This window comes from Chryseobacterium sp. 2987, from assembly GCF_031456375.1.
GTDB classification, from domain to species: Bacteria; Bacteroidota; Bacteroidia; order Flavobacteriales; family Weeksellaceae; genus Chryseobacterium; species Chryseobacterium vaccae.
Genome location: NZ_JAVDUN010000005.1, coordinates 230,685 through 346,027 on the forward strand (window position 1 = coordinate 230,685; position 115,343 = coordinate 346,027).

The following is a 115,343-nucleotide window of genomic DNA, read 5'->3' on the forward strand; positions in this document are numbered from 1 at the left end:
GGAAAAATTCCTGTCCCCACATTGAAATTCTAAATCTCAACTCAACCTCAAATTTAAAATCTACACAAATCCCATTCGGGAAATGTCCCCATCTTTATTTTTGATAATAAGGAAATAGAGTAGGAGGCCCTCATCCGGAAAATGATTTTTAAAATTAATTTTCCCTTCTTTAGTGTAAACACGAGATTCTTCAATATATTCAACGGTGTATTTCTCAAAATCCGGCTTTATAGTAATGAATGCTATTTCGTGAATGTCATCATTTTTAGGCGTATAAAGTATAGTATGTTGAAGCTCCGTGGAAATCCTGGTTTCTGTGGAAATAATCTCTTTATTTCCAAATTTGAATGCCTTTAACAGTTCTATCCCTTTTTCCGTCATAAGGCCTTTTTCTACGCTTCTTTTTCCTCTTTCTGAAACCATGTCCAGATCTTTTATATCCGTCATCAGCTTTGCGAAACTCTGATAAAGCAGAGGATCACCTGCTTCCTTAATATATCCGTCAATACAGCTCCGGATAAGCTTTCCCGCTTTAGAACAATGCCCAAATTCAGAGCTGTTCTGTCGTACTTTCTCGTATGAAGGACTCTTTTTAAAAGCTTTTTTATTGAATCCGCTTTTCTTACGGACCACATTTTTCCCGTTCAGGCTGTAAAAAACCAGATCGCCCACGGTTCCTGTGATCTTTATTAAACTTTCATACGTTGCCATACTGTAAAATTGGACTCAAATATAGGAATAAATATACAGAATTAAAATTTTAACATATATTTATACTATAGTTGTAGTATAGTTATTATATAATTAAAAGATAAAAATGTATATTTGTGCATGTTTAGTTACTTCATTTAAAATCAGATGACTATGGTACCGGGATTATTTGAAAACTTAAGATTAAAGAAGCTTTCCGTATTACTGATTGCTTCTGCTGTAGCCGTTTCGTGTGGAGCTTCAAAAACGGCTTCATCAAAGAAAAATACAGGTTCAAAAACCGTAACAAGAACGGAGAACCTCAGAAAGCTTGATTCAAAATTTGACGGAAAAGTATCCAGATCCATCAGTGATATCCTGAAAGATGCAGAAAAATATATCGGAACTCCGTATAAATTCGGAGGAAATACCTCTTCCGGTTTCGACTGTTCCGGATTTACCGTAAAAGTGTTTGAGGAAAATGACTTCTCACTTCCCCGAAGATCTACTGATCAGGCTGAGGCCGGAAAAAAAATAGACATTAATGAGGTAAAACCGGGGGACCTTCTCTTCTTTGCAACGGCAGGCGGAAGCAGGGTTTCCCATGTGGGTATTGTTCATGATATCGGAGCCGATGGAGAAGTGAAATTTATTCACGCTTCCACATCAAAAGGAGTTATTATTTCGTCATTAAACGAAAAATACTGGAACAAAGCCTATCTACACGCCCAAAGAATTCTTTAATAACAAAAGCCGTCTGAATGGAGAACCGAAGCTTTGCTTTTATCAAAACAGACAAAAAACTGGTCAAACTTTTTTATAAAGACATTACGGTTATAAAAGGTCTGGGGAATTATGTAGAAATCAATACCACAGACGATAAAAGGCATATCTACTATAAAACCCTTAAGGATCTTATTGAAAGCCTTCCCGATGAATTTATGCGGGTTCATCATTCATACATTGTTAATTTAAGCAATATTGAATATTTTGAGGATAATCAGCTCGTATGCCGGGGACAGAAAATTACAGTTGCCAAAAGCTACAAAGAATGTCTTATCACAGCGCTTCATACCATGCTGCTGTAAATATTGTACATAAAATAAATGTCATTCTGCATAAAATAAATACCCAACTGCATAATAAAATTTCGAGATCCTGTTTTCCATAATAGATTTGTGAAAATTTTAAAAATGAGCAAGAACAAAAACACAGCATTGCACTATATCAATACTCATAACATTACAGGGATAAAAGCAGGAAAAGAAAGAGAAACATTTCTGGAGATCTGGATGGTTGTGGTTAACGAACGGATTTTTGCACGATCATGGGGCCTGGCAGAAAAAAGCTGGTACAATACTTTTCTAAAAGAACCTGAAGGACAGATTAGATGCGGAGATGAAATATTTAACATTAAAGCCGCTGTTCCTGATGATATAACAGATCTGACTTCCGAAATCACTGAGGCTTATTTAACAAAATATAATACAGGCTCAAATATTGAATATTCCAGAGGAATTATCCGGGAAGAGCATATTAGCCGTACTATGGAGTTTGAAATCTACGGTTAGATCCTCTACATCTCATTTGTATACTAAAACAATCTTTTGTACTTTTAACACCTGAAAACTGAGACGTTTTCCAGAGATAATTTATATTAAAAATCAAACAAGAAACATGTCGTTACAACAAACAATTGAAAACATTTGGGATAATAGAGATTTATTACAGAATGAAGACAGCCAGAAGGTGATAAGAGAGGTTATTTCTTTATTGGATACCGGTGAACTTCGTGTTGCTGAACCTGTAGAAAACGGATGGCAGGTGAATGAGTGGGTGAAAAAAGCTGTAGTAATGTATTTCCCGATTCAGAAAATGGAAACCATTGAAGTAGGCCCGTTTGAATTTCATGACAAAATTCCTTTGAAGAAAAATTATGCTGAAAAAGGAGTGAGAGTTGTACCACATGCAATCGCCAGACAAGGTTCTTTCGTTGCTTCAGGAGTAATTATGATGCCTTCTTACGTAAATATCGGGGCGTACGTAGACTCAGGAACGATGGTAGATACCTGGGCAACTGTTGGAAGCTGTGCCCAGATCGGGAAAAATGTACACTTAAGTGGTGGAGTTGGAATTGGAGGAGTATTGGAACCACTTCAGGCTGCTCCGGTAATCATTGAAGACGACTGTTTCATTGGCTCAAGATGTATCGTTGTAGAAGGAGTTCACGTAGAAAGAGAAGCTGTATTGGGTGCAAACGTAGTATTAACCGCTTCTACAAAAATTATCGATGTAACCGGAAGTGAGCCGGTAGAAATCAAAGGAAGAGTTCCTGCCCGTTCAGTAGTAATTCCTGGAAGCTATACCAAACAATATCCGGCTGGAGAATATCAGGTTCCATGTGCTTTGATCATCGGACAGAGAAAAGAATCTACAGATAAAAAGACCTCTCTTAACGATGCTTTGAGAGAAAATAATGTAGCCGTATAAACTGTATTTCTTTAATTTTTTAAAGATTTACTCTTAAAACTCATATTAAAACCCTGAATATACATTTAGGGTTTATTTTATTGATACCTTTGAAAGGTTAAAAAAGCTTATTGAAAAACATGAACATGAAAATTGCCTTCGATGCAAAACGTTTTTTTCATAATACGTCCGGATTGGGCAATTATTCACGGGACCTGGTAAGGATCCTGTCTCAGTATTATCCAGAAAATGAATACCTCCTGTTGAATAAAAACACTTCAGAACGGGGTAAGGATATTCTGGAAAGACCTGATGTCCGTTTTGTGGAAACCTCAAAAGGAAAGTTCTCCCGCCAGTTTAAAATGGGAAAAGATGCCCAGAAGCAGGATGCTGATATTTTTCACGGACTTTCCGGTGAACTGCCCTTGAAATGGGATAAAAAACCGATCAGAAAAGTCGTGACCATTCATGATCTGATCTTCATGAGATATCCTCAGTATTATTCCTTTTTTGACAGAAAAATCCACCTTTGGAAATTTAAAAAAGCCGCTGAAACGGCAGATAAAATCATAGCCATCTCAGAACAGACCAAAAGAGATATCATCCATTACCTGAAAGTTCCGGAAACAAAAATTGAAGTGATCTATCAGGGCTGTCATAAAGCATTCAAAGAACAGCAGACCGATGAGCAGATTCTTGCTGTAAAGGAAAAATTCGGGCTTCCGCAGCATTTTATTCTGAATGTAGGAACCATAGAAGACCGGAAAAACCTTCTGAGCATCGTTAAAGCCATTCAGGGAAAAGAAATACCGCTTGTAGTAGTCGGAAGAAAAACCCAATACTATAAAAAAGTAGCTGATTTCATCCGGAAAAATAAAATGGAAAAACAGATTTATTTCCTCGAAGGAGTTTCAATGGATGAACTGGCTGTCATTTATAAACTGGCTGATATTTTTGTCTATCCAAGTTTCTTTGAAGGCTTCGGAATCCCGGTTATAGAAGCGCTTTTCTCGAAAACTGTTACCATCACAAGTAATACAAGCTGCCTTCCCGAAGCTGGTGGAAAAGATTCGGTTTATGTAGATCCCGGAAACTATCTGGACCTTAAAGCCAAAATACAATTTCTCTGGGATAATGAGTCCGAAAGAAAACGCCGTGCAGAAAAGAGTTTTGAGTTTGTGCAGAAATTTAATGACGAACCGATTGCCACTCAGCTGATGGATCTTTATAAAAAATTAATGTAAAAAAACTTTGAAGTTTAAAAATAAATCCTACATTTGTACCACAATTCAAAATAATGAAACCGAATTTTTTAACAGTACATCATTACTACTATCATCTCTGCAAAGACGGAATTGATTAGTATATACCTACGTTAAAAATCAAAATAATTAAAAACCGTCTGAGTAAATAGACGGTTTTTTTGTTTCCTGAATTCTTCTTCTCAGAAACTTCCAACAGATCAGTTCTCATTTACTCAGATTCAAAAAAGAATACAATGAGTAAATTAAAAATTGCAGTTCAGAAAAGCGGCCGGCTGTATGAAGAGTCCTTACGGCTTCTCAAAGATTGCGGAATTTTTGTGAACAATGGGAAAGATCAGCTTAAAGTATCCATAGACAATTTTCCGATGGAAATCCTCTATCTCAGAAATTCCGATATTCCGCAATATCTGGAAGACGGAGTGGTGGATATTGCCATTGTAGGAGAAAACCTTTTAGCTGAAAAGCAGAAAAATATCCGGATTGTTCAACAACTCGGGTTTTCCAAATGCCGGGTTTCTCTTGCTGTTCCGAAAGACATTGAAACCGATGATCTTTCCTATTTCCAGGGTAAAAAAATTGCAACATCTTATCCAAATACCCTTAACAGTTTTCTGACTGAAAAGGGAATCAATTCAGAGATTCACATCATTTCAGGATCAGTGGAAATAGCTCCTAACATAGGCCTTGCAGACGGGATCTGTGATATTGTAAGTTCCGGAAGCACACTTTTTAAAAATGGGTTAAGAGAAACCGTAACCCTTATGAAATCAGAAGCTGTTCTCGCAAAGACCTCAAACCTCAGTGAAGAGAAAGAAGCCGTTTTGCAAAAATTTCTGTTCAGAATTAAAGCTGTTTTAAAAGCAAAAAATTCAAAATATATCCTCATGAACGTTCCCAATGAAAAAATTCAGGACATTGCTTCTGTACTTCCGGTATTGAAAAGTCCGACTGTTATTCCGCTGGCAGAGAAAGGCTGGAGCAGCATTCATTCAGTAATTGATGAAGAAAGGTTCTGGGATGTTATTGACGAGCTGAAGGAAAACGGAGCCCAGGACATATTAATTATTCCAATCGATAAAATGGTGATATAAAGATGAAAATATACAGATATCCAGAAAAGAAAACATGGCCGGAGCTTACCAAACGCCCTGTCATTGAACGGGAAGAGATTTCCGGGCTGATTGCTGAAATATTTGAAGCTGTGGAAAAAAATGGTGACCAGGCTCTTATTAAGTTTAATAAGAAATTTGATAAAGCCGAGACACCCCAAATTGCAGTAACAGAAGCAGAAATTGAAAATGCTGCAGGACAGATCAGTGAAAATTTAAAAAAAGCAATTGGGCAGGCAAAAGAGAATATCTCAAAATTCCACACTTCACAGATACAGGAAACTGAAAAGATAGAGACCACATCCGGAGTGGTCTGCTGGAGAGAAAACAGAGCTATAGAAAAAGTCGGAATTTATATTCCGGGAGGAACTGCTCCTTTATTCTCAACCGTTCTGATGCTCGCCATACCTGCCAATATTGCAGGCTGTCAGGAAATTATTCTTTGTACACCTCCCGATCAGAATGGCTGTATCAATCCGGCTATACTGTACACCGCACAGCTTTGCGGAATTTCTAAAATTTATAAAACAGGGGGTGCACAGGCAGTGGCGGCAATGGCTTTAGGAACCGAAAGTATTCCGAAAGTCTATAAGATCTTTGGCCCCGGAAACCAGTTTGTAGTTGCAGGAAAAGAATATGTTCAGCGTTACGGGGTTGCTGTGGATATGCCGGCCGGACCAAGCGAAGTTCTGGTCATCGCAGATCATAAAGCCGTTCCTGAATTCTGTGCAGCAGATCTGCTTTCCCAGGCAGAACACGGAAGTGACAGCCAGGTGGTCTTTATCACTACCGATTTTAAAGTATTCAATGAAACGATAGAAGCTGTAGGAAAACAACTTAAGAAACTTCCGAGAAGTGAAACCGCACGCCAGGCATTACAGCACAGTTGTTTTATCCTGACAGAAAGCCTTGAAAATGCCGTTGAATTCAGCAATCTGTATGCTCCGGAACACCTTATCCTGGCTATGGAAGATTTTGAAAAGTATATTCCGATAGTAGAAAATGCAGGCTCAGTCTTCCTGGGTAACTATTCCTGCGAAAGTGCCGGAGATTATGCAAGCGGTACCAATCACACATTGCCTACCAATGCTTTTGCAAAGAATTACAGCGGTGTTTCACTTGATAGTTTTGTCAAAAAAATCACCTTCCAGCATCTGACTAAAAAAGGGCTCCAGAATATTGGAAGAACAATAGAAATTATGGCAGAGGCAGAAGGCCTTCTCGCTCACAAAAATGCAGTATCCATCAGATTAAAATAATAAAAATGAAAGATTTTAACCTCAATAATTTAGTAAGAAAAAACATTATAGCACTACAGCCTTATATCAGTTTCAGAGATCATAATGAGTTTAATGCTCCGGTTATGCTGGATGCCAATGAATGTCCGTTCGGAGAATTCAACAGATACCCGGATTCAACTCAGAAAAAGCTTAAAAATAAGCTGGCAGAAATAAAAGGGGTACAACCAGCACAGATTGCGGTAGGCAACGGAAGCGATGAACTTATCGATCTGATTGTCAAAGTATTCTGTGAACCTAAAAAAGATGCCATTCTTATGATGAATCCGTCATTTGCGATGTATGGTTTTTATGCCATGGTGAATGAGAATGAAGTCCTGAAGCTCGATCTGGATGAGAATTTTGAAATGGTAAAAGATGAGTTTTTAAAAAAGACCCGGGAAAGAGATATCAAGATTTTCTTTTTGTGTTCCCCTAATAATCCAACCGGAAACAGTGTGGAAGACATTGAGTTTTTTGTTAAAAATTTTGACGGAATTGTAGTGATTGATGAAGCTTATATTGAATTTTCCGGGAAACGGTCAGGCATAGAACTGTTGTCACAATATCCTAATCTGATTATTCTTCAGACCTTCTCAAAAGCCTGGGGAACAGCCGGTGCAAGGGTAGGTGTTGCCTATGCTTCAGAAGAGATCATCCGGTTTATCAACACCGTAAAAGCTCCTTATAACATCAATGTATTGAGCCAGGAACTGATTCTGAATCTTTTAAATGATGAAAACAGACTTAAAGAGAACGTTGAAAATACTCTTCAGGAAAGAGAGTGGCTGATCGGGGAGTTTCAGAATATTGAATGTATTGAAAAGGTTTTCCCTACCGATGCCAATTTCTTCCTGATTAAAATGAAAAATGCAGAACAGGTGTATGAAAAAATGCTTTCAGAGGAAATTTTAACCAGTAAAAGAGCTCCTGCTATTCCGGAATGCATCAGGATCAATGTGGGAAACCGTGAAGAAAATATAAAATTAATTGATACCCTGAAAAAAATCAACTCATGAAAAAAGTCCTTTTTATAGACCGTGACGGTACGCTGATCATTGAACCGCCGGAAGATTTTCAGGTCGATTCACTGGATAAGCTGGAATTCTATCCCGGTGTTTTTCAGAATCTTTCAAAAATAGCCAGAGAGCTGGATTATGAACTGGTCATGGTTACTAATCAGGACGGCTTGGGAACAGATAGCTTTCCCTATGAGAATTTTATAAAACCTCACGAAAAGATGCTGAAGGCCTTTGAAAATGAAGGGATTTTTTTCAGCGATATCCTGATTGACAGCAGTTTTGAACATGAAAATAAACCAACCCGAAAACCGGGAACGGCAATGCTTGAAAAATATAGATACGGACAGTATGATCTGGAAAATTCCTATGTAATTGGAGATAGAATTACCGATATTCAATTAGCTGAAAATATGGGGTCTAAAGCTATTTTTATAAATGAAAACTTTAATGAAGGGGCCACACTAACCACTACAAAATGGGAAGAGATCTACAGGTTTTTAAAACACGGATCAAGAAAAGCTATAGTCCGCAGAAAGACCAATGAAACAGATATAGAAATAGAAATAAACCTTGATGGAAAAGGCCGTTCAGAAATTTCAACAGGACTGCATTTTTTTGATCATATGCTGGATCAGATCGCCAGACACGGTGGTCTTGATCTGAAAATTACCACAAAAGGAGATCTGGAAATCGATGAACACCACACGATTGAAGATACGGGAATTGTCTTGGGAGAAGCATTTTTGAAAGCATTGGGTAATAAAAAAGGAATTGAACGATACGGGTTTCTGCTTCCGATGGACGACTGCCTGGCGCAGGCGGCAATAGATTTCGGAGGACGCCCGTGGCTGGTCTGGAATGCTGAATTTACAAGAGAAAAAATAGGAGACGTACCCACTGAAATGTTTTTTCATTTTTTTAAATCATTCACAGACTCCTCAAAGTCTAATCTGAACCTTAAAGCAGAAGGAAACAACGAGCACCACAAGATAGAATCCTTGTTCAAAGCATTTGCAAAAGCCCTGAAGATGGCAGTGAAACAATCTGATGATTCCTATAATTTACCCTCAACCAAAGGAAGTTTATGATCGCCATAATAAAATATAACGGAGGTAATGTAAGTTCCGTCCAAAATGCATTACTGCGATTGAATACAGATTCTGTAGTAACCGATGATCCTGAATTGATCTTGCAGGCTGATAAAGTCATTTTTCCGGGGGTAGGAGAAGCCTCTTCCACCATGAAAAACCTTCAGGAAAAAGGCCTTGATAAGCTTATTCCCACATTAAAACAGCCTGTTCTGGGAATTTGCCTTGGAATGCAGCTGATGTGCGCAGAGAATGAAGAAGGAAGAACCGAAGGAATGGGAATCTTTGATACTCAGGTTAAAAGGTTTCCGCCTGAAGATCTTGTTCCTCACATGGGCTGGAATACGGTTTCAGATCTGAAATCACCTCTTTTTTCGGGAGTTGATGAAAACACTGATGTTTATTTTGTACACAGCTATTACTGCAGCCTGTCGGAGTTTACAGTGGCAACATGCGATTATATTCTGCCGTTCAGTGCAGCGCTGCAGAAAGATAACTTTTATGCTGTTCAGTTTCACCCGGAAAAATCAGGGATTGTGGGACGCAGGATTTTAGAAAACTTTTTAAACCTTTAGAAATGAAAATTATACCAGCTATTGATATTATTGACGGAAAATGTGTACGACTGTCAAAAGGTGATTACAGCACAAAAAAAGTATACCGTGAAGATCCGGTGGAAATGGCTAAGGAATTTGAAAGTTACGGAATCCGGTTTCTTCATCTTGTTGATCTTGATGGGGCCCAATCCAAACATATCGTCAATCAGAAAGTCCTGGAAAATATAGCAAAAGAAACTTCGCTGCACATTGATTTCGGAGGCGGCTTGAAAACACAAAAAGATATAGAAACTGCTTTTGATTCGGGAGCAAAGCAGGTAACCCTTGGAAGTATCGCGGTTCAGAATCCTGAATTCAGTGTTGAAATGATTAGAAAATACGGAAGTGAAAAGATCATCTTAGGGGCAGACTGCCACCACCGGAAAATAAAGATCTCCGGCTGGCAGGAAGAAAGCAGTGATGACATTATTGATTTTCTCCTGCGGTATCAGGAACTGGGAATTCAGCAGGTCATCTGTACCGATATTGCTAAGGACGGAATGTTGGAAGGCCCGTCTGAGGAACTCTATAAAGAAATTCTGAAGAAAACTTCGGTAAGTCTTACAGCAAGCGGAGGCATTTCATGCATTGAGGATGTGTACAGGATGAAAGAGATCGGATGTTCAGGAACGATTATCGGAAAAGCGCTTTATGAAGGAAAAATAACATTCACAGAACTTCAGAAACTGATTGATAATGCTTAAAAAAAGAATAATCCCATGTCTGGATATCAAAGACGGAACCACAGTAAAAGGAATCAATTTTGAAGGGCTCCGCAATGCAGGAGATCCTGTAGAACTTGCCATAAAATACGAACAGGATGGAGCCGATGAGTTGGTTTTCCTAGATATTACGGCTACCATAGAGAAAAGGAAGACCTTTGTAAGTCTGGTAAAAGATATTGCTGAAAAACTGAGCATACCCTTTACGGTAGGAGGCGGAATTTCCTCTGTAGAAGATGTCAGAAAGCTTCTGGAGGCCGGAGCAGATAAAATCAGTGTCAATTCCTCAGCGGTAAAAGATCCACAGCTTGTTTACAGGCTGGCGAAGGAATTCGGAAGTCAGTGTGTAGTTGTAGCTATTGATACCCGGTTTTCTGCGGGTAAAGATCTGGTTTACATCAGCGGGGGGCGTGTGCCTACCAGTCTGGATACCATCAATTGGGCTAAAGAAACCGCAGCTTTGGGAGCTGGAGAGCTTCTTTTGACTTCTATGGACGGAGACGGAACAAAAGCCGGATTTGACCTGCGGATCACTCAACTGGTATCAGAAAGTGTGCAGATTCCTGTAATTGCATCCGGTGGAGCCGGAAAAGCAGAGGACTTTGCTAAGGTTTTTCAGGAAACAAAAGCCACAGGAGCGTTGGCGGCCAGTATTTTCCATTTCAATGAAGTACCCATATCAGAATTAAAACAAATATTAAAATCCCAAAAAATTGCAATACGATGAAAATTAATTTCAATAAAGGCAATGGTCTTGTACCGGTTGTCATTCAGGACAGCAGAACACTTCAGATGCTTATGCTTGGCTATATGAATGAAGAAGCATTTGAAAAAACAAAAAGAGAAGGGAAGGTTACCTTTTTCAGTCGTTCCAAAAACAGACTTTGGACGAAAGGAGAAGAATCCGGAAATTTTTTGAAAGTAGAAAGCATAAAATTAGATTGTGATCAGGATACCATTCTGATTAAAGCAGTTCCCGCAGGTCCGGTTTGCCACACCGGAAGTTTCAGCTGCTTTGGTGAAAAGAATTCAAAAGGATTCCTATATCAACTGGAAGCTAAAATCTCTGATAAAATTGATAGCCAGGAAGATGGTTCATACACCTATTCTCTTTATCAGAAGGGTATTAATAAAGTCGCTCAGAAAGTAGGAGAGGAAGCTGTAGAACTGGTCATTGAAGCCAAAGATAATAATCAGGATTTATTCAAAAACGAAGCGGCCGATCTTCTGTATCATTTTCTGATTTTACTCAAAGCTAAAGGTCATACATTGGAAGAGATTGAAGATATTCTTCAGAGCAGAGACAGATAAGTAAAGACCTTTAGTGTTTTATGGATTGTTAAAAAACAGGTATATTTACAGCTATACAATCTAAAAACTAATGCCAAAATGTATAAATTCCTTTATATAGCAACTCTTCTCCTGCTCATCAACTCTTGTGAGAAAAAGGGGAGTACTACTTTCAAAACAGAAAAAATAGGTAACGTAAGCTTTAAAATACCGTCCTCTTTTTCACTGGTGAAAGCAAAAAGTACAGACACAGAAGTTTATGATATTCTCTCAGGCCAAAAGATAGTAGGCTCCGTTTATAGAGGTACTTACTACCAGCCTTTTGTGGAGGACTATTCTCTTACTGAAGAAAAAGAAATATATGATAAAGTAAAGTCTAAGGAAACCCGGATTTATTATTCTGAGAATTTTGAAAAAGATTATAAAAATGGGATTTACAACGATAATTACTATTACTACGATACCATCAACAAAAATATAGGACAGGTTATGCTTCCTAAAAAAGAGAATAAAGGTTCAATAGGAATTTATTTTGACAGTATAGACCGTCACAAAAATAAATTTGCCATCATAAGCAGTGATCTGAGTAAGGCTAATCAAAAAACTTTTTTAGAGATTTTTAAAACAATAGAAGTGAAATAACTGAAAGGAATAAGAGATTTTCAGATTATTACTTCTTTATATTTTTCACAAAAATAACGATTGTAGATACTAAAAAAGCAGGAAAATAATCCCTGCTTTTTTAGTTATTTTATACTTTATATTAGCGTTTTCAATTATCTGTCTATTAATATTTTACGCACTGCTGTTTGATCTCCAGATTTAATAATGCCAATATAAGCTCCGTTGGCAAGTTCTGAAACATTAATTTCAGTTTCATTATTTCTCTTAAGGAGTGATTTCCCGGAAAGATCAGTGATTTCAAAGCTCAGATCTTTGGTCTTCACATCAGGAAGCTGAATTGAAATCACATCTTTGGAAGGGTTAGGATAAATCACGACAGATTCAATCGATTTTGAATTATTTTCCTTTGTTCCCATTAATGAACTGACAGTAGTAGCAACGGCAAAATGTTGAAGGGCTCCCACAGTTGCCTTTCCTATTTTGTAGATATACACCGGATCTGTATTGGCAAATGTATCAGCTGTAGTGTGAGGGTAAGAACTTCTTATTCTTTCAAAGAAACCGGTAATGACTTCCCCTTTTCTTTCAAACGGAATATAATCTGTATCTGCAGCCGGATCTACGGCAGTCTGAAGAGGAGAGTATAGTGTGGTGCAATTTCTAAGCTGTTGGGTTACAGCAGCTGAAGCAGCATTGTTACTTGTTGTCCCACCCTGATCCTGATCACAGTAGACCACATTGTTATTATTGCCCATAACACCTCCTACCTGATCCAGGTTAAAGACCAGCTTGATATCCAATACCCGGGTATTCCCTTGATAGGCAATGTTGTTGGCGTAATGATAGCTGCCCTTCAATCCCTGTTCTTCCCCTGAGAAATGAATGAATTTAATAGAGTATTCTGTAGGGATATTTCTGAGAATTCTTGCGGCTTCCAGAATAATAGAAGTTCCGCTGCCATTGTCATTGACACCAGGGCCGTTAAGACTGTCAAAATGCCCGCAGATGATCACATATTTGTTAGGGTAGACCGTTCCGGTTTTAGTGATGACTAAATTTTTGGAACTTGTCCCGCTGAATGTAAAAGGATCTTCTACGATCTGAGATGCGGAATAACCGTAAGAAAGATACTTGTTTTTGATCCAGGTAAGTGCATTGGCATTATTTACCGAACCTGTTGTTTTAATACCTAAATTGGCAAATTCCTGAAGGCTGGTGGTGATATTGGTTTGGGAAACCATATCAGCTCTGTTTTTGTAAGCCTGAATAAGGCTTTGGGCACCGATGCAGTGAAATGCAAATGATGCCAGTGCGATGGTGGTGAGTTTTTTCATATATATAATTTGTTGGTGGTGTCTATTTCTCAATAATGACCTTTCGGGTCACTGTGTTTTGGTCAGATTTTACCGTTACCATATAGGTTCCGTTAATAAGGTTAGAAGTTAGTATTCTGTCCTCATTTTCTGAATTCAACAGTAAACGGCCATTCATATCACTAAGTTCTACATTGAAGTTTTTAACGCTTTCCGGCAGCTCAATATGAATAATATCCTTAGCCGGGTTAGGGTAGATTTTGATGGCTGCCAGCTCGTTTTCTGCATGAACTTCATCGGTTCCCAACACACTGGATGCAGAGGCAAAATGCTGAAGCGCTCCTACAGCAGCTTTTCCTATTTTATAAACATAAACAGGATCTACATTGGCAAAAGTATCATTGGCGGTATGAGGGCGGGAGCTTTGAATATTCTCATAAAACCCGGTAATAATCTCGTTTTTCTGCTCAAAAGGGATATAGTCTGATGAATAAGCATTGGTAATCACGGTCTGTAGTGGTGAATATAAAGTGGTGCAGGTCGCTAGCTCCTGAGTGATCTGGTTAGACATCGCATTGTTAGTAGATAGTCCGCCTACGTCTCTTTCACATTTGATGATAGTATTATTATTACCCAGCTGGCCGCCTACCTGATCTATATTGAATACCAGCTTTACGTCAATATTACGGCTATTATTCTGGTAAACAACATCATTGGCATAATGCTTACTTCCGTAAAGTCCCTGTTCTTCTCCTGAAAAATGAATGAATTTTATAGAATAATCAGTGGGAACATCTTTTAAAATCCTTGCCGCTTCCAGAAGGATAGAAGTGCCGCTTCCATTATCATTTACACCAGGCCCGTTAATCGTGTCATAATGAGCACAGATAATTACATACGTATTGGGATAAAGTGTTCCGGTTTTCGTAATAACAAGGTTTTTAGAACTTATTGTTGTATTAGCTGTATAATCAAAAGTGAAAGGATCTTCCACAATTTGTCCGGCAGTATAACCATACGAAAGATATTTATTTTTAATCCAGTTGAAAGCACTCGTATTAACAGGTGAGCCTGTCGTTTTTACGCCTAAATCTCCGAAAGCCTGAAGGTTAGAAGTTATATTAGTTTGAGAAACCTTGTTGGCCCTGTCTTGATAAGCTTGGATAAAAGTTTGCCCATTAAGGTGGTAAGCTGTTAAAGAAAGAAGGATAATAGTCGTTATTTTTTTCACTTTTAGATAAAATTTTACAGATTCAATAATTCAGCAAATTTAGATAATAAAAACGAATTTTATTTATAAAAACTCAAAGATTCTCCCTTATAATTCTTATTTAGTAAAACATTGATTGTGTGATAGGTATATAATTAATTACATTGCTGTATAGTAATTGAATTATTCATTATTATTATTATTGTATTTATTGATTTTTTACATTAAAAATATAATTTAAAAGAAAATAATGATTTAGAATCATAAATCCACTTCCGCATTACTATGAATACAGCAATAGTGAATAGATCAGTTTCAAAAGTTAGAGAGTATTTTTATTAATCGCGAAGGCAGACAAAGGATGAATAAAGTGCGGCTGTTTTTAAGATAAACAAAGGCGCTTCGCTTATTTTTGAAATACAAGGTTATATCTAAATTTACTTTTTTGAAATTATCAGATAATATTGTTGACATGGGGTACTGGAGCTGATTAATTGACCTGGGAAGCAGGAGCGTTTAAAAAAAGTTATAATTGGAGAAGCGTAATTTTCCGGAACAAAAAAATCCCGGACCAAAGCCCGGGATTTATATTGATAACAAAAGTTCTACATTATTTTACTTGATCTACAACAGCTTTGAAAGCTTCAGGGTGATTCATTGCTAAATCTGCTAAAACTTTTCTGTTAAGCTCAATGTTGTTCTTTTTAAGAGCTCCCATAAACTGAGAGTAAGACATTCCGTGCTCTCTTGTTCCCGCGTTGATACGAGTGATCCAAAGTGATCTGAAATTTCTCTTTTTCTCTTTTCTTCCGCGGTAAGCATATTGCATTGCTTTTTCAACCGCATTTTTAGCTACAGTCCAAACGTTCTTTCTTCTACCGAAAAAACCTTTAGCTTGCTTAAAAATTTTCTTTCTGCGAGCTCTTGAAGCTACGGCATTTACTGATCTAGGCATAATTTAAATTGTTTTTTTGAAAAGGGCGGAATATAAAATTCTCTTAGTGGCACCGTTTCAGGGTTAAAATGTTGAATTTGTTTTGAATTCTTATAAACCGAATATAGATTTATAAAAACTACTTAATGGCTAATTGACGTAGAACGCTCTTTGTATCCACAGCAGCAACGTAAGAAGTCTGCGTAAGATTTCTCTTCTGCTTAGTTTCTTTCTTAGTTAAGATGTGGCTTTTGAAAGCATTTTTTCTTTTGATCTTACCAGATCCGGTAAGAGCAAAACGTTTCTTAGCACCTGATTTCGTTTTTAATTTTGGCATTGTCTTGCTTTTTTATTGTTTTTGTTATCAATATCTTGTCCATGGTTCCTAAATTACTTAGGAATAACAGTTTGCAAAGATACAAAAAAAGATTTAATCTTCTGCCTCTACTACCAGAGATTCTAATAAAATGTTGTGGGTAGGAATAACGGATATCTTCATCACCCCGCCATTCTGTACAACTGTGCTCTGAAGCTTATTATTATCTTTCTGATGATTGACTGATTTTACAGCCCATTTTTTAGACGGAATAGATTTCAGAACCACGGTATAGGTATTTCCTTTGATCATATTCTTTACCAGTTTGTTCTGTTTGAAAACACTTAGAGTATCAGTCGTATTTTTAAAGAAATAACCAGGAACGGTTAGTTCATTTTTGACCAGATTAATTCCCGTATTCTTACTGTATTTATTAAAATAGAGGATGTAATCTTCATTTTTTAACCGGAGATCAACACGGCTAAAGCCATCAGTAAATCTTTGATCTCTAGTCATCTGTTCTCCAAAAGAGAAAAAAGGAATACTGCCGGTATTGAAAATAATGATATCCGGATTTCTTTCAAGAACATAATTGGCATCACCTAGTTCATGCCCTAAAGCTCCGTTTCCAAAATTAGCAGGTGGATGTCTCGGAAGATAATAGTCATTTAATCCCAGCATATCTACTGTCGGAAGTTCTGATGAATAGGGAATACATCCGGCCGCAGTAACCGCAATCAGGGTATTATCAGGAAAGGTATTTTTGAGTTCTTGGCCTAATTCCATTCCACGGAACTCCCATCTTTCTTTGGCGGCTCTGTAATTCTGTGGAATAAAAAGCTGTATAATGGCATTAATAATCAGTGCAGGGATCAGTACAGACTGTATTTTTTTTTGTTTAAAATTGAATTGAGGGGAAACGTTCAGCCCTAAAATAATAGCAAACGTAAAGAAAATAAGCAAAACATAATAATGTCTGTTGGCCGGGAAAATATCACCTCCGACTGATGTTACATAACCTGCCCATGCAGCGATATTTAACAAAAAATAGAAACCAGTGATATTTTTTTTCCTGAAGACAAGAATATATAGAAAATAGAGTCCCAGAGAAGAAATAATCAGAGTTCCGACAAATGCTCTAAGCTGATAATATCCACCTCTCAGAATATGATGAAGAGTAACTTTTACTTTAACTAACGCTGTATTGGGAACAATTTCACCATAATAAGTATATCTGAAAGCCAATTGTCCCAAAAGAAATAAAGAAGGGATGATAAAGCTGAACAACACTATTTTAGCTAATTGGGTCCTGTTTTTCAGATTTGTAGCTAACAGGAAAAATGAAGCCAGAAGGGTAAATAAAAATCCATCCGGCCTGGTAAGGGCAAGAAGTCCCAGCCATACAGAAAGGTAAAGCCCTCTTTTCAGGCTTCCGGTATTGACAATTTTCAATACTTCAATGATAACCAGGGTAACCAAGAGAGCATACATAGGTTGTTCCAGACCTCCGACTGCCCACACGGCAAGGGTAGGAGTCGTTACCAGCAATCCCACACCAAAAAATACAAATTCCTTTTTTACAGGCTGTTGGCTGAAGTACCGGAGAATAGTGCCTATCATCCCAACAGTACACAGAATACCCAGTATCCTTGCCGAAAAAATAAGGTCAATACCCAGTTTGCCAAACAAGGAAACCCCAAGAACCCAAAGAAGGTTGGAGTAGCCTTCCACAGGATGCCCGTCATTCCAGGTCAGTCCTTTACCTTCTAAAAAGCGCTGTGCATATCGGAGAGAGATCAGGCTGTCATCGGAGAAAAAAGGGTAGTAGAAGTAACAGGTCAGGAAGAATACAATAAGGGAAAGAATGAAAAAAAGTCGATATCCAAATTTCATGAATGTGTCAGTTTTTAGCGCATAGTTTCCCAAACCTTTCAGGAATTCCGATTGCAAAATAACAAAAAAACTGCCTCCCAAAAAAGAAAAACTGCAGACGGACTGCCTGCAGTTAGATTATTTTATGAACTAAAGTCTATGAATTGAAAAATTCCAGCAGATCTTTATTGATCGTTTCCGCTTCTGTGGTTGGCATACCATGAGGGAATCCTGGATAAGTGATTAACTTTCCATTCTTAAGAAGCTGTGCAGATTTAACGCCTGAATCCTGATAAGGTACAATCTGGTCATCTTCGCCATGCATTACCAGAACAGGAAAATCTACACTTTTAAGGTCTTCTGTAAAATCTGTTTCGGAAAAAACTTTAACGCAATCGTAATGAGCTTTGATAGATCCCATCATTCCCTGTCTCCACCAGTTTCTGCGGATTCCTTCAGATACATTGGCTCCTTCTCTGTTAAATCCATAGAAAGGAAGGGTAATATCGATATAAAACTGAGATCTGTTGTTAGCAGTATTGTAGCGGATATCATCAAATACCGAGATAGGAGTTCCTTCAGGATTACTGTCACTTTGTACCATGATAGGAGGTACTGCACTGATTAATACCACTTTTGAAACTCTTCCGTTTCCTCCGTATTTTGCAGCATATCGGATTGCTTCTCCACCTCCTGTAGAATGGCCGACATGAATAGCGTCCTTCAGATCCAAAAACGCCGTAAGTTCTGCCACATCTGAGGCGTAGGTATCCATATCATGGCCTGTTTCTACCTGGGTAGATCTGCCGTGTCCCCTACGGTCGTGGGCAATGACACGAAATCCTTTTTCAAGGAAGAAAAACATCTGTTTATCCCAATCGTCTCCCGATAATGGCCATCCGTGATGAAAGAATACAGGCTGTCCTTTTCCCCAGTCTTTGTAATAGATCTCTGTTCCGTCTTTTAATTGAAATGTGCTCATTGTTCTACTTTTTTTGTGATTAATAATGTGCTCAATGTTTTAGTTTATCATGATGATAACAAATGTAGGACAAAATATTTTACAGAAAATTAATATAGGATAATGATTAACAATAATGTAATAAAAAAAGCCGCATATTAGAAATTAGAGAAAAATTAAATTAATCTTTGTTCGGGATAAGAGTATCTGATTGATGCAGGTTTGAAGCTGGGAGATGGAAGTTATGAATGCCATCAATAATAAGTATCATTTTTGTTTTATCTTTTTTTAAGATAGTTTGATTTTAAGTGAACTCTAATACCTATACTAAAATTAACTTCCATCTTTCAGTCATTAATCTTCACTTCGCTTATTTTAGAAATGCGAAGTCTTGTTTGATGTATCAGCCGGATACTGATTATAAAAAAGAAAGCTACCTCATTTGAGATAGCTTTTATATTTTATTTAGCTGGTTTTTTAGGACTCATCATCATGATCATTCTTTTTCCCTCAAGCTTTGGAAGCTGGTCTACTTTTCCAACATGCTCCAATTCCTGAGCAAGTTTCAGAAGTAAGATTTCTCCCTGGTCTTTAAAGATAATAGAACGTCCTTTAAAAAATACGTAGGTCTTTAATTTTGAACCTTCTTCAAGGAATTTTTCAGCATGCTTTTTCTTGAATTCATAATCGTGGTCATCAGTCTGAGGTCCGAAACGGATCTCCTTTACCACCACTTTTACCTGCTTGGCCTTAAGTTCCTTCTGCTTTTTCTTTTGCTCGTATAAAAACTTTTTATAGTCTAATATCCTTGCAATAAAAGGCTCAGCCTTATCGGAGATTACTACCAGATCAAGCTCCTGCTCTGTGGCGAGCTGTCTTGCTTTATCAATTGGATAAACTCCCGGCTCTACGTTATCGCCCACTAAACGAAGCTCTCTCACACGAATTTTATCGTTGATCAAGTGTGCGTCCTCCTGTACCGGACGTCTCTGTGGGCCCCTGTTGTTAAATCTTTGTGCTATTGTATTATAATTTTATTGGTTAATTGCTATTTTATCAAAAGATTGAGAGATTCAGCAATGATTAATCTCTCAATACTTTATTTTTTAATCTTATTAAATGGCAGATTCCTTTTTAAAGTAAGAAACAAAATCTTCCATATTCATTACTCCAAGGTCTCCTTCACCACGTCTTCTTACAGAAATCGTACCGTCTTTCTCTTCATTTTCACCCACTACAAGCATGAATGGGATCTTGTTCAATTCAGCATCACGGATCTTTTTTCCGGTTTTCTCGTTTCTGTCGTCAATCTGACCGCTAATATCGTGATTTTCCAAAAATTGTGAAACTTTTTTTGCATAATCTACATATTTTTCACTGATTGGAAGAATAATAAACTGATCAGGGCTCAGCCACAACGGGAAATCTCCTGCCGTATTCTCCAAAAGGATCGCGATAAAACGTTCCATAGAACCGAATGGTGCTCTGTGAATCATTACCGGTCTGTGCTTCTCATTATCGTTTCCAATGTAGTGAAGATCAAATCTTTCCGGTAAGTTATAGTCAACCTGGATCGTTCCAAGCTGCCATCTTCTTCCTAAAGCGTCTTTCACCATGAAATCCAGCTTCGGTCCGTAGAATGCAGCTTCACCATATTCTATTACCGTTTTAAGATTCTTATTTTTAGCAGCAGTAATGATGGCACTTTCTGCTTTTTCCCAGTTCTCATCAGAACCGATATATTTTTCTCTGTTTTCAGGATCTCTTAAAGAAACCTGCGTTACAAAATCTTCAAAACCTAAAGATCTGAAAACATAAAGAACAAGATCAATTACCGCTTCAAATTCTCCTAAAAGCTGATCCGGAGTACAGAAAAGGTGAGCATCATCCTGAGTAAATCCACGAACCCTAGTCAGCCCGTGAAGCTCTCCACTTTGCTCATATCTGTATACCGTACCGAATTCTGCATATCTTTTCGGAAGATCTCTGTAGCTCCATTGCGAAGTTTTATAGATTTCACAGTGGTGAGGGCAGTTCATTGGTTTCAGCATGAATTCTTCACCTTCATTCGGTGTTTTGATCGGCTGGAAGCTGTCTGCTCCGTATTTATCCCAGTGTCCGGAAGTTACATACAATTCTTTCGCCCCGATATGTGGAGACATTACAAATTCATAACCTCCTTTTTTCTGAGCTGCAGAAAGGAAATTTTCCAGTTTTCTTCTCAAAGCAGTCCCTTTTGGCAGCCATAACGGAAGCCCGGCACCTACTTTCTCAGAAAATGCAAAAATTCCAAGTTCTTTACCTAATTTTCTGTGGTCTCTTCTTTTGGCCTCTTCCAGTCTTTCAAGATATTCAGTAAGATCTTTCTGTTTAGGGAAAGAAATACCGTAAACTCTTGTCAATTGAGGGTTTTTCTCATTTCCTCTCCAGTAAGCTCCTGCAGCATTTAAAATCTTAACGGCTTTTACGATATTGGTGTTAGGAATATGACCTCCACGGCATAAATCTGTGAAATCATCATGAGTTACAAAAGTGATCTCTCCGTCATTAAGATTAGAGATCAGCTCTACTTTATAAGGATTATCTGCATAAACTTTCAATGCTTCTTCTTTAGAAACAGGGTATAATGAGAATGTTGAACCTTTTTTAGCATTTTCCAATACTTTCTTTTCAATTTTCTCAAAGTCTTTTTCAGATAAGCTTTCGTCTCCGAAATCTACATCATAATAGAATCCGCTTTCAATAGCAGGACCAATGGTCAGCTTAGCATTAGGATAAAACTCAAGGATTGCCTGCGCCAGAAGGTGGGCAGAAGAATGCCAGAACGCTTTCTTTCCAAGATCATCATTCCAGGTCAGCAGCTGTACCGTTGAATCCGTCGTTATAGGTGTGGTGGTTTCTACTTGTTTACCGTTTACAACTGCGGAAATGGTATTTCTAGCCAATCCCTCACTGATAGATTTTGCCACATCTAAAGGAGTAACTTCTCCTTCGAATTCTTTGACACTATTGTCTGGAAGTGTAATTTTTATCATTGTTTACTAAGAAATTTTAAGATGCAAAAATACGCATTTTTTAGATAATATACTATATTAGCATCTATTTAGAATGAGATTTAATATAAAAATAGAAAAGATATTTGTGCTTTTTGTATCATTGGGTTTTATAAGTAGCTTTTCATAGAAAAATTATTCAAATTCCTTTGTTTACAGGAGAAGTAAAAAGCCTGAAGTACGCTTTGTCTATTGAACTGTATTTCTTCTCAAAAACATCAGAAATCAAACAAAAAATAAACTTTTTAAATATGGATACTTTCAATATAGATCTGCATTGTGACCTTTTATATTATCTGTTAAGATCAGAGGCCAAAATAAATGATGGTGAGTTCGGAGCTTCACTGCCTTTTTTAAGAGAAGGAAATGTAAAGCTTCAGATTATGGCGATCTATTCATCCACAGGTAAGGGAAGTACAGAATATGGGCTTCAACAGAGCAGTCTGTTTTCAGAACTGATAAAAAGTGACGATTTTTTCCTGTTTGAAAATGAAAGCTATAAAGACACCGAAAATGAAGGAAAAACAGGAATTCTGGCTTCCATTGAAAATGCTTCTTCTTTCTGTGATGAAAATGAAAGTCTTGATTCCGGTTTTAAAAAGTTGGAAAGTATCATTGAAAATACAAAAAAAGTCTTTTATATAGGAATTACCCATCACACGGAAAATCGTTTTGGAGGCGGAAACAATGCTTCAGCAGGATTGAAAGAAGACGGAAAAGTATTGATTGATTATCTTTCAGACACAAAAATAGCCATCGACCTTGCTCATGCAAGTGACTAGCTGGCTCATGATATTTTTAATTATATCGATCAGAAAAATTATTCAGTTCCCATTCTGGCAAGTCATTCCAATTACAGAACGATTTATAAGAACAACCGGAATCTTCCTGATGAGCTGGCTAAAGAAGTGATCCACAGAAAAGGTTTAATTGGATTGAATTTCATTAAAGATTATATTGATCTGGAGCATCCGGAACGGCTTTATGAACATATTCAGTACGGATTAGATCTGGGTGGAGAAAACAGTATCGCTTATGGAGCTGATTATTTCTACTGGAAAGACCATCCGGACAAATCCCGTCATCCGTTTTTCTTCCCTGAACATTCCGATGCTTCAGTGTATCCGGCAATCAATAAAGAAATATCGGAGAGATTTTCTCCTGAACTGATGAGAAAAATAAGCCATGAAAATGCCCTGAAATTTATAACGGGAATATATCAGCCGTAATTCTGATTTTTAGAGTGCAAGTTTGTTTTAAAATCAGAGGGAAAATATTTTAATTCTCGCAGATCATGCAGATTTGGCAGATTTATGAAGTCTTTTAAAAAAACAGAAATAGATTTAAAAACGTTTGCCTATAACGTTCACTTCATCGGATAACGAAGTTGATTCTATACTTTGCTTCCTTTAAAATCATTATTGCCTATTCATGAAACTTTGTGTTTTCAAAAAAATAATAATTAATGCTTGTCCGGGAGATTTATTTAGGTTTGCAGATCATGCCGTTTTTTGTTGGTTTAACGCAAAAGGCGCAAAAGTTTTAAATTATTATGCAGCTTTTAAGGCGCAAGAAAATCCATGATTTTCAGCAAGTTTTTAGAATTGCAATCCTTCGTTTCATCGAATCAACGGAGTTGATTCTTTCTTTTGCTCCCTAAAATCAATAGTATCAATAACCTTTAGTTTTCAAAAAAATAATAATTAATTTCAGTTACTCAATTAAAAAGATAAAAAGGGTCATGAAATCTGTGTAATCAGCGAGATCTGTGGGAAATAAAAGCCAGCTACAGTTTACAGCTGACTTTTTCTTTTATATTTTACCTTCTGCTTGATGATTTCAATCACATCCACATTCTGCACTTTAGACTTTACCCAGCCATGAATGTCAATATAAAGAAGGGATCTTCTGTAATATTCATTTTGTGAAAATGTTTCCAACTTTTCATCAAATGCTTTAAATGCCTCTTGCTGTTTGTTTAAAACCAGATTGTTAATCTCTTTGAAAAACTGGATGCTTTCATAATGAAATTCCTCAGGCTTTTTCATTTTCCGGGCAAACTTTAAGGTAGAGGCAATAAATTCATCATAATCTTCATCATTTCCCGATTCATATTTCGCCATCAGAATCAGGATTCTTGTATGAAAGAGAAGGTCTTCCTGTACATTTCCGCGGCATTCTACGACCTTCATTGCGTACTCAATTGACCTATCATACATTTTACTTCCGAAAAACATGGCAGCCATTTTCAGATAGAGAATCATAAAGTGATGTTCATCAATCTTTTCTTTCAGGCGTTCCATTTTCAATTCAATTTCCGGGATCAGCTTTGTACCTGCAAAAAATTCACCCTTTACAAAATGAATGTTCATCAGGGTATTATAATGGGTCAGAAAAATCAGCGACTGTAGGTTCTCGTTCTGAGCAAAGTTTTCAGCGTTCACTGTAGTGTTGAAGCTTTCAAAATGTTCTTCCAGAATATCAATGTTTCCGTATAAGAACAGGATTTTGAGGAGGTAAGTATTTCCTTTAATATACCAGACCGGATGGCTGAAGATCATTTCAGGCTTTTTATGAAACAGATCTACCCACTGATACGCGTATTTCAGGGTGTATTTATACTCCTGCAACAGTTGGTTTTTCCAGACATGAGCTTTGAAATACCAGAGTTTTTCTGTGAAGTTCAGTTGATCCGGATTTATATTTTGGATCTGTGCATTGAAGATGTCCAGTATTTCTTCCCGATCCTTATCATTTTTTGCATAGCCATGGGTAAGCATTTCGCTATACAGTTTCAATGAAAGATTAGAGAGTTCGGTAGCATAATGATTTTGTATGCTTACTTCCTGTGATTGTCTGATCAGTTCATCGGCACGGCCTTCAATACTTCTTGTAATGAATTGTGATTCAATAACTTTTTCAAGATCAATAATTTCAGAAGCAATGCTTTTTTCGTCCAGTTCTAAAGCAGTTTGCTTCGTTTTATCTAATATTTTTAAAGCTTGCTTATAAAGACCTTTCTGATATAAAATATTGGCAAAGTCAAGCTGTTCACGAAGCTGTATCCTGTAATTCTGATGGCTGGGATTCATCCGCAGGCTGACTAAGATCTGCTTATAAAGATGAGCCTTAAGATTGGATAATTGTTGTTTCGTGGATATTTTTTTCTCAATAACGATATTCTCATCATATTCTTTCATTTTATCCATTTCTGAAAACAGCAGCAGAAATTTGGCATCTGTGTTTATTCCGAGACGATTCACATAAAGTTTGAACTGGCGTTTTTCTGAAGTGGTCAATGACTTGACAAGGACGAACAAAAAATCTTTCTGCAATTCTGCCATTGTAAATTAATGAAATATAATTAATTGATTTTTAATTGAATATGGTTATTTTATTGGCTGTTGGATATTGTAATTTTCAGAATTAATGAAAATAAAAAAATATAGTAAGCTGTAGTTTTGAATCAAAATTAAGTAAAAATTTAATTATGAGTTCTGAAAAGATTGAAATTTTTGACACCACATTAAGAGATGGAGAACAGGTTCCCGGATGTAAGCTGAATACCCAGCAAAAGCTGATTATCGCTGAAAGCCTTGATGAGCTAGGGATTGATGTAATAGAAGCCGGTTTCCCGATTTCAAGCCCCGGAGATTTTGAATCGGTTTCAGAAATTTCAAAGCTGATGCGAAATGCTAAAGTATGCGGACTGACAAGAGCGAATAAAAAAGATATTGATACCGCTGCGGAAGCTCTTAAATATGCAAAGAAACCACGTATCCATACCGGAATAGGGACTTCAGATTCTCATATCCGATACAAATTCAATTCAACAAGAGAAGCTGTTCTGGAGCGGGCTGTAGAAGCTGTAAAATATGCCAAAAGCTATGTGGAAGATGTAGAATTCTATGCGGAAGATGCCGGAAGAACAGATAATGCCTATCTGGCAAAGGTTTGTGAGGAAGTCATTAAAGCAGGCGCTACGGTTCTTAATATTCCGGATACCACAGGATATTGTCTTCCTGAAGAATACGGCCGGAAAATAAAATACCTGAAAGAAAACGTAAAAGGTATTGAAAAAGCAATTTTATCCTGCCATTGCCATAATGATCTGGGGCTGGCTACGGCCAATTCCATTGCAGGAGCGGCTAACGGTGCACGTCAGATTGAATGTACAATCAACGGATTGGGAGAAAGGGCTGGAAATACAGCTTTGGAAGAAGTGGTTATGATCTTAAAACAGCATAAACACTTAAATCTGCACACCGATGTGAATTCCAGGATGCTTAATGAAATGAGCCTTATGGTTTCAGATCTGATGGGAATGCCGGTACAGCCTAATAAAGCGATTGTAGGAGCCAACGCATTCGCTCACAGTTCCGGAATCCACCAGGACGGTGTCATCAAGAACAGGGAAACCTATGAAATCATTGATCCTGAGGAAGTAGGAGTGAACGCATCTTCTATCATCCTTACAGCAAGAAGCGGGCGTTCAGCTTTGGCCTACCGTTTTAAACACATTGGATATGATATTACCAAAAATGAATTAGACTTTCTGTATCAGGAATTTTTGAAGATAGCAGATCTAAAAAAGGAAGTTAAAAATGATGATCTGTATCTGATGATGGAAACTTTCAGCAGAAAAATAGGATAGATGAAGATGAATAATCAAGACCATATGACAATGAATAAAAAAACTCTTTTTGACAAAGTATGGGATGCCCATGTTGTGGAGACTGTTCCGGACGGACCACAGATTATCTATATTGATAAACATCTGATTCACGAAGTAACCAGCCCTCAGGCCTTTGCAGAGCTTGAAACCAGAAACCTGAAAATATTCAGACCGGAGCAGATTGTTGCCACCGCTGATCATAATGTCCCAACATTGGATCAGGAACTGCCGATCAGGGACGACCTTTCCCGGAATCAGGTAGAGCAGCTGGAAGAAAACTGCGCAAAAAATAATATTGAACTTTTTGGCCTTGGACATCCGTATCAGGGAATCGTACATATCATTGCCCCGGAGCTGGGAATTACCCGTCCCGGAATGAGTATTGTATGCGGAGATAGCCACACTTCCACACATGGTGCTTTCGGAGCGATTGCTTTCGGGATAGGAACCAGCCAGGTCGCACAGGTTTTTGCCAGTCAGTGCCTGCTGCTGAACAAGCCTAAATCGATGAGGATTACCGTGAGCGGAAAACTGAATAAAAATGTCCAGCCTAAAGATGTGATCCTTTATATTATCTCCAAAATAGGGACAGACGGTGGAACCGGTTACTTCTGCGAATATGCAGGGAATGTATTTGAAGAAATGTCGATGGAAGGAAGAATGACCGTCTGCAATATGAGTATTGAAATGGGCGCAAGAGGCGGTATGATCGCTCCTGATGAAACGACTTTTGACTATGTGAAGGGAAAACCTTTTGCCCCTCAGGGTGAAGAATGGGAGGCTGAACTGGCGTACTGGAAAACACTAAAAACGGATGAAGGAGCCGTATTTGATCAGGAACTGAGTTTTGAAGCTTCAGAAATTCATCCTATGATCACTTATGGAACCAATCCGGGAATGGGTATTTCTGTGAATGAAGTAATTCCTGCCCCACAGAATGAATCTGAAGAAAAAGCCCTCCGATATATGGGATTAAATGCAGGACAGACGGTTTCAGACATCAAAGTGAATTATGTATTTATAGGGAGCTGTACCAATGCCAGGATAGAAGATTTCAGATCGGCAGCACAATATATTAAAGGAAAGAGTAAAGCGGACAATGTTAAAGCTTTGATTGTTCCCGGATCTCAGCAGGTGGTAAAACAGATTTACGAGGAAGGTCTTGACCGGATTTTTAACGAAGCAGGGTTTCAGATTCGCCAGCCCGGATGCTCCGCGTGTCTTGCGATGAATGATGATAAGATTCCGGAAAGTGAATACTGTGTTTCCACTTCCAACAGAAATTTTGAAGGAAGACAGGGACAGGGAGCCAGAACAATACTGGCCAGTCCGCTTACAGCAGCCAAAGCAGCCATTGAAGGCAGAATTTCAGCTTTTGAAAATTTAAATTAAAAAGGTTTTAAAATATATTTTTTAACAACACATGCAACAATTAAAGCGAATACAATCCCGCGCAGTTCCGCTGCCGGCAGAAAATATAGATACAGATCAGATTATTCCTGCAAGATTTCTTAAAAGTATAGAAAGGCAAGGTTTTGGCGAAAATCTGTTCAGAGACTGGAGATTCAATATCCATACGGGGGAGCCCAATCCGGATTTTGTCCTGAACAACCCCAGATATAAAGGGGAGATTCTTGTAGCAGGTAATAATTTCGGGTGTGGAAGCAGCAGGGAACATGCAGCATGGTCATTAACGGATTATGGTTTTAAAGTGATCATCTCCAGTTATTTTGCAGACATTTTTAAGGGAAATGCCTTGAATAACGGCCTTCTTCCGGTAAAAGTCTCCGAAGAATTCCTGAAAGATATTTTAAAAATAAGCACAGAAAATCCTGAAACTGAAATCACGGTGGATGTGGAACAGCAAACCATCAGCTGTAATGGAAAAACCGAAACTTTTGAACTCGATTCTTATAAAAAGATATGCCTTCTTAACGGCTATGACGATATTGATTTTTTAATCAGCAAAAAACAGGCGATAGAGCAATTTGAACTAAAAACACAAAAGTATGAGCAAAAAACAGTTTAAAATAGCAGTGCTTCCCGGTGATGGTATTGGTCCTGAAGTAGTTGGAGAAAGTATTAAAGTACTTGAAGCTGTTGGTGAGGTTTTTCAGTGTGAATTTCACACGGAATACGGACTGATTGGTGCGGAAGCTATTTTTAAAACAGGAGATCCATTACCAGAAGAAACCTTGCAGATCTGCAGAAATTCAGATGCAGTGCTGTTTGGAGCGATAGGGGATCCTGTTTTTGATAACGATCCTGATGCGAAGGTGAGGCCGGAACAAGGACTGTTGAAACTCCGTAAGGAATTAGGTCTTTTTGCCAATATAAGACCTTTGAAAACGTATGCTTCTCTGATTGAAAAAAGTCCTTTAAAAAGAGAAATCATTGAAGGAACAGATATTCAGATCTTCAGAGAGCTGGTGAGCGGAATCTATTTCGGAGAAAAATTTACCGATCCGGAAGGTGCTTACGCTTATGATATCTGCAAATACAGCCGTGAAGATATTGTTCCTATCGTTCATATGGCTTTTAAAGAAGCGGAAAAGAGAAATAAAAAGCTTACCCTTATTGACAAAGCCAACGTTCTGGATACTTCAAGGCTTTGGAGAAAGATTTGTAAGCAAATTGCGTCTCAGTATCCGGGCGTTCAGCTGGATTATCTGTTTGTTGACAATGCGGCCATGCAAATGATCCTTAATCCCAGACAGTTTGATGTGATCCTGACTGAAAATATGTTCGGAGATATTATCTCAGATGAAGCAAGTGTGATTGGCGGGTCCATAGGGCTTCTTCCTTCAGCTTCTATTGGTGAGGAAAATGCCCTGTTTGAACCTATACACGGTTCTTATCCCCAGGCAAAAGGGAAAGGCATTGCCAATCCTGTGGCTTCTATTCTGAGTACAGCCATGATGCTTGATCATCTTGAACTTTATGATGCTGCAGATAAATTGAAAAGAGCTGTAGAACACGCCCTAGAAAATAAATATGTTACGGTGGATCTTAATGCGGAACAGCATTATTCCACACAGGAAGTGGGAAGCTTTATTTCCGATTACATCCGGTATTCTGAAAAATCCTATTATAATTTTGAAAATATCAAGATCGGAAAATCCACCATTGTATAGACACCACAGCCCATATAATAATAGATTAGAAAGAAAGGTTCTGCTCCGGCGGAACCTTTTGATTTTGGATAAGTACTATTGGCCTACATGTTGGCTTACGCAAAGATTTCTATGTTAATAAACAAATATTATTAGAATTTTTTATTGATAAAAATTCTTCCTTTGGTAAAAATGGCTGTTTTCGTTTGATTACGGCCATTATTCGGTGTACTAATTTATTTCTTACGGCATTGAGAACACTCATTTTATTTTTACCCTGCTCTACTTTTCTCTGGTAATACGTTAATAGCTTAAACACATACACATCGTGGCTCTTAGCTTCCCGCAATTGATTTTCCAGTGCTGTCTTCTGCAATAGCAGTGTATCACGGGATTTGGCCAGTACATTCATTTGTTGTATAACTTCCTCTGGTTCTTCATAAGGCATTATTTTATCATGATAACGCACAGCATATTCTGCAATTTTTCTGGCATCTTTCCGGTTATAAATCCCCGTATTTTCGCAACAAATCAAAAGATCTTCTTTTGTTATTTTTAGCATTTTTAAAAGATCTTTTAAAAAAATAGTAATTCCTTTCTCTGTATTGGGGATAATCAGCTCACATTGAACTTTGTATTCAAAATTCATTACTGTACAATCTAGTTTTAATTTGGAAATATCGATGCCAATAACATACTTTTGTCTCATAACTTTTGAGTTTATCATTCACATTGAGAGTTTTGTCTAAGCCCTTGATAATAGGTCCTAAACCTAAATTTCTATTATGACCTTGCTCTCAAAGAAACAGGGTTCATAATCTTTGCATAGGTCTAAGAATCCTCTGACGCAATATGGTTCACCCTGTTTCTTGTGAATGGTTTAATTCTGTAAACTTAATTTCTTTTTACAAACTAAAGGACGCTATTTTTCTTTTACATGCTGTGGTATAAGGCGCCAGGATTTTATCTTCGATAAAATTGGGATCATGTATATTTTGCCTGGAACTTTTTTAGACTTAGTTTTAGCACACATCAAAAATTTCATTCTTGAATTTGTGGTACATAAAACACGGAAATTTTTATCCCCAGATTTTACAGATATATAAACCTGCTTAATCTGCTAGATCTGCCGAGAGAAAATAAAAACAGAAATCTTTACAATTCTCTATAAATTTTCAAGGTGATAAAATAAAAAAGGCTCTGCTATTGAGACAGAACCTTTGGGTTTTATTTTTCAGTGTTATCCGTTTTTCCCGACTTGTTTTTGGAAGACTTTTGAACATCTTCCTTGTCAATATCAGGCGGATTGGTCTTTTCTGATGATGCAGGAATATTCTGAAAATCCTGATTTTGCTTTTTCGTTTCTGCTGAATTCGCAGATTCTTTCTTTTTGTGATTGTCTTCTGAATTCATAGCTTCTATATTTTTAGAGTCCTAAAATACCGAGTTTGCCGGTTTTATCTTCTATAGTATAATTCAAAGCTTTTGCCAAAACGAAAATATTATTCAGATTTTCCATTAATTGTTTACGACCTTCAGTCCGAAGCTGATTCTGATCAATAGATTTCATAGCAGTTTCCTTGGCTTTCTGAGTTACATTCTTAATGTCTTTTTCAGAAATCCTGTTGAAGAACGAATCATCCAGAGACTGGATTTCAACACTTGGTGTAATTCTTATATCCGCATCGGGAAGTTCTGTGATCACCAGCTTTTTGTTGATGGAGTCCACTTCTATCTTCATTTTGTTCAGATCATAAGAAACCTGGGCATTGGTTTTCGTGTAAGTGATGATACTATTGCTTGAAACTTCCTTTCCAAACACCTCGTAACCCATTTTGGTTTTCTGCATACTGGAGGTATTTTGTTCCATCACCACCATTTTATTCATCCTGGAAATCTGGTTGGTCAGGATATAATAATCTGACTGTTCCGTTTTTCCGCCAAGATTCAGACATGATTTAAGGCCGAAGAATAGAATCAGCATAGCAAGAACTCCTGCTGCAAACGATATGATTACTTTATAATTTCTCAACTTATTTGCCAAAAATTTCTTTAATTACAGAACCGTCATCTTTTTTCAGGATTTCAACCAGGTCTCTTTCGATATAGCCGGTTTTAGGCATTTCAATAATCCTTCCGATTTCTTTTCCATATTTTTCTACAATAATGGTAGGAACCTTTTGAATGTTGTAGCGCACTTCATCTCCGTTTGGAGATTCTTTTTTCCTGTTGACAGCAATAATCGTTAGTTTATTGTCCGGGTATTTCAATTCTTCCAGAATTCTCATCAGTCTTGGAAAATCCCTGTGGCTGTCTTCACACCATGTTCCCATGAAAACGACAAGTGAATACGTGTTTAGTTTTCCTTTTCTCAGTTCGCTGATCGCTTTCTGGTCAAGGGCATATTCATCATATTCCTTCACATACCAGTCTGCATACGGAGCCTTTAAAAACTGTTCTTTCAGCTGATTTCCCAAAAGCATTTTACCGTCATTCTGAGTCTCTACCTCACGGTTTACTACCACTTTTTGAGCGCTGAACTGTTGGGCAGCCAGAACAATACATGAAACGGCAACAATCTTTGTAATAAATTTCTTCATATTATTTTTCGATAATTGTTTTCAGATCTGCAGGGGAGTAGTATTTGTTTTTTAATACTTTATGATCTGCCTGTCTGTAAACATTGAATTTTTCTCCAGACTTTTCATAAAAAGATTCTACTTCCTTTGCTTTATAAAACTCAACAGTTTCCTGTGCCTGTTCTTCATTGTCACAAGCTTTCGACATATTGGAACGCTGAACTTCGTTGAATAGCTCTACAAATTTACTGCCAAGTCCGAATTCAAGCACAGCTCCGCTTAAAACATACTGAAGATCACACAGTGCATCAGCAATTTCTACAATATTATTGTCGGCAATGGCCTGTTTTAATTCATTAAGTTCTTCCTGTAAAAGTTCTACTCTAAGGTTGCATCTTTCGGGAGAAGGGATTTGCGGAGTATCTAAAATAGGGGCTTTGAAAGTAGTATGGAATTCTGCTACTTGGTTCAGACTGTCAATTTTATCCATGAAATTTTTTATTTACGCAAAGATAGAAAACGATTTGTAAATGGGGAAATTCTAAAGATATAATCCTTTTGTAAATAAGCAGTGTGCTGTATTTTAATAATTTGATGAGACTTTAAATGTTAAAAATAACTTGTGAATGATGAAAGGCATATGTTTATTGCTAAACCTATAAGGTTTGAACGTAATTCAGCCATAACTTCCTCACAGATCAGCAGGTTACTACGGTTAATATCAACAAAAATCTGCTCCATCTGCGAGCAATAAAAAATCCACAACCTAAAATTGTGGACCTTGTTTTTATTATTCGTAAATATATTCAATATCAATTATTTAAGTTCTTTATATTTCCATATACCTGAAATCTGTAATGCCGTTAGTCCCGGCTGCTTTTCTCCATAACTAAATATACCGATATACTTTGCAGGGCAGGTTTTACAGCTGGTTCCGAAATATAAAGTGGGCAAATTATTGACAGTCAATTCCCCGAAATGAATCATTCCTTTTGAGGTTTCAGCAGCCATCCCGTTTTGAAGCAATTCGTTTTTAGATAGTATTTTATCTTCGTGGTACACCTGAAAAATAGGAAATCCGGATTGATAAGGAATGATTTCAACCATATTTTCATGGCTGCAGTCACAGCAGATGAATTTTGTAATGGCTGAAGGGTTTATTTCACCATTGGTGAAGATGCTTTTTTCAATGAGGGCTTTTTTGCTGATGCTTATTTTTGTTGATATTGAATACATTTGAATGGTTTTATTGCTGAATAACTGTACCTGCTAAGTTATTATATTTTCCGCTTGGACTTTTCTTAATCGTGATTTTTACATATCCTTCAGCTGCCAGCTTATTCCACGTTTTCTGATAACCTGTAGCTGGGTCAATCGGGATCTTCCACATGGTCTGCTTACCATTTCCTGCCTGATTAAACCATGGAATAATATCTGCCGTCTGAGACTGGAAAGGTAATGAATTCAGGACATCTATTTCATAATAAAAATCATATTTGTTTTCAGGCTGGTTAAGGGCTCTCTGTGTAAAGGTGTAAGTGTATCCGTTAATGATAGGACTTGTGAAGCTTCCTCCCAGAGTAGGGTTTCCGGTTCCGTCATAGTTTCCGATGGCCCCACTGTATCGGTCGAATTTTTGTCCTGCCAGAATGGGAACATCATCCACAATATTATAGCCGCCGTTTGCAGGAGGCCATCCTCCGTTTAGGTTATTACCCGTGAAAAAGTATTCCATTTCAGTCCATCTGCCTTTTTTGTAGAGGTCAAAGACATAATTTCTGGCTTCAGATCCTACTGTTCCGGTGGGATCATAGGTGACTGCAAGTTCATCCGCATTTTTATAGAATACATGCGTAACGTTTCCTGTGTTTTCATCTTCTCTGTCTGAGCTGCAGGCCATTGAAAAAAAGGCCATTGAGAAAAATAAAATGTACTTAAATAAATGTTTCATATAAATAATTTAAACTATTAATGATTTAATCAAGTATTTAAGAGAGGAGAATGTCCGCAGATTCCGCAGATTTTATGATGATGTTTTTTAACCGTTTACAGATGTACTTCAGATTACCGGCAGTTAATTTTCAGGAAAACAGTAATGCCATAGAAAACAGGTTCAAGGTTCCCTTAAATACCTTTGGGTAAAACAGTACAATGAATAAGCGTTTGAGTTATAAATTTAAATCAAAAAAGTAAATTATGTTGAATTTTATTAAAATAAATTATTATTAATAAATTCATTGTGTTAATAGTATGGTTTTTAACATATTTATATTAAAATTAATTTGATTTTATATAAAAAAGACCGCTCAATAATTGAACGGTCAGTCACATCGCATTAAAAAATGAATATTAATTCTTGATGAATCTCTTGGCGCTTTCTCCAATCTGGATCATATAAGCTCCTTTAATAAGTCCGCTTACATTTATGCTGCCTCTTTCTAGTTTTCCTGAATTGATTAGTTTTCCACCCATATCGAAGATTTTATAATCTTCAGATTCCGTATTTGAAATATATAATACATCTTTTACAGGATTTGGATATAGTCTGAATCCGGTGATTAAATCTTTGGTATCAGAAAGCTCTCCTCTGCCTGAAGAAACGATATTAAGGGTATAGTCTTCAACCTGGCCGTATGTGAATGCTTCACAAGAAGAAGTTGGGATAGAGCTGTACTTCATCATTACTCTCATTCTTGTAGAACCAATGGCTGCGGTTGCAGGAATGGTAATGCTTCCCGTTACAGGAGTTGTTGTAGAGCCTGCCTTAGACCATGCTAATTCTCCGCTGTCGGTAAAGTCACCGTCTCCGTTATAATCAATATAAACGGCATAAGCTTCGCTGTATTTAGTTGAGGTCCATACAGGGGTTATAGAGATGGTATAAGCGCTTCCTCTGGTAACATTGGTAGAAACAGATGTGAAGTTTTCATAACCTGCAGTTCCTGTTGAGGTATTGTTGATGGTTCCGAATTTTACATTTCCAATTCTTTCATCTGCGGTATTGCTGGCTGATGAAGAACAGTAGGTTACCGTACCTCCTGAAAGTGTTGTTACACTTACGGTATTGCTGGAAGGGGAAATATTTCCGGCGGCATCTTTAGCTTTTATACTGAAGCTGTAAGTTGTTGCAGGGCTTAAACCTGTTACGGTATAAGTGGTAGACGCTGTATTTCCGATCACTGAACCGTTCATGTATACATCATATCCTGTTACGGCTACATTATCAGTAGCTCCGCTCCATGAAAGATTGGTGCTTGTGGCTGTTGTTCCTGAAGCTGCAAGAGTAGGGGCTGTAGGTGCAACAGTATCTGTTCCGCCTGAGCCTGCATTTACAGTAATGTTGGCATTGTTCACATCAAAGAAAATGTGATTTGAACCTTTTACCATCAATCTTCCGCTTGTTGTAGATGAATTAGGGATGGTTACAGCCTGAGATCCGTCGTTTGGCGTTCCTGCCAGAAGAGTAGTCCAGGTGTTTCCGTTATCTGTAGACCAAAGAATATCTACGTTAGCGGCATTTACTCCGTTGGAGGTAGTCCCTGCTTCGTTCCATGTTACCGTTTGAGAGCTTCCGCCTGCGTAAGTAGTGGCTGAGTTTTGCGAAGTGATACTGAAAGGTCCCGCTGTTCCGTTAACAGTAATTACTGCATCGTCTGAATTATTTCCTGCACCGCCGGCTCTGTTATCCCGAACGGTAAATCTGAAATTGAGTGCTCTGGCTACATTAGATAAAGCTTCTACTGTGATTTCTGACCCCGCGGTAGTGGTTGCTCCGGTAAGAATGGAGGCCATTCTAGGGAAATATCTTACAGGGGAAGTAGTAGGTGCCCATGATCTGAAAGTAGGTCCGGATGCTTTTGTGGCACTTGCTGCTGAGCTGGCTCCTGTTTGTGAGGAGGAAGCATTATCCATCTGCTCCCAGATATAGGTTAGTGAATCTCCGTTCGCATCTGTTCCTGTTCCGGTCAGCATGAAAGGAGTTCCTTTCGGAATTGTATAATCAAGGCCGGCGTTTGCTGTTGGAATTGAATTTCCTGTAGAAGTGCTTACCGGGCATGTTTTAGCTTTAATATTATTGGTAATCTGCTGAATACTTACCGCATGGAAAAATGCATCTGAGTGTGGCTGTACATCCTGTGCTGTAATTCCTGCGTAGCCCATAATGGTTGATCCGGAACCTGGTTCCATATTTACACCTGTTCCTTCATTTCCGTGAGAGAAGGTATGATTTCCTCCAAACTGGTGCCCCATTTCGTGAGCTACATAATCAATGTCAAAATTATCTCCTGAAGGAATAGCATCTGCCGGAGAGGTGTAGCCACTACCTTTTGACCCGTTGGTACAGATACAGCCGATACAGCCTGCATTTCCGCCTCCTCCGGAAGCTCCGAACAGGTGTCCTATATCATAATTGGCTTCACCAATTACTGAAGTCAGGGTGCTTTGAAGCTGGGAATTCCAGCTGCTCATTCCTGAAGCTGCAGAATAAGGATCTGTAGAAGCGTTGGTATAGATAACGGCATCGTTATTGGCAATAAGAACCATTCTGGCGGCAAAGTCTTTTTCGAAAACACCGTTTACGCGGGTCATGGTTGTGTTCATGGCGGCCAGCGCATTTGCTTTAGTTCCTCCGAAATAACTAGTGTATTCTCCTGTGCATGATAATGCAAGCCTGAATGTTCTTAATTTGGCATCATCTGCATTAGGTCTTGCAGCGAGGCTGGCATTGGAAGCACCTTTCTGGGCTACATCAATCACCGTACATTCGAATTTGTTGAGGTTGTCTTTTTTATCAGACTTTTTGTAAACCACATACGTAGAAAGATCTTTGGTATACGGTTCAATAAAAACGGCAGATTTGTCGCCGTAAATTTCCATGGAAGACAGGCCTAGCGGGGAAACACTGAAGTAAACGGTAGAGTTGGGGTCGCTTAAACCTTCTCCAACGTAAGATTTGATGTCGGGATATTTTGCAGCAAGCTGAGGGTCAAAATTGGATTGCTCTCTTACTTTAAAATTTTCCATCTTTCCTTCAGAATTAGGGAAAGAAATAATGATTTCTGATTTTTCTCCCTGAGCAAGCCTTTTAGGTGCTTTGGCCAGTACGTTTTTCAATCCGTTAATGTCAAGGCTGTAAACTTTAGGGTTGCTGATGTTGGTTTTGTTTTCAAAAACCTCTGAAGATGCTTTTTTAGAGCCTTCAGTCCATAGACGATCTGTCTGCGCGAATGAGATACCTGTAATAAGCAGCATCCCAATCATGGAGAATTGTTTTTTCATATTAATTATTTGTTTTGATTGTGGAATATCAAAGCTAATAAATTTTATATTACGAAAAACAAGTTTTTTTAAGAAAATTTTAGATAATTCATTTAAAATACTATGCGATACATTAAATGTAATGAAAGACGTATTATCCCGAAAAAAGAAAATAGCATACGCAAAATACGTATGCTATTGATTTATTGATGAAATATTTCTAATTATTTGGTAATATCTCTTCCGATCACTAATCTCTGGATTTCTGAAGTACCTTCACCAATGGTGCAAAGTTTAGAGTCTCTGTAGAATTTCTCAGCAGGGAAGTCCTTAGTATATCCATAACCTCCGAAGATCTGAACAGCATTGTTGGAAATTCTTACACACGCCTCAGAAGCATATAATTTAGCCATTGCACCTTCCTTCGTCATTTTTTGCTTTGCATTTTTAAGCGTTGAAGCTCTTTGAATAAGAAGTTCTGCTGCGTCAATTTCTGTTGCCATATCAGCAAGCATAAAGTTAACCGCCTGGAATTCAGAGATTGATTTTCCGAACTGGTGTCTTTCTTTAGCATATTTTAAAGCCGCTTTGTAAGCTCCTCTTGCAGTTCCTAAACTTAAAGCTGCGATAGAAATTCTTCCGCCATCAAGAATTTTCATGGCTTGTTTGAATCCTTCACCTACTTCTCCAAGACGGTGTGAATCTGGTACACGTACATTGTCGAAGATAAGTTCTGCCGTTTCAGAAGCACGCATTCCTAATTTATTCTCCTTTTTTCCGGAAGTAAACCCCGGCATTCCTTTTTCTAATACAAAAGCTGTAGAGTTATTTTTTGCTCCTTTTTCACCAGTTCTGGTCATCACTACGGCAATATCACCGGAAATAGCATGGGTGATGAAGTTCTTAGCCCCGTTAATGATCCATTCATCACCGTCTTTCACCGCTGTGGTTGACATCCCTCCGGAATCTGAACCTGTATTGTGTTCTGTAAGTCCCCAGGCGCCAATTACCTTTCCGGAAGCCAGCTGAGGAAGCCATTTGTTTCTTTGCTCTTCATTTCCGAACTCATAAATATGGTTGGTGCAAAGTGAGTTGTGTGCAGCTACAGAAAGACCAATAGAAGGGTCTACCTGAGAGATTTCATCCAGGATAGCAACATATTCATGATAGCCCAAGCCGGAGCCTCCGTACTGCTCAGGAACTACAATTCCCATAAAACCCATTTCTCCTAACTGGTGAAAAAGATCTTTTGGAAATGTCTGGCTCTCGTCCCACTCCATAATATTCGGTCTGATATTTTTCTCAGCGAATTCTCTTGCTGTTTCAGCTATCATTTTGATGTTGTCAATAGTCTCTGTATTCATATAGATAATAGTTAGTTCCCAAAGATAAATAAATTGAACGAATGCTAAAAAAAATTATTTCTTCCATAGCAGTTTATTTGCAAAATAGTAGTTTTCAATTTTTTATATTTTACGAATTAATGTTTTTTTAATAAAATTTTCAGAACTTTAAGTGTTTTAATTTACTACTTTAGCCTCCCAATTTTTAAGGTATGAAAAAACTTCTATTTCCTGTTATTTTAATTTCGTCACTTCTATCCGCCCAGGCGCCGGCAGGATACTACGACGGAACAGCCGGACTTACAGGCTATGCTCTGAAGTCTAAGCTGCATGATATTATTGCAGCGAAGAATATTAACTGGCATTATGGTGATCTTCAGAATTACTATAACCAGACGGATCTTGATAAATATTATGATCACAATGCTTCCAATACGACATTACTGCTGGATATTTATTCTGAAATACCGTCAGGGCCGGATGCATATGAATATACAAGCGCCCAGATGATCGGGAGCTCCGGAGGTGAAGGTGAAGGATGGAACAGAGAGCATATGATGCCTCAGAGTACATTTTATAGTAATTATCCAATGTATTCGGATTTATTTTATGTTATTCCTACGGATGCCAAAATTAATCAGCTGAGAAGTAATTATCCTTATGGAGTTATTAACTCTACCATCCATTATACTTTCACTAATTCGTCAAAAATAGGTAATAGTGCCATCCCTAACTGGGTTTATACCGGCAGGGTATATGAACCTATTCCTGAATTCAGGGGAGATATTGCAAGAAGTCTGCTTTATTTCGCTGTAAGATATGAGGGAAAATTAGGAACATTCAATTTTAATAACAGTACTAATCCTGCTTCGGACACCAATCCGCTGGACGGAACGGAAGAAAGGGCTTTTGAGCCTGCTTATATTGCGATGCTGCTGCAATGGCATGCTGCCGATCCTGTTTCAGACAGGGAGAGAGACCGTAATAATGCAGTGTATGCCATTCAGAATAATAGGAATCCTTTTATAGATAATCCTTCCCTGGTAACAGCCATATGGGGGCAGAATCCTGATACTGTGGCACCTCAGACTCCGTCTAATCTTACGGCGGTTCAGACCAGTGCTTATTTTACTACATTGAGCTGGTCTCCCAGCGCAGATGCAGATGTAATCGGGTATAAGGTTTACCAGAACGGAACATTGGTTGCCACAACAAAAGGCACTACGGTAAGCATTGACCACCTGACTCCCTCCACAACCTACAATTTTACAGTAAAAGCATATGATAACGGGTATCTGTCGTCTGCTGACAGTAATACACTGCCGGTAACAACACTGGCTACAGATGTGTATGCAAAAGATTTGTATATTTCCAAATACCTGGAGGGGACAGGTAATAATAAAGCTCTTGAGATAACCAACAAAACAGGCCATCCTGTTAATTTAAATAACTACAGAATTTCTATCCAGCTGCCAAGCGGGGCAAACTATTATTTCCCTGCTCCTTATGAATTGGAAGGTACTGTTCAGAATAATGAAACATTTGTGGTTTTAAATCCAGCAGCTAATTTTTCCTGCTATACTATTAATCAGGCCCGGTTTGTAACAGCAGCTCCGCAGATGACATTTAATGGTAGAAACTATGTGGAATTAAGATATAAGTCATCCAGTGTTGATGCCATTGGAGTGGTAGGACAGGACAATTCATCAACGTTGCAGGATAGATCTTTATACAGAAAGATTACGGTAGACCAGCCGGTGACTACATTCAATATTAATGAATGGGATACTCATCCTATGAATTATTGCCAGAATCTTGGAGGAACCTTATCTGTTACAGATTTAATGACTGATACCAAAGAATTTAAAATCTATCCGAATCCGGTTTCTGAAAATTTATTTGTAGCCGGAGAAACAGAAAAAGTAAAAACAGCCCAGATTATTGATCTTTCCGGTAAGGTAATTTATACAGAGAAAGAACCGTTCAGAAGTAAAAAGAATATTTCCGTTCAGAATCTTTCTGCCGGTTCTTACTTCCTGAAACTGGATGATAAAGCTTACCAGTTTATTAAAAAATAACAAAGTAAGGTTAGAAGGACAGTTCCATAGCCCTGATAGCAGCGGTTACCCCGCAGCATGAATCTGGAAAGCTGATGGCGTGAGGAGTATGAGCGGATAGCAGGAAACAGCTCCTTATCATAAGAGTGGTAAAAAAGTTTTACTAATCTTCTTTAAACCTTATTTTCCCTGCATAATCGATATAAGCAGATTCACTAATAATTAATATCTATAAGTGTTTCTGCTTATATTTTTTATTTATAAGTAATTATGCTTATATTTGCATTATGATAGCGGTTATTACCGGAGATATTATAAATTCACAGCATGCAGACACGGAAGCCTGGTTAACCAGACTCAAAAATCTTCTGGAAACTTGGGGGAGCTCACCGCTTGTATGGGAAATCTACAGAGGAGACGAATTTCAATTCAAGTGTAGCATTGATGATGCATTCTGGCATTTTCTAGCCATTAAATCACTGATAAAAAGCCAGGAAAATCTGGATATAAGACTTGCCATAGGCATTGGAGAGGAAAGTTTTTCATCTGAAAAGATCACCGAATCTAATGGTACAGCGTACGTACATTCCGGCAGACTTCTGAAAGATTTGAAAAGCGACGGGCATACTGTGGCCATAAAAACCTCCAACGAATCTGTAGACCGGGATCTTAATATCCTTCTGAAATGGTCTACCAAAGATTTTGATAACTGGACCGTAGCAACGGCAGAAATCATTCACGAAATGATTATGAACCAGGATATCACACAGGAAGACCTTGCTAAAAAGTTTGCTATATCACAGTCCTCGGTAAGTCAGAGGCTGAAACGCGCCAACTACGAACTGATCGTAGAAACCAATCAATATTTTAGAAAGAAAATCTCGGAACTGTAAGCATGATCTTTACTCAACTCATATTGGCACATCTACTCGGAGATTTTATTCTTCAGCCAAATTCATGGGTTGCTGATAGAGAGCACCGTAAGCTGAAAAAGTTCCGGCTTGTATCTGTGTGTTCTGATTCCAGGCGAAGCAGAGCGTATGCGATTGGTCTATCATTGAGTTCAGGAATGGCGGCTTTAACAGGAATTTTAATAAAATAATTTAAATAAATCTAACTAATAAGAATTTTTAGAAATGGAAAAGAAAGAAATGTTGTACGAAGGTAAAGCAAAACAGGTATTTGCAACCGATAATCCTGAGGAAGTAGTAGTACGTTTCAAGGACGATGCTACCGCATTTAACGCTCAAAAGAAAGGACAGGTGGACCTTAAAGGTGAAATGAACAACGCCATCACCACTTTGATCTTTGAATACTTAAATGAAAAAGGGATTAAAACTCATTTCATTAAACAATTAAACGAAAGAGAGCAGCTGGTAAGAAAAGTATCCATCATTCCTTTGGAAATGGTAGTAAGAAACTATTCTGCAGGAAGCATGGCTCAGAGATTAGGGGTTGAAGAAGGAATTAAATCTCCGGTAACCATCTTCGATATCTGCTATAAAAAAGACGAATTGGGAGATCCGCTTATCAACGATCACCATGCTGTTTTCTTAGGAGCAGCTACTTATGAAGAACTTGATGAAATGTATGAACTGACTTCAGATATCAACGAAATCCTGATCGATCTTTTCGATAAAATGAACATCATCCTGGTAGATTTCAAAATTGAGTTAGGAAAGACTTCTGATGGTGAGATCATCCTTGCAGACGAAATTTCTCCGGATACGTGCAGACTTTGGGATAAAGATACGATGAAGAAACTGGATAAAGACAGATTCAGAAGAGATCTTGGAGAAGTTACAGAAGCGTATGTAGAGATCTATAACAGACTGAAAAACCTACTTGGAAAGTAGTTTAAAAATGATCATTGAAGTTAACTTATTCTGATTATCAATATCTAACGGTTAACTTCTAAATTAGAAAAAATAGAAATGAAAAGTTTAGACATTCATAAAAGTGAATATTTAAAACAGTTTAAAGACCAGACCTACGGACGCAATCTTTTCAGAACGCAGGAGGAGGAAAGACTGGATGCTCCCAATGAGGAGTGCGGTATTTTCGGACTGTATTCCGACAATGATCTGGATACGTTTTCTTTGTCTCAGTTCGGTCTTTTTGCCCTTCAGCACAGAGGGCAGGAAGCCTGTGGTATTTCCGTTCTGAAAAATGGAAAGATCACCAATATGAAAGATGAAGGACTGGTTTTGGATGTTTATAAAGAAATCCAGGAGCCGGAAGCCTTTATGGGGAATTCTGCGATTGGGCATACGAGATATACAACAGCAGGGGATAAAAAGAAATATAATTTCCAGCCGTTCTTTGCGAAAAACGAGTACGACCAGATTATCCTTTCCATTGCCCATAACGGAAACCTTACCAATGCAAAAGAGCTGAAAAAAGAATTGGAAGCTGAAGGAGTGGTTTTCAGAGCTACATCAGATTCTGAAGTTATTCTGAGACTGATCCAGAAGAACCTTGATTTAGGTCTTCGCGGAGCCATTAAAGCTACAATGGAAAAAATTGAGGGAGCGTATTCTGTAGTAGGAATGACGAGAAATAAATTCTTTGCCTTCAGAGATTTTAACGGAATCAGACCTTTGGTTCTGGGGGCTATTGACGAGAAGTCTTATGTGGTAGCTTCTGAATCAGTAGCTTTGGATGCCGTAGGTGCTCAGTATGTAAGAGACATCCTTCCCGGAGAAATCATTTACACCAATGAAAATGAGCCTGGAAAACTGCACTCTTATATGGTAGATGAAAAGAGAGGAAAACAGAGAATCTGCTCATTTGAGTATATTTATTTTGCAAGACCTGACTCTTCTCTAGAAAACATCAACGTATATGAGATCAGAGAAAAATCCGGTGAGAAAATCTGGGAACAGGCTCCGGTAGAAGCTGATGTGGTGATAGGAGTTCCTGATTCAGGAGTTCCGGCAGCAATTGGTTTCTCAAAAGCTTCAGGAATACCATTCCGTCCCGTACTGATTAAAAACAGATATATTGGAAGAAGTTTCATCGTTCCTACACAGGAGATGAGAGAAAGGGTTGTCAATCTTAAGCTAAACCCGATTATCTCTGAAATCAAGGATAAAAGAGTAGTCATTATTGATGATTCTATTGTAAGAGGAACAACTTCCAAAAGACTGGTGAAAATTCTGAAAGATGCAGGGGTAAAAGAAATTCACTTCAGAAGTGTTTCTCCGCCCATTATTGCACCTTGCTATCTTGGAATTGATACCCCATCCAAAGATGATCTGATTTCAGCTAACATGACTACAGAACAGCTTAGAGACTATCTTGGAGTAGATTCTTTAGAGTTTTTAAGCACAGATAATCTGAAAGAGATCTTAGGATCTTCCAATCACTGCTTCGGATGCTTTACAGAAGAATATCCGGTAGGAAAAGGAGAGGAGGTAGAATTATTTAATTAATTTACTTTAAATACAATGAAAGGCCTGATTTAATACATTAAATCAGGCCTTTGCTATTGGAGTTAAAAAATTGGTTTTCTTTGATTAGAATTTGTAGTTTACCCCTAACTGGAAAACTCTGTTGTTGTTTTCAGCGGCAGGTACACTTTTATCAATCTTGGTAAGACTGTTTACATATCTCGCATTAATTCCGATGTTGGAAGTAATATCATACCCTAAACCTAAGCCTAAACCGAAGTTGAATCTGTTGATGTTATCCTTATTAAGGTCTTCAGAATGAGACTGCGTCTGAGTGGTTGTGATTCCTCCTGTAGTACTGGCTACAGTAGCTTCTCCTTTATTCTTTCCGTTGATGAAATAACTGAATTCCGGTCCGGCTTCCACATAGAACTTTTCCATAGGTCTCATCTGAACCATTAACGGAACGGAAATATAGTTCATTGTTACTTTATCCTGTCCTTTGGTTTTTATCGTAGTTGCTCCTACTGTCTGTTCTGTGGAGTAAGCTACATCTCTCGCACCCATTTGGTTGTATAAAACCTCTGGCTGGAAGCTAAATTGCTTTGAAATGGGAATGTTAACAAATGCTCCTGCATGAAAACCTAGTTTCTGGCTGTTCAAACCAAAGCTTTGCTGGCTAAACTGAGCTGAGTTTCCTCCTGCCTTGATCCCGAATCTGATGGGTTGTGTTTCCTTTTTGATGGGTTCCTGAGTTACAGTTTTTGTTTCCTGCGCAAAAGTCAGAGTGCCAGCAGCGGCTGCCAGCCCTAGAAATAACTTCTTCATAATTTTATTTTTTAATTTTACTATTTTACTTCTTATCCAATTTTTCAATCAGACTTCATGTATTTTGCAAAATGCTTGCCAAACTTCGAAAACCCTTATCCGTAGGCCTTTGGCGATGGTTTTGGTTATTGTTTTTTGTAGCTTTTTCTTTCGTTTTTGTAAAATATTGATGGCCGTAACCTGAATTTTTTAAAGAATTTTCTGCTTTCAAAAGGATTCGGTTGGTTTATTTTAATGGCGGAATTCCGTAAATAAAAATGCCGGAACTTTTATAAAAGTTCCGGCATTGATTCCTAAAACAGGATTTTAATTGAATTTATATAGGTGCCAACTCTGAAATACATCATTGTTTTTAATCAGATTGACCATATTTTCTTTGCTTTTTCATACAGAAACTGTGCTCTGTCTTCAATAGTCTGTTCATTCCATTGATCAAGAGTTAAGTATTGGCTGATTGTTTCAAGCCCGGCTGAATAAGTATTTAATCCTTGTTTATCTCCTTTTCCTTTTCTTTTAATATTCCAGTTGGCATCCCGGATTACTGAGTTTAGATTTTGTGTAATGATGGTTAAATTCCCTAAAGTCAGAAGCTTTCTGTTACGCTTCATTTTATCTTCCTGACTGGTCAGTTTTCCCCAATGATTCTCCCATTTTTTAGGCATGAGATGCTCCAGGCTGTATTTGCTGATCCCCAGAAGCTGTGTAGACTGTAAACTTCTATTACGTATTTTAGATTCAATAAAATATAAAATTCCTGCGGATTGTTTATTGATCAGATAGGAATTTCCGAAACCGTCTTTAAGTTCTTTATCGGATGGAAGGAAGTTAACTTTATCGGCCTGGCCTTCCAAAAATTCAAGGAACTGTTTTTTAGATAGAATTTCATGGCTAATCAGTCTGTCTGTAAAAAGCTGATTATAATTCTTTGTGGTAGCATGAACAGCCATTCGCCGCATAATGTAGGTTTCAAGGAAATCAAATAATTCATTACGGTCCCTATCATTTGTAACATTTTTAAGAATGTAAAGTACATAAGGGATCAGGGTAGAAGTATCTAATCCAAAAATAATAGCATTGATTCTTTCTATTCCGGATTGGTTAGTAAGTTCATTCTCTATAATATCGAAATCAAAGTTTTCCTGAAAGATCAGTGCATAGTCTTTTATTTCAGCAAGTATAGTTTTCTTGTCATTGTTCAGATAATTTTTGATAAAGCTTTTATAGGATTCAAACAAATGTTCAACTTTTGAAAATTCTATTTTGTCTTCTGTTTTTACATTAAGTGTTTTATCCTGAATTTTAATCTGAAGATATGAAAAGAAGAACAGGTCAATGAATGTTCTTTTTGATCTTCCGGTTGTAATTTCTTTATCCCAATAGTTTTTGGCTTCATCATCCTTTTCAAAAATATTTTTCCAGTAGGTATGATAAGCTGAGATTTCATCTCTGTTAAAGAAATGATTTTTCAGAAGTTCAGCAGTCGTCAGTTTAACGCCTAGTGAATTGATGGTGTCAAAAATCTGCTGTTCATCTTCATTTTCGTCGAGGTCAATACCCACAAATAAAATTTTTGAGAGAATATTGTTGATATCTAATTTGTCCGCATTCATATTCTGCTTAAAATAGAGATAGGCTTTGGTGATATTATCAGTGCCGGTCAGATCTTTCAATTCCATTAAGTTCATTACTTGTTCGTAAGCATCAATATCGTTATGATTGTGCTGAATGGCAATTAAATCTCTCAGTTTAAACATCCTGTTATACTCATAATCATCACCCGTATTTAACGAAAGTACTTTGAAAAATATGGATAGGGTAGTCAGTCGCTGCTGCCCGTCAATAAGAGTTCTTTTATCTCCAACTCTGCTGCCGGTTGCCGTGGGTTGCTGCTTTAAAATGACAGAACCTAAAAAATAAGGCTTATTGGCAAAACTTATGTTTTCCATGTCTTCTAAAAGTCTTTCCCATTGTTCTTCTCCCCAAACATAAGCTCTTTGAAAAAAAGGAACTTCCAGAATCCTGTTTCCGTTAAAAATGTCGTTGATGGTTCTTTTTCCTGCGTCCATAGTTGATTTTATATTCAAATCTAAGACGCTTAAGGTCGGCTGCCTTACGGATTCCCGTAATGAATGATTATTTTACTCAGTTCGGAATATTTGATGGATGCAGGTTTTAAGCTGGATGATGGAAGTTATGAAAGTCATTAACAGTAAATATTGATTTTTTTATTCAATTTGATTTTCTGATAGCTTTCAATAGGTATCACTAAAAGTAACTTCCAGCCTTTACATTTAAACTCCTTAACCCGAACGCAGGTTAATTTGCTATATGTTGTAAAGCAAAAAAAGCCGGACTTCTGAGAGAAGCCCGGCATTTTTTTGAAAATATATGTTCTTATTTGAATTTATAAGCTACACCCACCTGGAATGCATTGTTTCTGATAGCATCTCCTGAGTTTTCTTTAAATATATCAGTAACTCCTGCTGTAAATCTGGCAGTAACTCCAAAATTCTCAGTGAAATAGTATCCAGCACCAACTCCAATTCCGAAATTGAACTTATTATAAAGCTCTGTAGGGATTTTATCGGAGAACTTTTCTGTTTTTGTTGTGGTTGTATTACCCATTGTTTCGGTCAATGTTCTGTCTCCTTTTGATTTTCCGCCTAATAACAATCCGAATTCCGGACCTGCTTCTACATAAAGCTGAGGAAGGATATTATACTGTACCATTACAGGCATTGTGATATAATTTAAATTTAATTTATAATCATATTCCTGCTTAAATCTATAATTGTCTGAATAATACGTGTAGCTGTCTTCTGTTTTTGAACCTAGCTGACTGAAAAGAAGTTCAGGCTGGATACTGAATTTTTCAGCAATAGGAATATTGGCGAATACCCCTGCATAGACTCCTGCCTTTAGCTTCTGGTCATTGTCATAGTTGTCAGATTTACTTAAAGTAGCTGCGCTAAGTCCGGCTTTAACACCAAAAGTAACAGGAGAGGTTGATTTTCCTTTTTCTTGAGCATACGTGAAAAGGCTTCCCGCAAGAGCTAGTCCTAAAAATAGTTTTTTCATGATTTTTAATTTAATACTTGTTCACCATTTTGCAGCAAATGTCTTACCAAAACAAAGAAAATGATAAAAGTCATATAAAAATGAAAAGGTCAGATTTAAATACATAAACCTGACCTTTTCTATTGAAATCAAAATTTGTTAAAAATGAAAATACATCTGTGAAACTCAGAAATAAGTTAAATTTCACAGATGATCTTTTATAGGCAAACTTCTTGCCAAAAGGAGAAACAGGTAAAAAGAACAATCAACTTTTTTAATATTGTGCTAAACAAAGCTGATCAATTGTTGAATAAAAAAGAGCCGGACTGAAAACAGCCCGGCCTTTCTATTGAATATAAAAATTTGTTACTTGAATGAATGTTAAGCCTATTATTTGAATTTATAAGCTAAACCTACCTGGAATACATTGTTTCTAATAGCGTCTCCAGAGTTGTTTTTTACAACGTCAGTTACCCCGGCGATATATCTTGCTGTAAGTCCTAAGTTTTGTGTAAAATAGTATCCAGCACCAATACCGATACCTAAGTTGAATGTACTTAAGTTATCTTTATAGTTATCTGTTGTGGAAGACTGTCCTGTAGACTCGTTTTTGAATTTGTTTTTAGCGCTTACCATAAATCCGAATTCCGGACCTGCCTCTAAATAAAGGTTTGGAAGTGCGTTATACTGGAACATTACCGGTACTGTAATATAGTCTAATTTAGTAGAGTTAGAGAACTTTGTATTACCTACTCTATAATCAGACTTCTCACCATATTGCGAGTATAATACCTCAGGCTGGATGCTGAATGAGCTCGCGATTGGGATATTAGCGAATGCACCTGCATTGAATCCGATTTTAGATTTTTGGTCATCTAAACCTTCAGTCTTTGAAAGTGAAGAAACGTTCATACCTCCTTTTACACCAAATGTAATTGGGTTAGAAGATGAAGTGGTTTGAGCGAATGCTAATGATCCTGCAGTTACTGCTAATCCTAAAATTAACTTTTTCATAACTTTAATTTTTTAGTATTTTACTATTTCTAATTTTAAATTTTACTACTGTCAACCGTTTACTACTCCGTTTGACGCAGAGTATCTTTCAAATTGCTTGCCAAAAATATTTTTCATGATGAAAGTCAGTAAAAAAACTGCTTACATTGTAAGTAGTTTTAAATTTAAATTGTTGATTATAAGTGTGTTATTAATTTAATTAAACGGTTGTTTAGAAGAGGTCTAAATTATTATTCTGCAATAAAATGAATAAAAAAGAACAATTCTATTCCTAAAAATAGTTAAGCATTATTCAGATTTCTATAAAAATGTAACGATTTTAGAATATTTTGTTGGCTGCACTGGTGGTCGTAGGTACATGATCCGATTCCGGAAAGAAGGGAGAAGTTAATTTTACTATCCGTATTCTTCTTATCATTAAGTAAAAGTGTTGTAATATCTTCATCGGTGAAGTCACTGATGTCCATATAAGGATAATAACGCTGAATATTCTCAATAATGGTTTGTGAGTCCTCTTCAGGGATAAGACCTTCAAGGTAGGAGAGATGAGCTTCAGAGATCATTCCCATCGCTACAGCTTCCCCGTGAAGGATAGGATTTCCCTGGTTCAGGCACAGACTTTCAACGGCATGACCGATTGTATGGCCGAAATTCAGCGTTTTTCTGATATTTTTCTCATGAAAATCTTTTTCTACTACATCCTGTTTGATGTCCATAGAAGTCTGGATATGCGGAACGACTGCTTCTATATCCAATTTATGAATCTGGATCAGCTGCTCCCAATGCAATTTATCTGCAATTAATCCATGCTTCAGCATTTCAGCGAATCCGCTTCTCAGTTCTTTAAATGGAAGAGTTTCTAAAAATTTAGGATAAACAAAGATCTGGTCCGGAAATGCAAATGTTCCTACCATATTTTTATAATGCATCAGGTCTATACCTGTTTTCCCGCCAATGGAAGCATCACACATGGATAAAAGGGTTGTAGGAATATTAATAAACTGAATTCCTCTTTTATAAGTAGAAGCAACAAACCCGCCCATATCGGTAATTACCCCGCCGCCAAGATTAATAACCAGAGCTTTTCGGTCTGCCTGCATTTCTGTCAGGATTTCCCAAAGCTGGTTGGCCGTCTGAATGTTTTTCATTTCCTCACCAGCCTCAATTTCCAGGATTTCAAATCCAAGATCGGTTTCCATATTGCCTAACAATACCGGAAGACAGTATTCATGTGTATTTTCATCTACAAGAATAAAAATCTTACTGAACGTTTTTTCGTGAAGGAAATCGTTGAGCTGGGAAAAATTATCATCTAATATTGTTATCATGAGTTGCTTTTCTATAAAATTAAATTAAAACTATATTGCAAAGTTATGATTCTTAATTTTTAACTCGTAACTAAATTACTATCTTTGCAGAAATTTTTAGAATGAGCAGAGATAACAATAATTCAGAAAGACCAAAGAGACCAAGAATTTCAAATAGAAAAAATTCTGATGATTCTCGTGCTTCCAGATCTGGAAATTCTTCAGGATCAAAACCTTTTAAAAAGCCTTTCCCGAAAGCAGGTGAAAGAAACTTTGAGCATAAAGGTACTAATTCCAAATTCAATAAAAGCCCTTTCAGAAGTGAAAGTGGTTCTGACGGCAGAGACGAAGATCACGGTTCGAAATCTGAACGTAAGCCTTATATCACTAATTCAAGCGAAAACCGTGAGAAAAGATCTTTCGGAAAATCGGCTCCTAAAAGAGGCGGAAAGAATTTTGATACAAGAGACAAGTATGAAAGAGGCAGCCTGAAATATGGCAGAAGACCTTCTAACGGAGAGGAAAGAAATGATGACAGAGCAAAATCTTTTGTACAGAAAAGAAGGTTAAACAAAATTGAAAAGGACGTACATAAAGATACCATCCGTCTTAATAAGTATATTGCCAACTCAGGGATCTGCAGCAGAAGAGAAGCGGACGAATTGATTACGCAGGGGCTTGTAGAGGTAAACGGAACCGTAGTAACGGAAATGGGATATCAGGTTCAGAAAACAGATAAAGTGGTTTTCGACGGACAGAGTATTACCCCTGAAAAACCGGTATATGTACTTCTAAACAAACCTAAAGGTTATATTTCAACAACAAAAGATGATAAAGCAAGAAAAACCGTAATGGATCTTGTTGCCAATGCATCGCCATACCGTTTGTTTCCGGTAGGAAGACTTGACCGTTCCACAACGGGAGTTATTCTTTTAACCAATGACGGACACATGACGAAAAAGCTGACGCACCCATCTTTTGATGCCAAGAAAATCTATCACGTAACATTGGATAAGAAACTAACACATGAAGACATGAAGCTGATTGTAGAAGGGATTCGTCTTGATGAAGGGGTAGCCGTAGTAGATCAGATTTCATTCATTGAAGGAAAACCGAAAAATGAAATAGGAATTGAGATCCATATCGGATGGAACAGAGTGATCAGAAGAATTTTCCAAAGATTAGGATACGAAGTAGAAGCTTTAGACAGAGTGATGTTTGCCGGAATGACGAAGAAAAATATCAAAAGAGGACACTGGAGAATCCTTACAGAACAGGAAGTGAACAACCTTAAAATGCTTTAAGAGCTATATAATATAAGGTATGTCAAATAAAAAGACCGCAGATTTTTCTACGGTCTTTCTTATTTTTAATAACAACCCTGAATATTATTCATTACTAATTACTAATTATTTACCCCAATACCGTAACTCCCTTCTGGATCATTTCATAAATAGCATCTTTACCATTATCAGGTTTTACATTAACGGCTCTGGTTCCGTTGAAGTGCAGGCAGGTAACATATCCGGCAGTTACAGCATCAAGACAAGTGTATTTTACACAGTAGTCCATGGCTAAACCTACAATTTCCACCAATTGAATATCGTGGTATTTAAGGAAATCATCAAGACCGGTCTTCATAAAATGGTTATTATCCTGAAAGCCGCTGTAGCTGTCTATTTCCATATTTTTTCCTTTCTGGATAATGTGGGTTACTTTATCTCTGTTCAGATCTTTGTGGAATTCTGCTCCAAAAGTTCCCTGAACACAGTGATCAGGCCACATAAACTGTGGAATGGAGTTCAGAATAATACTTTCACCTACCTTTCTTCCGTTGTTGCTGGCAAAACTTTTGTGATTGGCAGGATGCCAGTCCTGGGTAAGAACAATCTGGTCATATTCATTTTCCTCCATTAAAAGATTAATATAAGGAATGATCTCATTAGCTCCCGGAACCGCAAGTGAACCCCCTTCACAGAAATCATTCTGTACATCTACGATTATTAACGCTTTTTTCATATTTAGATTTCTCGAATTTTTGATAAATTTACTCAAAAAACTGTCCAAAACGGAATTATCGGACAAATCGGCAATATAAATTTTTAACATTAATAGAATGAGCAGTTTAGAACAAAAGAAATTTCCCATCGGTCCGTTTCAGCAGCCGGAGAACATCTGTGATACCAGGCTGGATGAGCATATCAGGGTCATTAAAAGCTTTCCCGGGAAATTAAAAGATTTAATTGAAAACTTTACAGAGGGTCAGCTGGATACACCTTACAGAGAGGGAGGATGGACGGTTAGACAGCTGGTTAATCATATTGCCGACAGCCATATTAACAGCTTTATCCGTTTCAAACTGGCTCTTACGGAAGAAAATCCTGTCATCAAACCTTATGATGAAGCCAAATGGGCAGAGCTTCAGGACAGTGTGCATATGCCGGTAAGGCCTGCAATGAGAATGATCAAAGGAACACACCAGCGATGGACCGTTTTGCTGAATACCCTTACCAATAAACAATTCGAAAGAACTTTTCATCACCCGGAACAGAACAAAGATTATAATCTCAGACATTATCTTGCTTTTTATGTATGGCATTGCAACCATCATTACGCTCATATTGAAAATCTGAAGAAAGAAAAAGGTTGGTAAAGAAGAGTCTTCATAATCCTGTTCATTTTGAGGAAATCATCGAAAGAATTTCCTGTCTTACAAGAAACTCCATTGCAAAATGGGGGAAGATGGATGTATGTCAGATGCTGAAACACTGCGATCTTGTTCTTCAGGTACCTTTAAGAAAAATTGAACTTCCTGCCATTAATCCGTTCTTTGAAGCCATAGGAGTCATAACGAAATGGGAAATGTGGGTTTTTAACAATGGAATTCCCCAAAATATGCCGACTTTTCAAAAACTAATCGTTAATTTTGAATGTGATTTTGATGAATCCAAAACCAATCTGCTGAATACACTAAAGGATTTTCGGAAAGTATCTATAAATAAGGAACTTCCAGACCGGCACAGGCTATTCGGTAAAATGACTGAAAAAGACTGGGGATTTTTAGAATATAAGCATCTGAATCACCACCTTAAACAATTTAATGTATGAGTTTTTTTGATAAAATATTCGGAGGAAAAGAAAACGACCCTGAACGTAAATCCTTCTGGACAAAAATAGAATCTGAAGAAGATCTTGCTAAAGCCATAGAGAATTCCTATCATCATAGAGTTGCCATCTTCAAGCATTCAACACGCTGCTTTATAAGTAAGACAGTATTGAAAAATTTTGAAAGAGATATAGACAATTTAGATCGTGATCTGGATTTATATTACTTAGATTTGCTGCTGTATAGGCCCATCTCCAACAAAATATCTGAGGATTTCGGAATCAGGCATGAAAGCCCGCAGCTGATCGTAATAGAAAACGGAAAAGTAGTCAATACAGCTTCACATGAAGACATCTCTATAAGTCAGATCGCATAATGAAGAATATTAATAATTATCTAGCTAAAGTATTAAATGTTCCCATTGAAAAAGTGAACACGTGCAGCCTGCACTATGAAGTAAAGAAAATTCCCAAAAATCAGTTTCTTTTACAGTATGGTGAGATCTGCCGTCATATATTCTTTGTTGAAAAAGGGCTTTTAAAAATGTATTCCATTGATAAGAACGGAAAAGAACACATTATACAGTTTGCCCCTGAAAGCTGGCTGATTTCTGACCGAAGCAGTCTCTACTTCAACGAAAAATCCATTTATTACATAGAAGCCGTTGAGGATGCGGAAGTTCTGTTTTTGCACCCTGACTTCTTTAATAAACTGGTAGAACAGTTTCCAAACAGTATTGAGCGAAGTGATTTTCTGCTTCAGAAACATATCAGAAGTCTTCAGAACAGGATCAATTCCCTCTTAGGCGAGACTGCCGAAGAAAGGTATATGAAATTCATTAAAATGTATCCTGATCTTCTTTTGAGAGTTCCGCAATGGATGATCGCTTCTTATCTGGGAATCACGCCTGAGAGCCTGAGCCGGGTAAGAAAAGAGCTGGCAAGGAAAAACTTCGTTCCGGATAAATAATCAGATCTTTTTGGCAAGACTGCCTACCTGCTGTAATTGTAAGCGGGTTTCATCCGACCAGGGAAGCCCGATACACAAACGCATGCAATTCTGAAACTGATCCTGAAGGGTAAACATTCTTCCGGGAGCAATACTTATGTTCTGCTTGATGGCTAAATCATACAACTCGGTAGTACGGATTTTTTTATCAAATTCTACCCACAGAGAAAGTCCTCCCTGCGGACGGCTTGTTTTTGTTCCTTCCGGGAAAGATTCTGCAATGGTCTGAGCGTAGTTCTGGTAATTATTCTGAAGGGCCTTCCGCATCTGTTGAAGATGTTTTTCATACCTTCCGGACTTAAGAAAATTAGCCACAGCCTCATTCACGATAGATATAGATGAAGTGGAATGAAGAAGCTTAAGCTTTAAAATTTTGTCTTTATACCTGCCGGGAGCAATCCATCCTACACGGTAGCCCGGAGCCAGTGTTTTTGAAATTGAGCTGCAATAAAGCACATTTCCATCTTTATCGAAAGATTTACAGCATTTCGGGCGGCTGGCACCAAAATACAGGTCGCCGTATACATCGTCTTCAATGAGTGGTATTCCGTTTTCTGACAGGAGTTTAACAATCTCTTTCTTATTTTCGTCCGGCATACAGCTGCCCAGCGGAGAATTAAAATTAGGAATCAGCAGGCACAGATTGATTTGTGGAATTACTTTTTTCAGGGCTTCAATTTCTATTCCGGTTGTAGGATGGGTAGGAAGTTCAAGGACTTTTAAACCGAGACCGTTAGCCAATTGAAGAATACCAGGATAGCAAGGGCTTTCAATCGCAATCGTATCGCCGGGTTTTCCCAGAGCCATCAGGCAGAATGACAATGCATTCATCCCTCCGTTGGTGGTAACCAGGTCATTTTCATTAAGATTCCCTCCCCATTGAAGCGATCGGATGGCAATCATTCTGCGCAGTTTTAAATTTCCCTGAAGCTCTTCATATTCAGTTCCGCCGTCTTTTAATTCGCGGGTAGCATTAATGATTTCTTTTTTTAGCTTGGCCTGTGGTAAAAGGTCTCCCGAAGGAATTCCTATGGAAAAAAAAGTAATCCCTTTCTTGCCCATATTTTCATAAACTTTGCTGATGAGCTCATCAGGTTCATCATTATTAGCAATTAGAGACGGACGGCTTACTTCCGGGAGAGGAAGCTTTATTGACATTAGTTTGCTTACAAAGTACCCAGATTGCGGCTTTGATTCTACTAACGACTGTGATTCCAGTTCCAGAAAGACACGTTTAGCCGTGTTCATGCTTACCTGATGTTCATGGCATAACATTCGTACAGACGGCAGTTTGTCTCCGGCCTTCAATACTCCGTTTCTGATTTGCGCAGCTATTCTGTCTGCAATTTCTGTGTATAAAAATTCTTTACTCATTTTTTCTAACTGTGCTCATGCAAATATACAAAACTGATACTGTGTTTATCTGTTTTACCTTTCTAATTTTGAATCATTAAAATAGAGTTACAATCATGAGCAACACAATATCAAAAAATGAACACATCAACGGCTGGATTAACGGCTTTATAGGCGTTTTACTATTCAGCGGATCAATGCCGGCTACTAAGCTGGCCGTAATGGAAATGAGTCCTATATTTGCAACCATAGCCCGTGCAGGTATTGCCGGGATTCTCGCTCTCTCTGTGTTATTGATCTATAAAGAAAAGCGTCCGGATAAAAAACAAATTTTTCCATTATTGCTGGTCTCGCTAGGTTGTGTAATCGGTTTCCCTTTACTTTCTGCTTTAGCTCTTCAGTATGTCAGTTCGGCACATTCCATTGTATTTCTTGGAATGCTTCCCATGGCTACTGCCATATTTGGAGTTCTCCGTGGAGGGGAAAGGCCTCATCCTGTATTCTGGTTGTTTTCCGTGATAGGAAGCCTATTAGTAGTAGGATATGCATTTTCGCAGGGAATTTCTGCATCGCCTGTCGGTGATATTCTGATGCTTGTAGCGGTTATTTTATGTGGTCTGGGGTATGCAGAAGGGGCCAAACTTTCGAAAACATTAGGCGGATGGCAGGTAATATCATGGGCATTGGTACTTGCGCTTCCTGTGATGATTCCGTTATTTTTTATTTATTTCCCTGATCACATAGAAACGATCAGCTTCCGCGGATGGTTCGGGCTTGCTTATATTTCCCTGTTCAGTATGTTTATTGGGTTTATCTTCTGGTACAAAGGGCTTGCTCAGGGTGGAATTACCACAGTAGGTCAGCTTCAGCTATTGCAGCCATTCTTTGGATTGGCCCTGGCGGCTTATTTTCTTCACGAACCGGTAAGTATGGGAATGTTGGGGATAACAATAGGGGTTATTCTTTGTGTTGCAGGGACTAAAAAGTTTGCGAAATAGTTAATAATAAAAGATTATGATTGTAATCATAAAAGATACGGTTTGTCGTGGTATATATTTGAAAGCCCACAAAATTTATGATTATGAAACTTACCTGCTCAGTTATTTTTAAAATTAGCTTCCTGAATTTGACACATCAGTTCCAATAATAATTATCAGAAATTAAATTCATCCATTCATAGAATTACAGATCCCGTTTTGCCTGGCGAAGCGGGGTTTCTAAATCAATTCATTGATGTAATTCAGCTCACAGATTTTCTGTTGGGCTGAATTTTGTTTGTCGTAAAATTAATTGTTATTTTAATGTAAATTATAATCAATAAACTATAAATATTGAATATTAAAGATGTTTTTTTAACTTATTTTAACGTTTTGTGTAATTGTTAAGGTTTGATTTTTGCATTCATAATCCAGTAACTTCCCAATGCATTTTTACTAAGAGATTTAACGAAACAGGTGAAACCACTAAACATAGTTATTTATGGTTATTGATGAAAATATTTTGCATTCAGCGGGAGCAGAGATCAGACAGTATAAACCTTCAGAACTTCTGTTTTGTGAAGGAGACAGCCCCAATTATTATTACCAGATCATTCAAGGACAGGTAAAACTCAACAACTATAATGAAGAAGGAAAGGAATTTATACAGAATATCCTATCAGACGGACAAAGCTGCGGAGAATCTATTCTTTTTATTGACAAACCATATCCTATGAATGCAGAAGCACTTACTGAATGTGTAGTTTTGAGGCTTCCTAAATCTGCATTTCTGAGTTTGCTGGATCAGTCTCCAAAATTATATATGGACATCAGCAGGTTTCTTTCACAGAGGCTTTATTATAAATTCATTATGATGCAGAATCTTTCATCCCAGAATCCCACAATACGATTGAAAGGGCTGATGGATTATTTAAAAAGCTTCCATGAAGATGAAAGCCCGTATTCTTTTATGATTCCATTTACAAGACAGCAGATGGCTAATCTTACAGGGCTTTGTGTGGAAACTGCAATCAGGACTATCAAACATATGGAAAGAAATAAGATTGTCAGGATTAAAGACCGCAAAATTTTGTATTAAAAGAATTGAATCAATATAAATTGCTATTTTAACGGAAATATTAAAAATAAAATATAATGAAGACTATAAGCTGCATGAATATTGATGAAAAGCTTTTGCTGGCATCAGGAGGAGAAATGAAAAGGTATAAAAAAGGAGAGCTCATCTACAGGGAAGGTCATCATGCACTTTATTTTTTTCAGATAGCAGAGGGGAAGATTAAACTCAACAATTATGATGATGAAGGAAAGGAATTTATTCAGAATATTTTAGGAGGAGGACAGAGTTTTGGGGATTCCATGCTTTTCTTAGATAAGTTTTATCCGATGAATGCTGTTTCCTTGGTTCCCTCGGAAGTTATAAGAGTTCCTAAAGACCAGTTTTTAAAGCTGATTCAGATACACCCTCATCTTTCCATGGAAATGAATGCTTGTCTGTCTCAAAGATTATACTTCAAAGCAATAATGCTTCAGAATTTGGCTTCACTGAATCCTATTTCAAGACTCACCGGCCTTCTGGACTATCTTAAAAGTTATCATGATGATAGCTGCGGCTCGTGCTTTCATGTAGAACTGACAAGGCAGGAAATTGCCAATCTGGTAGGATTGCGTGTGGAAACCGTGATCCGAGCTTTGAAAAAAATGGAAAAAGAGGGAAAGGTCACGCTGGAAAACAGAAAAATAGTATATTGATATGATCCAGGTCATAAAAATGTGAATTATTTAATCCTATATTTGATCTAGAAGGTTTTCAATTTTTATTGCAAACACCATTTTCAGGATGTGAGTTATAAAAGGACGGGAATGAAGGTCCAAAGACCGCCTGTCTGTGAAAATGAATCAGATTTAAACCACGAATACTCAAATATATGGACTGTCAGAAGATTGTAAAAAACCTAAAACATAAAGACTTCAAAAAAGTTCCTAATAAAGGAGAATGGTTTGAAGAAGGAGCAGCTGTCTATGCTAAGGAGATCAAAGAGAATATTTTTTTATTATTTATTATTCTGAAAGATATTCAGATAGAGAATATTCAGGCGCTTATTGCCCATTTTGACTGCTTCAGCAGCATCGGACTGAAAGAACCGGAGCAGGTGATGTTTTATCTTTCTATCAAAGACAAGGAAGACCTGCATTATTTTGAAAAATATTTACAAGTAACCGATAACTGATAACCTGCGGATATGATATTTGAAAATGATACTTTAAGACTTTCCGGATTGAATGACAAAAACAATATGATAGAGAATGAGTCTTTATTCCCTAGCGTTATTAATTCATACGGAGTAACAGCTTTTCTCATTAAATCATTGGAAAAGATAAAGAATAATGCGCAGTGTGAGATCCTTAAAAAAGTGATCAATACTTATATTGAAGAATATCTTCTGCATATCCGGGAATATCACAGTGAAAGTACGTTAAATGTTACTGAACAAACTGAAATAAAGATTGAAAATCCCTCTTTCACATTGTATGCAAAAACGGCATATTATAAAGTGTTAAAGGAAGAAGAATACCTCAACAGACTGTTAAATACGTTGAGTAAAGACAGGAACAGCACAGAATAAATATACTTTATCAGTTCTGCCAATAGACCCGTATCTACACAAAACAGAAAGACATAAAGACACCTTTCACACCACTCACTTAATATTTAATTTATGGACTTTCAGAAAAATCTTTTAGACTACATAAGCCAGTCATTAATGACTGCAGGTGAAACCATTGCTATAGCAGAAAGTGTTACATCAGGCTGTTTGCAGCTGGCTTTTTCACAAATGCATAATGCTTCCCTGTTTTATAAAGGAGGAATAACGGCTTATACACTGCCGCAGAAAGTAAAACTGCTGAATGTAAACAGAAAAGAAGCGGAGGAATGCGACTGTGTCTCAGAAAATATAGCTTCGGTTATGGCTCTTAATGCCGCCCGGCTTTTTGAATCCGACTGGTCTATTGCTACTACGGGATACTGTACTCCTATAAGAAACTCTGCCTATAAAATTTTCGCTTATTTTTCCTTTTCTTATAAAGGAGAGATTGTTCTTGCTAAAAAGCTGGAGCTTCACCATAAAACACAGGCTTTAAATGCACAGATGTATTATACGGAATTTATTCTGGGTTGTTTTAAAAGTGAAATCAATCAGCTGCTTATTCTGAGATCGGATGGGTAGCCATTAAGAACTGGTTTATTTTTATTCCACTTTCAATAATCTTTAGTATCTTAATTCAGAATTTCTTCAAAATTGAACATATACCTTTGCTGAATGAAAATTCTGATCATAGAAGACGAACCTGAATTGGCCCGGAGTATTGCCACATATCTTTCGGAAGAAAATTATTTATGTGAATTTGCGTCTAGTTTCGGAGAAGCTTTTGACAAGATCAAAAGTTTCAGCTATGATTGTATTCTGCTGGATATTTCACTTCCGGACGGAAGCGGTATGAAAATTCTGGAAGAACTTAAAAAAGATAATAAACAGGAGGGGGTAATCATTATTTCAGCAAAAAATTCATTGGAAGACAAAATAGAAGGTCTTCAGACAGGGGCTGATGATTATCTTACCAAACCGTTTCATTTATCTGAACTTTCAGCGAGAATTTACTCTGTTATCAGGAGGAAACATTTTGGGAGTACAAACATAATAACTCAGGATGAGTTACAGATTGATATTCTGGCAAAGACGGTTACTGTAAATAATACCCCGGTGGTTCTCACGAAAAAAGAATTTGATCTTCTGCTGTATTTTATCAGTAATAAAAATAAAGTAATCTCTAAAAGTGCTCTGGCGGAACATCTTTCCGGAGATTTTGCAGATATGCTGGACAATCATGATTTTGTATATGCTCACGTAAAAAATCTTAAGAAAAAACTCTATGATGCAGGCAGCAGGCATTATCTGAAGACGGTGTACGGAACAGGATATAAATGGAGCGGGGAATAGAGGAACATCAGAATATGAATAGTCAATTTTACTTTGTAAGTGAATGGTAATGGTGAATCGCGTCAGATGACTTATTCACAAGAATCATTACAATTTTAAACCCAGAACAGAACTTTTGAAACCTCTATTAGCCAAAACCACCAAACCGTTTCTGATCTATGTGCTGATTATTTTAGCCGTTAGCATTCCTGTATACTACTGGGTGGTAGACGGTATCTGGATCAGTGAACTGGATGAACACAATAAAGTTATTGCAGAAAAATCAGCGTATGAGCTGAACCAGTTGCATCTTTCTGATGAAGAACTGGAAAAAAGCATTGCTTTGTGGAATACAATCCAACCGGGTACTGATATCCAAAAAATTTCTTTCAACTCACTGAAAAAAGATGTAATTTTTACCATAGAGAAAAAATCTTATACTTCAGAACCGGAATTTGACCGTTTCAGATGTCTTGAAACAGTAGTCTATATTAAAAACAAACCTTATCTTTTTACAGTAGAAACCAACGTGGAAGAAAGTCATGAAACCGTTACAGTCATCGCCTTTACCACACTTTTTTTCTTTATTGTGATTGTCATCGGGCTTCTGATCTTGAACAGAAGACTTTCCAACACGGTATGGAAACCTTTCCATGATACACTCAACCGGCTTAAATCTTTTGATCTCAGCAGCGGAAAGAAAATCAGTTTTGAGAAAACAGATATCAAAGAATTTGAAGAACTCAGCCAGGCTCTTTCAAAGCTTATTGATCATAATATTTCTGTCTATAAAACTCAGAAAGAATTTACAGAAAATGCTTCCCATGAGTTGCAAACTCCTTTGGCTATCCTCCAGAATAAACTTGATGTACTTATCCAGGATGAACATATGACAGAACAGCAATATCAGGTCATTGAAGATCTTAATAAAACGCTGGCAAGAAGCTCCAGAATCAATAAAAACCTGCTGCTGCTTGCCAAAATTGAAAACCAGCAGTTTGCAGGAAATGAAAAGCTGTTAATCAGTGAAATCACAACACAGTATTCTGCTGTATTCCATGAGCACTTTGAGCAAAAAAATATTTCTTTACATGAAGAAATCGAAAACGGAATAGAAGTTTCCGGAAACAGGACTCTTACCGAAACCATGATCAGCAATCTTCTGGTAAATGCTGTAAGACATACAGAGGCAGGAGGAAATGTTCATGTAACATTATCAGAAAAATCACTGGAAATTTCAAATTCCGGAACAGCTGAACTTAATAAAAATACCCTTTTCAAAAGATTTTCGAGATCTTCAACAGACAATTTAGGAAGCGGGCTGGGACTTGCCATTATCAAAGAGATCTGTGTCCGCCAGAACTGGATCATTTCTTATGATTTTAAAAATAATTTCCACATTTTCAGCATTACCTTTTAAAATTCAAAATTTCTTCTAAATTGAAATGGAACTTTGCGGTATCATTAATACAAAAGATACTGCACACTTATGAAAGGTTTCATTTCAAGCTTACTATTTATATGGGTAAGTTTTCAGCAGATTCACGCACAGGACAGTTTAGCCGTTGAAAAAATTCAGGACAGCGTTATCATTCAGGATGAGGTTCCCGCAGATAAAACCCATCAGTTCAGATATAAAAAGCTTATTATTCCGGCTGTATTTATTTCCTACGGATTTGCAAGTCTGGGAATCAGCAGCTTAAAGCAGCTTAATTCTTCTACTCAGTATGAGATCAGTGAACATAAACCGGACCATATCAGACTGGATAATTATACCCAGTTTGCTCCGGCAGTATTGGTGTATGGGCTAAATGCATTCGGAGTGGAAGGAAAACATAATTTCCGGGACAGAAGTATTATTTACGGAACTTCTCTGCTCATCTCTTCAGCATTTATGCTTCCTTTAAAACATATTACCAAAGAAGAAAGACCGGATGGTTCCAATCGGCTGTCATTTCCTTCCGGACATACGGCGATGGCATTTGCTTCTGCACAGTTTATGTTCCGGGAATATAAGGACACCAATTTCTGGATAGGGATTTCCGGGTATTCACTTGCTGTATTTACCGGAGTTTACCGAATGTTGAATAATAAACACTGGTTTGGAGATGTTGTAGGCGGAGCCGGGTTCGGAATTTTGTCTACCGAGCTGGCATATTGGCTGTATCCTAAGATCAATACTCTTTTAGATGGGAAAAAGGAAAAGTCCCAAATGATGATTTTGCCTTATTACCAGAAAGGAAATGTTGGAATAGGATTGGTGAAAAACTTTTAAAAATAAGACCATGGCCATTTATATCACACTGCTTTTCTTTGCTACCATCGCTGCTTTTTGGATCAGTACAATCTGTGGAGGAGGTGCCAGCCTGATTCTTATCCCGATCCTGAATATGATGCTTCCTGGTTCTTTAGTCCCGTTTTCACTGACGGTAGGAACTTTTACAAGTTCTTTGTCCCGTATTGCTGTTTTTAAAAAGCATATCAGATGGAGGATTTTTTTGTGGTTTGTCCCTTTTTCTATTCCTGCTGTTTTAGTAGGGGCGTGGCTCATCAAATATGTCAATCCGAACTATTTGCAGTTAATTGTTGCCTTTTTCCTGATGGCCAATGTTCCGGAATTGTTCAAAGCAAAAAAAACGGAACAGGAACCTCAAAAGCTTTATCCTTCGGCAGCCCTGGCACTTATAGGATTTTGTGCAGGATTTGTTTCCGGTATTACAGGAGCTATTGGGTTGCTGTTTAATCGTTTTTATCTGCGATTTGGGCTGAAAAAAGAAGAAATTGTGGCAACAAGAGCGGCCAATGAAGTATTCCTCCATTTCATCAAGCTGATGATCTATCTTTCACTCGGTTTATACTCAGGAAAAGCATTGTGGTTTGGGCTGGCTATTGCTGTAGCGGCCATTATTTCATCATATACTATAAAATATATTCTTCCGTATTTAAGCGAAATGATGTTTAAAAAGATAGGATATGGTGCAATGGTAGTCTCCGGAATAATGCTTCTGGTGGGAACTTCAGATAAAATAATAAAAGAAGATAAAATTGCTTTTTCATCCACCCTGCACAGCGGAGAGACGGAATCTGTGATCTCATGGCGGAAAACCGATTTTGTTGTTGAATTCGCATTTGATGATGGTTTTGAAGTGGAAAGACCTATAAAACCAGAGGAACTGCCAGATCCCCTTAAAGAAAAATATCTACAGCTGGAACCGTATTATGACTGCATTCATCTTGAAAAGGTCTTTATGTTCAGAAAAGAACCTGCTTATGAATTTTACTGCTATAAAGACGGAAAACTTACAAAATTTGAAATTTAATGTTTATGGATCTCCGGCCTGGATTTCATAATTGCTTTGTAAGAAGAAGTAAATGCAGACAGACTTTGATATCCGACCTTATAAGCAATCTGGCTTAAAGTATATTGCCCGGTGTCCAGCAGTTCAATACTTTTTAAGATGCGTACCAGCTGATGGTATTTCTGAAGCGTAATTCCTGTTTCATTTTTAAAATTTCTCTGAAGGGAACGAACAGACATTTGCGCCTTTTCTGCAAGCAACTCTGTATCCAGACTATATCTAAAATTTAAATTGATATGCTCACATACAGGAATAAGCCTTATATCCGCAGGAACGGGGATTTCAAGGTATGAACTTTCCTTACAGAAGTTAGGAAGGCTTTTTAGAATTGCTTTAAAAAACAGATCCTGCTCTTCATCTTCAGTAAGCAGCTGATTCCATTTAGAAGCATACAAAAGCATTTCCTTCAAAACCGGAGGGACGGCAAAAACATGAACATTCTTATAAAAATCTTCCTTGAAAACCGACTTAAATAAAAAGACCATTAAATTCACCGTTTTTGCTTCTGAAGTGATCCGGTGGGCCTTTTCTGAAGGAATCCAGATGACATGATGCTGAGGTACCAGATAGATCTTCTGATCGATATGAAAGTATTGATATCCTTCTTCTACAAATGTAAGCTGTGCCCGGCTGTGGGTATGGTCATAATCATCATGTTTCCAGTCTTTTTCACACCAGACATACGCTTCCTTTTCAATGCTGTCTACAAAACTGCTTTGGGTATATTCTGTTAAACCGCATTTGGTATTGTCGTTCTGCATATATTTTTTGGCAAATTTAATAAAAACGACAGTATTAATTTTGTATTATCAATTATAGTATTCAAAATGAAAAAATTAAGTACACTTTTTGTATTCATTCTATTATTAAAAACTACCACCATTATGGCGCAAAATCAAAAAGCCAGCATATTGGTTCTTATTCATTCAGACAATGGAGGAACATATGAACTGGCAAAAGAAATAGCATCCGGTATTGAAAGCAATGGCAGTGCTTCGGCTGTCATTAAGCAGGTTAAAGAATCTCCGAATGCCAAATTAAAAAATATCCCTGTGGCTTCAGTGGATGAGCTGCCTTCCTATGACGGAATTGTTTTCGGATCTCCGGTCTATTTTGGGAATATAAGTACAGGAATGAGCGAGTTTTTGTCTAAAACCGTTAATTTATGGACGAATAATGCTCTTGAAGGGATGCCTGCCTCTGTATTTATGTCTGCCGGAAGCGGTGCCGGAAAAGAACTGGCATTACAGGCCTTCTGGAACAGTCTTGCTGTTCACGGAATGGTATTGGTTTCTAATGGCATCAGAGGGTATGAAAATATGAATAAAACCATACCACAGGGGAACAGCGTGCTTGGAATTACCAGTATGGCTTCTCTAAAAGACGTGGAAAGACCTACAAAAGACGAACGTATTCTGGCAGAACTGCAGGGAAGAAATTTTGCTAAAACGGCTTTGGCCCTAAAGGGAACTTTTAATAAAAAGCTAACCACCACAGTAAAACCTGCATCAGAAGATATCAATGCCACAATGAAGATTAAAAATATTATGCTGCCTCAGGTTCCTAAGCCAGCCGGAAATTACAAACCTTTCGTACGTTCCGGAAATCTGGTATTCATTAATCAGGTAGCCTTAAAAGAAGGAAAAATTCTTTATCCAGGAAAATTAGGAGCTGACGTGAATGAAGAACAGGTAAAAGAAGCCACAAAAACTACTATGTTGAATGTAATTGCTGTGCTGAAAGAAGCTGTTGGCGGAGACCTGAATAAAGTAAAACAATGTGTACAGCTGACCGGAATTTTCAATACCAAAGACAATTATACCAAACATGCCGATCTTATGAATGTCGCTTCCGATCTTACAGTGGAAGTATTCGGTGAAAAAGGAAAACATGCAAGAGCTACGCTGGGAGCTTCTTCTATTCCTGTCAATTCTTCGGTAGAAATACAGGCTGTTTTTGAAGTGGAATAAGCTCTTTCAACAATTTACAATCAACTGCAGATTTGTGAGAATTTCAATCTCATGGATTTGCAGTTTTTTATTTCCCACAAACCCCACTGAGATTTGTGGAAATTTCTCTCTCAGCTTATTTTATTTGAAAAAATTGCTGAAAAACTCTGGTTTTGTGCCTTAAAGCAGCATAATGATTCAAAACCTTTCGCCATACGTATCCCAGGAAATATCTGATTAAAAAAATAATACAGTCTATTTCGATAAAATTAAAAGTATAAGTAAGATAACACGCAGTGAAAATAACCATCTTCATCCGTGCAATCTGCGCGATTTGTGGGAAATATTTTTGTCGCTAATTCACGAATTAATCTGTACCTCCATGCAAAATATAATTAAGTGTAAAATATCTATATCTCTTGAGCCAGTACGTCACCGATTATCTTTATACTCTGTTCCAGCTGTTCTTCAGAAAGGGAACCATAGCTCAGTCTAAAACCGTTGATTGTCTGATCAAAGCTGTATTGTTCAGGATGGATGATATTGATGTTTCTTTCAATAAGTAAATCTGTTACGGTATTCCAGTTCAATTTTGCTTTGGGTACAATCCAGAAGGCCAGTCCGCCATCCGGAAGTATAAAATCAGAAGAATTCTTTATGTATTTTTCCAGAAGCCCGGCTACAAAATCTCTTTTGTTCCTGTAATGTAATGTGGCTTTTTTAATATGTTTTTTTACAGCTCCATCTTTAATCAGCTGTAGTACGGCCTGTTCCATAATCACATCACCCTGAACATCAATTATTTTTCTGAGATCTCCGATTCTTTGAAGCAGTTTCTGATCTTTGGATACCAGATAACCAATTCTTAAAGCTGGTGCAACTACTTTACTTAGTGTTCCGATATATACGTAATGGTTAAGATCCGGGAAACTGGAAACGGGAAGAATAGGGCGGTACCCAAAATGGAACTCATTATCATAATCGTCTTCAATGATGGTAAAACCATACTTGTTTGATAATGCAATGAGCTGAAGCCTTCTTGCCAGGCTTAAGGTAACGGTTGTAGGGTATTGCCTGTGAGGGGTGATATAGATCGCTTTGATATTTTTATAGATGGTTAAAAGTTTCTCAATATTTTCAATAATGATCCCTTCATGATCCACTGCTACAGGTAGAAGCTCTGTTCCTGCGTATTCAAAAGCTTTCCAGGCGGGCTGGTATCCCGGGTTTTCTATGATCACCTGATCTCCCGGCTGTAAAAGCGCCTGAGCAGTCAGAAACATGGCCATCTGGCTGCCTCTTGTGATAGATATTTCATTCTCATTGATATTCATTCCTCTTTGATGATTCAGCATCTGGGCAATACTTTTGCGGAATTCAGGATCTCCGTGCTCACTGCTGTAACCCATCATCTGCCACTTGGCTTTTCTGCTGAAAATCTGCCTGTATGCTCTGGCCAGCTCTGTTACAGGGGCAATTTTACTGTCAGGATGTCCGTCGTCAAAATTAATCATCATAGGATTGTCCTGTCGTTTTTCCTCTTCCGGTCCGGATTCTTTTTGAGATGATCTCCGTTGTGAAACCGGCAGTACATCTGAGACAAAAATTCCTTTTCTTTCCTTTGAAATTACCCATTCTTCATTAATGAGTACCTGATAAGCTTCTACTACTGTGTTCCTGTTAATATTCAGCAGCTGGGCCAGATTTCTGCTTCCCGGAAGGGCATCTCCTGCTTTTAATCTTGCTGAACGAATATCTGCAATGATGGTATCAGCGATCTGTAAATAGACTGCTTTATCAAGTTTTTTATCGATTTCCAATTCTAATTTCCAAGGTCTGAGCATCTGGACTATCTATTTATATGAAAACTGTATCAGTTAAACAGTCCAAATATAAAATAATTTTGTCATGCAATAATGCAAAGAACATTTAATTTTTTTAAATCATGGACAAGAAACAATTCAGTTCAAAAGACTTTCATGAAACTTTTGCAAGACCTAAATACGTAAAACCAGGCCATCTGATTCATAAAAACGTAGAAAATGCGGGGGAACACAACCAGTTTTCAACGGAAAGAAAACATCCTGTTTTTTTTGTAGATCTTCCCAGTAAAAATGTAAGTATGACAATAGGAGGTATTCTCCCGGGCCAGCAGACCAACAGACACAGACATACCTATGAAACGGTATTGTATGTGATTGAAGGCAAAGGATGGACAGAAGTGGAAGATGAAAGAGTGCATTGGGAAGCGGGAGATGCTGTTTACATTCCTTCATGGGCCTGGCATAAACATCAGAATATGAGCGATACTGAACCTGCCAAATATATTGCCTGTGAAAACGCACCGCAGCTACAAAACCTGGGTGTTGCCTTAAGGGAAGAAGAAGGCAGAGATCTTTAGTTACCAGCCATTAAGAAATACTGAAAGTTTAAGCTTCGTTAAGAAAGTCATTCTGATTTTAAAGAAAACCTGCCGTAAACAATCTTAACTGCTTAAACTTTCTTAATGGAAATCATTTAATTTTTAAAATCAATAAACAATGAAAAATGTTCCATTTAAAGGAGTGATTGCTTATCCTATTACCCCTTTCGACGAGAATGAAAAAGTAGACATCCCTCTCTTTAAAAAACTGACTGAAAGGCTGATCGTTTCCGGAAGCCACGGAATAGCTCCGTTAGGAAGTACCGGAGTAATGCCTTATCTGTCCGATGAGGAAAAAGAAGCCGTAACAGAAGCAACAATAGAACAGACCCAGGGGAGAGTCCCGACACTTGTAGGAGTATCTAATCTTACCACAGATAAGACCGTTCATCATGCAAAATTTGCTGAGAAAGCAGGGGCTGATGCTGTAATGATCATTCCTATGAGCTACTGGAAGCTTACGGATGATGAAATTGTATCTCATTATGATACAGTAGCCAGCAAGATTTCTATTCCTATCATGGCTTATAACAATCCGGCCACCAGTGGAGTAGATATGTCTCCAGCTCTTCTTAAAAGACTGTTGGAGATTCCTAATGTAACGATGATCAAAGAGAGTTCCGGAGATATCCAGAGAATGCATTATCTGCGAAAAGAACTGGGAGAGGATGTTGCTTTTTATAACGGATCCAATCCGCTGGCCCTGGCTGCATTTACTGCCGGAGCAAGAGGCTGGTGTACCGCGGCACCGAATCTGATCCCCGAACTGAATGTTGCTTTATACAACGCGGTGGAAGAAGGCAATATAGAAAAAGCCCAAGAGGTTTTCTACAAGCAGTTCGACCTGTTGAAATTTATCGTTAATAAAGGACTCCCAAGAGCTGTAAAAGCTGGTTTAAACATTCTGGGAGAAGAAGGCGGAAACCTGAGAAATCCGTTAAAGCCTCTAACGGCTGAAGAAACGCAGGAACTGAAAAATATTATTAAAATCCTTAATTAATTTAATCTTATGAAAAAGTCAATTTTTTATCATGCCGGATGTCCGGTTTGTGTAAGTGCAGAGCACGATATTGTTAACCTTATTGGTGCAGAAAATGTAGAAATTATTCATTTAGGAAATGACAGAAGTAAAATTACAGACGCTGAAAAGGCGGGGATACAATCTGTCCCTGCTTTGGTAACACCTAATGGAAATGTCCTTCATATCAATTTTGGAGCATCTATGGAAGATGTAAAAAAATAAAAATTCCCGGTGGCTGAATTTTTCAGGGTCACCGGGGTTTTCTGTTCTTTTACAAAAGGCAGCCTGAGTTTTCGGCTGTTTTTTCTTTATACAGTGGCATTGCCTTCAACACCGTCTGAATTATTCGTTTTAATTCCAGTTATTGCAGAAGCTACAAAACTGAACAGGCTGACCAGTTTTCCTGCTTTTGTATCCCAATAATACGTTTCTTCAGGCTCTACACGAATGATGGTAACATCCGGATCATTTTTACCGTCAAACCATGCTTTGGCCATCGGAGACCATTTCTCATCAATCGTTGCTTTATCTTTATAAACAGAAGCTTGTCCATATACAGAAAGATATTGAGAGTCACTATTGTTCATGAAAAAAAGCTGTACCCTCCGGTCTTCTTTTATTTCAAAATTCTTGTTGCTTACGGCACTACTGATAAACCATAGGTTCCCGCTGTCATCTGTTTCCTGAAGAGTCATAGGCCGTGAATTGACCGGTACGGTTTCCAGTTCTGTACAGAACATGCATATTCTTGCTTTTTCTGACAGTTCTTTGATCTTTTTAATGGCTTCGAGGTGGGTTAAATTCTGTGTTGACATATTATTATATTTTAAAGTTTGGTATTACTGGGAAAATAAAAATAAGTGGATTTCTGAAACTGAATTTCAGTAATATTCACTATTAAATATTCAAATACCTGACCAAACAGAATGATTATTGCAAGGAATATCCTGAGTTTATGTATTATTGATCTGAAATCATTTTCTGAAGATCACTCCATGCACCGCCATTGTATACATATTTAAAGCCTTTTTCCTTTAAAATATGCTCAGCTTTTACGCTCCGTAATCCATGAGAACAGACTGTGATGTAGGTTTTATTCTGGTGAAGTTCAGTATATCTTTCGCGGATGCTTCCTAAAGAAATATTAACAGATCCTTCAATATGCCCTGTTTTATATTCTTGTTCCGTTCTTACATCCAGAATAATGGCTCCTTTTTTAATATGGGTTTCAAGATTGTTACCTAATGTCTGGTATTTGTAAACCCGGTAAATAATATACACTGTAAGAGCTATTCCGCAGAGGATTAAGGCATTTTTCATAGTCTGCTTAAAATTTTACGGTCAATATAAAAGGTGCCAAAAGGAATAAAGCACGCCAGGATTACTTTCCAGGTCGTTTCTTTAAATTTCCATTGCTGTTCAACCCCTACACTTAAGGTATTAAACAGGAAAAGAAGAAATAATGTTCCATGAACCGGACCCATTAGTTTTACAAGTCCCGGGTTTCCCAACCCATATTTCAATGGTACCGCAATGAATACCAGAATGAGCAGGGAGATTCCTTCCAGAATGGCCAGAATCCTGAGACGGCCGGCTTTTGTTTTTAATAAATTCATCATAATTATCTAAAATAAGGTCTGTTGGTAAGAGGGGAGAATGGCCATGGGATAGCCATAAAAATAAGTACTAACGCAATGAAATACCAGATAAGCATTGTTCTGAATTTTTCCCGGTCTGTTTCTTTTCTCTTAGCCAAAGCAGAACCTATGGTGATCAGCACAACTGAAGTAATCATTAGTAAAATATGAATCAGCCCGAAGAAAAGCAGATCCAGAGAGGCTTTAGATTCACTGAAGTTCTTCCAGAAATATTTTACGATTGGACTCCTGGAATAAAGGACAATTCCCAAAACCAGCTGAATATGGGCAATGGTTGCTGTCCAGTGCCGTACCGAATCTTCCTTTTTTCCAAATGTTTTTTGATAAAAATATCCTCTGAAGGCTATCCATATGCTGTAAATAAGGCTTAATAAAACGATCCACCGGAACAGGGAATGAAGAAATGTAAGCGTCTGGTACATGATTAATTTTTAGAACACTTCAAAGATAGAATAAAAACATACTAATTAGTATGTTTTTTGGTAAAAAATTATTCCAAAGATTTGAAATAAGATTTAAGTCCTTTTAAATAAATGAGATACACGGATTTTGAGTTTTCCAGTTTCCCTAAATTCCGCACTCCCCAATAGCCGGACATTACAAAAACGGCAATTTCTTTTGCGTTGACATTCTCTTTTAACGAGTTATTTTTCTTTCCGTTTTCAATACACGAAATAATGGCATCCTCCCATTGTACAGAAAGTTTATTCAGAGCCTTGGTAAAATCTACATGCCATGGAGCCATTTCCTGCGTGAAATTGGAAGCCGGGCAGCCGTATGCAACCTTTAACAAATCATTTTCCATTAAAACGTTATACAGCAGGTTGTAAATACTTTCTAAAGGCTGATCGCTGTTTTGCAGAGGTTCAATGAAGATGCTTTTGAAATTATTGATCAGAAGTTCATTAATGATGGCCAGACCCATTTCATCTTTTGTTTTAAAATGATAATAGAAAGCCCCTTTTGTTACCTGGGTGGTTGCAATGATTTCATCGATGCTTGTGGTCTGATAACCTTTCACGTAAATCAGTTCAAAGGCTTTCTGAAGAATATTTAAACGGGTTGCTTCTGATTTTTTCATAGGGAGGCACTGTCTTTACTGCAAAGAAACGGAATTTCTAAAAACTTAACTATCATTATTCTGATAATAAACTACAATTTAAATAATTTTTATAATATAATTTTTCGTCAGAACTTTGTCTGGTCAAAATCAATAAAATCTGAATACGATGAATAATCAGAAAGAAATACAGATTCAGGCACAGGGAGTGAAAAGCAAAGGCCTTCCTGCTGCATTATGGGCACTTACAATAAGTGCATTCGGAATAGGAACCACCGAGTTTGTCATTGTAGGGCTTCTTCCTACAGTAGCATCAGACCTTGGCATCAGCATTCCTTCAGCGGGACTTTTAGTAAGTCTTTACGCAATAGGGGTTGCCATAGGAGCACCTATACTGACAGCCCTAACCGGGAAAGTTCCGCGAAAGATTCTTCTAATTTCGATTATGCTGTTATTTGTTATTGGCAATGGATTGGCTTCAGTAGCTCCGGGATTTTTTACACTGGTTTTGGCCAGAATTCTGACCGGATTTGCCCATGGAGTTTACTTTTCTATAGGCTCCACAATTGCCGCGTCGTTAGTCACTGAAGAAAGACGGGCAACGGCTATTTCAATTATGTTTTCAGGGCTTACCCTGACGATCGTGACAGGAGTTCCACTGGGAACTTTTATCGGGCAGCATTTCGGGTGGAGAGCCACTTTTATCGGCGTTTCCATTCTGGGAATCATAGGACTGATCGCAAGTATGCTGTTGGTTCCGAAAAACCTTAAAAGCGATCAGACAGCCTCTTTAAAAAGCCTGCCCAAAGTATTGGGAAACAGACGTCTGATCTTTGCATTTTTAATGACAGCCATGGGATACGGAGGAACATTTGTTGTGTTTACCTACTTATCACCGATTTTACAGCAGATCACAGGATTTCAGGAATCCACCGTAACATTCATCCTTCTGGTATATGGAATTGCGATTGCCCTGGGAAATCTTTTCGGAGGAAAAATGGCCAATAAAAAACCGTTAAAAGCTCTTTTATGGATGTTTGCAGCACAAGGTCTGGTATTACTGGCATTTTATTTTACAGCTGCCAGTCCGGTACTGAGTATTATCACGCTCTTTCTTTTAGGAGGCTTATCTTTTGCCACCGTGCCCGGATTGCAGCTCTTGGTAGTACAAATCGCAGAAAAAGAAGTTTCCGGCACAGAAGATGTGGCATCAGGAATCAATATTGCAGCATTTAATATCGGGATTGCGATAGGATCTTATACTGGTGGGCTTATTGTAAACTCTTCTTTAGGATTGAACAGTACACCCTGGATCGGAGCGGTATTTCTATTAGCAACAGTATTAATCACATGGTACAGCATCCATTTGAGCAAAAAGAAATAAGAAAGGGAGAAGGAAGAGATTATTTATTATTTTTTTCTCTCGCTGATTTTGAAGATAACGCAGATCTTAAAATAACGGTATGTATATGAATAAAGTTATAGGTGATTGACAATTCTCGTTATACTGCCTTGCTTTTAGTTGACTCAAATGTAATATTGTTTAAAGCCTGAATATTCAAAAAATCTGCAAGAAATTTTTTAATTTTAATATTTTCCCTTATATTAAAGAGTCTCTAAGCTTTTTTTCAGAACAAAATAATTTCCAACCTCTCTCTTCCACCTTAGATTTCATGAATTTCAGAATCTGTAAATACAAAAAACTTTCCGCTTTTGGGAATATTTTTGGTATCAAGTCCTGTAAATTCACTGAAGGCAGGTAGAAGAAGCTGTCCGGAAGTCTGTACAAAACAAGGAAGTCTGAAGCTTTCCACTGAAGAATTCAGGATAACGCCCGGATGAATATGCCCGGTGATCTGAAATCCGGAGCGTGTTTTATCAAAATCATGAATGAAGATAAAATCGTCGATCTGCAGAAGTTCAGCCCTGAAATTCAGGCATAATTTACGTTCCAGGGCTTCTGTAATCCGATCGTGGTTACCTTCGATAAGATAAAATAAGAGATCAGGATACTGATTTCTCCATCGGCAAAACTCATCCACGTCAGAATTATCTCCGGCATGGAGCAAATCACCAACAATAATGAATTTATCAGGGTTAAAATAGGCTATGAGAGCAGATAATCTTTCCAGATCGCTTTTCATAATATGATTGGCCAGAGCAATCCCGTTTTTCCGGAAATGAGCTGTTTTCCCGATATGAAGGTCAGACAGGATTAATGCTTTCTCTCTTTTCCAGAATGCGGCGCGCTGATTGGTTAACGTGAAAACTTCGTTGCTGATCGTGATATTTTTTACGGCAATATTCAAGACTGTAAATGATTAAAAATGTCAATGGTGAATTATACTTCGTAAGTCAATTGTCAATTAGCTTCGCTGTGAATTTTACCAAATGAAAAGCATTGACGATGACTTATCTATAACAAAATATTTTTTCCGGCCTGTTCCACCATTTTCCTGATCCTGGCATCAAGGCTTTCACTGGATAAGGTCTGCCTCAGGCTATCTACTTTGATCGGGAAGCTGAGCGGGGTAAAGGTATTGGAATATTTTAAAATAATTTTTGATTTTTCTATTCTTTTAAAGGCTTCCACCAATCGCTGTTCCTGAAGCTGTATATTGAAAACCTCTGTATACGCCTGTCTTACAAGAAAATGATTGGGGTCGTGATCTTCTAAAACCTTAAAGATTAGTCCGGCTGAACTCTGCAACGACTTATTGGAGCGCTGTTTTCCTGCATAATTCTGGATCACCATTCCGGAGATCACAGCAATATCCCTGAATTTTCTTCTGGCCATTTCCGCTGAATTAATGCTGGCGATTACATCATTCATCAGGTTTTCCCGGGTTAGAACAGCATGCAGATTTTCTTCATTCAGAGGAATTTCCTTGTCACTGAACAGTTCAAAACCGTAATCATTCATCGCCATGGAAAAAGAGATCGGGGCCAGCTTTGAAATACGGTAAGCCATCAGGGCTGCCATCACTTCATGCACAAGACGCCCTTCAAAAGGGTACATAAACAGATGATAACCTTCTCTGTTTTTGATCATTTCGACCAAAAACTCATCTTCTTTGGGAATATGCGAGTTCTTTTCCTGCCGTACCAGAAGCGGATGCAGGAATTTCAGTTCTTTTTCCGAAGTTTTGGGATTCAGGGCATGGGAAAGTTTTTCTCTTAAAAAATGTCCCAGATCAGAGCTTAGAGGAAGCCTTCCGCCCAGATAACTAGGAGTTATTGCCTTTCCTTTGGCTGATCTTACATAGACGATCATATCTTTTATCATGGCCACTTCAAGAGTACGTCCTGCCAGAATAAATTTTTCTTCTTTTTTGAGTTTTGAAATAAAATATTCCTCCACCATACCGATATAACCACCTGAAATAAATTTTACTTTCAGCATAGCATCACTTACAATAACGCCCATATTCATACGGTGGAGCATAGCGATTTTTCTTGAGGTCACTTTAAATAAACCGTTTTCCATAATGATAATCTTATGAAATTCCTCATAGCTTTTTAAGACACTTCCCCCGATGGTCAGAAAATCAAGACAGCTTTTCCATTCATCATCCGTCATTTCCCGGAAAGCATATGTTTTTTTGATCCTTTCATAAGTTTCTTCGGGATAAAAGCCATCTCCAACGGCTAAAGTCATCAGAAACTGAACCAGCACATCAAAGCATAATACCTGAGGCTCGCGGGGTTCTGTTACTTTTTGTTTGACCGCTTCTTTTAATGCTGAAACCTCGATCAGTTCCAGGGAATGAGTAGGGACGCAGTAAATTTTAGAGGTTTCAAAAGGGGAGTGGCCACTCCGTCCGGCACGCTGAAGAAACCGGGCAACCCCTTTGGCTGAGCCAATCTGGATGACTGTATCAACAGGCTTAAAATCTATGCCGAGATCCAGAGAGGAAGTAGAAACCACCGCTTTCAGTTTCCCACTGCTTAAGTTCTCTTCAATCCAGATCCGGAGGTGAGCATCAATAGAGCTGTGATGAATGGCGATCTGACCTGCAAAATCAGGATAGGCGTTCAGCAGAAGCTGATACCACATTTCACTCTGGCTTCTTGTATTGGTAAAAACAATGGTAGAAGTAGATTCAAGAATAACCGGAACGATTTTATCTGCCAGTTTCGCGCCCAGATGTCCCGCCCATGGAAGAACCTCCACTTCATCAGGGAAAACAGGAAGGATTTCAATTTTTTTATATTCTTTGGCGGTAATTTTTGTTTTTTTGATGTCGTAAGGAATCAAAACCTCTATAGCTTCATCCAGATTTCCTATGGTTGCGGTAATTCCCCAGATTTTCATAGCTGGAGCATATTTTCTCAATTGGGAGATGGCCAGTTCTACCATAACTCCGCGTTTAGAGCCCAGCAGTTCATGCCATTCATCCACTGCGGCACATTTCAGATCCTGAAAAAACCTGCTGTGATTTTTCTGCCCCAGAAGCAGATGAAGACTTTCCGGAGTAACAACAAGAATTTCAGGCATGTTTCTTACCTGTTGCTGCCTTACTTTGGGGTCGGTATCGCCATTTCTTACTCCTACGGTCCAGTCCAGACCAATCTCATTCATGGCTTCTTCCATGGCTTTGGCAATATCTTTTGCCAGAGACCGGAGCGGAGTGATCCAGATCATTTTTAGCCCTTTTTTATACTTTTCTGGATGGTTCATAAAATCTAAAACCAATGCCAGAAATACAGAAAACGTTTTTCCGAACCCTGTGGGAGCTATCACCATACCGCTGTAGCCGTTTCCGAATTTGCGCCAGGTCTCGGTCTGGAATTTAAATGGAGCAATACCTTTTCCGGTCATCCACTGCTGAATGACTTTAAAGCCGTTGGTATTTTCAAATGTATTCAATTTACTGGATCAGTTTTTTTATTTCTTCAAGATCATCAATTTCATCAACGGTTTTATCTCTCCGCCATCGTACAATCCGGGGGAACCTCAAGGCAACCCCGCTTTTGTGCCTGCTGCTGAATCCTATGCCCTCAAAAGCTATTTCAAAGACCAGCTCTGCTTTTACCGTCCGTACAGGTCCGAATTTTTCAATGGCATTTTTATTGACAAATTTGCTCACTTCCATGATTTCTTTATCCGTAAGCCCCGAATACGCTTTAGCGATGGTTACCAGAGAATCTCTGTTTTTTACGGCAAAAGTATAATCCGTGTAATAAGCGCTCCGTCTGCCACTTCCTTTTTGGGCATAAATGAGCACTGCATCAATGGTCAGCGGGCTTACTTTCCATTTCCACCAGTCACCTTTTTTTCTTCCGGCATGATAGGGTGAATTCTTTTGTTTCAGCATCAGTCCTTCACTGTTGATCTCTCTGGATTTTTCCTGGATGCTGTTCAGTTCGTCCCAGTTTTCGAATGTTATAGTCTGCGAAATTCTGATTTTTTCAGGATGTTCATTCAGTAACAATTCTTCCAGCATAGCTCTTCTTGCCTCCATAGGTTTTTCGCGGAGATCGGTTCCTTCCAGTTCAAGAAGGTCATACACAAAAACTTCAATCGGAATATCTGCCAACATTTTTTTAGTTAAAGTTTTCCTGTTTAATCTTTTTTGTAACTCATTAAAATTTAAAATATTACCATCCTTTACCGCAAGTATTTCTCCATCTAAAACAAAACTTCCTTTCATCATTTTTACAGCATCCCTGATCTCAGGAAACTGTTCAGTGACCAGCTCTTCACCCCGTGACCAGATGAAAACTTCATCATTTCTTTTGATGATCTGTCCACGGATGCCATCCCATTTATATTCAATCTGCCATTCTTCAGGGGCTCCCAGCTCATCCAGTCCTTTTTCAAGAGGGTAGGCCAGACAGAAGGGGTACGGCTTTGAATTATCAGGATTAATTTTTTCTGCAGAAATCAGCTCTTGAAATGATATTTCACCGGGTTGCCATTTTCCTGTGAGGCTATGTGTAAGGGTACTGGCTTCCTGTCCGGAAAATTTCGTCAGGGCATTGATCAGTGTTTTGTCTGAAACCCCGATGCGGAAACTTCCACCTAAAAGTTTGTTGAATATCAGTCTTTCCGTATAATCCAGTCCGTTCCAGGATTGCAGGACAAATGCTTTTTTTTCTGCTTCGGTTTTATCTTTTAAATGAAGAATATCGGTCATCCATTCAGATAAAGTACGTTCAATTTTCTGTTCAGGAGGGGGGAGAATAAGAGAAAGTGTTTCTCCGAGATCCCCTACAGAAGAATACGATTCCTGGAAGAGCCAGAAAGGCAGCTGTGTAATTTCCAGTGCCCATTCTTTCATATAATTGGTATTGACGTTCCGTTTTGGTCTTTTTCCGGTAAATAAAGCGATAAACCATACTTTATCTTCATCCGGGGCACGTTCCAGATAATCAATGATGGCATCAATTTTCGCATTGGTCTTATTGGTGGTTTCCAATGCATTGATCAGATCTGCAAAGTGTTTCATAATTCCGGAGTTTCAATGATTTCTTTTTCAGATTCTTCTTCATCTTCGCCGAAAAGAGTTTCTATCACATCCGCCTTAATCCCGATTTCGTTGAGATATTTTGAGAAAATATCGGTCTGTCCATGTGTTACATGTACTTTTTCTGCCTCTGTAGCTTTTACGGCCTGAAGAAGCCCTTTCCAGTCTGCATGGTCGCTTATAGGAAATCCTGCATCCGCACTTCGCCATCTTCTGGCTCCCCGTACCTGCATCCATCCTGAGCATATAGCAGTGGCTGCATCCGGTATTTTTCTGATGATACTGCTGTCCAATAAAGCAGGCGGAACAATCACAATCTCATGCTGAAGTTCTTTGATATTTTCTCTGAAGTCTGCAATCTTATAATCAGGAAGCAGAATACCCGATTCTTCAAAAGCTTTATTCAGTTTCCCGATAGAATAATGCACATATGTTTTTCCCAGACCTTCGACGGCTTTCATGATTCGCTGGGCTTTACCTAAAGAATATCCTATGAATACAGAAGTTTTTGAGTTTTCCTGATTTTTCAGTACCCAGCTTTGAAGTTTTTTATTAAGGTCATTAACTTCCAGCCAGTTGTAAATGGGAAGCCCGAAAGTACTTTCTGTAACAAATTCATTGCAGCGAACCAATTCAAAAGGAGTGCTCAAACCATCATCCTGTATTTTATAATCCCCTGAAACAACGGTTACAAATCCTTTGTATTCAAGCCTGATCTGAGCCGAGCCGATAATGTGGCCTGCCGGATGGAGGGATACTTTTACCCCGTTGATGTGTACTATTTCACCATATTCCACGCTCTGGCATTCAATATCCGGTCCTATTCTCTGGTAAAGAACGGGTTTGGTAAAATGATGACACAGGTATTTTTTCATTCCCCAGCGGGCATGATCAGCATGTCCGTGTGTAATGACAGCCAGGTCTACAGGTCTCCAGGGATCAATATAAAATTTCCCCTGAGGACAGTAGATTCCTTTTTTGGTGAATGTGATTAGTTTCAATGGTGTGATCGGTTTATATTTTACATTCAAAAATCCCACCAAATTAAGATAAATCATGGATATCAATATTTCTTATTTCGGGACTTTCATATTTCCTGATCTCCGGAAGCTATTTCAAAGGACTTTCATCCGGATGTGTGGTTTTATTTATTCCACTGTTTATTACGGATTCCTGCTTTCATTCAAGGCTGAAAACTTATAGAGCAGCTTTAGAAACTCAGTGAAATTTTTCAGAAGTCAAGAGATTATCTTTCAAAATCATAGAAATTAATTCCCACGTCTTCATTTTTGATTTTTACTACTCTCATATTTAACGGATAAAATATAAATTCTCCTGCACCGGATATTCTGGCGTCCAGAAGATGCCCTGCCACTGCGGTATAATCTTCTCTTCCCAGTGTAATATGAAGATGAAGACTTGGTTTTCCTTCAATTTCTGAGACATTTCCGGATATATTGGTGATTTCCATCTGTTCTCTAAATGTTCTGTCAACATATTTTTTTTCGGAAGGTCTGAAAAAACGCAATGTTGCCTCATCCACCGCACCTATGCCAGTCACTTCTCCTGCATGGATATTGTGAGCGGTAATAAAATCAGTGAGGGCTTCTACAATTCCGGCTCTGTTTTCTATGCTTACGATGTAGATTCCGTCAACTTTTCTTGCTGACCAGTGTTTTCCTTTATAATTTTGTATTTCCATAATATGAATTTTAATCTGTTCTTATGAATTCTGATTTTCAATTTTAGACGTCCAACGGACAAAATAAATGCAATAATTGTGCTTTAATGTTTATTACCAGATTACGCAGATTTTTTTGTTGTGTAGGGCTGTTTCGAAAAATAAAAATTAAGGCAAAGACTATTTTTGAAATTACTGATTCTGAGTAACCAAAGGAATGCGGTTTTGTCACTGATGAAGCTGTAGGGCTACAGGTATGCTTCATCGAATAAACGGAGTTGATTCTAAGATTAGCGAGAAAAATTTTCAGCTTTTTCAGATGTATATCATTAATTTCATTTCCTGCAAGTTTTAAAAGTTCCAAAACATGACGAAATTTGCAAAAAATCATTCAATGAAGATCATCGATATAGAAAACTGGAACCGTAAAGAGCATTTTGAATTTTTCTCAAAAATGGCAAGCCCGTATTTTGGCTTTACAACAGAAGTAGACTGTACCAATGCTTACAGACATGCCAAAGAAAACGGGTATTCTTTTTTCGCTTCTTATCTTCATAAATCAATGAAAGCCGTAAATGCAGTTGACGAACTGAAACTCCGGATCCTTGACGGAAAAGTGGTTTTGTATGACACGATTCATGCAGGAACGACCATAGGCAGGGCAGACGGGACTTTTGGTTTTGCATTTATGAATTTTTCAGAAGATTTTAAAACTTTCAATGCAGCGATGCAGGAAGAAATTGCTGAGGTACAGGAAACATCAGGAATCAGGCTTAATAATGGGGAGCTGGGAAAAGATCTGATTAGGCATACAACTATTCCGTGGAACTCTTTCAGTGCATTGCTTCATCCGACAAATCTTGACCGCACGGAATCTGTTCCGAAGATTACTTTCGGTAAATTCAATATCCGGGATGACCGAAAATATCTTCCGGTCTCCATAGAAGCTCACCACGGGCTGGCAGACGGAATCCATATCGCGAAATATCTTGAGGAATTTCAGAAGCAGCTGAATAATGGTGAATGAATAGTCAATTAGCTTTGCAGTGAATGTAATTGTGAAAAAATAGTTTACATAATTGATTATCAGGTATTTTTAAGGCCTAATGGGTTGTGTTTGGAGGGCCATTTTTTCATTAAAAAGATAATGTGGATTTTTATATTTCTTCAGACTCTTAGAAAATAAAATGGGTCGTTCATTTTTAATTCTTACGGGAAACCGTAATAGATTTTTCTCTATTTCACCTAGTTTTGAATCTGGAATTATTATACTATATTAGAAGTTTAATTCATTCAATATAGATTAATACACAACAGACCCTCAAAATACTGACGAAACCATGCAGAACGATCCTTTTATGTCTCATGACGAATCCATCATTGATGTTTCCGGAAATGCTGATGTTCCTATCCATTACGGAACAGCTGTTCCTGAAAACAGCCTGGCTTCAGAAGAATCCTCATCTGATTCTGAAAGCTGGAAAACAGGAAGAAAATATTCCAGAAAGCTTAATCTGACGGCTGAACAGGCTGTTGTAATGGATAAGCTATGGTTCACAACCAATGTTTTTAACGAAATTGAATATTGCAGAATACAGATCCTGAAACAGTTTTTAAGAGCTTTTGAATTTCTTCAGAATAACTGTATTCCGGTCAACAGGGCTTATGCTTCGGTGATTGAAGAGCTGTCGGAAATTATCGTCTGCCTTCAGTATAATTACAAAAAAGACAGCTTAAACTACCAGTATACTTACGATTCTGTGCAGGGAGAGATCCTGAATCATATCTTAAAATTATGTGAGAATAATGTTCGTGAGGCTTACGGAATTAAAAGAAAAATTAATACCGATTTTCCTTACGCCAATCCGGACATACAGCATCAGTATAACAGAAAAATTGTTTCTAAGCTGGAGATTTTTCTTGCTGAAAACCGGAATCAGATTCTGGATGCCGATTATAAAACCAATATCATCCTTAATGAAAATAATACAAGCCGCTGGAAAACAAAGTTTGATGAAATTAAGGGAGATTATTCCAACCCGGCGGCTTTTGAAAGGGAAATTTTCAGGCTAGCAGATGTTAATATTAAGAATCCTTCAATAGATCTGATCTTTTTTGAAGCTTCAAAATTTGTTGCCAGCCATGATAAAAACTGTGCACTGAGACTGTATATCCATTACCTGGATAAAGATATGAATTCTCCGAAGCTTGACAGAAAACAGCTGACTAAGAGCATTCAGAAAAGCCTTTTTTCCACTACAGAACAGGTACATGATTTTGAAAGAATTCTAAGTACATTTATCAGAGACCGAAATCTTGAGGAAGCTATTGAAAAGGCCAATCAGCTTTATCTTCCAAAGCGGAAGAAAATCGTTATTGATCCTGATGCCGTTGAGGATGTCAAAAGACAACATTCAGGAACGGTGGCTCTGCTGGAAGAATATCTTAGCGATGAACCGGAAACCACATCAATAAAAACTGAAGATTCTGCCGGCAGTGAAGAATTAACGATCAATATTGCTCAGACAGACGCAGAACCTCAGATCATAAAATACCGTGAAGAACTGAATTTAACAGATATTCAGCAGGAAGTTCTAACCCTTTTTGAAAAGCAGAGCTTTAATATTCCACAGAGTGAAATGAGTACATTTCTAAGAGCTAAAAACCTTTTCATGGGGGCTGTGATTGACTCTATCAACGATCTCTGTTATGAAATCCTGGACGACATCCTTATTGAGGAAGAGGATGATTATTTTACGATGAATACAGATTATTATAAAAAACTTTTGAACAATGATTGAAAATATTAAGCCCAAAGAAGCCACATCCATTATCAATTCCCTGGTGAGCGGTGTTGTGCCGAAGATTGGTGTACAGCATATAACCGTTGGAAGATCAGAAGAGATCAATGCATTTATCAATTCTCTGGATGATGTAAAAAACGGTCACAGCATGGCCAAATTCTGGATCGGAGATTTTGGAAGCGGAAAATCCTTTATGCTTCATTTACTGAATACGGTTGCCCTGAAACAGAAATTTGTAGTAGCCAATGCAGATTTTACCCCGGATAACAGGATCTATTCCAATGACGGGAAAAGTGTGATCCTTTATTCTGCCATCATGGATAATATTGCCATTCAGACTAAACCGGAAGGAGGCGCGCTCCAGACTTTGCTTGAAAAATGGATCGAGCAGGTGATTACCAAAACAGCTGAAGAAAACAGGATTTCAATTACAGATATCCGTCATGACCAACATACAGATCTGATCAGAAGCGCTATTATGAAAACAGTCAACGAAATTACTGAAGTTGGGGGTTTTGATTTTGGTTCGGTGATCATAAAATATTATGAAGGCTATATTTCAGGAGACGACCAGCTACGAAGAAATGCTCTGAAATGGCTGAAAGGGGAATATTCTACAAAAACAGAGGCAAGACAAGATCTTGGGGTGAGGGAAATCATCAATGATTCCAATTATTACGACATGCTTAAAAATTTCTGTAAGTTCTTTGTGAGTATGGGTTACAGCGGTTTTATGATCAATCTGGATGAAGCGGTTAATCTGTATAAAATTTCCACGGCTGCTGCCCGTGAAAAAAATTATGAAAAGATCTTATCAATTTATAACGACTGTTTTCAGGGGAAAGTTTCCAATCTGTTCATCAATTTTGCCGGAACAAAAGAATTTCTGGAAAATGAAAGGCGGGGACTTTTCAGTTATCAGGCTTTAAAAACAAGACTGGAAACCAATAAATTTGAAACTGCGGAGATCAGAGATTTTGCTCAACCGGTTATTAAATTAACCCCACTGGATCACAACGAAATATTTGTGCTGCTGAAAAAATTAAAGCTGATTTTCGATTTCAATTATAAAACAGAACTGAACGTCACAGATGAGGATATTTCTGCATTTATGGAAGAAATGTTTAATAAACCGGGGGCTTCGGAATTCCTGACGCCTAGAGAAGTGATCAGAGATTTCTTAAACATCCTGAATATCATCAGACAAAACCCAGGTGCGGATAAAAAAAGACTATTCGGAGAAATTGAAATTTCTGATGAAAGACCGAATGATCTGGTACTTTTAGACAGTATTGAAGAGATATGACGGCTTTCGACATACTCTCTGAGCCGATCAGAAAATACATCAGGGATCAGAAATGGGAGAGTTTAAGACCTATCCAGGAGGCTGCGATTCAAAAAATTATCTCAACGGACCGTAATTATATTCTTATTTCCAGAACGGCTTCAGGTAAAACCGAAGCCGCTTTTCTGCCTATTCTGTCAAAAGTAAATTTTAAGGAACCAGGCGTGAAAGTGCTCTATATCTCACCGTTGATTGCATTGATCAATGACCAGTTTATGAGGGTAGAAAAGCTGTGTGAATATCTGGATGTACCGGTAACCAAATGGCATGGCGAAGCTTCAAAAGGAGCCAAAGACCGACTGATTAAAGATCCTGGCGGAATTGTACTGATTACTCCCGAATCCATTGAGGCTATGTTTGTCAACAAACCCTATAACGTCCAGCATTTATTTTCCTCGCTGGAATATGTGGTTATTGATGAAATTCATTCTTTTCTGGGTTCTGACCGGGGAATTCATCTTCAGTCATTGCTGCAGCGTTTGCAGAGGATTAATAAAAGTACGTTTAAGATTGTAGGTCTTTCTGCAACAGTTAACGGCGATAATCAATATATTGAGCTGAAAGAGTTTTTGGGTAACCCAGAGAACACAACAGTTATTAAGGATACCAATCCTAAGCCTATCAATGCTGTTTTCAAATATTTTCAGGGAACGGTTGAAGAACTGCCGATTGAACTGCTGAAAGATCTTTATATAAGAACCCGCGACCGTAAAGTGCTGGTTTTTCCCAATGCCAGAGGGAGAGTGGAGGAAGTGGCTGTAAAGCTGAAAAAGATCTCAGAAAAAGTAGGTGGCCATCCCAATTATTTTGCCCACCATTCATCTGTAGACAAAGAAGTTCGGGAATATGTTGAGTTCTTTGCCAAGAAAAGCAAAACGGAAAACTTCTGCATCTCCTGTACTTCTACCCTGGAACTGGGAATAGATATCGGAAATGTAGACGAAGTAGCCCAGATTGATGCCACCCACAGCATTGCTTCTCTCATCCAGAGAGTAGGCAGAAGCGGGAGAAGAGAAGGAAGATCCAGCAATCTGCTTTTATATGCTACGGAAAAATGGAGTCATCTTCAGTCCTTAGCCTGCTGGCTTCTCTTTACAGAACAGTATATAGAACCGGTCAATGTTCATCAGAGACCTTATGATGTGCTTGTTCACCAGATTCTTTCTATGGTTAAAGGAAGTTCAGGAATTACCCTTACCAAATTACTGGAAGAGCTTGCTGTCAACTCAGCCTTTAAAAATATTAAATCAGAAGAAATTACGGAAATTATTAATCATCTTACCCTTATTGATTTCCTTGAAAAACTTGGAAGAGAATATATTATCGGAGTGGAAGGAGAGAAGGTGGTGAATGCAAGAGATTTTTATACGCTATTTCACACTCCGGTTTACTTCAAGGTTTCCAGTCAGGGAATAAAGATCGGGGAGCTGCCGCTTTCTCCACAAATCCGGGTTGATGAGAATATTTATCTTTCTGCCAGGATCTGGAAAATAAAAGATATTGATTTTGAATCTAAAAAAATAGAAGTAATCCCAACAAAAGATGGCAAAAAACCGATGTTTTTAGGAGATTCTGCGGATACGGCTACCAGAATCAGGCAAAAAATGCTTGAGATCCTTATTTCTGAAGATCACTATGATTTTATGGATGATGCGGGAAAAGAAATTATCAGGCAGATGCGTGAAGAGTTTAAAGTTTTCGATATTGCCGATCCAAAAACAGAAAGGCCTCTTTTATCCGGCACAGAGAAGGAAAACTTTGAATTCTATTCGTTTGCCGGGTCAAAAATTAACAGAACACTGAGTTTTATCCTTAACAAAATGGGTATTGGGAACACTCTTGATGACAGAGAGACCTTGTTTGAAATTGAACTTCAGAAAAAACCAGAGTTTATGTCGTTGCTGAAGGATCCTGTTTTATGTAATACCGATTTTGAACCGTTTCTGACTGAGCTGCTGGAAACCCTGCCCGAAATCCTGAGTTTTTCCAAATGGGGAACTTATCTCCCCTTACAGTATCAGGCAGCCATAGTAAAGGAACGCTATTTTGATTTTGACGGATGTTTTAAGTTTGTTGAAAAACTGAATTTCATCGAAAACAAACTATTACATTCTTAACATATCAGCCGGAACTTGTAAAAAAGATCCGGCTGTTTCATTCATTAGTAAAATATTTTTCCTCTTTCAATTTTTACTATTTTGTCTTTTTCCATATTTTTTATGGCCCTTATTACCGTTTCTACACGGAGCCCTGTGAGTGAAGCAAGCTGCTGGCGGGTAAGAGGAATCCGGAATGAATAAGAGCTTTTATCTTCATAATAGCTTTTGAGATAATCCATCAACTGTTTCAGCTTAAGAATGGGATTCTGAAATGAAAGGTTATACAGCATGACATACTTGTAGTACATCCTTTCAGCTAGGCATTGATAAATTTTCAGTGAAATTTCAGGATTTTCCCGGATGATATCCAGAAAACCGGATTTTGGCAATTTTAGAATATGAGATTCCTCCATTGCTACAGCATTCATTGGATAGGGTCTCTCCACAAACAGCAGGGACTCACCAATGCTGTGCCCGTCAGAAAATATATTCTGGAGAAATTCTTTCCCGTCTTCCGTATAATTATTCAGTTTTACCTGGCCGCTTCTGATCTGATAATAATACAACGGAGAGTCTCCTTCCCGAAAAATAATATCTCCAGTTTTATAATATTTGACAGTAGCTCCGTATGAAAGTAATAAATCTTCAGTGATCATAGGTGATCTGTTTTTTTAAATTAAAATTTTAAACTGCTGTTTAACCTGAGTGTTCTGGTTAAGGAGTTTAAATATAAAAGGCTAGAAGTCACTTTTGGTTATAAATACTGAAAACCTCTGTAAAATCAAATTTGCTAAAAAAAATGGTAATCTATTATTGATGTCCTTCAGAACCTAACTCTTCCATCCCCCAGCTTCCAAGCTCTATAAATCAAAAATTCTTATCCTGAACTGAGGTTGTTTAATAATTTTTTCATCATCTGAATAAATACATTGATTGAGATCATAAAAAATAAGCCTGGTAATCCTTTAGATTTGCTGTAAATAATAAACAGGAAGGCTTAATTTCCTAGACTGAGTTTAAATTAGAAAAATTATATGGGCCGGAGAGATGACGTGGTATGTATGTGGTATTTCAATTGCGGAAAAATTTAATCATTTTTTCTTTCTTTGTTTTTGTTTTAAAATATCCGGCAGGATTTTCTTTCCCGGAAACTTTTAGAACGAAGCTGAAACCAGGATACGCCATTTGACCCTTATGAAATTTTAAAAAAACAAATTAAAGCTTCTATGGAAAGAAGCTGAAAACAGCTGTTAAAGCATAGTGAAACTGAAGCATTGTACTGCCGGAATATTATAAATAGGCAGGAAATAAGTAGAGATGAGAAAACAATTATGAAAAACAAAAAACCTGAACCCAATTTAGAAAATTTGAGTCAAAAAATTTTAGTACAGGATGAAATTATAGCACTGGCCAAGGAAAACTCTCCCCGGCTGCTGAATAAATTCAGATTGGTATATCCGGATTTCTTTGGTAAAATTGGAGCCATACAGCCCAATCTCAAAAATTCTGAACAGATTTTCTGCATCTATCTAAAGCTCAACTTTACCACTAAAGAAATTGCGACGTATACTTTTGTGACACCAAAGGCCATCCAGAACAGGAAAAACAGGCTCAGGAAAAAGCTTAACATTCTGTCTGAGGTTGATATTTACAAATGGTTTAACGACCTTTAAAGTTTGTTTGGGATTACATTTGGATTACTGCTTTATCCAGATCATGATAAAGTAGTATTTTCCATCGGTTTTCAATGGCTTCTTTCTGCCATTTCAGCCTTAATTTCATCGCTTTTCTGCCATCAAAATCAGTTTTGTACGCAAGGTGGTATTTCAGATAAGATTCCTGCGGAAGATCATCGGCTCCGTAAAATACAGTTTCATGATTTTCCCTGATCCAGAATACCTGCATAAAAGGCGTATGTCCTCCCACAACCTCAAAAGAAATTTCATCCGTGATCTGACCTTTATCTTCATTCATCCAGATGATGTTGGGTAGTGAAATCAGTTTTTCCAGTATTTCAAAATCGAAAGAAGGGTTACCCTTGTTTTCCATGGCATAGTTCAGTTCCCGCTTCTGGATAAATATTTCCGCATTGGGAAATACCGGCTCAAAACCGTTCTTTGTTAGACGTATACTGCCATCAATATGATCTTTGTGAAGATGGGATAGTAGCAGTTTGGTGATCTGTTCAGGTTTTACATTTTCTTTTTCCAGGATTTCGGAGATTACAGTTTTTCCTTCAGATGTTTTCCATCCGATACCGGTATCAAGAAGGATATGATCATGTTCTGTAATGATCAGAAAAGGCTGTACTGACATTCTGATCCCTTTAACGGTATCAAAATTTTCAGAGGTTAAAAGGGTAAAATCTTTCGTTCTGCTGGCTGAAAAATTGCCTTCTTTAAGCGGAATAATTCTCATGATGCAAATTTCCCTAATATTTTCAAAATCTGAAAGCCTTTTTCTCAATACAGTTCATTGGCAAAAACAATCATGATGTAATCAGTAGAAAATAATAACAATCTTTTCTCCGTTAAAAAATAATACAACCTTGCCAGGTATTCTGCTGAGGCTGTACAGATGAAAAATTATACCTTCTCGTTACTTGAATAATTTTAAAAATGCAATAGAATCAGGGACTGTTTTCCGGAGCAGTCTCTTTTTTATTGATTATCTTTGCCCGTCAAAAAGAAACTGTATTTCCTGTTGGTATTAACGGTTCTGAACTACTTTTTCCATATGTCTTAGTAATTCAATTTGATGTAAAATTTAAATCTATGATGCAGGTAAATTCATCAAACGGTATTTCCCGTACTGTGATCTGGCTGATGGCGGTTATTTCAGGGCTTGTAGTAGCCAATAATTATTATAACCAGCCGCTTCTGGCTCTTATTTCAGATGATCTTAAGGTTTCAGAAAGTGCCGCAAGCAGGATTTCTGTTCTTACCCAGATTGGGTATGCCCTGGGATTGCTGCTAATTGTACCGCTGGGAGATAAATTTTACCGTAAAAAACTAATTTTATTTGACCTGTTTCTGGTATTCGGATCTTTGCTATGGATGACTTTTGCCAATGAATTGTGGATGCTGTATGCGGCCAGCCTTCTGATAGGAGCTACTTCCGTGATTCCGCAGTTGTTTGTTCCTATTGCCGCTGAACTTTCATCAGACCAGGAAAAATCTTCCAATATCGGAACGGTAATGTCCGGATTGCTTCTGGGAATACTTCTTTCCCGTTTCATTGGCGGGATTGTAGGAGAGGTCTGGGGCTGGAGAGCCATGTTCGGGATTGCTGCAGGACTTATGATTCTGGTCTGGATTGCTGTTTACAAAATGCTTCCGGAACTGCATCCTAACTTCAAAGGAACCTATAAAGAGCTCATGGGCTCAGTTGTCCATCTTGCCAAAACGCAACCGATTCTGCAGCTGGCCTCATTCAGAGGAGCAATGGCATTCGGATCTATGTGTGCTTTGTTTACCACACTGGTTTTCCATATGGAAAAACCGCCATTCAATGCCGGTTCTTCAGTCGTGGGAAGTTTCGGACTTGCCGGTGCTGTAGGAGCTTTGGCAGCAGCTAAAGTAGGTAAGCTTCAGAAATATTTGGATATTAACCGGATTATTCTGTACTCACTTCTTATTGTTTTGGGAAGCTGGGGCTTCACTTATTTTGCAGGAGAAACCTATTGGGGGCTGATTGTTGGCGTTATCCTTGTCGATTTGGGTGTACAATCAAGTCACATTATGAACCAGACCAACTATTTCCTGATAAAATCCAATGCCGTGAACAGATTAAATACTGTTTATATGGTTTCCTATTTCATCGGCGGATCATTGGGAACATGGCTGGCGTCTGTTGCATGGCAGTATGCAGAATGGAGCGGTGTATGTTTTGTAGGAGCTTCTTTTGGCTTGCTGGCCATCATTGCTCATGTTCTTTTCTGTAACAGGGTGGGAGTTTCAGAAAGTTAACTTTCAATAGAGAATATCAGTTTCAGTAGTCGATAATATATATTGTAATAAATTTTGTTACAATGACAGGATAGGTTAAATTTGGGAACGTAAAACTTTATCAAGAATAAAAATAAAAAATGAAAATAGAAATATGGTCGGATGTAATGTGTCCGTTTTGTTATATCGGTAAGCACAACTTTGAGCAGGCATTGGAGAAACTGCCGTTTAAAGATGAAGTAGAAGTAGAGTGGAAGAGTTTTCAGCTTGATCCCTCCCTTGATCCTGCGTCTACCCAAAATACGATTGAATATTTTAAGGAGAAAAAAGGATTTCCTGAAGCACAGGCTTCACAAATGATCAGCCACGTTGCAGAAGCAGGAAAAGGAGCGGGAATTAATTTTGATTTTGAAAAAGCTCTGATCACCAATACTTTTAAGGCACACCGACTCCTTCATCTGTCCAAAAAACATGGGGTTTCTTCTGAAATGGAAGAAGCGTTGTTCAAAGCTCACTTTATAGATGGTAAGAATGTTGGAGATGTAGATACTTTAATTGCTCTGGCTGAAGATTTAGGCATTAATCATCTGGAAGCAAGATCAGCTTTAACTTCCGATGAATTTGATTATGAAGTGAATCAGGATATTATGGAAGCGAGAAATAATGGTATTTCCAGTGTTCCTTTCTTTGTCCTGAACGGGAAATATGCCGTATCCGGGGCACAGCCGCCTCAGGTTTTTGAAGATGCTCTTCAGCAGACTTATAAAGAAACGGTAACTCCTTTTAAAGATCTTTCACAAGGAGGTGCTTCATGTGATGCGGATGGCTGCAGTATTTAATATTCTGAATTTCCAATGATAAAAATTAACGACAAACTTCATTTTCCGATATCAGAAACACTTTTTGTATTTGCTCTGGATTCAGAAGCAGGAAAGGCCTTCGATGGGAAGAATAAATTAATAACAGGGATAGGAAAGGTAAATGCTGCTATAGAGCTTACACGTGAGGTTCATTTACGAAAGCCTAAACTAATCGTTAACCTTGGTTCGGCAGGAAGCCAAAGCTTTGGGAAAGGAGAAGTGGTCTGCTGCACGAAATTTATCCAGCGCGATATGGATGTAAGAGGACTTGGCTTCAGTTTGTATGAAACCCCTCTGTCCGGAATTCCGCCGGTACTGGAATATGGAATGCAGATGAACGGTTTGAAAGAAGGTATCTGCGGCAGCGGTGATAGTTTTGAAATGAATCATTTTGAAACAGACTACAATATCGTAGACATGGAAGCTTATCCATTAGCCCTTATCGCTAAAAAAGAAAATATTCCGTTTTTGTGTCTGAAGTATATTTCGGATGATGCAGGAAGTGATGCGGCAGACGATTGGAGCGTACAGGTACATCTGGCAGCGGAAGCGTTTAAGAAAATATTATTTTAATCTTAAACCTGTTTAAGCCTCTTATACGATTGATTATCCTATTTTTATTGATAAAATTCGATACATCAAGCTTGAAATTTTTTTTAAAAGGTCATGCAAATTTGGATTTCTTCAAGTCTGCAAAAAAGGTTAACGCAAAGTTGATGAATAATTCCGCTTTATTTTAAGCAGGCAAAGTGAGGCCACTTCACCGCTCATGAAACGGTATGTTTATTCATACGCTTCGACGAATCAACGAAGTTGATCTCATCCTTTGCCCCCTTAAAATCAGCAGCTTCAAAAATGAAATCCTTTGCGTCAGGAAAAAGCACTATAAGAACATTATCTTTTTAATCAAAAAATACTCAAAGAATGTGATTGATATTAAGATTTGAATGGTACAAAAAATCAAATTAGAAATTTAAACAGGCTCTTAAAACTTAAAAATGATCCCAATTATAATCAATAAGGCAACCGCAGAAGATCTTGAAGTAGTACAAAATCTTGGCAGACAGACTTTTTCTGAAACTTTTTCAGACAGCAATTCTGAAGAAATGATGAAACAATATCTGGAAGAAAGCTTTAGCACAGAAAAGATGATATCCGAACTGAATAATCCGGATTCCTATTTCTTCATTGTTTGTGAAGATGATGATCCTGTAGGCTATCTTAAACTGAATTCAGGACCGGCACAAACAGAGCTTCAGGATGATGCTTCTCTGGAAATAGAACGGATTTATGTCAAAAAAAGCCACCATGGTAAAAAAATAGGACAATTACTGTATGAGAAAGCTCTCGAAATGGCGGAAAATCTTCAGAAAGAATATTTGTGGCTAGGCGTTTGGGAGGAGAACCATAGAGCTCTTGATTTTTACAGAAAAAATGGCTTTGAAACATTCGGAACCCATACTTTCAGGCTGGGAGATGATGAACAGACTGATCTGATGATGAAAAAAGTTCTGAATCCGTAATTTAGAGATTTGAAAGAGTTTATAGAACAGATTAAGCAGTATTATCCGCTGTCTGACAAAACAATTGCAGCGCTGATCAATATTTGTACTGAAGAAAGATACTCTAAAAATGAGCTTTTGCAGGAGGCAGGAGCAGCAGCCAGGTATTATTATTTTATAAAATCGGGGCTGGTGGGGTATTATACAATAGATGAACAGGGTGATTCCGTCTATAAGATTTTTTTTGAAGAGCATAGTTTTGCTGTCTCTACAGCGGCTATTGTGGAAAACCGGGCGAGTGATTTTACGATTATTGCCCTGGAAGACAGTACCGTGATCCGATATCCTGTCCGTGAATATAGAGAACTGCTTTTAAAGTACCATGATCTGGCCCTGTTTCAAATTCATTACCTGGAAAAAAACTGGGTGGTGAAAAAAGAACCGTTGGAAATATCTTTAAAACATGAAACCGCTAAAGAACGTTATCTGAAACTTCTGGAGAACAAATCACTATACAGCCGTCTGAAACAGCATCATATTGCTTCTTATCTGGGAATTACACCCACTCAGCTCAGCCGTATAAAAAAAGAAATACTATAACAAAAGCTTCAACATATGTTGAGGCTTTTTCATGAGATCATGAGCATCTTTGTGTTAGGAAATTATTCCGTAATTAATTATTTTATCGTATGAAAAAGCTAATGAGTCTTATAATCCTGACAGCAGTATGCATTCCTATGTCTGCTCAGAAGATCATTCATCAGGAGATCTTCAGTTCAAAAATGAACAAAAAAATAAAAGCGGTGATCATTACTCCTGACGCACAGCAGGGAACAACATACCCATCAGTCTATATTCTTCACGGATACAGCGGAAATCCGGACCGAATTCTGAAACAGGATATTCCGGATCTGGCTAAGAAAGCGCAGGAATATAAAACTATTTATGTTCTGCCGGACGGAAATTTTAATTCCTGGTATGTCGACAGCCCGATTGTTAAAGATTCTCAGTATCAGACTTTCATTGGAAAAGAACTGGTAGAGTTTATTGATAAAAATTATCCGGTAAAGGCTGAAAAAAAATTCCGGGGCATTCTGGGCTGGAGTATGGGCGGCTATGGAGCAGTTACTATCGGAACCGTTTATAATAAAACTTTCGGTATTGTGGGAAGTTCCTGCGGAGCACTGGATCTGGCTGCATTTGGACCTGGATATACTAAATATAACGTAGATAAAGTGCTGGGACCTGTGGCTTCGTTAAACAAAAACTTCCTGACTGACAGTAAAACCAAACTCATGGTTTCTGCCGGACAGCAATACATTTTTGACTGTGGTACAGAAGATATTCAGATGATTGAAATGAACAGGAATTTTCATAAAAAACTTACAGACCTCAAAATTCAGCACCTCTACACTGAATCTTTAGGCGGTCATGATGATCAATACTGGAGCCGGTCACTATCTGAACAGCTGGTTTTGTTTGATAACTTTTTTAAACATTAACAACATAAAAAAACAGCCTTCCAAAATCGGAAGCCTGTTTTTTTAACTATTTAACCTCAGTTCTTAACTCGAACTCTTAGGTTAGTTATTATTCTTTGTCTTTCGTGAATTTTAATTTCAAAGATTTTCCCTGATTGAAATCAATGGTTTTCAGCTCTGGATTAAAAGTCATTTTGATCTCGTCCTCTTCATTGGTAAAGATATGATTTTCATAGGCAGTCAGTTTTACGGGTTCTTGTCCTTCTGCTATTGCCTGTATATAAAGAACATGATCCTGCACAAATACCTTTAGTTTCATTGGAAAATTAGGAGCACTATAAACTCCTGTATAAGAATTCAACTGTGTATCGGTTGGTGTAGCTGCTTTTAATGGCTTTTCAACGTCCAGCTTTTCGTTATACAAAACTTTGCGGATTTCGTCTATCGGAACAACTGTTTTCCGGGTCATATTATTCTGAAGCAGAATGAACGTTTTATCGTTATCCATATGCCGTTCTATATAAGTAACGTATCCTGACCAGCCACCTGAATGATTGGCTATTTTTCCATATTTTGGGCTGTTTTTCACTTTCCATCCGAAACCATAGCCGCTTTGTTTTCCGTCACCCGTTGTAACATCGTTAAATATTAACTTTTTATCATCGTCATTTACAAGCTTGTTCGTGTATAAAGCTCTGTCCCATTTCAAAAGGTCTTCAACGGTAGAGTTCACCATTCCGTCACCTACAACTCCATCCAGATAATAGGTATAAAACTCCTTTCCATAGCTGTCCAGAAGAACCTTTTTTCCGGAATTATCTTCTTCATAGCCTAAGGCATAATTGGCGATGGTCTGCGGTTTGTAACGGCTTCTGTATACAAGGGTATGATCCATGCCCAGAGGTTTAAAGATATTGGCTTTCAGAAAATCTCCAAAAGATTGTTTGGAAACCCGTTCAATAATACTGCCCAACAAAGCATAGCCAGTATTGCTATATTCATATTTCTGACTGGGTTCAAATTCAAGAGCCGGTTTGTATTTTGCAAATTCTTTGACGATGTCGTCATTGACCGCAAATTTGCTTTTGTCCCAGTTTTTTTCGAATAATTCCATATAATCAGGAAGTCCGCTCGTGTGGTTCAGGAGATTTCTTACCGTTATTTTATCATAGAAAGACAGTTCAGGGATATATTTTGAGATCTTATCATCATAGTTGAGTTTTCCTTGTTTGTGTAACAGAACAATTCCCATTGCGGTAAACTGTTTAGAGACAGAAGCCAGTTCAAACGTCGTTTTAGGATCCAGTTTGCGCTGTGTTGCTTCATCCGCTATTCCGTAGCTTTTTTCGAAGACAGGTTTGCCCTTTTCAGCGATCAGTACATTGCCGTTGAATTTTTTCTTGTTGTACAGGGAAGTAAAAATACTGTCCAGAACCTTAGTTTTGTCCTGCGCAAATGATCCGATGGAAAATAGCACAAGATTAACGCATACTGCTTTTCTTACAGTTGATGCCATGATTGATTTTGTCATGAGATATGAGTTATTAGTTTTGGTGAGGTTAAAATAGTTTTGATCAAATATAGTCTAAAAAAGCCTTAATTACAGAGGAAATACAAAAATCCCTTTTAAGCACAGAACTTAAAAGAGATTTTGATGGTTGAATTTCAAAATGTTAACTAAACATTTTGAAGTTGCTGAAAGTTTTTACCCAAATGTTCTTCGATTACAAAAAATGGATCGTCTGTAAGAGTATGGGCTCTCATATCAATCAGGCTTACTTTACTCATCATTCTAAGCATGATTCTTCTTTGGCACTGATGTTCTACACCATCAATATTCCTTACTCCGGCACGAAAAGCTGACCTTCCATGAGCACATAAATGATTGTTGACCAGAATAACATCGCCAGCCTGTGGCGTAAAATCCGAATAGATCAGATGCCGTGCCTCTTCCCAGAATTCACTTAAACAATGATGCGCTTCTTCCGACTGCTGAATGTCCGGATTGAACAATTGTTCTGCCGCATCAAACCTCATAAAAGGAAGACGAAAGTTACCATAGAGAACAGAATCTAAAGTCTCTTCCTCATTCACATCTGTCTCCAGATTAGCATCCTTGGGAATTTTATAGATCCGTTCAAAAAGAGGTTTGAAGTTTTCCCCGATAGATTCATGAGAACGAATGGAGTATAGGGTAGATGGTACCTGCTCTTCATTCCGGATATACATGAAGCTGAGGAAATCTGCCTGATGTTTTAAGAAAGCATCTTCGGTATGAACATAGAGATCTGTTGCAGATCCTGATCCTGTCTGAGTTTCACGCATTTTTTCATCAGGAATAATGGCATGGATCAATCCTCCGCCTTTACGCTGTGAATAATATTGTACAGGTTTTGACGGAAGAGCACCGTGAACCAATGCGCAGGCAAATCCATAAAGATTAAATTTAGAGGAATCGGCAGACTGCCAGTTGGATGGAGTAATACCAATTTCCTCCTGATCGATGTCCATAAGACCTTTAAATATCAATGCTCCGTATTGGTCTTTTGAAAAATCGCTTGCAAAATCAGCTGCTATATTCAGAATTCTTTCGGGCAGAAAATAGGACGCAAGCTGGTGGACATGTCTTATAAAATCTCTGTTTTCATAGCTGCCATATTTTCTATGAAGATGCACAGCTGCATCTTTTATCATTCTTCGCTCCTGAGAAGTGATCTCAATAGCTGCAGGAAGCAGTTTTACGGCAGTAATACTGTCTTTATCTAAAATTTCTATAGAATTCATTAAAAATAAATTTGGTGTTAAGTAATAATTTTTATATTTGTTTTTAATTATTCTAAATAACAATAGCGAGTTCAAATTTATGAATAATTTATAAATCACCAAATAAAAAGTAAAAAAATGTAGAAAATTAAAAACCTGACTGTCAGATACATATGTAATTGTATCAAAATAATACTCACAATTTATTGATTTAAAAATCACCTTACAAATACTTATATGAACCACAACCAAATGCCTGCGGGTGATGTCCTCAGTGCTACCTCTCCTCACTTTTTGGGGAATTTTAAAAATATTTTTCATTCTGATAATTATGATCACTACCGTACCGCTGTTGGCGATACTTTAGATCTTGTAGGAAAATTTTTACACAGAAATGAAAAGCCTTTCAGCGGTATTGAAGCCAAAGAAATGAAAACCATGGTACAGCAGATAGACCTTAATCAGAAACTGTCTTCTTACCAGGAACTTCTTCAGGAAGTAGACCATATTTATGTAAAACATGCTACCGCATTTCACCTGCCGCAGTATGTAGCCCATCTTAACTGTCCGGTTGTTATCCCCGCATTAGCCGGAGAAATTCTTGTCAGCGCAATTAATTCTTCACAGGATACTTATGACCAGAGTGCCGGAGGGACCTTTATGGAAAGAAAACTAATTGACTGGACCGCAGAACAGCTGGGCTATCATCCTGAAAACAGTGACGGAGTCTTCACAGCCGGAGGCTCACAGAGTAACTTAATGGGCCTGGTAATGATGCGTGACTGTTTTTCACAGAAAAGATATCATCATAATATCAAACTGGACGGGCTTCCGCGTGAAGCATCGAAGTTCAGAATATTCGTTTCAGATAAATCCCATTTCAGCAATCTGAAAAATGCTTCCATCATGGGACTGGGCGAAAAAGCGATCGTAAAAGTTCCTACTGATGAAAGATTCAGAATGGATATTGCTCTTTTGAAAAAATACATCAAAAGGGAAGAACAATTGGGAAATATCCCGATAGGAATTGTCGCTACGGCAGGAACAACCGATTTCGGAAATGTAGATCCTATGGAAGATATTGCCAATATCGCAGAACAATATAATATATGGATGCACGTAGATGCAGCTTACGGATGCGCGCTCTTATTAAGCGAGAAATACCGCCATCTTCTGAATGGAATTGAAAGAGCAGACTCAGTGACCATTGATTATCACAAATCATTCTTCCAGCCTATAAGCAGCAGTGCTTTTATCGTTAAAGACAAAAAAGAATTGCTTATTCTTAAACACCATGCAGACTATCTGAATCCCAAAGAAATGGATGAAGAAGAGATTCCTGCACAGATCAATAAATCCATTACGCAAAGTACCCGGAGATTTGATGCTCTGAAACTCTGGTTTACCTTAAGAATGATGGGTAAAGAACAGCTTTCCGAATATACTGACACGGTAATAGATCTTACCAAAGATGTTGCGGAAATGCTTACTGAAGATCCGGATTTCGACCTGCTTACAGATACAGACCTGAGTGTTCTTGTGTTTCGGTATATAAGGCCTGAAATCACAGATCTGAACGCCCTGAATCAGTATATAAAAATGAAACTGTTCTACAGCGGAGAAGTTCTGGTAGCAAGCACAAGGGTAAATGGGAATTTCTATTTGAAATTTACCTTCCTGAATCCGATCACCACCACTGAAGACGTACATGAAATTCTCAACAAAATCAAAATGCATGGAAAAGACTTTGATACAGCAGCCCACTCAATATAAAGAAAAAGCACAGGAAATTACTGTACGGATCCTGCTGAACGGAATGCTTCGCGAACTCGCAAACGGGAAATTCTACCAAGGAGTTCCGAAATATGATCTTCTTACAGCCCAGGCACTTCAAAACAGTATTTATCCTTTACATATAAGATTCGATCTGAAAAAAAGTGAGGTCTTTTTATTCGCCCCCGTTTCTTACCGTTCCGAAAGTACTTTTCATCATTACGGGCAGGAGTTATGGGTGGTTGACCATAAAAATCAGCAATTTTTTCAACCGGATACTGATCAGTTGACAGAATTGGTTTATAAAGAACTTTCTGAACAGTCTACCCAACAGGGACTAGAACTTTTTACCAAAAGAATCCACAGCAGCCTTAGAAACCTGGAACTGATCATGGATGCCGGATTACAGGGTAAAAATGAATTAACTTATTCCTTCCTTGAATCTGAACAGCAGCTTCCCGTAGGGCATAATCTTCATCCGTTTACCAAGGCCAGAATGGGCTTTTCCAGAGAGGAGCAGCTTCTGTACGGCCCGGAATTCAACAGGGAAATTCAGCTTGAATATTTCCTTGTCCATAAAAGCTGTGTGAAAGAAAACTCTGTATTGGATATTCCTTACAGTCGGTTTCTGGAAAGCATCATTTCATTACCAGAAGATCTGGTAGAAAACCACCTCAGCGGAGAAGAACGGCTTTCAGATTTTTATGCGGTTCCATGCCACCCGTGGGAGGCCAGCTATCTTTTATCAACAAAAGAGGGTTCGGAAATGCTTACTAACCGTACTTTGGTTTATATCGGAAAATCAGGTGAAGGATTTTACTCAACCTCATCCATCAGAAGTATGTACAGCCCGGATATTCCGTGGATGCCCAAGTTCTCTTTAAATGTTCTGTTGACGGGCTCAATACGAATTAATACTGAAAAAGATCTGGCAAGAGGATACGCATCAGCTTTATGGAGGAAACATGCGGGCGAAAATTTTGACAAAAAGTTCAGTCACTTCAGATTACTGCTGGAACCTGTTACATTAGGAGTGTATCATGCCGGTAAAAACATTGAGAGCCTGAATCTCCTGATCCGTGAAAACCCTTTCCAGGCGGAAGACAAAATATTGCTTCTGGCCAGATTATGCCAGGATGAACCTTCTGATGGGAAATCCTTTATACAGCAGTTTTTTGATGATGTTTCAGAAAAGCTGGGAACAAAGCCTGAAGAGTCGGTGATGATCTGGTTTGAAAAATACATTCAGTTATTCATTGAGCCTTTAAATTACTTGTTCAGCCGGTATGGAATGGCTCCTGAAGCCCACCAGCAGAATCTCCTGATCAGCCTTGATGAGAATCTGATGCCGGAAACCCTTTGGATAAGAGATGCTCAGGGATATCTTCTGAGAGAAAGTGCACGGGAACAGTATGTTGAACTTGCAAAATCTTATCCTGAAATTGAAGACCTTTTTATCAGGGATGAGCGTCTTTTAGATATTGTTTCCTATCATGTGCTGGTCAGCAATCTTTCCGCATTGATTGCTTCATTAGGAAAGACAGGATGGGTAAAAGAAAGAGCCCTGATAGATATTCTTTACAGGGAGTTTGAGAGAGTACATTCCGAAGAACCTTCAGACTTCACCCGTTATGCTCTTGAAAACCATTATTGGGGAACAAAAACCAATTTTAAGGCAGTAGCCAATGAAATTGACGGAATTACAAGTGCGTCAGCGATTTCTTATGCAACAGTTCCCAATCTTCTTCACCAGTATTTCTTTTCAGACCAGCTGATCCATCCGAAAGGAAAAGACGTTTTCTTCAAACGCTATTTCGAAAAAGAAGAGGTGACCATCACCATGCGTCCAATTGATCTTGATCAGGATCTTGAAATGCTTCATGAGTGGTTCAACCGCGAACATGCCGTTAAAATCTGGCAGATGAACTGGCCCATTGATGAGCTGGAAACCTATTACCGTCTTATGCTTCCCGGCGATGAAGCCCAAAGTTACATTGTCATAAGCAACGGCGAACCTTCCTGTAATATTGAAGTCTATTGGCCATGCAGGGATATTGTAGGCGATTATTATGATGTTCTTCCGACAGATTACGGAACCCATCAGTTTATTGCTCCAACCGATCCTAAAAAGAAATATGTTTCTCCTTCCACACAATCTATGGTAGATTACGTATTTGCCCAGCCTGAAGTTGGGAAAATGGTGGGTGAAGGTTCTGTAGATTCTCTGGCATCCATGATGAATAAAGCACATGTAGGCTTTAAAGTGGAAAAGGTCATTGAAATGCCTCATAAAAAAGCCAACCTTAACTTCTGCTACCGGGAATGGTATTGGGAAAAGTTTCCACAGAACAAATACGTACAATTTACCGTAAAAACCACTGAACATGAATAATGAAACCCCATATAACGTGATCGGAATTGGAATCGGGCCTTTTAATTTGGGACTGGCCGCATTATCCAATCCGATTTCTGAATTAAAAACTCTTTTCCTGGACCAGAGAGACAGTTTCGACTGGCATCCGGGATTAATGATTGATCATGTAACCCTGCAGACGCCGTTTTTGTGTGACTGTGTATCCATGGCTGATCCAACCAATCCTTTGAGTCTTCTGAATTATTTAAAAGTAACCAACAGGCTTTATAAATTCTTTATCCGGGAAGGTTTTTTCATTCCTCGTAAAGAATATAACCGGTATTGTCAATGGGTAGTAAGCCAATTGCCGCAGTGCAGGTTTTCAACACAGGTTGTGGATATTGTGTATGAAGACGGATTGTATGTAGTAACGACCATTCACACCAAAACTAAAGAAGCCGAAGTTTTCAGGACAGAAAGGTTAATCCTCGGAACAGGTACACAGCCCCATATCCCTTCATTTATTCCAAAAGATGATTCCAGGATTCTTCATACCAGTTCCTATTTGTACCGTAAGGAAGAGCTTTTGTCCCAGGGTAAAAAAATTGCGGTGATTGGTTCAGGACAGAGTGCGGCAGAGGTTTTCTATGATCTGTTGCAGAGCCGGAATGAAAATACTCAGTTAGGCTGGTATTCCCGCCCGGACCGTTTCTTCCCGATGGAATATTCAAAACTGACCTTAGAGCTTACTTCTCCTGATTATGTAGACTATTTCTACAGCAGAAGCGAAAGCGCAAGGAAGGCCATTTTAAGCAAGCAGCAAGCTCAGTTCAAAGGGATTAACTATGATCTCATCAACCAGATCTATGATTTTATTTATGATCTGAATATTGACAATGCTGATACGAAACTTACCATTATTCCGAACAGCCAGCTGGACAGGGTAGACAACAGTAGTACAGACCAGCTGATTATTGAATTTACTCAGCTGGAACAGGATGTTCAGTATGATCAGGAAGCCGATTATCTGGTGATTGGAACAGGATACCGCTACCATGAACCTTCATTCCTTAAAAATATTCAATCCAGAATTAAAAGGGATTCAGGCGGATTATTTGCGGTTAACCGGAACTATTCAATAGATCATAATGGCGGTGAAATCTATGTATTGCACGCAGAAGTTCATACCCATAGCTATATTTCAACGGATCTGGGAATGGCAGCTTACCGTAATTCTTATATCATCAACGATATTCTGGGAAGAGAATATTATAAGATTGAAAATAAAATTGCATTCCAGGATTTTGATGTTGAAAAATATGCCGCCATACCAACAACTGCCAAAATATAATGTTAAAAATGAACACCACTTTAAATAATACACCCATCAGTCAGGAAATCTGGCTGATGGCCAACCGCGATCTGATGGCTAAAACCTTTGCGGAGTTAATGCATGAAGAGCGCCTGAAACCTATTCCTGTTTTCCAGGATGAAGCAGGATTCACCGTTTTCAGACTTGAAACCGGATTGGAAAATATTGAATACAGCTTCCGCGGACAGGAAAGAATGATGGATTACTGGCATATCGACAAAGACAGTATTGCTAAGATTGAAAATGAGGTAAAAAGTCAGACCCTGAATGTTCCTCAATTCTTTCTTGAAATGCAGACCGTATTTGACTTAGATTCTAATACGTTAGCAAAATATACAGAAGAACTGCTTCATACTTTATATTGTGATGCGCTGATCTTATCCAGAGGAATTATTTCTTCAAAAGATCTTGCCTCCAGCAATTATCAGACGGTAGAGCATCAGATGACAGGCCATCCCTGGGTAATCGTCAATAAAAGCCGGCTGGGATTTTCTCCCTCTGATCTTGAAGTTTACGCGCCGGAAGCAGGGCAGGACATAAAAGTTCTGTGGCTGGCTGCCCATAAAGACAGATCAGCCTTTCAGGCGCTGGAGCATATTGATCAGGAAAACTTTTACCGTTCGGAAATTGGAGACAAATTGTATCAGGTATTTCAGCAGCAACTGATTGATTTAGGAAAATCTGTTCAGGATTACAATTTAATTCCTGTACATCCATGGCAGTGGGAACATAAGCTGAAGATTCATTTTGCGGGAGATATAGCTTCCGGAATTTTAATAAAGTTAGGGGGAGGAAATGATTTTTACAGCCCACAGCAGAGCATCCGGACTTTATTCAACACAGAGCATCCGGAAAAAAGATACTTGAAAACCGCAGTTTCTATTCTGAGTACAGGAAATATCAGAGGACTTTCTCCTAAGCAGATGAGAATTGCTCCATTGATTACAGACTGGGTAAAAGGTCTGATTAAAGATGATGAATATCTGGAGACAAAAGGAACCATTTTCCTGGGTGAGGAAGCTTCAGTTGCCTATCTGCATCCTCAATACAATGCTATAACCGCTGTACCTTATCAGTACAATGAGTTTTTAGGGGCTCTATGGCGTGAAAGTGCCATATCTTCCCTGAAAGAAGGTGAAGAAATGTTTACCATGGCTTCCCTGCTGTACGTTGATCAGAACGGAATTCCTTTGGTACAGGCTTTTGCCGAAAAAGCAGGAGTCAGCATCAAAGAATGGATCACGGAGTATCTGGCTGCCTATCTTACTCCGCTGCTTCACATCTATTATACTCATTCTCTTTGTGTGACTCCTCACGGAGAAAACATTATGGTTGTGCTGAAGAATGGTCTTCCTCAGAGGATTGTCATTAAAGACTTTGTAGATGATATTGTACTGACTCCTGAAGCCAGGGAAAAGCTGCCTGACCATCTTGCAGACGGGCTGATCCAGTCTTCAAACAAAGAAAACGTACCACTTTCTATTCTGCTGGGGATTTTTGATGCGTTTTTCAGATATCTTTCCAATGTTTTGCATACGTATTCAAACTTCCAGGAAGAAACATTCTGGACTCTTGTTCATGAATGTATAAAAGAGTACAAAAATCAGAATCCGCATCTGAAGGAACGGTACGAAAAGTATGATCTGTATGTTCCGGCATTCAAAAGGTTCTATATCAACAGTGTCCGTCTGAAGAATAACGGCTATAGCGAAAATAAAGCTTTTGCTATTCCTAAGAAAGATGGCGCCCTTCTTAATCCGCTGTACCAGATCATCAATAAAAATTCTGTAGCGGAAGTATGAGAAAAGCGCTGCATATCATAAAAGAAGGCTCTGTATTTGCGTACGGAGCTTTGGCAGGAAAAAAAACAGAATTGACTTCAGGAAGTATTAATCGCTCTATCTTCAGCCTTGCCATTCCTATGGTATTAGAATTATTGATGGAATCTGTCTTTGTCAGTATCAATTTACTGATCATTGCCCGATTGGGAGATCAGGTTCTAGGGCTTGTGGGGATCACAGACAACTATATCAATTTTGCTAACGCCATTGCAATAGGTCTGGGAATAGCTGCGGCAACACTCACTGCAAGGAGAGCCGGGGAAAAGGACAAAGATGGAATGAGCCGAACTGCCCATTATATCATATTGCTGGCCTCTGCCTTTGCCCTACTTGTTGGAGGTTTGTCATTTCTTTTTGCAGGAGAGATCATCAGCTTTCTTGGCTTTAGCCCGGAAGCAATGACGCAGGCTTTACCATTCTCACAGCTGGTTTTCCTTAGTATCGGGCTGGTTATTCTGAGACTTTCCGTTAATGGATTATTCAGGGGAGCTGGGGATGCTGATCTTGCCATGAAATCCCTGTGGCTCTGCCATATCTCGAGTATGGTCTTTGCCGTTGTACTTGTTTTCGGGCTTGGACCTGTTCCTGCCTATGGACTTATGGGACTGGCTTATGCTACCGTGTTATCAAGGCTGCTGGCCGTTTTGTACCAGTTCTTTATTCTCCTTTCCGGTAAGACCAGTATCAATATTGTGGTGAAATTTCGTTTCGATCTTCCTTTACTCAAAAAGATGATGAAGATCGCGTTGGGAGGACTTGTGCAATATATTATACCTGCTTCCAGCTGGCTGATTATGGTTAAGATCATCGCGACGTTCGGAACTACAGCTCTTGCAGGATATATCATTGCTCAAAGGGTTGCCTCTGTGGCTACAATGCCTGCCTGGGGAATAGGAAATGCCGCAGGAGTACTGACAGGACAGAATTTAGGAGCTGGAAATCCGGACCGGGCGGAAAAAACAGTCTGGAGGGCCGGAGGAATCAACATGACCTATCTGGTAGCTGTCGCCCTGCTCTGGCAGGTCGCTGCAAAATATGTGGTTACTTTTTTTACTCAGGAGCCAGAAGTGGCAGGATATGCCGTACAGTACATTCATGTAGTGTCTATAGCTTATTTGCTGCTGGGCTTTACAATGGTAATCAGCCGGGCTCTTAACGCTGCCGGGAACATTATGCAGGTAACCCTGCTTTATATGATCATGTTTTATGTTATTCAGCTTCCTTTAGCCTATCTGCTTGGGGTACGCCTTCAATGGGAGCTGAAAGGGATCTTTACGGCCATTGTTTCCTCGGAAATAGTGCTTGCTGTACTGTTCTTACTGATCTTCAAAAATGGAAAATGGAAAACTATAAAAATTTAAAATGAACACAACAGAAGAGTTTTATGAAATTATTGCATCAGCTATTGCTGTTAAAAAAGAGTTGGTTGATGAAAACCTTACCTATCAGGAAATTCCCGAATGGGATTCTATGTCCCATCTGCTCATTGTAGAAGCATTGGAGCAGTTTTATCAGATCAAATTTGATTTTAATGATATTCTTGAAATGGGAACGGTAGGAAAAATCCGTGAGAAAATGAAAAAATACGATGTACTCGTAGAAAACTAAGTATATGAAAATTTTAGAAAATGTAATTGACAACAAAAGCCTGCTGTTTACAGATGCTTCGTCCGGTACCACCATACCGGCCGGGGCCCTGTGCAGGTCTTTGGGTTTAGATCCTTCAGAGCAAGGACTGATCTTTCTGTACAATGACAATCAGCTGCCCGGTATTGAGGTGCTCCTCAATTTTTACGGAACAGCTCATGCCATTGCTGTACTGGGACAGAAACTGCATCCTGAATTTAAGGAACGCCTGGAAGCAGAGTATCGCCCGAAATACATCTTTGATCCGTCAAGAGATGAGGTTTGGGGATATTCTTTAAAGGAATTCTCAGAAACCATTAAAATCTTTGCAAAAGAAGATCAAACGCCCGAAGCCTCTATTCACCCGGACATCAAAATCCTTCTGAGCACTTCAGGAACAACAGGGGTCCCGAAACTGGTGAAACTGTCGGATGAAAACCTTTATCAGAATGCAGTAAGCATCCTTCAGTACATGCCTATCCTGGAATCTGATGTGGTTCCGCTGAACGTACCGATTAATTTCGTGTACGGATTTTCTATTTTCACCACCAACTGTATGCGTGCTGGGAGAATTGTATGTACCGACAAAGACATTATGCAGAAAGCTTTCTGGGATGAAATGGAAGAATATGGCTATAGTACACTGGGAGGAGTCCCGTATTTGTATGAAAACCTGAACAGAATTGGCTTTTTCAGAAAAGACAGCCCCAGTTTAAGGTATATGACCCATACAGGAGGTGTTATTAACAGTGAACTGAGAAAAACAATCTTCTCTTACTGTCATGAATTTGAGAAACAGTTCTTTGCCCAATACGGGCAGACAGAGGCTGGAGGAAGAATGGCTTATCTTACCACAGACGGGCTTCTGGAAGAAGAAACCTCTATCGGGACTCCTGTACATGGAGGCAGTTTTACAATAGATCCTGAATCGGAAGAACTGCTTTTTTCACATCCGGGAATTTCCGGTGGATATGCCAACCGACTTGAGGATCTGTCTATATATGAACAGCCCGAAATTCTCCATACCGGAGATATGGGCAGAAGAGGCCAGAACGGGTTGTACTACATCACAGGAAGAATCAAAAGGATTATGAAGCTTTTCGGAATCCGTCTTAACCTGGATGAGGTAGAAGTTATCCTGAAGAACGAACTGGAAGGAAATACACTGGTATGCCTGAATTCCAATGACAAAAAGATCATTGTACTTTACGACAATCAGGGTATTGATCCCCAAAATATCACAGAAATTATTAAAAATAAGCTGCGCATCAATCCGCAGTACGTACGCACCGAACACATAGAATCATTTCCATTATCACAAAACGGCAAAATAAACTATCCTATGTTACAAAACTTACAGCATGAAAACATTTAAAACCCTTATATTACTTTTACTTCTTGTCAGCTTTCCGTTAATCCTTTCTGCCCAGCAGAATGATCGTGTTCACGGTAAAGTCATGCTGTCTGAGAAAGAACCTGTTAAAAACGCCCTTTTAAGGTTAGTGAATACACCTTATCAGGCAAAAACCAATAATTTAGGAGAATATTACTTTGATAATGTGCCGCCCGGAGAATATACCCTTCAGGTGGTTTTAAATGATATCGAACTGATGCGGGAACCAATCCGTATTGAGAAAGAGGTGTTTGAAATCCCTGTTGTTTATACTACAGCAGATAATAATGTCATTGAAGGAATCACAGTATATGCCGTAAGCAGAAACAAATTTCTGGATAAGGACAGTACTTCCATCTCTAAAATGCCTCTGAGAAACCTTGAAAATCCTCAGATGTATACCAGCATCAACCGACAGATCCTTAAGGAACAGCTCGTGTATGATGTGTCAGACGCTTTGAAGAACGTTCCGGGTATTGTTAAGATGCAGGGAAGTGCGGGTAGAGCAGGAGACGGAAGTTTTTATTACAACTTAAGAGGATTTCCGACCAGAGTTTCTATGGTAGATGGTGTTCCGGCAACAACCAACTCCGAAATTGATCCTGCAGACATTGAACGTATCGATGTAATCAAAGGACCTTCCGGAACATTATACGGTGGAGCTGTTAATTCTTTTGGAGGATTGATTAATGTAGTGACGAAAAAACCGAAGGATTATTTTGGAGGTGAAGTTTCTTATCTGATGGGAAGCTACAATTTAAACCGTGTAACTGCTGATGTATACGGCCCGATCACGGATTCAAGGAAAACCTTATTCCGTTTGAATGCAGCCTATCAGTATCAGAATGGTTTCAGAGATTCTGAATTCAGAAAATCAATGTTTGTGGCTCCTACATTCAGCTATGAGGTAAATGATCGCTTAAAATTCAATCTGGGGGCACAGATTTATACATATGAAGGAACCAATACTCCGATCATCTTCCTGTCCAGAACAAGAAAGTTTTTCGCAACAACTCCTGATGAACTTGGATTCGACTGGAAAAGATCTTATTCCAATAATGATATGAGTTTAAAAGCGCCTTCCATCAACGTAAAAGCTGAGGTGAATTACAAAATTTCTGATCACTGGACTTCACAGACTCTAATTTCAAGAAACTACAGAAAAACGGAAGGGTTATACCAATATCAGTTTATCAGAGGAAATGACAGCGATGCCATGCTGGAACGTAATGTACAGTGGCAGAATTCTGAAGGGGCTTCTACCAGTATTCAGCAGAATTTTAACGGTGAGTTCAAAATCGGGAAAATCAAAAATAAAGTTCTTATCGGGTTGGACTATTTAAATCAGTCATTGAACTATAATAATTCCCCGATCGTTAAATACGATACGATCAACGGAAGAAATCTGACTCCAAAATATGGTGCAATTTCAAGAGATCTGGCGCTTCAAAAAATACAGCTGTCAAAAGCTGCCTTGGAAAGAACTACCACATCGTCTAACATATACGGGGCCTATATTTCCGATGCTGTTTACATTACTGACCGTTTGATTACTTTGTTAAGTTTACGTTTTGATCATTATGAAAGTAAAGGACAGCTTAATCTGAACAACTATACTAATTCAGGAGCGTTCAATCAAAATGCATGGTCTCCGAAAGTCGGGATCTTGTATCAGATCTTTAAAGACCGTCTGTCAGCTTATGCCAACTATATGAACGGTTTCAGCTACACCGCTCCGGCATCCCAGCCGCTTCCGGACTACAGCGGAGACTTCAAGCCACAGAAATCTAATCAGTGGGAAGTTGGAGTAAAAGGAAATCTCTGGAGAAATAAGGTAAACTTCACCGTAGGATATTATGATATTCTGGTTAACAATATGTTAAGAGGAGTTGATGTAGTTCGTGACGGAAAAAGCTATAGTGTAACCATTCAGGATGGCGAGCAGAGAAGCAAGGGGATTGAAATTGAAACGATTCTGAACCCTATTCACGGATTGAATATTATGACCGGATATTCTTACAACGACAGTAAATTTGTAAAAGCGGCTGCTAATGTTGATGGACGCCGTCCTTCATCTGCGGGACCTGCTAACGTATTCAATTCATGGATCAGCTACATATTGCCAATCAAAGGACTTCAGGGACTAGGGTTAGGTTTTGGAGTGAACCGTGTAGGTAAACAGATAACTGTTGATAATGCAACTACCGGACAGTTTGTTTTCCCGGCGTATACTTTAATTAATGCCTCTGTGTCCCTTGAAAAAGAAAGATACAGATTAGGATTTAAGATGAATAATTTAGGAAATGCACAGTATTTTGCAGGGCAGGGGGTTGTAGTAGCCCAGATGCCTCGTAACTTTGTTGCTGAGGTCAGCCTTAAATTTTAAGAATGAAGTTGACATTTAGAAAAATTATACATCAGATACATCTATGGCTCGGACTAACGTCCGGGCTTATAGTTGTTATCATGGCAGCTACCGGCTGCATCCTTGCCTTTGAAAAAGAACTGAAACATGCATTACATCCTGAAAAATATTATGTAAAAACCATAAAAAAAGAAAAGCTGAAATTTTCTGAACTCAAACTGAAAGCAGAACAGGCATTACCAGACAGTCTGAAGGTAAGCAGGGTAGAAATTTCCTCAGATCCTTCCCGAAGTTATGCTTTCCGTACTTTGAAAATGGATAAAGAGGCCCTGACTTATTGGGGGTCTTATATTTATTATTACAGAGTTTATGTAGACCCTTACACCGGAAAAGTTCTGGAAGTAGAAAATGCAAAAACCGATTTTTTTGAAATCGTGATGGATCTTCACAGAAGATTACTGCTTGGAGAGAAAATCGGGAAAGCCATTACCGGATATGCTACCATCATATTTGCAGTAATGCTTTTTTCAGGTCTGGTGATCTGGGTTCCGAAAAAAATAAACAAGAATGCTCTGAAAGGAATGTTTTTCATCAAAACATCCGCAAAATGGAAAAGGATCAATTATGATGTTCACAATGTACTGGGTTTTTATTCCGTTATCCTTCTGCTTTTGATTTCATATGCCGCATTGATATGGAATTTTGAAGAAATGGATCAATGGGTAAAAAAAACGCTTAACGGAAAGGCAAAGACTGAACAGAAAGCCAAAAGTACAGTACCAACTACAGAAACTCCGGATTCAAAAAATATTCTGGATATGGTTGGAAACAGAGTAGAGCAAAGTCTTGCAGATAAAAAATCAGCGCTGATCAGCTTTCCGAAAACAGAAGAAGGGACCTATTATGCCGAAGTAACCTATGGTAACAGACAGTATCAGAATGAACAGTTCAATTTCGACCGGTATTCAGGAAAAATACTGAAATATCAATCTTATAAAAACGAAAATATCGGATATGGAACAGCATTAAGAGAAAGAAATTATGATCTTCACACCGGAAGTATCTTAGGAATGACAGGAAGGTTTTTATATCTTTTTGCAGGAATCATTGCCGCCTCGCTTCCAATCACAGGTTTTATCATCTATTTAAACAAGAAAAAGAAAAAACCTAAGAAAAAGAAAGGATCATAAAATTTCTGTTTCTTTTAATCTTTACCAAACAGGAGAGTATAATCATTGTATTATGCTCTCTTTTTATTCTCCGATTCAGCAGATCTATAGAAAGATGTTAGAAAATGCAAAGGGCGCAAGGCTTTGAACCATTATGCTGTTTTTAAGGCGCAAGAAAACCAAAGGTTTTCAGCTATTTTTTTCAAATAAAATATATCAGTAATCTGTGTATTCTGTGGGAAATTATTTTAGCCACAAAAAGTTTTTACACTTAAGATTAAAGTGACAAGCTTTATGTTGAGAAGAACACTTAAGCTTAAAAATCAAAGATTTTTATGAATTTTGCAGTGTGAAATTTTATCGCAGATAAAATCATTGCGACCTTTTTATTTATACAGCTTTTATTTATACAGCTTGTAAATAACTCTTGCGACCTCGCGTATTCCAAAAAATCTGTGATATCAAAACTCAGATCAATTTCTTTACATTCTCTGAAAGAATTTCAATACTCCGTTCCATTTCTTCAAAGTTGAAATTTCCAAAGCCTATTCTCATAGCCGTAAGATCTCTGTTCTGATAAAGCAGTGTTTTAGGAATAAAAAGATTGTGCTGGGCACAGTTCCGGCTTAGCTGCATTAGATTAACAGGAACCTTCCATTCCATCCAGAATGCAAGCCCTCCGGAAGGTTTCTGAAACCCAATAAACCCCTTCAGATGTTCATCGAGTAATAAAGCAAAATGATCTCTTCTTTCCTGATAAACTTTTAAAGACTTTTTCAGATAGCGGTGGATTTCCCCTTCTTCAATCATTTCTCCCAAAGCTCTTTCCATGAGAATATCTCCCTGACGGTCTATAATCCCGAGGTATTTTCTCATTTCTGCCATCAGATTTTCCGGAGCCACAATAAACCCGGTTCTGAATCCCGGAGCCAGCGATTTTCCGAAAGAACCAATATAAATAACCATTCCGTTGGTATCAGCACTGGCAAGCGGAAGAATCGGACTTTTGTCATAATGAAATTCATAATCATAATCATCTTCCAATATGATAAACCCGTATTCATTAGCGAGTTCCAGTAATTCCAATCTTCTTTGTGCACTTAAAGCAACAGTGGTAGGATAGTGGTGGTGTGGCGTAAGGTAAAGCATTCTTATGCGTTGTTTTTTACAGGCTTCCCTTACACTTTCAACCCTGATTCCTTCATCATCTATTGGTATTGATACAATATTAACTCTCGATTTCTGAAAGATCATATTCACAGAAAAGTAACTTAAAGCACCAATCAGGACTGTATCACCTTCGGAAAGTAATATTTGCGAAACAATGTAAATACTCATTTCCGTACTTCGGGTAATGAGCAGGTTGTTTTTGGAGATAGGAAGGCCGCGGGAAAGATTCAGGTAATGGGATAAATGCTGTTTAAAAAATTCACTTCCGTCGTGATTATAATGTCCCAGCATTTTCTGATTGGATTTCCGTTTAAGAATAGAGCTGTAAAACCGTGAATGCTGGCCGATTTGTGTCAGTCTGATATCCGGAACACCATCATTGAAAATATATTCACAGTCTGAATGCTCAAAAGGATTGTCTAAAATATTGGATGTTTTAAAAGAAAATCCTGTGGTTTCCGGGTAATTCTGAAGGTTGTTTTTTTCAAAATCCTTGACTTTAATAGGTTTTTCCTGATTCTCTCCGATAATGAAAGTTCCTTTATTCGGAAGGCTTTCCACCCATCCCTGTGCAGAAAGTTCATCATAAACGGCAACAGCTGTATTGCGGTGAACCTCTAAAATTTCACTGAACAGTCTGGTTCCCGGCAGTTTGGTTCCAAAAGGAAGAAAGCCTCTCTGTATAGCATTGATCAGCTGATTGGCCACTTGCAGATAGATTGCTGTTTCTGAATTTCTGTCAATTTCTATAAAACTTTGATAAGGAATCTTAACCGGACTATCCATAATATTAAAACTGGCACCTTTTAATGGTCCGGCAATATACTACTTTTGGCTCAAAATAAAAATCTATGGAATTTCATCGTATGCTTGAAAAGATCGTACAGGACGGCAAAACGCATGCCCAATGGCTGAATACACTTTCTTTTATGGAAAATGCGGGAGCCCGGAAGATCTCAAAGTGTGAACATCCTGTTTCCGTTAGCCTGATCCAGCTGAAACACGCTGCAGAAGAGCACCGTCATGCTTACTATCTGAAAAAGCAGATTGGAAAAATTGATGCTGAATACTGCCTGACTTATGAAGATCATGAACTGCTCGCTGCCATCGCTACAAGACAATATCTTCATTCTTTAGATGTTAAAGCGTGCAGATATCTTAAGAATGCCTTTCAGCTGACTAAAGAAGAGTTAAAGTATGCGGCCTACCTTTTTGTGACGTATGCTATAGAAGTTCGTGCTGATGAGCTTTATCCCGTTTATCAGGATGTTCTTACCAAAGAGTCCTCCAGGATTATGGTTAAATCTATTATCTTGGAAGAAGAAGGCCATCTGGAAGAAATGATTAACCAGCTGAACGAATTTTCTGAAGACTGGAAGCTCCACGCGGAAAATATTCTGGCTATAGAAAAAGAACTTCATGACCAATGGATTAACGCAATACTTGAAGAAGTGTCAAAAGTGAATTATGCTTAACAGACTTCAGGAACATCTTAATAAAAGAAAGGAGTCGGGAATAGTAAGAACTCTGAAATCCAAAAGGCCCGGAATCGACTTTTATTCTAATGATTATCTTGGACTTGCCGGAAACAGAGAACTTCAGAACATACTTCTGAAACAGGTTATTGAAAAGCCGAAGCTCCTCTCAGGAAGTACAGGTTCCAGACTGATTAGCGGAAATAGCTGTACAGCATTAGAAACGGAGGAATATATTGCGCAAGAACACAAATTTCCTGCTGCATTGCTTTTTCCTTCAGGATACAATGCCAACCTTGCTTTATTCTCTGCGCTTCCGGGTCGTCATGATACCATTATTGTTGACGAGCAGATTCACCGCTCCGTTCATGACGCCTGCAGAATGTCTCATGTCCGAAAACTGAAATTTAAACATAATGATCTGAATGATCTGGAACATTTGCTGAAAAGACAAAACGGACATTGTTTTATCGCCGCGGAAAGCCTGTATTCAATGGAAGGAGATTTTGCTCCGTTAAAGGAAATGGCAGATTTAGCTGAAAGATACCATGCATCCCTGATTGTAGATGAAGCCCATGCCTTTGGAGTTTTTGGATATGGTTTGATTCAGCAATATCAGCTTCAGGACAAGGTTTGTGCAGCAGTAGTTACTTATGGAAAGGCTTTAGGAGCTCATGGTGCAGCGATATTATGCAATGATTTGGTGAAATCTTATCTGATTAATTTCGCATCCCCTTTTATTTACAGTACTGCAGCTCAGGATTTCCAGTGGGCTGCTATAAAAACGGGATATGAATTTTTAAAACAGTATCCTGAACTATCAGAAAAGCTTCAGCAAAATATTCAACTGTTCAGAAAACAGGTTATTCCAACACCTTCTTCGGAAAAGAGTCCTGTTCAGGCGGTATTAATTCCTGATAATAAACGATTAAAAATGATGCAGAATACTTTGTCAGAAAATGGATTTTTAACCTACGCAGTATACAGCCCTACCGTAAAAGAAGGGACGGAAAGGCTAAGGATATGCCTGCACAGTTTCAATACAGAAGAGGAAATTGTAACCCTTTCAGAAATTATTAAAGAATTTATTTAAAAAACATAAACAGTCGCAAGTTTGAAGCTTGTTTTTACCTGATTAACATGAAATTATTCATCACCGGGATCGGAACAGAAGTAGGAAAAACCATTTGTTCCGCCATTTTAACCCAATATTTTAAAGCCGATTACTGGAAGCCCGTTCAAGCCGGGGATTTGGCGTATACAGACAGTCATAAAATAGCAGACTGGACAGACTGCACAAAATGTCATCCGGAAACTTTTCGTCTCAAACTGGCAGCTTCTCCGCATCAATCCGCACGGGAGGAAAATATACACATCCGGATTGAGGATTTTAAGCTTCCGGAAACAGATCAGCCATTGATTGTAGAAGGAGCGGGAGGACTAATGGTTCCCCTTTCAGACGATGAATTTATGATTGATCTGATTGAAAAACTGGCAATCCCTGTTGC

Annotated in this window: 109 protein-coding genes and 1 pseudogene (1 of these 110 only partly in view); 67 read left to right on the plus strand and 43 right to left on the minus strand. The window is 38.2% G+C overall.

Annotated features, from left to right (window positions below; translation table 11 throughout):
- Positions 1-60 precede the first annotated feature (60 nt).
- Positions 61-711 (minus strand): hypothetical protein, encoded by a 651-nt coding sequence (locus tag J2Y40_RS16470; protein WP_310000154.1) that lies wholly within the window; start codon positions 709-711, stop codon positions 61-63.
- A 153-nt stretch (positions 712-864) separates the two neighbouring features.
- On the opposite strand from J2Y40_RS16470, the gene J2Y40_RS16475 reads away from it, so the two are divergent.
- From J2Y40_RS16475 to J2Y40_RS16540, 14 genes are all read left to right on the plus strand, one after another.
- On the plus strand, positions 865-1,434 hold the full coding sequence (locus J2Y40_RS16475; RefSeq protein WP_153399745.1) for a C40 family peptidase: 570 nt from the start codon (positions 865-867) through the stop codon (positions 1,432-1,434).
- Positions 1,435-1,451: 17 nt separating this feature from the next.
- On the plus strand, positions 1,452-1,778 hold the full coding sequence (locus tag J2Y40_RS16480) for a LytTR family DNA-binding domain-containing protein (RefSeq protein ID WP_310000156.1): 327 nt from the start codon (positions 1,452-1,454) through the stop codon (positions 1,776-1,778).
- Positions 1,779-1,883: 105 nt separating this feature from the next.
- Positions 1,884-2,261, plus strand: coding sequence for a DUF2255 family protein (locus tag J2Y40_RS16485; protein WP_310000158.1), 378 nt, complete (start codon positions 1,884-1,886; stop codon positions 2,259-2,261).
- Positions 2,262-2,367: 106 nt separating this feature from the next.
- Entirely contained in the window at positions 2,368-3,180 is an 813-nt protein-coding gene (locus J2Y40_RS16490) for a 2,3,4,5-tetrahydropyridine-2,6-dicarboxylate N-succinyltransferase (protein ID WP_310000160.1), read from the plus strand.
- 125 nt (positions 3,181-3,305) lie between these two features.
- A complete protein-coding gene (locus J2Y40_RS16495) occupies positions 3,306-4,403 on the plus strand; it encodes a glycosyltransferase family 1 protein (protein WP_310000162.1) in 1,098 nt (365 codons plus the stop codon).
- Between the two features lie 254 nt (positions 4,404-4,657).
- Positions 4,658-5,515 (plus strand): ATP phosphoribosyltransferase, encoded by an 858-nt coding sequence (gene hisG / locus J2Y40_RS16500; RefSeq protein WP_153392087.1) that lies wholly within the window; start codon positions 4,658-4,660, stop codon positions 5,513-5,515.
- Positions 5,516-5,517: 2 nt separating this feature from the next.
- Positions 5,518-6,792, plus strand: coding sequence for a histidinol dehydrogenase (gene hisD, locus J2Y40_RS16505; RefSeq protein ID WP_310000165.1), 1,275 nt, complete (start codon positions 5,518-5,520; stop codon positions 6,790-6,792).
- 5 nt (positions 6,793-6,797) lie between these two features.
- Positions 6,798-7,829 (plus strand): histidinol-phosphate transaminase, encoded by a 1,032-nt coding sequence (gene hisC, locus J2Y40_RS16510; RefSeq protein ID WP_310000167.1) that lies wholly within the window; start codon positions 6,798-6,800, stop codon positions 7,827-7,829.
- Complete coding sequence (gene hisB, locus J2Y40_RS16515) at positions 7,826-8,920, plus strand: bifunctional histidinol-phosphatase/imidazoleglycerol-phosphate dehydratase HisB (protein ID WP_310000170.1); 1,095 nt, start codon at positions 7,826-7,828, stop codon at positions 8,918-8,920. Before hisC ends, hisB begins: the two co-directional genes overlap by 4 nt.
- The gene (hisH, locus tag J2Y40_RS16520; protein ID WP_153392095.1) at positions 8,917-9,495 is read left to right on the plus strand and encodes an imidazole glycerol phosphate synthase subunit HisH; all 579 of its coding nucleotides are present in this window, start codon (positions 8,917-8,919) and stop codon (positions 9,493-9,495) included. The genes hisB and hisH overlap by 4 nt, the downstream gene beginning before the upstream one ends.
- A 2-nt stretch (positions 9,496-9,497) precedes the next feature.
- A complete protein-coding gene (hisA, locus tag J2Y40_RS16525; protein WP_153392097.1) occupies positions 9,498-10,220 on the plus strand; it encodes a 1-(5-phosphoribosyl)-5-[(5-phosphoribosylamino)methylideneamino]imidazole-4-carboxamide isomerase in 723 nt (240 codons plus the stop codon).
- Positions 10,213-10,965, plus strand: coding sequence for an imidazole glycerol phosphate synthase subunit HisF (gene hisF / locus J2Y40_RS16530; RefSeq protein WP_153392099.1), 753 nt, complete (start codon positions 10,213-10,215; stop codon positions 10,963-10,965). Before hisA ends, hisF begins: the two co-directional genes overlap by 8 nt.
- Positions 10,962-11,549, plus strand: a complete 588-nt coding sequence (gene hisIE, locus J2Y40_RS16535; RefSeq protein ID WP_153392101.1) for a bifunctional phosphoribosyl-AMP cyclohydrolase/phosphoribosyl-ATP diphosphatase HisIE — start codon at positions 10,962-10,964, stop codon at positions 11,547-11,549. The genes hisF and hisIE overlap by 4 nt, the downstream gene beginning before the upstream one ends.
- 78 nt (positions 11,550-11,627) lie before the next feature.
- Positions 11,628-12,170 carry a hypothetical protein gene (locus J2Y40_RS16540; protein ID WP_153392103.1) on the plus strand — a complete coding sequence of 181 codons (543 nt, stop codon included), beginning with the start codon at positions 11,628-11,630 and terminating at the stop codon, positions 12,168-12,170.
- Between the two features lie 134 nt (positions 12,171-12,304).
- Here the strand turns inward: J2Y40_RS16540 and J2Y40_RS16545 are convergent, their stop codons facing one another.
- The 8 genes from J2Y40_RS16545 to thrS all read right to left on the minus strand — a co-directional run bounded on the left by J2Y40_RS16545 (position 12,305) and on the right by thrS (position 21,793).
- Entirely contained in the window at positions 12,305-13,486 is a 1,182-nt protein-coding gene (locus J2Y40_RS16545) for a M28 family peptidase (protein WP_310000179.1), read from the minus strand.
- A gap of 22 nt (positions 13,487-13,508) precedes the next feature.
- Positions 13,509-14,696, minus strand: coding sequence for a M28 family peptidase (locus J2Y40_RS16550; RefSeq protein WP_310000181.1), 1,188 nt, complete (start codon positions 14,694-14,696; stop codon positions 13,509-13,511).
- Positions 14,697-15,285: 589 nt separating this feature from the next.
- Positions 15,286-15,630 (minus strand): 50S ribosomal protein L20, encoded by a 345-nt coding sequence (gene rplT / locus J2Y40_RS16555; protein WP_076352028.1) that lies wholly within the window; start codon positions 15,628-15,630, stop codon positions 15,286-15,288.
- Positions 15,631-15,748: 118 nt separating this feature from the next.
- Entirely contained in the window at positions 15,749-15,946 is a 198-nt protein-coding gene (gene rpmI / locus J2Y40_RS16560; RefSeq protein ID WP_062699712.1) for a 50S ribosomal protein L35, read from the minus strand.
- Positions 15,947-16,039: 93 nt separating this feature from the next.
- The gene (locus J2Y40_RS16565; protein WP_310000185.1) at positions 16,040-17,818 is read right to left on the minus strand and encodes a hypothetical protein; all 1,779 of its coding nucleotides are present in this window, start codon (positions 17,816-17,818) and stop codon (positions 16,040-16,042) included.
- Positions 17,819-17,954: 136 nt separating this feature from the next.
- Positions 17,955-18,779 carry an alpha/beta hydrolase gene (locus J2Y40_RS16570; protein ID WP_310000187.1) on the minus strand — a complete coding sequence of 275 codons (825 nt, stop codon included), beginning with the start codon at positions 18,777-18,779 and terminating at the stop codon, positions 17,955-17,957.
- A gap of 440 nt (positions 18,780-19,219) precedes the next feature.
- Positions 19,220-19,720, minus strand: coding sequence for a translation initiation factor IF-3 (infC, locus tag J2Y40_RS16575; RefSeq protein WP_172617123.1), 501 nt, complete (start codon positions 19,718-19,720; stop codon positions 19,220-19,222).
- Positions 19,721-19,873: 153 nt separating this feature from the next.
- Entirely contained in the window at positions 19,874-21,793 is a 1,920-nt protein-coding gene (thrS, locus tag J2Y40_RS16580; RefSeq protein ID WP_153392111.1) for a threonine--tRNA ligase, read from the minus strand.
- 269 nt (positions 21,794-22,062) lie between these two features.
- Here thrS and J2Y40_RS16585 point away from each other — a divergent pair.
- A pseudogene (locus J2Y40_RS16585) lies at positions 22,063-23,040 on the plus strand (dipeptidase).
- A gap of 564 nt (positions 23,041-23,604) precedes the next feature.
- On the opposite strand, the gene J2Y40_RS16590 reads toward J2Y40_RS16585, so the two are convergent.
- The gene (locus J2Y40_RS16590; protein ID WP_310000193.1) at positions 23,605-25,155 is read right to left on the minus strand and encodes a hypothetical protein; all 1,551 of its coding nucleotides are present in this window, start codon (positions 25,153-25,155) and stop codon (positions 23,605-23,607) included.
- A gap of 146 nt (positions 25,156-25,301) precedes the next feature.
- Between J2Y40_RS16590 and J2Y40_RS16595 the strand changes: the two genes are divergently transcribed.
- Genes J2Y40_RS16595 through leuB form a run of 4 tightly spaced genes read left to right on the plus strand, consistent with a single transcriptional unit; the run spans position 25,302 to position 29,620 of the window.
- The gene (locus J2Y40_RS16595; RefSeq protein ID WP_310000195.1) at positions 25,302-26,465 is read left to right on the plus strand and encodes a 2-isopropylmalate synthase; all 1,164 of its coding nucleotides are present in this window, start codon (positions 25,302-25,304) and stop codon (positions 26,463-26,465) included.
- Between the two features lie 24 nt (positions 26,466-26,489).
- Positions 26,490-27,878, plus strand: a complete 1,389-nt coding sequence (gene leuC, locus J2Y40_RS16600) for a 3-isopropylmalate dehydratase large subunit (protein ID WP_310000440.1) — start codon at positions 26,490-26,492, stop codon at positions 27,876-27,878.
- A 31-nt stretch (positions 27,879-27,909) separates the two neighbouring features.
- Positions 27,910-28,515, plus strand: coding sequence for a 3-isopropylmalate dehydratase small subunit (leuD, locus tag J2Y40_RS16605; RefSeq protein ID WP_153392116.1), 606 nt, complete (start codon positions 27,910-27,912; stop codon positions 28,513-28,515).
- Positions 28,496-29,620 carry a 3-isopropylmalate dehydrogenase gene (gene leuB / locus J2Y40_RS16610; protein ID WP_153392118.1) on the plus strand — a complete coding sequence of 375 codons (1,125 nt, stop codon included), beginning with the start codon at positions 28,496-28,498 and terminating at the stop codon, positions 29,618-29,620. The genes leuD and leuB overlap by 20 nt, the downstream gene beginning before the upstream one ends.
- Positions 29,621-29,729: 109 nt before the next feature.
- Here the strand turns inward: leuB and J2Y40_RS16615 are convergent, their stop codons facing one another.
- The 9 genes from J2Y40_RS16615 to J2Y40_RS16655 form a co-directional block, all read right to left on the minus strand.
- A complete protein-coding gene (locus J2Y40_RS16615) occupies positions 29,730-30,308 on the minus strand; it encodes a hypothetical protein (RefSeq protein WP_310000197.1) in 579 nt (192 codons plus the stop codon).
- A 518-nt stretch (positions 30,309-30,826) separates the two neighbouring features.
- Positions 30,827-31,012 (minus strand): hypothetical protein, encoded by a 186-nt coding sequence (locus tag J2Y40_RS16620; RefSeq protein WP_153392122.1) that lies wholly within the window; start codon positions 31,010-31,012, stop codon positions 30,827-30,829.
- Between the two features lie 13 nt (positions 31,013-31,025).
- The gene (locus tag J2Y40_RS16625) at positions 31,026-31,631 is read right to left on the minus strand and encodes a DUF4230 domain-containing protein (protein WP_310000442.1); all 606 of its coding nucleotides are present in this window, start codon (positions 31,629-31,631) and stop codon (positions 31,026-31,028) included.
- Between the two features lies 1 nt (position 31,632).
- Positions 31,633-32,199: a thioredoxin family protein gene (locus J2Y40_RS16630; RefSeq protein ID WP_153392124.1), complete on the minus strand. Its 567-nt coding sequence runs from the start codon at positions 32,197-32,199 to the stop codon at positions 31,633-31,635.
- A 1-nt stretch (position 32,200) separates the two neighbouring features.
- The gene (locus tag J2Y40_RS16635) at positions 32,201-32,668 is read right to left on the minus strand and encodes a nucleoside triphosphate pyrophosphohydrolase family protein (RefSeq protein WP_153392125.1); all 468 of its coding nucleotides are present in this window, start codon (positions 32,666-32,668) and stop codon (positions 32,201-32,203) included.
- Positions 32,669-32,994: 326 nt separating this feature from the next.
- On the minus strand, positions 32,995-33,414 hold the full coding sequence (locus J2Y40_RS16640; protein WP_153392127.1) for a hypothetical protein: 420 nt from the start codon (positions 33,412-33,414) through the stop codon (positions 32,995-32,997).
- 10 nt (positions 33,415-33,424) lie between these two features.
- On the minus strand, positions 33,425-34,129 hold the full coding sequence (locus tag J2Y40_RS16645; RefSeq protein WP_153392129.1) for a glycohydrolase toxin TNT-related protein: 705 nt from the start codon (positions 34,127-34,129) through the stop codon (positions 33,425-33,427).
- 398 nt (positions 34,130-34,527) lie between these two features.
- Positions 34,528-37,458 carry a reprolysin-like metallopeptidase gene (locus tag J2Y40_RS16650; protein ID WP_153392130.1) on the minus strand — a complete coding sequence of 977 codons (2,931 nt, stop codon included), beginning with the start codon at positions 37,456-37,458 and terminating at the stop codon, positions 34,528-34,530.
- Between the two features lie 203 nt (positions 37,459-37,661).
- Positions 37,662-38,801, minus strand: coding sequence for an acyl-CoA dehydrogenase family protein (locus J2Y40_RS16655; protein ID WP_153392132.1), 1,140 nt, complete (start codon positions 38,799-38,801; stop codon positions 37,662-37,664).
- A 191-nt stretch (positions 38,802-38,992) separates the two neighbouring features.
- On the opposite strand from J2Y40_RS16655, the gene J2Y40_RS16660 reads away from it, so the two are divergent.
- The 5 genes from J2Y40_RS16660 to purF all read left to right on the plus strand — a co-directional run bounded on the left by J2Y40_RS16660 (position 38,993) and on the right by purF (position 44,271).
- Positions 38,993-40,858 carry an endonuclease gene (locus J2Y40_RS16660; protein WP_310000203.1) on the plus strand — a complete coding sequence of 622 codons (1,866 nt, stop codon included), beginning with the start codon at positions 38,993-38,995 and terminating at the stop codon, positions 40,856-40,858.
- 266 nt (positions 40,859-41,124) lie between these two features.
- Entirely contained in the window at positions 41,125-41,730 is a 606-nt protein-coding gene (locus tag J2Y40_RS16665; protein WP_153392136.1) for a SatD family protein, read from the plus strand.
- A 2-nt stretch (positions 41,731-41,732) separates the two neighbouring features.
- Positions 41,733-41,939 carry a DUF3307 domain-containing protein gene (locus J2Y40_RS16670; RefSeq protein ID WP_310000206.1) on the plus strand — a complete coding sequence of 69 codons (207 nt, stop codon included), beginning with the start codon at positions 41,733-41,735 and terminating at the stop codon, positions 41,937-41,939.
- Between the two features lie 34 nt (positions 41,940-41,973).
- Positions 41,974-42,693, plus strand: coding sequence for a phosphoribosylaminoimidazolesuccinocarboxamide synthase (gene purC / locus J2Y40_RS16675; protein WP_153392138.1), 720 nt, complete (start codon positions 41,974-41,976; stop codon positions 42,691-42,693).
- A gap of 78 nt (positions 42,694-42,771) precedes the next feature.
- Positions 42,772-44,271 carry an amidophosphoribosyltransferase gene (gene purF, locus J2Y40_RS16680; protein WP_153392139.1) on the plus strand — a complete coding sequence of 500 codons (1,500 nt, stop codon included), beginning with the start codon at positions 42,772-42,774 and terminating at the stop codon, positions 44,269-44,271.
- 84 nt (positions 44,272-44,355) lie between these two features.
- On the opposite strand, the gene J2Y40_RS16685 is transcribed toward purF, so the two are convergent.
- The 5 genes from J2Y40_RS16685 to aroB all read right to left on the minus strand — a co-directional run bounded on the left by J2Y40_RS16685 (position 44,356) and on the right by aroB (position 50,456).
- A complete protein-coding gene (locus tag J2Y40_RS16685; RefSeq protein WP_153392141.1) occupies positions 44,356-45,057 on the minus strand; it encodes a porin family protein in 702 nt (233 codons plus the stop codon).
- Positions 45,058-45,413: 356 nt separating this feature from the next.
- A complete protein-coding gene (locus J2Y40_RS16690) occupies positions 45,414-47,123 on the minus strand; it encodes a DUF262 domain-containing HNH endonuclease family protein (protein ID WP_310000209.1) in 1,710 nt (569 codons plus the stop codon).
- 328 nt (positions 47,124-47,451) lie between these two features.
- A complete protein-coding gene (locus J2Y40_RS16695; RefSeq protein WP_153392145.1) occupies positions 47,452-48,135 on the minus strand; it encodes a porin family protein in 684 nt (227 codons plus the stop codon).
- Between the two features lie 369 nt (positions 48,136-48,504).
- Positions 48,505-49,128 carry a porin family protein gene (locus J2Y40_RS16700; protein WP_153392146.1) on the minus strand — a complete coding sequence of 208 codons (624 nt, stop codon included), beginning with the start codon at positions 49,126-49,128 and terminating at the stop codon, positions 48,505-48,507.
- Between the two features lie 281 nt (positions 49,129-49,409).
- A complete protein-coding gene (aroB, locus tag J2Y40_RS16705; RefSeq protein ID WP_153392148.1) occupies positions 49,410-50,456 on the minus strand; it encodes a 3-dehydroquinate synthase in 1,047 nt (348 codons plus the stop codon).
- Positions 50,457-50,557: 101 nt separating this feature from the next.
- Between aroB and J2Y40_RS16710 the strand changes: the two genes are divergently transcribed.
- The gene (locus tag J2Y40_RS16710) at positions 50,558-51,739 is read left to right on the plus strand and encodes a pseudouridine synthase (protein ID WP_231128617.1); all 1,182 of its coding nucleotides are present in this window, start codon (positions 50,558-50,560) and stop codon (positions 51,737-51,739) included.
- Between the two features lie 109 nt (positions 51,740-51,848).
- Here J2Y40_RS16710 and pncA read toward each other — a convergent pair whose 3' ends face one another.
- Positions 51,849-52,454 carry a bifunctional nicotinamidase/pyrazinamidase gene (gene pncA, locus J2Y40_RS16715; RefSeq protein WP_153392150.1) on the minus strand — a complete coding sequence of 202 codons (606 nt, stop codon included), beginning with the start codon at positions 52,452-52,454 and terminating at the stop codon, positions 51,849-51,851.
- 97 nt (positions 52,455-52,551) lie between these two features.
- Here pncA and J2Y40_RS16720 point away from each other — a divergent pair, with 97 nt between their 5' ends.
- Genes J2Y40_RS16720 through J2Y40_RS16735 form a run of 4 tightly spaced genes read left to right on the plus strand, consistent with a single transcriptional unit; the run spans position 52,552 to position 54,510 of the window.
- A complete protein-coding gene (locus J2Y40_RS16720) occupies positions 52,552-53,088 on the plus strand; it encodes a YfiT family bacillithiol transferase (protein ID WP_153392152.1) in 537 nt (178 codons plus the stop codon).
- Positions 53,082-53,543, plus strand: coding sequence for a DUF1569 domain-containing protein (locus J2Y40_RS16725; protein ID WP_231128618.1), 462 nt, complete (start codon positions 53,082-53,084; stop codon positions 53,541-53,543). The genes J2Y40_RS16720 and J2Y40_RS16725 overlap by 7 nt, the downstream gene beginning before the upstream one ends.
- Positions 53,540-53,917 carry a bacillithiol system redox-active protein YtxJ gene (gene ytxJ, locus J2Y40_RS16730; RefSeq protein WP_153392154.1) on the plus strand — a complete coding sequence of 126 codons (378 nt, stop codon included), beginning with the start codon at positions 53,540-53,542 and terminating at the stop codon, positions 53,915-53,917. Before J2Y40_RS16725 ends, ytxJ begins: the two co-directional genes overlap by 4 nt.
- Positions 53,917-54,510 carry a Crp/Fnr family transcriptional regulator gene (locus J2Y40_RS16735; RefSeq protein WP_153392156.1) on the plus strand — a complete coding sequence of 198 codons (594 nt, stop codon included), beginning with the start codon at positions 53,917-53,919 and terminating at the stop codon, positions 54,508-54,510. The genes ytxJ and J2Y40_RS16735 overlap by 1 nt, the downstream gene beginning before the upstream one ends.
- Here the strand turns inward: J2Y40_RS16735 and J2Y40_RS16740 are convergent, their stop codons facing one another.
- The gene (locus tag J2Y40_RS16740) at positions 54,511-55,923 is read right to left on the minus strand and encodes a PLP-dependent aminotransferase family protein (protein ID WP_153392158.1); all 1,413 of its coding nucleotides are present in this window, start codon (positions 55,921-55,923) and stop codon (positions 54,511-54,513) included. It lies immediately after the preceding gene.
- A gap of 95 nt (positions 55,924-56,018) precedes the next feature.
- On the opposite strand from J2Y40_RS16740, the gene J2Y40_RS16745 reads away from it, so the two are divergent.
- The 10 genes from J2Y40_RS16745 (at position 56,019) to J2Y40_RS16790 (ending at position 64,197) form a co-directional block, all read left to right on the plus strand.
- The gene (locus J2Y40_RS16745; protein WP_153392160.1) at positions 56,019-56,900 is read left to right on the plus strand and encodes a DMT family transporter; all 882 of its coding nucleotides are present in this window, start codon (positions 56,019-56,021) and stop codon (positions 56,898-56,900) included.
- Positions 56,901-57,381: 481 nt separating this feature from the next.
- On the plus strand, positions 57,382-57,978 hold the full coding sequence (locus J2Y40_RS16750) for a Crp/Fnr family transcriptional regulator (protein ID WP_153392163.1): 597 nt from the start codon (positions 57,382-57,384) through the stop codon (positions 57,976-57,978).
- Between the two features lie 56 nt (positions 57,979-58,034).
- On the plus strand, positions 58,035-58,649 hold the full coding sequence (locus J2Y40_RS16755; RefSeq protein ID WP_231128619.1) for a Crp/Fnr family transcriptional regulator: 615 nt from the start codon (positions 58,035-58,037) through the stop codon (positions 58,647-58,649).
- A 176-nt stretch (positions 58,650-58,825) separates the two neighbouring features.
- On the plus strand, positions 58,826-59,128 hold the full coding sequence (locus tag J2Y40_RS16760) for a hypothetical protein (protein WP_153392165.1): 303 nt from the start codon (positions 58,826-58,828) through the stop codon (positions 59,126-59,128).
- A gap of 12 nt (positions 59,129-59,140) precedes the next feature.
- On the plus strand, positions 59,141-59,524 hold the full coding sequence (locus J2Y40_RS16765; RefSeq protein ID WP_153392167.1) for a hypothetical protein: 384 nt from the start codon (positions 59,141-59,143) through the stop codon (positions 59,522-59,524).
- A 93-nt stretch (positions 59,525-59,617) separates the two neighbouring features.
- A complete protein-coding gene (locus tag J2Y40_RS16770; RefSeq protein WP_153392169.1) occupies positions 59,618-60,127 on the plus strand; it encodes a CinA family protein in 510 nt (169 codons plus the stop codon).
- Between the two features lie 93 nt (positions 60,128-60,220).
- Positions 60,221-60,898 (plus strand): response regulator transcription factor, encoded by a 678-nt coding sequence (locus J2Y40_RS16775; protein ID WP_153392171.1) that lies wholly within the window; start codon positions 60,221-60,223, stop codon positions 60,896-60,898.
- Between the two features lie 115 nt (positions 60,899-61,013).
- Positions 61,014-62,297, plus strand: a complete 1,284-nt coding sequence (locus tag J2Y40_RS16780; RefSeq protein ID WP_310000219.1) for a HAMP domain-containing sensor histidine kinase — start codon at positions 61,014-61,016, stop codon at positions 62,295-62,297.
- 69 nt (positions 62,298-62,366) lie between these two features.
- Positions 62,367-63,152 carry a phosphatase PAP2 family protein gene (locus J2Y40_RS16785; protein ID WP_153392174.1) on the plus strand — a complete coding sequence of 262 codons (786 nt, stop codon included), beginning with the start codon at positions 62,367-62,369 and terminating at the stop codon, positions 63,150-63,152.
- Positions 63,153-63,162: 10 nt separating this feature from the next.
- The gene (locus tag J2Y40_RS16790) at positions 63,163-64,197 is read left to right on the plus strand and encodes a sulfite exporter TauE/SafE family protein (protein WP_310000222.1); all 1,035 of its coding nucleotides are present in this window, start codon (positions 63,163-63,165) and stop codon (positions 64,195-64,197) included.
- Here J2Y40_RS16790 and J2Y40_RS16795 read toward each other — a convergent pair.
- Positions 64,194-64,997 (minus strand): AraC family transcriptional regulator, encoded by an 804-nt coding sequence (locus J2Y40_RS16795; protein WP_310000225.1) that lies wholly within the window; start codon positions 64,995-64,997, stop codon positions 64,194-64,196. The two genes, J2Y40_RS16790 and J2Y40_RS16795, sit on opposite strands and share 4 nt — an antisense overlap.
- Before the next feature lie 66 nt (positions 64,998-65,063).
- Here J2Y40_RS16795 and J2Y40_RS16800 point away from each other — a divergent pair, with 66 nt between their 5' ends.
- The gene (locus J2Y40_RS16800; RefSeq protein ID WP_310000227.1) at positions 65,064-66,206 is read left to right on the plus strand and encodes an Atu1372/SO_1960 family protein; all 1,143 of its coding nucleotides are present in this window, start codon (positions 65,064-65,066) and stop codon (positions 66,204-66,206) included.
- Positions 66,207-66,595: 389 nt separating this feature from the next.
- On the opposite strand, the gene J2Y40_RS16805 is transcribed toward J2Y40_RS16800, so the two are convergent.
- Positions 66,596-68,029 carry a PLP-dependent aminotransferase family protein gene (locus tag J2Y40_RS16805; protein WP_310000229.1) on the minus strand — a complete coding sequence of 478 codons (1,434 nt, stop codon included), beginning with the start codon at positions 68,027-68,029 and terminating at the stop codon, positions 66,596-66,598.
- 101 nt (positions 68,030-68,130) lie between these two features.
- Here J2Y40_RS16805 and J2Y40_RS16810 point away from each other — a divergent pair, with 101 nt between their 5' ends.
- From J2Y40_RS16810 to J2Y40_RS16820, 3 genes are all read left to right on the plus strand, one after another.
- Positions 68,131-68,586: a cupin domain-containing protein gene (locus J2Y40_RS16810; RefSeq protein ID WP_310000231.1), complete on the plus strand. Its 456-nt coding sequence runs from the start codon at positions 68,131-68,133 to the stop codon at positions 68,584-68,586.
- A 139-nt stretch (positions 68,587-68,725) separates the two neighbouring features.
- The gene (locus tag J2Y40_RS16815; RefSeq protein WP_310000233.1) at positions 68,726-69,607 is read left to right on the plus strand and encodes a dihydrodipicolinate synthase family protein; all 882 of its coding nucleotides are present in this window, start codon (positions 68,726-68,728) and stop codon (positions 69,605-69,607) included.
- 9 nt (positions 69,608-69,616) lie between these two features.
- On the plus strand, positions 69,617-69,850 hold the full coding sequence (locus tag J2Y40_RS16820) for a thioredoxin family protein (RefSeq protein WP_310000235.1): 234 nt from the start codon (positions 69,617-69,619) through the stop codon (positions 69,848-69,850).
- 86 nt (positions 69,851-69,936) lie between these two features.
- Here J2Y40_RS16820 and J2Y40_RS16825 read toward each other — a convergent pair whose 3' ends face one another.
- From J2Y40_RS16825 to J2Y40_RS16845, 5 genes are all read right to left on the minus strand, one after another.
- Positions 69,937-70,443, minus strand: coding sequence for a pyridoxamine 5'-phosphate oxidase family protein (locus J2Y40_RS16825; protein ID WP_310000236.1), 507 nt, complete (start codon positions 70,441-70,443; stop codon positions 69,937-69,939).
- Between the two features lie 145 nt (positions 70,444-70,588).
- Entirely contained in the window at positions 70,589-70,948 is a 360-nt protein-coding gene (locus tag J2Y40_RS16830; protein ID WP_153392192.1) for a rhodanese-like domain-containing protein, read from the minus strand.
- Positions 70,945-71,247: a DUF3817 domain-containing protein gene (locus tag J2Y40_RS16835; RefSeq protein ID WP_153392194.1), complete on the minus strand. Its 303-nt coding sequence runs from the start codon at positions 71,245-71,247 to the stop codon at positions 70,945-70,947. The genes J2Y40_RS16830 and J2Y40_RS16835 overlap by 4 nt, the downstream gene beginning before the upstream one ends.
- 2 nt (positions 71,248-71,249) lie before the next feature.
- Positions 71,250-71,708, minus strand: a complete 459-nt coding sequence (locus J2Y40_RS16840) for a hypothetical protein (RefSeq protein ID WP_310000241.1) — start codon at positions 71,706-71,708, stop codon at positions 71,250-71,252.
- A 68-nt stretch (positions 71,709-71,776) separates the two neighbouring features.
- Positions 71,777-72,367, minus strand: coding sequence for a TetR/AcrR family transcriptional regulator (locus tag J2Y40_RS16845; protein WP_153392198.1), 591 nt, complete (start codon positions 72,365-72,367; stop codon positions 71,777-71,779).
- A gap of 148 nt (positions 72,368-72,515) precedes the next feature.
- On the opposite strand from J2Y40_RS16845, the gene J2Y40_RS16850 reads away from it, so the two are divergent.
- Positions 72,516-73,730 carry an MFS transporter gene (locus J2Y40_RS16850; RefSeq protein ID WP_310000244.1) on the plus strand — a complete coding sequence of 405 codons (1,215 nt, stop codon included), beginning with the start codon at positions 72,516-72,518 and terminating at the stop codon, positions 73,728-73,730.
- Positions 73,731-74,010: 280 nt separating this feature from the next.
- Here J2Y40_RS16850 and pdeM read toward each other — a convergent pair whose 3' ends face one another.
- The 5 genes from pdeM to J2Y40_RS16875 all read right to left on the minus strand — a co-directional run bounded on the left by pdeM (position 74,011) and on the right by J2Y40_RS16875 (position 80,518).
- On the minus strand, positions 74,011-74,655 hold the full coding sequence (gene pdeM / locus J2Y40_RS16855) for a ligase-associated DNA damage response endonuclease PdeM (RefSeq protein ID WP_310000246.1): 645 nt from the start codon (positions 74,653-74,655) through the stop codon (positions 74,011-74,013).
- A 107-nt stretch (positions 74,656-74,762) separates the two neighbouring features.
- On the minus strand, positions 74,763-77,216 hold the full coding sequence (locus J2Y40_RS16860) for a ligase-associated DNA damage response DEXH box helicase (RefSeq protein ID WP_310000248.1): 2,454 nt from the start codon (positions 77,214-77,216) through the stop codon (positions 74,763-74,765).
- 1 nt (position 77,217) lies between these two features.
- The gene (locus tag J2Y40_RS16865; protein WP_153392206.1) at positions 77,218-78,798 is read right to left on the minus strand and encodes an ATP-dependent DNA ligase; all 1,581 of its coding nucleotides are present in this window, start codon (positions 78,796-78,798) and stop codon (positions 77,218-77,220) included.
- The gene (locus J2Y40_RS16870) at positions 78,795-79,817 is read right to left on the minus strand and encodes a ligase-associated DNA damage response exonuclease (RefSeq protein WP_153399758.1); all 1,023 of its coding nucleotides are present in this window, start codon (positions 79,815-79,817) and stop codon (positions 78,795-78,797) included. Before J2Y40_RS16870 ends, J2Y40_RS16865 begins: the two co-directional genes overlap by 4 nt.
- A 245-nt stretch (positions 79,818-80,062) precedes the next feature.
- Positions 80,063-80,518, minus strand: coding sequence for a PPC domain-containing DNA-binding protein (locus J2Y40_RS16875; RefSeq protein ID WP_153392207.1), 456 nt, complete (start codon positions 80,516-80,518; stop codon positions 80,063-80,065).
- Positions 80,519-80,864: 346 nt separating this feature from the next.
- Between J2Y40_RS16875 and J2Y40_RS16880 the strand changes: the two genes are divergently transcribed.
- The 4 genes from J2Y40_RS16880 (at position 80,865) to J2Y40_RS16895 (ending at position 86,763) form a co-directional block, all read left to right on the plus strand.
- Positions 80,865-81,524 carry a chloramphenicol acetyltransferase gene (locus tag J2Y40_RS16880; protein WP_310000254.1) on the plus strand — a complete coding sequence of 220 codons (660 nt, stop codon included), beginning with the start codon at positions 80,865-80,867 and terminating at the stop codon, positions 81,522-81,524.
- 313 nt (positions 81,525-81,837) lie between these two features.
- Complete coding sequence (locus J2Y40_RS16885; protein WP_310000257.1) at positions 81,838-83,298, plus strand: tellurite resistance TerB C-terminal domain-containing protein; 1,461 nt, start codon at positions 81,838-81,840, stop codon at positions 83,296-83,298.
- Complete coding sequence (locus tag J2Y40_RS16890) at positions 83,291-84,607, plus strand: ATP-binding protein (RefSeq protein WP_153392211.1); 1,317 nt, start codon at positions 83,291-83,293, stop codon at positions 84,605-84,607. The genes J2Y40_RS16885 and J2Y40_RS16890 overlap by 8 nt, the downstream gene beginning before the upstream one ends.
- Positions 84,604-86,763: a DEAD/DEAH box helicase gene (locus J2Y40_RS16895; protein WP_310000260.1), complete on the plus strand. Its 2,160-nt coding sequence runs from the start codon at positions 84,604-84,606 to the stop codon at positions 86,761-86,763. The genes J2Y40_RS16890 and J2Y40_RS16895 overlap by 4 nt, the downstream gene beginning before the upstream one ends.
- Positions 86,764-86,807: 44 nt before the next feature.
- On the opposite strand, the gene J2Y40_RS16900 is transcribed toward J2Y40_RS16895, so the two are convergent.
- A complete protein-coding gene (locus tag J2Y40_RS16900; RefSeq protein WP_310000262.1) occupies positions 86,808-87,401 on the minus strand; it encodes a Crp/Fnr family transcriptional regulator in 594 nt (197 codons plus the stop codon).
- 675 nt (positions 87,402-88,076) lie between these two features.
- On the opposite strand from J2Y40_RS16900, the gene J2Y40_RS16905 reads away from it, so the two are divergent.
- On the plus strand, positions 88,077-88,418 hold the full coding sequence (locus J2Y40_RS16905; RefSeq protein ID WP_153392217.1) for a hypothetical protein: 342 nt from the start codon (positions 88,077-88,079) through the stop codon (positions 88,416-88,418).
- Positions 88,419-88,431: 13 nt separating this feature from the next.
- Here the strand turns inward: J2Y40_RS16905 and J2Y40_RS16910 are convergent, their stop codons facing one another.
- Complete coding sequence (locus J2Y40_RS16910) at positions 88,432-89,163, minus strand: MBL fold metallo-hydrolase (protein WP_310000266.1); 732 nt, start codon at positions 89,161-89,163, stop codon at positions 88,432-88,434.
- A gap of 356 nt (positions 89,164-89,519) precedes the next feature.
- On the opposite strand from J2Y40_RS16910, the gene J2Y40_RS16915 reads away from it, so the two are divergent.
- From J2Y40_RS16915 to J2Y40_RS16940, 6 genes are all read left to right on the plus strand, one after another.
- Complete coding sequence (locus J2Y40_RS16915) at positions 89,520-90,713, plus strand: MFS transporter (protein WP_310000268.1); 1,194 nt, start codon at positions 89,520-89,522, stop codon at positions 90,711-90,713.
- 119 nt (positions 90,714-90,832) lie between these two features.
- Positions 90,833-91,531: a DsbA family oxidoreductase gene (locus J2Y40_RS16920; RefSeq protein ID WP_310000270.1), complete on the plus strand. Its 699-nt coding sequence runs from the start codon at positions 90,833-90,835 to the stop codon at positions 91,529-91,531.
- 15 nt (positions 91,532-91,546) lie between these two features.
- Positions 91,547-92,125 (plus strand): nucleosidase, encoded by a 579-nt coding sequence (locus J2Y40_RS16925; protein ID WP_153392223.1) that lies wholly within the window; start codon positions 91,547-91,549, stop codon positions 92,123-92,125.
- 425 nt (positions 92,126-92,550) lie between these two features.
- Positions 92,551-93,075, plus strand: coding sequence for a GNAT family N-acetyltransferase (locus J2Y40_RS16930; protein ID WP_153392225.1), 525 nt, complete (start codon positions 92,551-92,553; stop codon positions 93,073-93,075).
- A 9-nt stretch (positions 93,076-93,084) separates the two neighbouring features.
- Entirely contained in the window at positions 93,085-93,654 is a 570-nt protein-coding gene (locus tag J2Y40_RS16935) for a Crp/Fnr family transcriptional regulator (protein ID WP_310000274.1), read from the plus strand.
- Between the two features lie 101 nt (positions 93,655-93,755).
- The gene (locus J2Y40_RS16940; RefSeq protein ID WP_231128622.1) at positions 93,756-94,556 is read left to right on the plus strand and encodes an alpha/beta hydrolase family protein; all 801 of its coding nucleotides are present in this window, start codon (positions 93,756-93,758) and stop codon (positions 94,554-94,556) included.
- An 88-nt stretch (positions 94,557-94,644) separates the two neighbouring features.
- Here J2Y40_RS16940 and J2Y40_RS16945 read toward each other — a convergent pair whose 3' ends face one another.
- Together J2Y40_RS16945 and J2Y40_RS16950 are read right to left on the minus strand one after the other, a co-directional pair.
- Positions 94,645-96,066 carry a serine hydrolase domain-containing protein gene (locus J2Y40_RS16945; RefSeq protein WP_310000277.1) on the minus strand — a complete coding sequence of 474 codons (1,422 nt, stop codon included), beginning with the start codon at positions 96,064-96,066 and terminating at the stop codon, positions 94,645-94,647.
- 146 nt (positions 96,067-96,212) lie between these two features.
- Positions 96,213-97,319 carry a TauD/TfdA family dioxygenase gene (locus J2Y40_RS16950; protein ID WP_310000279.1) on the minus strand — a complete coding sequence of 369 codons (1,107 nt, stop codon included), beginning with the start codon at positions 97,317-97,319 and terminating at the stop codon, positions 96,213-96,215.
- Between the two features lie 216 nt (positions 97,320-97,535).
- On the opposite strand from J2Y40_RS16950, the gene J2Y40_RS16955 reads away from it, so the two are divergent.
- Genes J2Y40_RS16955 through J2Y40_RS16995 form a run of 9 tightly spaced genes read left to right on the plus strand, consistent with a single transcriptional unit; the run spans position 97,536 to position 111,211 of the window.
- The gene (locus J2Y40_RS16955) at positions 97,536-99,071 is read left to right on the plus strand and encodes an aspartate aminotransferase family protein (RefSeq protein ID WP_310000281.1); all 1,536 of its coding nucleotides are present in this window, start codon (positions 97,536-97,538) and stop codon (positions 99,069-99,071) included.
- Positions 99,034-101,463 carry a GNAT family N-acetyltransferase gene (locus J2Y40_RS16960; RefSeq protein WP_310000284.1) on the plus strand — a complete coding sequence of 810 codons (2,430 nt, stop codon included), beginning with the start codon at positions 99,034-99,036 and terminating at the stop codon, positions 101,461-101,463. The genes J2Y40_RS16955 and J2Y40_RS16960 overlap by 38 nt, the downstream gene beginning before the upstream one ends.
- Complete coding sequence (locus J2Y40_RS16965; RefSeq protein WP_310000286.1) at positions 101,456-102,775, plus strand: SidA/IucD/PvdA family monooxygenase; 1,320 nt, start codon at positions 101,456-101,458, stop codon at positions 102,773-102,775. Before J2Y40_RS16960 ends, J2Y40_RS16965 begins: the two co-directional genes overlap by 8 nt.
- Positions 102,776-102,783: 8 nt before the next feature.
- Positions 102,784-104,598 (plus strand): IucA/IucC family siderophore biosynthesis protein, encoded by a 1,815-nt coding sequence (locus tag J2Y40_RS16970; protein ID WP_310000288.1) that lies wholly within the window; start codon positions 102,784-102,786, stop codon positions 104,596-104,598.
- Positions 104,595-105,998, plus strand: coding sequence for an MATE family efflux transporter (locus J2Y40_RS16975; protein ID WP_153392241.1), 1,404 nt, complete (start codon positions 104,595-104,597; stop codon positions 105,996-105,998). Before J2Y40_RS16970 ends, J2Y40_RS16975 begins: the two co-directional genes overlap by 4 nt.
- A 1-nt stretch (position 105,999) precedes the next feature.
- Positions 106,000-106,245 carry an acyl carrier protein gene (locus J2Y40_RS16980; RefSeq protein WP_115929440.1) on the plus strand — a complete coding sequence of 82 codons (246 nt, stop codon included), beginning with the start codon at positions 106,000-106,002 and terminating at the stop codon, positions 106,243-106,245.
- A 4-nt stretch (positions 106,246-106,249) separates the two neighbouring features.
- The gene (locus J2Y40_RS16985; RefSeq protein WP_153392243.1) at positions 106,250-107,638 is read left to right on the plus strand and encodes an AMP-binding protein; all 1,389 of its coding nucleotides are present in this window, start codon (positions 106,250-106,252) and stop codon (positions 107,636-107,638) included.
- On the plus strand, positions 107,625-110,042 hold the full coding sequence (locus J2Y40_RS16990) for a TonB-dependent receptor (RefSeq protein WP_310000292.1): 2,418 nt from the start codon (positions 107,625-107,627) through the stop codon (positions 110,040-110,042). Before J2Y40_RS16985 ends, J2Y40_RS16990 begins: the two co-directional genes overlap by 14 nt.
- Before the next feature lie 2 nt (positions 110,043-110,044).
- Positions 110,045-111,211: a PepSY-associated TM helix domain-containing protein gene (locus tag J2Y40_RS16995; RefSeq protein ID WP_310000295.1), complete on the plus strand. Its 1,167-nt coding sequence runs from the start codon at positions 110,045-110,047 to the stop codon at positions 111,209-111,211.
- Positions 111,212-111,658: 447 nt separating this feature from the next.
- On the opposite strand, the gene J2Y40_RS17000 is transcribed toward J2Y40_RS16995, so the two are convergent.
- Positions 111,659-113,146: a PLP-dependent aminotransferase family protein gene (locus tag J2Y40_RS17000; RefSeq protein ID WP_153392247.1), complete on the minus strand. Its 1,488-nt coding sequence runs from the start codon at positions 113,144-113,146 to the stop codon at positions 111,659-111,661.
- 65 nt (positions 113,147-113,211) lie between these two features.
- On the opposite strand from J2Y40_RS17000, the gene J2Y40_RS17005 reads away from it, so the two are divergent.
- The 3 genes in view from J2Y40_RS17005 to bioD are tightly spaced (at most 47 nt apart) and all read left to right on the plus strand, a layout consistent with a single transcriptional unit that may run on beyond the window.
- Positions 113,212-113,835, plus strand: a complete 624-nt coding sequence (locus J2Y40_RS17005; protein ID WP_310000296.1) for a hypothetical protein — start codon at positions 113,212-113,214, stop codon at positions 113,833-113,835.
- On the plus strand, positions 113,828-114,928 hold the full coding sequence (locus tag J2Y40_RS17010) for an aminotransferase class I/II-fold pyridoxal phosphate-dependent enzyme (RefSeq protein WP_153392251.1): 1,101 nt from the start codon (positions 113,828-113,830) through the stop codon (positions 114,926-114,928). Before J2Y40_RS17005 ends, J2Y40_RS17010 begins: the two co-directional genes overlap by 8 nt.
- A gap of 47 nt (positions 114,929-114,975) precedes the next feature.
- On the plus strand, positions 114,976-115,343 hold the 5' portion of the coding sequence (gene bioD / locus J2Y40_RS17015) for a dethiobiotin synthase (protein WP_153392252.1). The gene runs 244 nt beyond the window's last position; the window shows 368 of its 612 coding nt (coding positions 1-368); its start codon is at positions 114,976-114,978; its stop codon lies beyond the right edge, outside the window.

Excerpts from the sequence above, each read along its gene's own strand:
- J2Y40_RS16470 (WP_310000154.1), bottom strand. The coding sequence starts at position 711 with ATGGCAACGTATGAAAGTTTAATAAAGATCACAGGAACCGTGGGCGAT.
- J2Y40_RS16475 (WP_153399745.1), top strand. The coding sequence starts at position 865 with ATGGTACCGGGATTATTTGAAAACTTAAGATTAAAGAAGCTTTCCGTA.
- J2Y40_RS16480 (WP_310000156.1), top strand. The coding sequence starts at position 1,452 with ATGGAGAACCGAAGCTTTGCTTTTATCAAAACAGACAAAAAACTGGTC.
- J2Y40_RS16485 (WP_310000158.1), top strand. The coding sequence starts at position 1,884 with ATGAGCAAGAACAAAAACACAGCATTGCACTATATCAATACTCATAAC.
- J2Y40_RS16490 (WP_310000160.1), top strand. The coding sequence starts at position 2,368 with ATGTCGTTACAACAAACAATTGAAAACATTTGGGATAATAGAGATTTA.
- J2Y40_RS16495 (WP_310000162.1), top strand. The coding sequence starts at position 3,306 with ATGAAAATTGCCTTCGATGCAAAACGTTTTTTTCATAATACGTCCGGA.
- hisG (WP_153392087.1), top strand. The coding sequence starts at position 4,658 with ATGAGTAAATTAAAAATTGCAGTTCAGAAAAGCGGCCGGCTGTATGAA.
- hisD (WP_310000165.1), top strand. The coding sequence starts at position 5,518 with ATGAAAATATACAGATATCCAGAAAAGAAAACATGGCCGGAGCTTACC.
- hisC (WP_310000167.1), top strand. The coding sequence starts at position 6,798 with ATGAAAGATTTTAACCTCAATAATTTAGTAAGAAAAAACATTATAGCA.
- hisB (WP_310000170.1), top strand. The coding sequence starts at position 7,826 with ATGAAAAAAGTCCTTTTTATAGACCGTGACGGTACGCTGATCATTGAA.
- hisH (WP_153392095.1), top strand. The coding sequence starts at position 8,917 with ATGATCGCCATAATAAAATATAACGGAGGTAATGTAAGTTCCGTCCAA.
- hisA (WP_153392097.1), top strand. The coding sequence starts at position 9,498 with ATGAAAATTATACCAGCTATTGATATTATTGACGGAAAATGTGTACGA.
- hisF (WP_153392099.1), top strand. The coding sequence starts at position 10,213 with ATGCTTAAAAAAAGAATAATCCCATGTCTGGATATCAAAGACGGAACC.
- hisIE (WP_153392101.1), top strand. The coding sequence starts at position 10,962 with ATGAAAATTAATTTCAATAAAGGCAATGGTCTTGTACCGGTTGTCATT.
- J2Y40_RS16540 (WP_153392103.1), top strand. The coding sequence starts at position 11,628 with ATGTATAAATTCCTTTATATAGCAACTCTTCTCCTGCTCATCAACTCT.
- J2Y40_RS16545 (WP_310000179.1), bottom strand. The coding sequence starts at position 13,486 with ATGAAAAAACTCACCACCATCGCACTGGCATCATTTGCATTTCACTGC.
- rplT (WP_076352028.1), bottom strand. The coding sequence starts at position 15,630 with ATGCCTAGATCAGTAAATGCCGTAGCTTCAAGAGCTCGCAGAAAGAAA.
- rpmI (WP_062699712.1), bottom strand. The coding sequence starts at position 15,946 with ATGCCAAAATTAAAAACGAAATCAGGTGCTAAGAAACGTTTTGCTCTT.
- J2Y40_RS16565 (WP_310000185.1), bottom strand. The coding sequence starts at position 17,818 with ATGAAATTTGGATATCGACTTTTTTTCATTCTTTCCCTTATTGTATTC.
- J2Y40_RS16570 (WP_310000187.1), bottom strand. The coding sequence starts at position 18,779 with ATGAGCACATTTCAATTAAAAGACGGAACAGAGATCTATTACAAAGAC.
- thrS (WP_153392111.1), bottom strand. The coding sequence starts at position 21,793 with ATGATAAAAATTACACTTCCAGACAATAGTGTCAAAGAATTCGAAGGA.
- J2Y40_RS16590 (WP_310000193.1), bottom strand. The coding sequence starts at position 25,155 with ATGGCAGAATTGCAGAAAGATTTTTTGTTCGTCCTTGTCAAGTCATTG.
- J2Y40_RS16595 (WP_310000195.1), top strand. The coding sequence starts at position 25,302 with ATGAGTTCTGAAAAGATTGAAATTTTTGACACCACATTAAGAGATGGA.
- leuC (WP_310000440.1), top strand. The coding sequence starts at position 26,490 with ATGACAATGAATAAAAAAACTCTTTTTGACAAAGTATGGGATGCCCAT.
- leuD (WP_153392116.1), top strand. The coding sequence starts at position 27,910 with ATGCAACAATTAAAGCGAATACAATCCCGCGCAGTTCCGCTGCCGGCA.
- leuB (WP_153392118.1), top strand. The coding sequence starts at position 28,496 with ATGAGCAAAAAACAGTTTAAAATAGCAGTGCTTCCCGGTGATGGTATT.
- J2Y40_RS16615 (WP_310000197.1), bottom strand. The coding sequence starts at position 30,308 with ATGAGACAAAAGTATGTTATTGGCATCGATATTTCCAAATTAAAACTA.
- J2Y40_RS16620 (WP_153392122.1), bottom strand. The coding sequence starts at position 31,012 with ATGAATTCAGAAGACAATCACAAAAAGAAAGAATCTGCGAATTCAGCA.
- J2Y40_RS16630 (WP_153392124.1), bottom strand. The coding sequence starts at position 32,199 with ATGAAGAAATTTATTACAAAGATTGTTGCCGTTTCATGTATTGTTCTG.
- J2Y40_RS16635 (WP_153392125.1), bottom strand. The coding sequence starts at position 32,668 with ATGGATAAAATTGACAGTCTGAACCAAGTAGCAGAATTCCATACTACT.
- J2Y40_RS16640 (WP_153392127.1), bottom strand. The coding sequence starts at position 33,414 with ATGTATTCAATATCAACAAAAATAAGCATCAGCAAAAAAGCCCTCATT.
- J2Y40_RS16645 (WP_153392129.1), bottom strand. The coding sequence starts at position 34,129 with ATGAAACATTTATTTAAGTACATTTTATTTTTCTCAATGGCCTTTTTT.
- J2Y40_RS16650 (WP_153392130.1), bottom strand. The coding sequence starts at position 37,458 with ATGAAAAAACAATTCTCCATGATTGGGATGCTGCTTATTACAGGTATC.
- J2Y40_RS16655 (WP_153392132.1), bottom strand. The coding sequence starts at position 38,801 with ATGAATACAGAGACTATTGACAACATCAAAATGATAGCTGAAACAGCA.
- J2Y40_RS16660 (WP_310000203.1), top strand. The coding sequence starts at position 38,993 with ATGAAAAAACTTCTATTTCCTGTTATTTTAATTTCGTCACTTCTATCC.
- J2Y40_RS16665 (WP_153392136.1), top strand. The coding sequence starts at position 41,125 with ATGATAGCGGTTATTACCGGAGATATTATAAATTCACAGCATGCAGAC.
- J2Y40_RS16670 (WP_310000206.1), top strand. The coding sequence starts at position 41,733 with ATGATCTTTACTCAACTCATATTGGCACATCTACTCGGAGATTTTATT.
- purC (WP_153392138.1), top strand. The coding sequence starts at position 41,974 with ATGGAAAAGAAAGAAATGTTGTACGAAGGTAAAGCAAAACAGGTATTT.
- purF (WP_153392139.1), top strand. The coding sequence starts at position 42,772 with ATGAAAAGTTTAGACATTCATAAAAGTGAATATTTAAAACAGTTTAAA.
- J2Y40_RS16685 (WP_153392141.1), bottom strand. The coding sequence starts at position 45,057 with ATGAAGAAGTTATTTCTAGGGCTGGCAGCCGCTGCTGGCACTCTGACT.
- J2Y40_RS16690 (WP_310000209.1), bottom strand. The coding sequence starts at position 47,123 with ATGGACGCAGGAAAAAGAACCATCAACGACATTTTTAACGGAAACAGG.
- J2Y40_RS16695 (WP_153392145.1), bottom strand. The coding sequence starts at position 48,135 with ATGAAAAAACTATTTTTAGGACTAGCTCTTGCGGGAAGCCTTTTCACG.
- J2Y40_RS16700 (WP_153392146.1), bottom strand. The coding sequence starts at position 49,128 with ATGAAAAAGTTAATTTTAGGATTAGCAGTAACTGCAGGATCATTAGCA.
- aroB (WP_153392148.1), bottom strand. The coding sequence starts at position 50,456 with ATGATAACAATATTAGATGATAATTTTTCCCAGCTCAACGATTTCCTT.
- J2Y40_RS16710 (WP_231128617.1), top strand. The coding sequence starts at position 50,558 with ATGAGCAGAGATAACAATAATTCAGAAAGACCAAAGAGACCAAGAATT.
- pncA (WP_153392150.1), bottom strand. The coding sequence starts at position 52,454 with ATGAAAAAAGCGTTAATAATCGTAGATGTACAGAATGATTTCTGTGAA.
- J2Y40_RS16720 (WP_153392152.1), top strand. The coding sequence starts at position 52,552 with ATGAGCAGTTTAGAACAAAAGAAATTTCCCATCGGTCCGTTTCAGCAG.
- ytxJ (WP_153392154.1), top strand. The coding sequence starts at position 53,540 with ATGAGTTTTTTTGATAAAATATTCGGAGGAAAAGAAAACGACCCTGAA.
- J2Y40_RS16735 (WP_153392156.1), top strand. The coding sequence starts at position 53,917 with ATGAAGAATATTAATAATTATCTAGCTAAAGTATTAAATGTTCCCATT.
- J2Y40_RS16740 (WP_153392158.1), bottom strand. The coding sequence starts at position 55,923 with ATGAGTAAAGAATTTTTATACACAGAAATTGCAGACAGAATAGCTGCG.
- J2Y40_RS16745 (WP_153392160.1), top strand. The coding sequence starts at position 56,019 with ATGAGCAACACAATATCAAAAAATGAACACATCAACGGCTGGATTAAC.
- J2Y40_RS16750 (WP_153392163.1), top strand. The coding sequence starts at position 57,382 with ATGGTTATTGATGAAAATATTTTGCATTCAGCGGGAGCAGAGATCAGA.
- J2Y40_RS16755 (WP_231128619.1), top strand. The coding sequence starts at position 58,035 with ATGAAGACTATAAGCTGCATGAATATTGATGAAAAGCTTTTGCTGGCA.
- J2Y40_RS16760 (WP_153392165.1), top strand. The coding sequence starts at position 58,826 with ATGGACTGTCAGAAGATTGTAAAAAACCTAAAACATAAAGACTTCAAA.
- J2Y40_RS16765 (WP_153392167.1), top strand. The coding sequence starts at position 59,141 with ATGATATTTGAAAATGATACTTTAAGACTTTCCGGATTGAATGACAAA.
- J2Y40_RS16770 (WP_153392169.1), top strand. The coding sequence starts at position 59,618 with ATGGACTTTCAGAAAAATCTTTTAGACTACATAAGCCAGTCATTAATG.
- J2Y40_RS16775 (WP_153392171.1), top strand. The coding sequence starts at position 60,221 with ATGAAAATTCTGATCATAGAAGACGAACCTGAATTGGCCCGGAGTATT.
- J2Y40_RS16785 (WP_153392174.1), top strand. The coding sequence starts at position 62,367 with ATGAAAGGTTTCATTTCAAGCTTACTATTTATATGGGTAAGTTTTCAG.
- J2Y40_RS16790 (WP_310000222.1), top strand. The coding sequence starts at position 63,163 with ATGGCCATTTATATCACACTGCTTTTCTTTGCTACCATCGCTGCTTTT.
- J2Y40_RS16795 (WP_310000225.1), bottom strand. The coding sequence starts at position 64,997 with ATGCAGAACGACAATACCAAATGCGGTTTAACAGAATATACCCAAAGC.
- J2Y40_RS16800 (WP_310000227.1), top strand. The coding sequence starts at position 65,064 with ATGAAAAAATTAAGTACACTTTTTGTATTCATTCTATTATTAAAAACT.
- J2Y40_RS16805 (WP_310000229.1), bottom strand. The coding sequence starts at position 68,029 with ATGCTCAGACCTTGGAAATTAGAATTGGAAATCGATAAAAAACTTGAT.
- J2Y40_RS16810 (WP_310000231.1), top strand. The coding sequence starts at position 68,131 with ATGGACAAGAAACAATTCAGTTCAAAAGACTTTCATGAAACTTTTGCA.
- J2Y40_RS16815 (WP_310000233.1), top strand. The coding sequence starts at position 68,726 with ATGAAAAATGTTCCATTTAAAGGAGTGATTGCTTATCCTATTACCCCT.
- J2Y40_RS16820 (WP_310000235.1), top strand. The coding sequence starts at position 69,617 with ATGAAAAAGTCAATTTTTTATCATGCCGGATGTCCGGTTTGTGTAAGT.
- J2Y40_RS16825 (WP_310000236.1), bottom strand. The coding sequence starts at position 70,443 with ATGTCAACACAGAATTTAACCCACCTCGAAGCCATTAAAAAGATCAAA.
- J2Y40_RS16830 (WP_153392192.1), bottom strand. The coding sequence starts at position 70,948 with ATGAAAAATGCCTTAATCCTCTGCGGAATAGCTCTTACAGTGTATATT.
- J2Y40_RS16835 (WP_153392194.1), bottom strand. The coding sequence starts at position 71,247 with ATGATGAATTTATTAAAAACAAAAGCCGGCCGTCTCAGGATTCTGGCC.
- J2Y40_RS16840 (WP_310000241.1), bottom strand. The coding sequence starts at position 71,708 with ATGTACCAGACGCTTACATTTCTTCATTCCCTGTTCCGGTGGATCGTT.
- J2Y40_RS16845 (WP_153392198.1), bottom strand. The coding sequence starts at position 72,367 with ATGAAAAAATCAGAAGCAACCCGTTTAAATATTCTTCAGAAAGCCTTT.
- J2Y40_RS16850 (WP_310000244.1), top strand. The coding sequence starts at position 72,516 with ATGAATAATCAGAAAGAAATACAGATTCAGGCACAGGGAGTGAAAAGC.
- J2Y40_RS16865 (WP_153392206.1), bottom strand. The coding sequence starts at position 78,798 with ATGAAACACTTTGCAGATCTGATCAATGCATTGGAAACCACCAATAAG.
- J2Y40_RS16875 (WP_153392207.1), bottom strand. The coding sequence starts at position 80,518 with ATGGAAATACAAAATTATAAAGGAAAACACTGGTCAGCAAGAAAAGTT.
- J2Y40_RS16880 (WP_310000254.1), top strand. The coding sequence starts at position 80,865 with ATGACGAAATTTGCAAAAAATCATTCAATGAAGATCATCGATATAGAA.
- J2Y40_RS16885 (WP_310000257.1), top strand. The coding sequence starts at position 81,838 with ATGCAGAACGATCCTTTTATGTCTCATGACGAATCCATCATTGATGTT.
- J2Y40_RS16890 (WP_153392211.1), top strand. The coding sequence starts at position 83,291 with ATGATTGAAAATATTAAGCCCAAAGAAGCCACATCCATTATCAATTCC.
- J2Y40_RS16895 (WP_310000260.1), top strand. The coding sequence starts at position 84,604 with ATGACGGCTTTCGACATACTCTCTGAGCCGATCAGAAAATACATCAGG.
- J2Y40_RS16900 (WP_310000262.1), bottom strand. The coding sequence starts at position 87,401 with ATGATCACTGAAGATTTATTACTTTCATACGGAGCTACTGTCAAATAT.
- J2Y40_RS16905 (WP_153392217.1), top strand. The coding sequence starts at position 88,077 with ATGAAAAACAAAAAACCTGAACCCAATTTAGAAAATTTGAGTCAAAAA.
- J2Y40_RS16910 (WP_310000266.1), bottom strand. The coding sequence starts at position 89,163 with ATGAGAATTATTCCGCTTAAAGAAGGCAATTTTTCAGCCAGCAGAACG.
- J2Y40_RS16915 (WP_310000268.1), top strand. The coding sequence starts at position 89,520 with ATGATGCAGGTAAATTCATCAAACGGTATTTCCCGTACTGTGATCTGG.
- J2Y40_RS16920 (WP_310000270.1), top strand. The coding sequence starts at position 90,833 with ATGAAAATAGAAATATGGTCGGATGTAATGTGTCCGTTTTGTTATATC.
- J2Y40_RS16925 (WP_153392223.1), top strand. The coding sequence starts at position 91,547 with ATGATAAAAATTAACGACAAACTTCATTTTCCGATATCAGAAACACTT.
- J2Y40_RS16930 (WP_153392225.1), top strand. The coding sequence starts at position 92,551 with ATGATCCCAATTATAATCAATAAGGCAACCGCAGAAGATCTTGAAGTA.
- J2Y40_RS16940 (WP_231128622.1), top strand. The coding sequence starts at position 93,756 with ATGAGTCTTATAATCCTGACAGCAGTATGCATTCCTATGTCTGCTCAG.
- J2Y40_RS16945 (WP_310000277.1), bottom strand. The coding sequence starts at position 96,066 with ATGACAAAATCAATCATGGCATCAACTGTAAGAAAAGCAGTATGCGTT.
- J2Y40_RS16950 (WP_310000279.1), bottom strand. The coding sequence starts at position 97,319 with ATGAATTCTATAGAAATTTTAGATAAAGACAGTATTACTGCCGTAAAA.
- J2Y40_RS16955 (WP_310000281.1), top strand. The coding sequence starts at position 97,536 with ATGAACCACAACCAAATGCCTGCGGGTGATGTCCTCAGTGCTACCTCT.
- J2Y40_RS16960 (WP_310000284.1), top strand. The coding sequence starts at position 99,034 with ATGGAAAAGACTTTGATACAGCAGCCCACTCAATATAAAGAAAAAGCA.
- J2Y40_RS16965 (WP_310000286.1), top strand. The coding sequence starts at position 101,456 with ATGAATAATGAAACCCCATATAACGTGATCGGAATTGGAATCGGGCCT.
- J2Y40_RS16970 (WP_310000288.1), top strand. The coding sequence starts at position 102,784 with ATGAACACCACTTTAAATAATACACCCATCAGTCAGGAAATCTGGCTG.
- J2Y40_RS16975 (WP_153392241.1), top strand. The coding sequence starts at position 104,595 with ATGAGAAAAGCGCTGCATATCATAAAAGAAGGCTCTGTATTTGCGTAC.
- J2Y40_RS16980 (WP_115929440.1), top strand. The coding sequence starts at position 106,000 with ATGAACACAACAGAAGAGTTTTATGAAATTATTGCATCAGCTATTGCT.
- J2Y40_RS16985 (WP_153392243.1), top strand. The coding sequence starts at position 106,250 with ATGAAAATTTTAGAAAATGTAATTGACAACAAAAGCCTGCTGTTTACA.
- J2Y40_RS16990 (WP_310000292.1), top strand. The coding sequence starts at position 107,625 with ATGAAAACATTTAAAACCCTTATATTACTTTTACTTCTTGTCAGCTTT.
- J2Y40_RS16995 (WP_310000295.1), top strand. The coding sequence starts at position 110,045 with ATGAAGTTGACATTTAGAAAAATTATACATCAGATACATCTATGGCTC.
- J2Y40_RS17000 (WP_153392247.1), bottom strand. The coding sequence starts at position 113,146 with ATGGATAGTCCGGTTAAGATTCCTTATCAAAGTTTTATAGAAATTGAC.
- J2Y40_RS17005 (WP_310000296.1), top strand. The coding sequence starts at position 113,212 with ATGGAATTTCATCGTATGCTTGAAAAGATCGTACAGGACGGCAAAACG.
- J2Y40_RS17010 (WP_153392251.1), top strand. The coding sequence starts at position 113,828 with ATGCTTAACAGACTTCAGGAACATCTTAATAAAAGAAAGGAGTCGGGA.